Source organism: Micromonospora citrea, assembly GCF_049629545.1.
Classification (GTDB): Bacteria; Actinomycetota; Actinomycetes; order Mycobacteriales; family Micromonosporaceae; genus Micromonospora; species Micromonospora citrea_A.
Genome location: NZ_JBNADX010000011.1, coordinates 57128 through 172470, shown reverse-complemented (window position 1 = coordinate 172470; position 115343 = coordinate 57128). Strand labels below are relative to the sequence as shown.

Genomic DNA, 115343 nt, shown 5'->3' with positions numbered 1-115343 from the left:
TTGATCACGCCGGGCACCTTGGAGATGCGGCCGGCGATGACCTCGGCGATCTGCTCGAACTCGCGGACCCGGACCACGGCGATCAGGTCCACGTGCCCGGCCACCGAGTAGACCTCGCTGACGCCGGGCAGGTTGGCCAGGGTCTCGGCCACCTCGGGGATCGAGTCGGTGGCGCAGTCGATCAGGACGATCGCGGTGATCACTGGACGATTCTCCGTTCGTCGACGTCGTGGCTCATGCTAGATGTTCGCCCGTCGGCGTGGACCCCGACGGCGACTCAGCGCCGGTCCCCGGGCCGCGGCGTCGGTGCGGCGGCCGGCACGGTCAGGTCGTCGCCGGCCCGGATCACGTCGCGCAGCCGCTCGTGCGGTCCGACGGTCGCGCCGGGCCAGACCACCACCCGCTCCACGTCGCCGTGCACCACCGCCCCGGCCCCGACCACCGCCCGGCGTACCCGGCCGGTCACCGTGGCCCCCGGATCGACCAGTGCGCCGTCGCCGGCGGCGTGCAGGTTGGCGGTCAGGTAGTCGCCGGGGGTGCCGGTGTCGTAGAACGTGCCCGGGTAGGCCACCACCTCCAGCGCGCCCGCCGCCTCCGCCGGCCGCCACACCGCCCGGACCAGGTCGCCGAAGGTGGGCGGCAGGTCCCGGACCAGCCGCCAGGGCAGCAACGAGAACCCGGTGAAGACGTGCCCGGCGAAGGTGCCGGGCGCCGCCGGGTCCGCGGCGGGCTGACCGAGCAGCCGTACGCCGTGCCCGTCCCAGCCGTCCAGCAGCGCGGCGACGTCCGGGCCCGGGGCGGCGTGCGGGTCGGCGAGGTACGCGTCGGCGTTGCCGACCAGCACCCCGCGCCCGTCGATCCAGTCGCGCAGGTTGCCCAGCCCACCGGCGGTGCCCAACGGCTCACCCGGCTCCACCGAGAGATGGGCCCGGCCACCGACGTGGGCGACCACCTGATCGGCCAGGTAGCAGGCGTTCACCGCGACCTGCCCCGGCTCGGTCAGACCCAGCCCGGCGAGCCGGGCAAGCGCCCGGTCGAGCAGCGGCACGTTGCCGACCGGACAGAGCGCCTTGGGCACCCGCGCGGTCAACGGTCGGAGCCGGGTCCCCTCGCCGGCGGCGAGCACCACCGCGCAGATCCCGGGGTGACCGGTCACGTCGGGGGACGGCCGGCGGGCGGGATCTTCCCGGCCGACGGACCGATGCCGTAGTGACCGAGGAGGAAGGCGGTGGCCCGGCTGAGCCGGGGCAGGTCGTCCAGCGAATGCCAGGCGGCCTCGAAGACCTCCGCGCCGTCCACCTTCAGCTCGGTGGTCGACGCCGGCACCTCCGTCTCGAAGACCATGTCGACCCAGCCCTTGGCGTGCACCAGCGCGTTCGGCACGGCCGGGCGCAGCCGATCGGGCGGCAACCGGATGCCCGACTCCTCGTACAGCTCGCGGGCGGCGCCCACGACGGGGGCCTCGGCGCGCTGGAGCAGGCCGGCGGGAAGCGTCCAGCTGTAGCCGGGTGGCTGGCGCAGCAGCAGGATGCGGCCCACGCCCTCGGCTTCGCTGTCCCGGACGAGGGTGACCGCGCCGACGACGTACTTCGGCACGGCGAGCCGGACCAGCCGCCGCCGCATCGTCACCGGCAGGCGGTAGAAGACCTTGTAGGCGACGGCCCTACCGGTGGCGCGCGAGCGGGGGATCATGAGTCCAGGCTAGGCGGTCCGCCCCGCCCCGTCATGCCGGGCCCCACACCCCCACCCACCCCGGCTTCCCGCCCGCCCCGTCACCCGCTCCCTTGCCCCGTCACCCGCCCCGCTCGCCCTGTCACCCGCCCCCGCTCGTGTCACCTGCTCCGTCCCGGTGATCAAGAAGTTTGCGGTCAGGATTCCGGCGGTGGAGGGCGCAAACTTCTTGATCACCGAAGGCAGGCCGGCGGGGTGGACGACGTTCGGTGCCGGCGGGACCGGCGGGGGGATGGTGTGGGTGGAGACGCTACGGACTTGATCGCATGAATGGGTCGGGGTGAGGCCGGGGCGGTCCCGGGTGTGCGGGCGTGCCGGCCGGGCACGGTGGTGCGGTGTTCGGGCGCGCCGAGGTGGCGGAGGTGAGCTCGTCCGGCCGCCTCCCGGTGGAACGCCTCCCGCCGATAGGTCGCGTGGTGGGCCGTCGCGTGTGTCGACGGATCGGGGCGGGGGCGAGGCGCTCTGTCGCAGCGATCCATTGGTGCGATCAAGTCTGTAGCGGCCTGCCCGGGTGCTGGCCTGCCGGGTGGTGCGGCCTGCCTGGTGCGGTGGCCTGCCCAATACGGCCGCCTGTTCGGTGCTGCGACATATACCCGGTGCTGCGGACTGCTGTCGCGGCCAGCCGGTGCAGCCTGGAAATCGTGTCCGGGGCGGCTGCGGCGTGCGCACGCTGGGGCCGTGTGGCGCTGGGCCTGTGCGGCAGAGGCCTGTGCGGCAGGGGCCTGTGTGCTGGGCCTGGATGTGCTGGGCCTGGATGGGCTGGGGCCTGTGCGTGCTGTGGGAGCCGGCCGGCGGGAACGAGGGGCCGGCCGGCGGGGACGAGGCCCGGACAGCGACGAGGCCCGGACAGCGGCCTGCGGGGACGAGGCCCGGACAGCGGCCTGCGGGCACCAGGAGGGACAGCCGGCGCGCTGCCCGACCTGACCGGGGGCCGGTGCGGCGGGCTGCCGGAGGTGGGTTACTGGCGGTGGTCCACCAGGTCGATGAGCTGCCGGACCACCTCGTCCGGCTCGACCGCCCGGTCGAAGACCGCGACCAGCAGGGTCTCCAGGTCGGGGTAGCCGAGTTCCTCGGACAACCGCAGCAGCGGCAGATCGCTGGCCAGCCCTCGGTCGTGCTTGCGCAGCGCCAACCCGATGGTGGCCCGGCCCAGACGCACCTTGTCGGCGATGGAGATGCCCGGCTCGGTGTGCTCGGCGAACCAGCGGTTGATCTGCATCTGCGCCTGGGGTGACTTGACGAAGCCGAGCCACTCCCGACGCGGCCCGCGCGGGGCGGCCGTCGCCTCGAACCCCGTCTCGGCGTCGTTCTCGGTGAAGATCTCCACTACGTCGCCGTCCTCCAGTTCGGAGGCCAGCGGGGCCAGCCGCCCGTTGATCCGGGCGGCCAGGCAGTGGTCGCCACGCTCGGTGCCCAGCTCGTACGCCAGGTCGACCGGGGTGGCCCCGGCCGGGAGGACGACCTGCCGGCCGTCGGCGACGACCTGGATCTGCGCCTCGGCCAGGTCGCAGCGCAACGATTCGAGGAACTGGGCCGGGTCGGCCGCCTCCTGCTCCCAGTCGAGCACCCGGCGCAGCCAGGCCAACTGGTCGACCCGGACGGCGTCCGGGCCGGCGGAGCGGGGGAAGCGGAAGTCCGCGGCGATGCCGTACTCCGCCCAGCGGTGCATCTCCCGGGTGCGGATCAGCACCTCGACGGTGCGGTCCTGCGGGCCACGGACGCTGGTGTGCAGGGACCGGTAGAGGTTGTTCTTCGGCGAGGCGATGAAGTCCTTGAACCGGCCGGGGATCGGCCGCCAACGGCCGTGCACCGCGCCGAGCGCGGCGTAGCAGTCGGTGGCGGGGCCGTCCACCACGATCACGATGCGGGGCAGGTCGAACGGGGCGGTGTGGCCGCCGGCCACGGTGTCCTTCCAGATCGAGTAGAGATGCCGGGGGCGGGGGCTCACCTCGGCGTCCACCCGGCTGCGGCGCAACGCCGCCTTCGCCTGGGCGACCACCTCGTCGAGGTACGTGCTCCAGCCGGGCCGGTCGTGCACGTGCCGGGCGATGCGGGCGTGCTCGTCGGGCTCCAGGTGCAGCAGCACCACGTCGTCCAGTTCGCGTTTGAGGGTCTGGATGCCCAGCCGGTCGCAGAGCGGGACGAGCACCTCCTGGGTCTTGCGGGCGATCCGCTCCCGGGAGGCTGCGGAGCGGACCCCGAGGGTACGCATGTTGTGCAGCCGGTCGGCCAGCTTGATGATCAGCACCCGGACGTCCTTGCCGGCCGCGATGATCATCTTGCGGATCGTCTCCGCCTCGGCGGCCTTGCCGTAGAACGCCTTGTCGAACTTGGTCACCCCGTCGACCAGGTGGGCCACCTCACGGCCGAAGTCCTCGGCGAGGGCCTGCAACGTGTAGCGGGTGTCCTCCACCGTGTCGTGCAGCAGTGCCGCGACCAGGGTGGTGGTGTCCATGCCGAGGTCGGCGCAGATCTCCGCGACCGCCAGCGGGTGGGTGATGTACGGCTCGCCGCTCTTGCGGAACTGACCGCGGTGCATGTTCTCCGCGATCGTGTAGGCCCGGCGCAGCACCGACGGGTCGGCGTTCGGGTGGATGCCCCGGTGGCTGCGGACCAGCGGGCTGACCGGGTCGGTGTCGTTGGTCGGCCAGCTGAGCAGGGACCGCAGCCGGCGGGCCAGCGGCAGCTCCCCGGGCTGGGTCGGGAGCGCGCCCCCCAGGGCGGCGCCGTGTCCGGCGTCGACGTCCACGAGGGACACCTCCTCACCCCGGCTCCGCGGTCACCGTCGCCGGCAACCGGAAGCAGGCCCACGAAACGGGCAGGACTGCACTCCCTTAACAGACTAAGTGAGGCGAGGTCGTCCGATCGGTTACTTGCTCATGAGCGTTCGGTCGAGAGTTGGTGGGACCCTCCGTTCTCGGCCTTCGCCAGGAGGTCGCGGAAGCGGGCCGCGCCGGAGACCGGCGAGGACCACTCGTCGGACATCTCCACCAGGCGGGTCTCCGGTCGTTCCAACCAGGACAGGATGCGCTCGGTCTCCTCGGCGGAGGCCCGGGGCACCGGCCCGTGCCCCGGCGGCACCGTCTCGGCGGTCGCCCGGATCGCGGCGATGGTCGGTCGGGGGTGGACGCCGGGCGGGGAGACCCCGGCGCCGGCCAGCCGGCCGTGCCGGACCAGCGCCAGCTCCCAGCCACCCCGGGCGGCGGGCCGGGCGGCGGCCAGTTCGGCGATCCGGGTCAGCGCGGCCAGCCGCTGCATCCGTACGGTCGCCCGGAGCACCGCCGCCAGCCGGGAGCGCACCACCGCGGCCTCCTCGTAGCGCTGGGCGGCCGAGAGCGCCTCGATCCGGGCGAGCAGGGCGTCGACCACCACCTGCGGGTCGCTCGTGGTCGCGGTGCGGAACGGGGCGGCGGCGCGGTGCTCGTACTCGTCGGGGGTGATCCGGTGCTCGCAGGGCGCCGGGCAGCGGCCCAGCTCGGCCAGCGCGCAGGCCGGCGTGACCGTGCGCAGCGAGAGCCGATGGGTGCACTGGCGCAGCGGGACTGCGTCGTGGAACCCCGCGGCGGCCAGCTCGGCGGCCTGCTTGGAGCGGAACGGCCCGAGGTAGGCGGTGTCGGTCACCGAGAGGGCGCGCACCACGGACAGCCGGGGGTACGCCTCGTCGGTCAGCTTCAGCCAGACCATCCGCTCGGGGAACTTGGAGCGGCGGTTGTACGGCGGGGCGTGCGCGGCGATCAGCCGCAGCTCGCGGACCTCCGCCTCGAGCGGGTGGGCGCACTCGACCGCCTCCACCCGTTCGGCGGCGGCCAGCATCTCCGACATGCGGGCCCGCTTCTCGGCGGCGGTGAAGTAGCTGCGCACCCGGGTGGCGATGTCGCCGGAGGTGCCGACGTAGAGCGGCCGGTCGTCGGCGGCCCGGAAGATGTAGACCCCGGGCGCCTTGGGCAGCCCCTCGGCGAGGTGCCGTTTGCGCCGCTGGGTCGCGGTGACCGCCCGGGCGAACTCGATCGCCTCGCCGACCGTGTCGACCCGGTGCCCGCCGAGCCGGGCGATCAGCCCGTGCAGCACGTCCACGGTGGCCTTGGCGTCGTCCAGCGCCCGGTGGGTGGGCCGGGTGGCGGTGCGGAAGTACGCGGCGAGGGTGCCGAGCTTGCGGTTGGGCACCTCGTCGCGGGTGAGCACCCGCCGGGCCAGCGCCGCGGTGTCGAGCACCCGGGGATTCGGCCAGCGGTAGCCGTGCTTCGCGCAGGAGGCCTTGAGGAAGCCCACGTCGTAGGGGGCGTTGTGGGCGACCAGCACCGCGTCGGAGATGAACTCCAGGAAACTCGGCAGCACCTGCTCGATCGGTGGGGCGGGCACCAGCATGGCCTGGGTGATGCCGGTCAGGACGGTGATGAACGGCGGGATCGGCACCCCCGGGTTGACCAGGGTGGCGAGCACCCCCAGCTCTTCGCCGCCGCGCACCTTGACCGCGCCGATCTCGGTGATCCCGCCGCCGTCCGGCGCCCCGCCGGTGGTCTCCAGGTCGACCACCACGAAGGTGGTCGCGTAGAGCGGCAGGGCCGGGTCGACCCCGCCGCCCGCCGTCGGATCCAGACCGGCCAGCGTCTGCTGGACGTACTCCCCAGGTGCCACGGGCGGCACGGTAACGGGCCGGTCCGACACTCCCGGCACAGCGGCCCCAGCAGTCACCACGAGGCTAGGATGAGAGATCGGCTCACTCATCCGGCGGTGGGCCCGGTCGCGGTGGGAGACTTGCCACATGCCCCTCACCGAGCCGTACGACGACCACCTCCCCGAGGAGGGGTCGTCCGTCGCCGCGCCCGAGGCCGGCGTCGACCCGGGTGCGGGGGCGCCCGAGCCGGAGCCGATCCTGCCGGAGCCGGTCCGCCAGCGCATCGTGGCGCTGACCGCCGCCGTGCTGCCCGGCCTGCCCGCCGACGAGGTGCCGGTGCCGCTGCGCCGGGTGGCCAAGTTCGCCCCGAACCGCCGGGCCCGCCTCGGCGCCCCGGCGATCGCCGCCCAGCTCACCGCCGACCCGCTGTTCCGGCAGCGGGTCACCGCGCGGGTGCTCGCCGACGCCGGCGACCTGGGCGCGGCCGTGGTCGAGGGGACCGCCCCGGCCGCCGCCGACCCGGTCGAGGTGGCCGCGCTGGCGTACCTGGCCCGGCCCCGGGGCTGGCGGGAGCTGATCGACGCCAGCGGCGCGGCGGTGCGCGCCGAGGCGGACAGCGCCGTCGTCGCCGAGTTGGTCCGCGAGGCCGAGCAGCGGGCCACCCGTGCCGAGCACGACCGGGCGGTGGCCCGGGTCGAGGCGGAGAAGCTCCGCGACGAGCTGGCCCGGGTCCGTGAGGAGCTGGGCCAGCTGCGGGAGGAGGCCCGGCAGCTCAACCGGACGCTGCGGGAGACCCAGGCGCGGGAGCGCAAGGCCAACGAGTTGCTCGCCACCGAGCGGGGCCGGGCCGCCCGGGCGGCCGCCGACGCCGACGCCGAGCTGCGTCGGGCGCGGGCCCGCCTCGCCGAGGCCGAGGCGGCGGCCGGGGTGGCCCGGGCCAGCGCCAAGGAGGCCCGCTCGGTCGACGACGCCCGGCTCTGGCTGCTGCTGGAGACCATCGGGCAGGCCGCCGTCGGGCTCCGCCGCGAGCTGGCCCTGGACCCGGTCGACAAGCTGCCCGCCGACTTCGTGGCCGACGCCTTCGCCGAGAACCCGGCGGCGGCGCCCGCCGCCGGCCCGGCAGCCCGGGCCCGGGACACCGACGACCCGGCCCGGCTGGACCAGCTCCTCGCCCTGCCCCGGGCCCACCTGGTGGTGGACGGCTACAACGTCACCAAGCGCGGTTTCGGCGAGATGTCGCTGGAGCAGCAGCGCAAGCGGCTGATCACCGGGCTCGGTGGGATCGCCGCGCAGACCGGCGACGAGGTGACCGTCGTCTTCGACGGGGCCGAGCGGATGCACGGGCTGCCGCCCACCCCGCGCGGGGTCCGGGTGCTCTTCTCCCGCAAGGGGGAGACCGCCGACGAGCTGATCCGCCGGTTGGTGCGGGCCGAGCCGGGCGGGCGGCCGGTGGTGGTGGTCTCCTCCGACCGGGAGGTCGCCGACGGGGTGCGCCGGCACGGGGCGTACCCGCTCGGCGCGGACTCGCTGCTGCGCCGGCTGTCCCGCTCCTAGGCGTTGATCACCGGTTGTCCGTTTCTGTCGTACCCGGTGACTAGTGTCCGACCTGACCGACGGTGGTCGCGCGGTGACGACGGTGTCCCGCCCGTCCGCCGCCGCACTGCGTCAGGAGGCACGATGCTCATCGACTGCGACAGGTGCGGGATCCGGGGCGCCGGCTGCTCCGGCTGCCTGGTGACCGCCCTGCTCGACGCCGACTCGCCGGCCGCCGGGCTGGGCTCCGCCGAGCACCGGGCGATCGAGATGTTCGCCCGCGCCGGGTTCGAGGTGGAGGTCCTGGCCCACGAGACCGGCCGGGCCCGCCCCACCCGCCGCCGGGTGGCCTGACCGCCGCGTGCCGCCCGCGTCGCGGTGCGTGGGCACCCCGCCGGGCCTGCGGCCGGCGGGCAATAGGATGGTCGCTCACGGCGGGAGGAGCGGCGGCATGACGCGGGTACGGCGTGGTGGCGGCAGGCCGGCGCCCGGGGCGTCGGCGTGACCCCCCGGGGATGGGCGGTGCTGACCCTGGCCGCCCTGGTGACAGCCCTGCTGGTGGCGGGCGCCCTGCTGGTGCCGTGGCACCGCCCGCCGGCGCCGCGCGCCGACCAGCTCGCCGCGCTGCGCGACCTCCCCGTCGACCAGGTGGCCCGGGGGCGTGAGTTCCGCGCCGCGCTGCGCCCCGGGGCGTACGGCGCGCTCGCGCTCGGGCTGGTGGTGGCGCTGCTGCTCGGGTTCACCCCGCTGGGCGCACGCCTGGTGGAGCTGGCCGGCCGGCCCTTCGGCGACCACTGGATCGCCCGCGCGGTGCTCGGCGGTCTCGCCGTCGTGCTCGTCGCCGACCTGCTCACCCTGCCCTTCGCCGCCTGGCGGCACGCCGTGCTCACCCGCTACGGGCTGAGCACCCACGGCTGGAGCGGCTGGACCGTCGACCTGCTCAAGTCGTACGCGGTCAGCGCGGTGATCGGCGCGGTCGCGCTGCTCGGCTTCTACACCGTCACCCGGCTCGCCCCGCGCTGGTGGTGGGCATTCGGCGCGGCCGGCGCGGCCGGGCTGGTGGTGCTGCTGTCGTTCGTGCTGCCGGTGCTGGTGGAGCCGGTGTTCAACCGGTTCACCCCGATGGAGCAGGGGCCGTTGCGCACCGAGCTGATGGCCATGGCGGCCCGCGACGGCGTGCCGGTGCGCGACGTCCTCGTCGCCGACGCCTCCCGCCGGACGAAGGCGGTCAACGCGTACGTCTCCGGGCTCGGGCCGACCCGGCGGGTGGTCGTCTACGACACCCTGCTGCGCGAGGCCACCCCGGCCGAGGTGACCAGCGTCGTCGCGCACGAGCTGGGGCACGCCCGGGACCGGGACGTCGCCGTCGGCACCCTCACCGGGGCGCTCGGCGCGGCCGCCGTGGTCGTCGCGCTCCACCTGCTCGGCTCGTGGGGGCCGCTGACCCGGCTGGCCGGGGTCGACTCGGTCGCCGAGCCACGCGCCTTCGGACTGCTGATCGCCCTGGTGACGGTCGCCGGGCTGGTCACCGCGCCGGTGCAGGCGGCGGTCTCCCGCCGGGTCGAGGCACGCGCCGACGCGCACGCCCTGGCGCTGACCGGGGACCCGGCCACCTTCGAGGCGATGCAGCGCCGGCTCGCCGGGGTCAACCTGGCCGACCCCGACCCGCCGCGCTGGGAGTACCTCTGGTCGGCGTCGCACCCGTCCACCGTGGAGCGGATGGCCGCCGCCCGCGCCTACGCCAGGGAGACCGGCAGATGAGTCGGACGTTGCTGATCACGAATGACTTCCCGCCCCGCCCGGGCGGCATCCAGTCCTTCGTGCACAACCTCGCCGTACGCCAGCCCGCCGGCTCGGTCGTGGTGTACGCCTCCAGCTGGCGGGGCGCGGCGAGATTCGACGCCGAGCAGCCGTTCGAGGTGGTCCGGGAGCGCACCCGGGTGCTGCTGCCCACCCCGCTGATCGCCCGCCGGGCCGCCCGGCTGGCCCGCGAGCACGACTGCGACACGGTCTGGTTCGGCGCCGCCGCGCCGCTGGGCCTGCTCGCCGCCGGGCTGCGCCGCCGCGCCGGTGTCCGCCGGGTCGTCGCGCAGACCCACGGCCACGAGGTCGGCTGGGCCGCGCTGCCCGCCGCCCGGGCCGCGCTGCGCCGCATCGGCCGGGGCACCGACGTGGTCACCTACCTCGGCGACTACACCCGGGTACGGCTGGAGCGCGCCCTGCACGGGGTGACCGAGTTGCAGCGGCTGGCCCCCGGCGTGGACGTGGACACCTACCACCCGTCGGTCGACGGTGAGCCGGTGCGCGTCCGGCTGGGGCTCGCCGACCGGCCCGTGGTGGTCTGCGTCTCCCGGCTGGTGCCGCGCAAGGGGCAGGACATGCTCATCCGCGCCATGCCGGAGATCCGCCGCCGGGTGCCCGACGCGGCGTTGCTGGTGGTCGGCGGCGGGCCGTACCGGGCGGCGCTGGAGAAGCTGGCCCGGCAGAGCGGCGTGGAGCGGGACGTGGTGTTCACCGGCTCGGTGCCCTCGGCGGAGCTGCCCGCGCACTACGCCGCCGGTGACGTCTACGCGATGCCCTGCCGGACCCGCAACCGGGGCCTGGACGTGGAGGGCCTGGGCATCGTCTACCTGGAGGCCTCCGCGACCGGGCTGCCGGTGGTGGCCGGCGACTCGGGCGGCGCGCCCGACGCCGTCCGCGAGGGGGAGACCGGGTACGTGGTGGGCGGGCGGGACGTCGCGCAGCTCGCCGACCGGGTGGCCACCCTGCTCGCCGACCGGGACCTGGCCCGCCAGCTCGGCGCGGCCGGCCGGGCGTGGGTGGAGAAGGAGTGGCGCTGGGAGACCCAGGCCGAGCGGATGGCGGCGCTGCTGAAGGCCTGACGCCCCCGTCCGGTGCGCGGCGGTCGGGACCGCCCGACCGCCGCGCGGGCCCGGCGCCGGTCAGGAGCCGGCCAGCACCCGCCGCGCCGGTGGCGCCGGGGGAGTGGGCGGGATCGCCGGGCGGGCCAGCCTCCCCGGCCACCAGGTGCGGGCGCCCAGGTCGAGCGCGAGGGCCGGGATCAGCAGGCTGCGCACCAGCAGCGTGTCGAGCAGGATGCCGACCGCCACGATCACGCCCATCTGGATCGACGGCACCAGCGGCAGCACGCCCAGCGCGCCGAAGGTCGCTGCCAGCACCACGCCCGCGCTGGTGATCACCCCGCCGGTGACGGTGAGCGCCCGCAGCACCCCGGGCCGGTGCCCGCGCGCCGCCGTCTCCTCCCGGGCCCGGGTCATCAGGAAGATCGTGTAGTCGACGCCGAGCGCGACGAGGAACAGGAACGCCTGCAACGGGACGCCCACGAAGAGCCGGGGGTGACCGAGTGCCGCCAGCACCAGCCCGGCCGCCCCCATCGCGGCGGCGTACGACAGCACCACGCTCATCATCAGCAGCAGCGGCGCGACCAGCGCCCGCAGCAGCAGCACCAGGATGACCAGCACCACGGCGAGCACCAACGGGATGACCACCCGGTTGTCCCGGGCGACCGTCCGCTCCTCGTCGACCAGGACGGCGCTCTGCCCGCCCACCAGCGCGTCGGCCCCGGGCACCGCGTGCACCGCCGCGCGCAGCCGCCGTACGGTCGCCTGGGCGGCGTCGCTGTCCGGCGTGTCGGCCAGCACCGCCGGCACCCGTACCCAGGTCCCGTCGGGGGAGGGCTGCGCCGCCTGCACCCGGGCCACGCCCGGCACCGCCCGGGCGGCGGCGACCACCTCGTCGGCCGTACGGGCGGTGGCCAGGATCTCGGCGGGCGCGGTGGCGCCACCCGGATAGTGCGCGGCGATCAGCTTCTGGCCGGTGACCGAGCCGACCTCGGCGGTGAAGGACTCCTCGCCGGGCAGGCCGATGCTGAGGTTGCCGATGCCGAAGGTCAGCGCGACCAGGGCGGCGGCGGTGCCGATCCAGACCGCGCGCGGCCGGCCGCCGACGACTCCGGCGATCCGCCGCCAGATCCCGTGGTCGACGGTCACGTCGTCGGTGGCGGCGTCGGGCGACCAGCGGGGCACGAACGGCCAGAACAGCCACCGTCCGCAGAGGACCAGCACCGCCGGCAGCAGGGTCGTCATGGCGAGCAGGGCGGCGACGATGCCGACCGCGCCGACCGGGCCGAGCCCCCGGGTGGACGGCAGGTCGGCGGCGAGCAGGCAGAGCAGGCCGACGGCGACGGTCGCCGCCGAGGCGCAGATCGCCCCGAACGAACGGCGCAGCGCCACCCGCATCGCCTCGTGCCGGTCGGCGTGCCGGCGCAGCTCCTCGCGGTACCGGGCGATCAGCAGCAGGGCGTAGTCCACGCCGACGCCGAAGACCAGCACGGTCAGGATGGTCTGGCTCTGGAAGTCGACGGCCAGCCCGCCGTACCGCGCCATCAGGTAGACCACGCCGCCGGCGAACTGGTTGGCCACACCGACGGTGGCCAGCGGGACCAGCCAGAGCACCGGGCTGCGGTAGGTGAGCAGCAGCAGCACCGCGACCGTCGCCGCGGTCGCCAGCAGCAGGGCCACGTCCATCCCGGCGAACGCGTCGAACACGTCGCTCTCGGCGGCGGCGTCACCGGTCAGCGCCGTCCGCAGGCCGCTCGGCGTGTCGACGGCGAGCCGGTCCTTCACCTCGGTCACCGCCGTCGCGCGTCGCTCGTCGTCACCGGCGACGGGGAACGAGAGCAGCAGCGCCCGGCCGTCCTCGCTGGGCACCGCCGCTGACACCGCGCCGCCGTCGGCGAACCGGGTGAACGCGGTGCGGTCGGCGTCCACCTTGGCGCGGTCGGCGTCGGTGAGGCCGCCGTCGCGGACGTAGACGGCGACGGCGAGCGGCCGGTCCGAGTCGGGAAAGGCGGCCTCGGCGCGGGCGGCGGCCCGGCTGCTCTCCACGCCGGCGGGCAGCGCGCCGAGCGTGTCGTTGTCCTGCACCTCGCTCAGCTTCACCGAGAGCGGGCCGGCCACCGCGACGAGGACGAGCCAGAGGACGAGGACGGCGTACTTGCCGCGTCGGCCGGACGGCAGGCCGGTCAGTCGTTGCCGGGACATGTCGGGATCCTCCAGGGTCGGGCCAGTGGGAGCGGGAGCGGACGGGCGGTGGCCACGACGCGGCACCGCTCCCGACCTCGATCCTCGGGCCCGGCGGGGGCGGGGACAGGAGTGTCAGGTCCCCGAGCGCGGTGGTGCCAGCACCACCTGCGCGGGGCGGGTGGTGCCCGAGAATGGACACCGTGGACAGCTCCGTACGCGAGGTCGTCAGGCACACCGTCCGCCCCGGCGCGGTGGCCGCCGGTCAGGGGCTGGCGGTGGCCCTGCTCTGCCTGGCCACCAACCTGCCGCTGTTCGTCCTGTCGGTGGCCGCGCTGCTGCTCATCCCCGCCTTCGGCGTCGGGTTCGCGCTGTTCCCGGCGGTGACCGCGCTGGTCCGGTTCTCGACCGGGCTGCAACGCCGGATCGCCGCGTGGGGCGGCCGACCGATCGCCCGGCCATACCTGCCGCGCCCCGACGACGCGCAGCTCGGCACCTGGCGGCGTTTCCGGTGGGTGGTGGGTGACCCGGCCACCTGGCGGGACTTCGCCTGGCTGCTGCCGGGAACGTTCACCGGTGCGGCCTGCCTGCTGGGGTTCGTGATGCCGGTGTACGGCCTGGAGGGCGTGCTCGGCATCCCGGTCGTGCTGTACCTCACCGTCGACTGGTACGGCTACGGCCTCTTCTGGCCGATGGACAACCTGTTCGAGGCGCTGTTCGCGCTGCCGACCGGGGCTCTGGTGCTGGCCGGTGGGCTGGCCGTCGCGCCGTGGCTGGTCTGGCTGCACCAGCGCTTCGCGGCGCTGCTGCTCGCGCCGACCGAGGCGGCCCGGCTGGCGCTGCGGGTCGCGCACCTGACCGTCACCCGGGCCGACACCGTCGACGCGCAGGCGGCCGAGCTGCGCCGGATCGAGCGGGACCTGCACGACGGGGCGCAGGCCCGGCTCGTCGCGCTGAGCATGAGCATCGGCCTGGCCGAGGAGTTGGTCGAGCGGGACCCGACGGCGGTGCGGCGGCTGCTCGCCGAGGCGCGGGAGACCAGCGGACAGGCCCTGGTGGAGCTGCGCGACCTGGTTCGCGGCATCCATCCGCCGGTGCTGGCCGAGCGGGGGCTGGACGGCGCGGTCCGGGCGCTCGCCCTCGCGGTGCCGATGCCGGTGGAGGTGGACGTCGACCTGCCCGGCCGGCTGCTGGCCCCGGTGGAGTCGGCGGCGTACTTCGCGGTGGCCGAGGGGCTGGCGAACGCCACCCGGCACAGCGGCGCGCAGCGTGCCTGGATCCACCTCCGCCACGACGGGGAAGGGCTGACCATCGTGGTCGGTGACGACGGCCGGGGCGGCGCCGACCCGGCGGCGGGCAGCGGTCTGGCGGGCATCGGGCGTCGGCTCGCCGCCTTCGATGGCACGATGTCGGTGTCCAGTCCGCCCGGCGGGCCCACCGTGCTGACCATGGAGCTGCCTTGCGAGTCGTCATCGCCGAGGACCTCGCCCTCCTCCGGGACGGCCTGACCCGCATCCTCGACGCGTTCGGCTTCGAGGTCGTCGCGGCCGTCGACAACGGACCGTCGGTGCTGCCCGCCCTGGTCACCCACCGGCCCGACGTGGCGGTCGTGGACGTGCGGCTGCCGCCGACCTGCACCGACGAGGGCCTGCAGGCGGCGATCCGCGCCCGTACGGAGCTGCCCGGGCTGCCGATCCTCGTCCTCTCCCAGCACGTCGAGCAGTTGTACGCCCGGGAACTGCTCTCCGACCGGGCCGGCGGGGTCGGCTACCTGCTCAAGGACCGGGTGTCGCACGTGGCCCAGTTCGTCGACGCGGTGCGCCGGGTGGCCGAGGGCGGCACGGTGATGGACCCGGAGGTGGTCGCCCAGCTGCTGGCCGGTCGCGCGGAGGCCCGGCCGTTGCGGGAGCTGACCGCCCGGGAACGCGAGGTGCTGGGCCTGATGGCCGAGGGGCGCTCCAACGCGGCGATCGCCGCCCGGCTCTTCGTCACCGAGAAGGCGGTCAGCAAGCACATCAACAACATCTTCAGCAAGCTGGGGATGCCGCCGTCGGACGACGACAACCGGCGGGTGCTGGCGGTGCTGGCGTACCTGCACGACGACCCGACGACGTCGGCCCGGCCGGCGCGGGGCGGCGGGTCACACCCCGGCTGAGCCGTCCGCGCCGACGGCGGTGGTGGAGAGCGCGGGGGCGCGGCCGAGCAGGTGGTCCGCCGGCCCCGGCCGTCCGAAGTACCAGCCCTGGCCGGCGTCGCAGCCGATCGCGCGCAGCCGGTCGGCCTGCCCGGCGGTCTCCACGCCCTCCGCGGTGACCGTCAGGTCCAGCGCGTGCGCCAGCGAGACGAGCGAGGCGAGGATCCGCTCGTCGGTACGGCTGGCCGGGTCGACCGTCGGGGCGCGCAGCCCGGTCACGAACTCCCCGGCCACCTTCAGCTCGGTCACCGGCAGGTCCCGCAGGTACGCCAGGTTGCAGTAGCCGGTGCCGAAGTCGTCGATGGCGATCCGCACGCCCAGGTCGGCCAGGACCCGCAGCGCCCGCACCGGCTCCTCGGCGGTGCTCATCATGGTGCTCTCGGTGATCTCCAGCTGGAGCCGCTCCGGGGGCAGCCCGGTACGCCCCAGCAGCGCCCGCACCTCCTGCACCAGGCCGGGCCGGTGCACCTGCCGGACGGCCAGGTTGACGCTCACGAAGGGCGCCGGCGTGGGCCCACCGGACCAGCTCTCCGCCTCCCGGCACGCCTCGGCGAGCACCCACCCGCCGAGCCGGACGATCAGGCCGGTCTCCTCGGCCAGCGAGATGAACCGGCCGGGCCCGAGGATCCCCAGTTCGGGGTGGCGCCAGCGGACCAGCGCCTCCACGCCGAGCACCGTGCCGTCGCGCAGCGAGGTCAGCGGCTGGTAGTCGAGGAAGAACTCGCCCCGGTCGATGGCGGCGGGAATGGCCGCACAGAGGGCGTACCGGTCCAGTTCGGTGCGGTGCCGCTCCGGGTCGAACAGCGACCAGCGTGCGCCCCCGGCCGCCTTGGCCCAGTGCAGGGTGCTGTCGGCCGCCCGCATCAGCTCGCCGGGGCTGGTGCCGGCCACCGGGCGCTCGACGATGCCGATGCTGGCGGTCACGGTCAGCTCGTGCCCGTCCACCCGCACCGGCTCGGCCACGGCCGCGAGCGCCGCCTCGGCCACCTGCACGACGTCGTCGACCCGGGTGGTGCGTTCGACCAGGATGACGAACTCGTCGCCGCCGAGACGGGCGACCAGGTGCTCCGGCAGGGCCAGCCGCAGCCGCCGGGCGACCTGCACCAGCAGCTCGTCGCCCACCTGGTGGCCGAGCGAGTCGTTGACCACCTTGAACCGGTCGAGGTCGAGGAAGCAGACGCCGACCCGGTCGCCGCCCCGGGCCGGCTCCCCGATCGCGGCGGTGAGCCGTTCGGTGAACAGCGTCCGGTTCGGCAGGTCGGTCAGCGGGTCGTGGGTGGCCTGGTGCCGGAAGCGGGACTCGCTGTCGCGCAGTGCCCGTTCGGCCTGGGCGCGGGCCACCATCGCGGCCCGCCGGATCGACTCCTGCTCGTCCAGCGTCCGGTCCCGCAGCGCCCGGGCGTAGCCGATGGTGACGGTGGACAGCAGCCGCGCCATTCGGTCCTCGACGTCGTCGGCGACCAGGCCGAGGTCCCGGACCAGGCGGAGCTGGATGATCTCCACGGTGCGCCCCAGCCCCTCGGCGGAGGCGATGTGCGCGGCGACCAGTTCCGCGCCCACCTGGTGTCCGACGCGCGCGTCGAACGGTTCCGCCCGCAGGGCGGCGGCCAGCCGCTCGGTGAGCCGTTGCAGCAGCGCCTCCAGCTGGGCCTGCGTCATCGGCAGGTAGCTGGTCCCCGACACGGCCTTGGCCCAGGCCCGGGCGAACGTCCCGGGACAGGACGGGTGCCGCGGGCCGGCCGCCGTCTCACCCACCGAGTCGTCCGACGCCACCGATGAAGATCGCCTGCTCGGCGTCCTCGGCGCTCTCCGGCGACTCGGGCCGCCACTGCGGCACCCAGACCACGCCCGGCTCGACCAGCTCGAAACCGTCGAAGAAGGCGGCCAGCTCGGCCCGGTTGCGGATCCAGAGCGGGTTGTCGGTGCGCCGGTAGACCCGCTCCGCCTCGGCCCGCTGGCCGGTGTCGCTGCGGCTCTCGTCGCTGGCCTGGGAGAGGACCAGGTGGCTGCCGGGTGCCAGCGCCGCGCGCAGCGTGCGCAGGACCTCCTGCGGCCGGTCGGCGTCCGGGATGAAGTGCAGCACGGCCACGACGAGCACCGCGATCGGCTGGGAGAAGTCCAGCAGCCGGGTGACCTCGGGGTGGCGCAGGACGGCCTCCGGCCGGCGCAGGTCCTCCTGGATCACCGTGGCGCCGGGGTTGCCGTCGAGGATCTCCCGGCTGTGCGCCACGGCCACCGGGTCGACGTCGACGTAGACCACCCGGGCGTCGGGGGCGGCCCGCTGGGCGATCTCGTGCACGTTGCCGACGGTGGGGATGCCGGAGCCGATGTCGAGGAACTGCCGGATCCCCTGGTCGATCAGGTACTGCACGGCCCGGCGCATGAAGGCGCGGTTGGCCTGGGCCATCAGCGGGGCGTCCGGCACGGCCTCCATCATGGCCCGCGCCGCCGCCCGGTCCGCCGCGAAGTTGTGTGAGCCGCCGAGGTAGTAGTCGTACATGCGGGCGACACTGGGGCGTTCGATGTCGATGTCGTCGGGTGCCCAGTCCGGCCGCTGCATCCCTACCCCTTGTCGACAGATGCGAGAGTCGTCGCCCGCGCGGGCCACCCGGGTATTCTGCCCGCCGCTTGCTCCGGTGCAAAGACCACGATCGCTGCGCGACGACACTCTCACTGAGGGCGTTCGTCGCGCCGGCGCGCCCACGCCGTACGGCGAGGGCCCGCGCCCGACGGACGGGCGCGGACCCTCGACGAAGGGTGGGACGCTTCAGAACTTCGGCGCGTCCGGAGCCTCCAGCAGGCCGAGCCGCAGCGCCGTCATCAGCGCCTGGGCGCGGTTGGCCGCGCCCAGCTTCTCGTAGAGCTTCGAGATGTGCGTCTTGGCGGTGGACTCGCTGACGAAGAGCTGCTTGGCGATGCCGGCCACGCTCATGCCGTCGGCCAGGAGCCGCAGCACCTGCCCCTCGCGGGGGGAGAGCTGCGGGCCGGACGGGGCCAGCCGGCGCTTCATCGCCTCGGCCAGGTCGGCCGCGGTGAACGCGCTGGGGGAGGAGGCGGCGTGCCGGGCGGCGGCCACCACCTCGTCGGCCGGCGCGGTCTTCGGCACGAACGCGCTCGCCCCGGCCTCCAGCGCGCCGAAGAGCTGGTCGTCACCGGCGTACATGGTGAGCACGACGATGCCCATCGAGGCGCTGGACTTGCGCAGCGCGCGGGTGGCCTCCAGGCCGCTGCCGTCGGGAAGTCGCAGATCCATGATCACGACGTCCGGTTGCAGCGCGCCCGCCTGGCGTACCCCCTCGGCGGCCGTGGCGGCCTCACCGACGACCTCGAACTGCCGGTCACGCTCGAAGGCGTGCCGGAGGCCCTTGCGGATCAGATCGTGATCGTCGACAAGGAGGACCTTGGTACGGGTGGCCGGTGTCGGACTTGTGGTCATCCTCGGGTTACTCCCCTTCTGCTGCTGCGCTGCCACGCACGTTATCTCGCCGGGGCGACGAACCGACCACCACCGCCACGGTCGTGCCGCTGGGCTGCCGCGGCCTGATCTCCAACCGGCCCCGGATACGTTCCGCCCTCTCGGCCATGATCGCAAGACCGTAGTGTCCCTCGGCGCGCTGGTCACCGATGCCGTGACCGTCATCCGACACTTCGATCTGCGCGTACGGCGGGTCCACCTCACAGGTGACCCACAGGTTGGCCGCCCCGGCGTGCTTGCGCGCGTTGGTGACCGCCTCCTGGGCGATGCGCAGCAGTTCCGCCTCGGTGGCGGCGGGCAGCCGGGCGGTGGACTCGTCCAGCGACAGGTGCACCCGCAGCCCCCCGGAGGCGCCGACGGTCCGGGCGTACTCGGCGATCGCGGCGGCCAGGCCGCCGTGCCGGTCCACCTCGCTGCGCAGCTCGAACAGGCTCAGCCGCAGCTCGGTGATCACACGGGTGACCTCGCCGCGCAGGGTGCGCAGCGCCTCGGCGGTCTCCTTCGGGTCCTCGTCGACGTAGGCCAGGGCGTTGTCGATGCCGTAGCCGACCATCACCAGCTCCTGGGCCACCCCGTCGTGGATCTCCCGGGCCAGCCGCTGCCGCTCCTCGTTGGTGGCCAGCGAGCGCACCTCGTCGAAGAGCAGCGCCGCCTCCAGCCGCAGCGCGGCCGGGCCGGTCAGCGCGGTCACCCGGGACACCACCGGCGGCGGGTACGCGTGCGCGGCGTCCGCCTCCAGCACCACCAGGCCGACCGTGCGCACCCCGGCGACCAGCGGGACGATCAGCGCCGACACGTCACCGCCACGGTGCGAGCGGGCCTGCGAGCGGGCCGCCGTCTGCGGTTGCTGGCTGGCCCAGGCGTCGGCGATCGCCGAGTCGGCGTCGAGCGTGGTCTCCCAGTCCACCCGGTCCACCCCGACCTGGGCGAGGACGACCAGCCGGCCGCCGCCGCTGGCGGAGAGCACCGCGCCCCGATCGCCGGGGGCCACCGTACGCAACTCCTCCAGCAGGTGCTCGGAGATGCCGCCCGGGTCGAGGGTGGCGCCGGGCAGCTGGCGGGCCACCGTGCGCAGCTGGGTGAGCAGCCGGGTGGCCTCCGCGTACGGCTGGGGCTTGCCCTCGCCGCGGACCCGCATCACCTGGTGCAGCGTGCCGGCCGCGTAGAGGCCGAGCGCGGCGAGGATCAGCCACTGCGCGCAGACCGCCAGGTAGCCCGGCTGGCCGAGCTGCCGCCCGCCGTCCACCTCGGTGAACGCGCCGGCCACCAGCAGGGTGGCGGCGGTGACCCCGAGCAGTGCCGCGCCTTCGGCGAAGCGGCGACGCAGCGCGGTCACCGTGACCGGCACCGCCAGGTACGGCAGCACCGCGGAGGCGCCGAGCCCGCCGACCGCCCCGCCGAGGGTGGACTCGACGGCGACCTGGCTGGCGGCCAGCCCCAGCACCACCGCCTCGGCCACCCGGCTCACCGGGCCGAACAGCCGGTGCCCGGGGGCGAGCAGGGCGGGCAGGCCGGCGACCGCGAGCAGGACGATCCACCACAGCTGGGCGGCGTCGCGGGTGGCGATCAGGGTCAGGACGGCGACCAGCGCCAGCATCACCACGCGCGCGACGGCGGCGAGCGGGCGGGTCTGGGGCCGGGCGGGTGTGGAGGCGGACACGTGACGGATCGTAGTCAGCTGCGGTAGATGTCGGCGATCTCGGACTCGTACGTCTTGTGCACGACCTGGCGCTTGACCTTCAGCGACGGGGTGAGTTCGCCGGTCGCCTCGGTGAAGTCGCGGGGCAGGATCCGGAACACCTTGATCGCCTCGGCCTTGGAGACCGACAGGTTGGCCTGGTCGATCGCGCCCTGGATGTCCGCGCGCAGCGCCTCGTCGTCGCCGAGGGTCTCCACCGGGGTGTCCTCGGGCCGCCCGTGCGCGGCCAGCCACTTCGGCAGCGCCTCCTCGTCGACGGTGACCAGCGCGGCGATGAACGGCTGCCGGTCGCCGACCACCAGGCACTGGCTGATCAGCGGGTGCGCCCGGACCTGGTCCTCCAGCACGGCCGGGGCGACGTTCTTGCCGCCGGCCGTCACGATGATCTCCTTCTTCCGGCCGGTGATGCTGAGGAAGCCCTCGTTGTCGAGCCGCCCCAGGTCGCCGGTGCGGAACCAGCCGTCGGTGGTGAGCGCCTCGGCGCTGGCCGCCTCGTTCTTCCAGTAGCCCTGGAAGATCAGGTCGCCGGCGATCAGGATCTCGCCGTCGTCGTCGATCCGGATGGTCACGCCGGGCAGCGGTCGGCCGACGGTGCCGATCCGGGTGGCGCCGGGCAGGTTCGCGGCGGCCGCGGGGGAGGTCTCGGTCAGGCCGTATCCCTCGCAGATGGTCACCCCGATGCCGCGGAAGAAGTGCCCGAGGCGGGCGCCGAGCGGCGCGCCCCCGGAGATCGCGTCGCGGCACCGGCCGCCCAGCGCGGCGCGCAGCTTGCGGTAGACCAGCTTGTCGAAGAGCGCGTGCTGGGCCCGCAGCGCCAGGCCCGGCCCGTCGGCGGTCTCCAGCGCCTCGCTGTACGCGATGGCGACCCGCTCCGCCTTGTCGAAGATCTTGCCCTTGCCCTCGGACTCGGCCTTCTGCCGGGCGCCGTTGTAGACCTTCTCGAAGACCCGGGGCACGGAGAGCACGAAGGTCGGCCGGAACTCCTGGAGCTCGGCGACCAGGTCCTTGGTGTCCGGGCAGTGCGCCATGGTGGCCCGGGCCTGCACCACGCCGATCTGGATGAGCCGGGCGAAGGCGTGCGCGAGGGGCAGGAAGAGCAGCGTCGACGCGCCGGGCCGGAAGAGGTTCGGCAGCACCGGCACCGCGTTGGCGATGTCGGCGTACATGTTGCGGTGGGTCAGCACGCAGCCCTTGGGGCGGCCGGTGGTGCCGCTGGTGTAGATGATCGTGGCGACGTCGCCGGCGTGGACCGCCTTGCGCCGCCGCTCGATCTCGACCGGGTCCACCGAGGCGCCCAGCGCGACGATCTCGTCCACCCCGCCCAGCTCGATCTGCCACACGTGGCGCAGCTCGGGCAGCCGGTCGCTGATCCCGGCGACCAGGGTGGCGTGCGCGTTCGACTCGAGCACGACCGCGACGGCCCCGGAGTCGGCGAGGATCCAGGCGGCCTGCTCGGCGCTGGAGGTCTCGTAGATCGGCACGGTGATCGCGCCGGCCGCCCAGATGGCGTAGTCCAGCAGGGTCCACTCGTACCGGGTGCGGCTCATCAGGGCCACCCGGTCGCCGGGGTTGACCCCGGCCGCGGCCAGGCCCCGGGCCACCGCGACGACCTCGTCGCGGAACTCGCGGCAGGTCACGTCCGCCCAGCGGGCACCGGCGCCGGCCGGGGCGGGACGGACGAACTGCACCGCGTCCGGGGCGACCTCGGCGTTGTCCCAGACCGGGTCGGTCAGGTTGGCCGCGTCGCCGATGGTGACGATCGGCGGAACGGAGAACTCGCGCACCTGCACTCCCTCGTGCTCGCACTGTCCGGGCCGGCCGCCACGGCGGGTCGGCTCTGACGAAACCTACCTGCACACCCGGGTGGGTTGGCCAGGGAGGTTGCCTGCCCGGTAGGTGGGACGCCCGGGCGTCGGGCGGGCCGGGGCGTCCGGCAGCCCGCGCCGTGCGGCGCGGCGGGGGTGGAGCGGCGCGGGCCGGGGTCGCTCCGGGTAGCCTCCCCCCATGGCGGACTCCTCCACCCAGTCGATCGTCATCGGCGCGTCACCGGAGCGCGTGGCGGCGGTCATCTGCGACTTCCCGAGCTACCCCGAGTGGACCGAGGCGGTGCGGCGGGCGGAGGTGGTCGAGGAGTACGAGGACGGCTACGCCAGCCAGGTCCGGTTCACCATCGACGCCGGGGTGATGGCCGACGAGTACGTGCTCGCCTACGAGTACGCCGAGGACCTGTCCCGCGTCGAGTGGCACCTGGTCGCGCCGTCGAAGATGCAGAAGTCGCAGCGCGGGTCGTACGACATCGTCGGCAACCCGGACGGCACCTCCACCGTGACGTACACCCTGGAGGTGGAGCTGTCGGTGGGGATGCTCGGGATGTTCCGCCGCAAGGCCGAAAAAATGATCATGGATACGGCGTTGAAGCAGCTCAAGCGCCGGGTAGAAGCACCCGGCACGGCACAGTGACGCGCCGGCCTGCGGCACGGTAGGGGAGCCCGACATGGGGGGTACGGAACCGGGCTCGGCCCGGGAGGAGGCCGAGCGGCTGGTCGCCACGCTGCTCGCCACGGCACGGCTGGCCTCGGCCGGCCACGGGGCGGGGGTGTGGGGTCCGCTCGGTGGGATGCTCTCGGGTGTCCTCGGTCACAGTGCCGGCACGTCCCGGCAGGCGGGGGAGGGTGCCGGAGCCGGGGGATTCGCCACCGGAACGCCGGAGTGCTGCATCTGCCCGGTCTGCCGCGGTATCGCGGCGTTGCGTGATCCGAGTCCGGAATTCGCCGAACGCCTCGCCACCGGCGCGGGTGATCTGGCCGCCGGGATCGCGAGCCTGATGCGGGCGTTCGGTTCCGCCACGGACGGGGAAGCCTCCCACCGGACGTCCGGCGGCGCCACCGGAGCGACCGGGCCCGCCGCCGGGACCGATCCCGACGCCGACCACGTGTGGCGCGAGGCCACCCGTACCGGGCATGATTCTCCGTCGGCGCCGGAGCGGGACGTCTGGTCCGCCGCCACCCGGGCGGAGGACGCGGTCGTGCCGGCCGCCGCCGCCCCGCCCGTCGACGACGCCGGGCCGGTCGCGCCGGCCCAGGTCCGGCCGACGGCCGACCGTCCGGTGGTGCCCGCCTCGCGTGCGCCGGCCGGCGCAGGCGGGGACGCACCAGGCGACGAGGCCTGATCACCGGACATCCGATATCGCACGGCCGGTTCGGCCGATGTCGGGCAGCACAGCAGAGGGGAGTGGCAGCGGTGACGCTGACCATCGGAGTCGACGTCGGTGGCACGAAGGTGGCCGGCGGTGTCGTGGACGACACCGGCAAGGTTCTCGTGCAGGCCCGACGGGACACCCCCGCGGACGACGTCGGCAAGACCCGCGACGTCATCATCGAGCTGGTCACCGAACTCGCCGCCGGGTACCGGGTCGACGCGGTCGGCATCGGCGCGGCCGGCTGGATCGACGCCTCCCGCTCCACCGTGCTCTTCGCCCCCAACCTGGCCTGGCGGGACGAGCCGCTGCGCGAGTACGTCAGCGCCGCCACCGGCCTGCCGGCGATCGTGGAGAACGACGGCAACGTCGCCGCCTGGGCCGAGTTCCGCTACGGCGCGGCCCGCGACGCCGAGGACTCGATGGTCATGTTCACCATCGGCACCGGCGTCGGCGGCGGCATCGTGCTCGGCGGCGAGCTGATCCGCGGCGCCAACGGCATCGCCGCCGAGCTGGGCCACATGCTCACCGTCCCGGACGGCCACCAGTGCGGCTGCGGCCGGCTCGGCTGCATCGAGCAGTACGCCAGCGGCAGCGCCCTGGTCCGCTTCGCCCGCGCCGCCGCCCGCCAGGAGCCGCAGCGGGCCACCGCCCTGCTCGAGCTGGCCGGGGGCGAGGCCGAGGCGGTCACCGGTCCGATGGTCACCGCCGCCGCGCAGGCCGGCGACCCGGTCTCCACCGAGGCGTTCGCCCAGGTCGGTCGCTGGCTCGGCACCAGTCTGGCCGACATGGCCCAGATCCTCGACCCGCAGGTCCTGGTGGTCGGCGGTGGCGTCGTCGAGGCCGGTGACCTGCTGCTCGGCCCGACCCGGCGCTCGTTCAACGACGCGCTGGCGCAGCGCAGCCGGCTGCCCGTCGCCGAGGTCCGCCCGGCCGAGCTGGGCAACAGCGCCGGCGTCATCGGCGCCGCCGACCTCGCCCGTCGGCTGTGACCGCCGCCGGGACCCCGGCCGGCGACGGGACCGGGCAGCCGGCCGGCGGGGTGCGGCTGCGGGTGGTGTCGTACAACATCCACAGCCAGCGTGACGACACGGCCGCGCTGGCGGCCGTGGTCCGCGAGGCCGAGCCCGACGTGGTGATCGTGCAGGAGGCCCCGCGCCGGTTCCGCTGGCGGCAGAAGTCCGCCGCGCTGGCCGAGTCGTTCGGGCTGGTGGTGGCCGCCGGGGGCCTGCCCTCGCTGGGCAACCTGCTGCTGACCAGCCTCCGGGTGCGGGTGACCGCCACCCGGTGCCGGCGCTTCCCGCTCACCCCGGGGCGGCACCTGCGCGGCGCCGCGTACGCCGAGTGCCGGGTCGGCGGGGCGTGCTTCCTGCTCGTCGGCTCGCACCTGTCCACCGACCCGGCGGAGCGTCCCGGCCAGGCCGCGCTGCTCAAGCGGGAGGTGGCGGGCGCGCGGCTGCCGGTGGTCCTCGGCGCGGACCTCAACGACGGCCCGGACTCCACGGCCTGGCGGACGGTCGGGGAGGGGCTGACCGACGCGGCGGTGGCCGCCGACGCCGCGGACCGGTACACCTACTCGTGCGCCAACCCCCGCCGGCGCATCGACGCGCTCTTCGTCGACCCCCGGGTGACGGTGCTCGGCTACGACGTGGTGGACACCCCGTCGACCCGCCGGGCCAGCGACCACTTCCCGGTCCTGGCCGACCTGCTCCTGCCGGTCACCGACTGACGGCACGCCCACGGGCCTCGGCCGCCACCGCGAGGCGGCGGCCGGGGCCCGCAGTCCCGGGCTGGACAACGGACTGCGGGTGCGGGGAGGATTGCCCGTCGAACCGGCGTACGTGCCGCACATAAGGAGATTCCCCGGTGCCCCCCTCCACCGAGCACGGCCGGCCCGATCCGGAGACCACCACGCTCGCCCTGAGCCGGGACGGCCGCCCGGTCTCCGACCGCGGCGACACGGTCTGCGTGATCGGCGCCGGCGCCAGCGGCCTCACCGCGATCAAGAACCTCACCGAGCACGGCTTCGGCGTCGACTGCTACGAGCGGGAGACCGGCGTCGGCGGCGCGTGGAACTGGCGGCACGACCGCAGCCCGGTGTACGCCAGCACCCACCTGATCTCGTCGCGACCGTTCACCCAGTTCCCCGACTTCCCGATGCCGGACTCCTGGCCGGACTACCCGCACCACAGCCAGCTGCTGTCCTACTTCGAGCGGTACGCCGACCACTTCGACCTGCGCCGGCACATCTGGTTCGGCACCGAGGTGGTCCGGGTCGAGCCGGTGGCCGGTGACCGGTGGGACGTCACCACCCGCAGCACCGGCGGGTACGGCCCGGAGCGCACCTCCCGGTACGCGGCCGTGGTGGTCGCCAACGGGCACAACTGGTCGCCGAAGCTGCCCCGCTACGAGGGGCTGGAGGAGTACCGGGGCGAGGTCATGCACGCCTCGTCCTACAAGGACCCGGCGCAGCTGCGCGGCAAGCGGGTGCTGGTGGTCGGCGCCGGCAACACCGGCTGCGACATCGCGGTGGAGGCGGCCCAGCAGGCGTCGCGCTGCTGGCACTCCACCCGCCGCGGCTACTGGTACGCCCCGAAGTACGTCCTCGGTCGCCCCGCCGACCAGGTCAACGACCTGCTGCTGATGCTGCGGGTCCCGCTGCGCGTGCGGCAGTGGCTCTACCACCGGACGCTGCGGCTGACCGTCGGCGACCTGACCCGCTTCGGCCTGCCGAAGCCGGACCACCGGGTGTACGAGACCCACCCGATCGCCAACAGCCAGCTCGTCTACTACGTCGGCCACGGCCGGATCGCCCCGGTGCCCGACGTCGCCCGGTTCCACGGCGGCGGCGTCACCCTCACCGACGGTCGGGAGATCGATCCCGAGCTGGTCGTCTTCGCCACCGGTTACCTGCCGCGCTTCGAGTTCCTGGACCCGAAGGTGCTCGGCGACGAGGATGCCTCGGGCCGCCCCCGGCTGTGGCTCAACGCCTTCGCCCCCGGGCACCCGACCCTGGCGGTGGCCGGCCTGTTGCAGCCCGACTCCGGCGTGTTCACCCTGTCGCACTGGCAGACCGTCCTCTTCGCCCGGTTGCTCCAGGCCCGCCTGGCCCGGCCGGAGCGGGCCGCCGCGTTCGCGGCCCGGGCGGAGGCCGGCGCGGGGGAGCGGTACTCGGGCAAGGTCAAGGACAGCAGCCGGCACTGGTTCGAGGTGGGCCACGCCGACTACCTGCGCGCGGTGCAGCGCGCCCTCGACGAGCTGGAGGCCGGCCGGTGAGCGCGAGGAACGCAGCGCAGCGGAGTCCCGCAGTCGCGAACGAAAGGCGGCCAGGATGAGCGCGACGAACGAGCGGGTGCGGATCCTGCGGGGTCGGGAGTGGGCCCGCCCGGTCCGCCCGGTCCGGCGCGAGGTGCTGGGCGCCGCCCCGGAACTGGAGGAGGGGCGGCCGCCGCTGCTCTTCGTACCGGGGTTCGGGCACGGGGCCTGGGCGTTCGCCGAGCACTGGCTGGAGCACGCCGCGTCGCGCGGCTTCCCGGCGTACGCGGTGAGCCTGCGCGGGCACGGCGGCAGCGAGCGGGCGCCGGAGGCGACGCTGCGGGCGTACACCCATGACGTGGTCCAGGTGGCGGCGGGCCTGCCGCGCCAGGCGGTGCTGGTGGGGCACGGCGCCGGGGCGCTGGTGGTGTCCCACGCGATGGCGCGTTACCCGGCCCGGGCCGCGGTCCTGGTCGCGCCGGTGCTGGGCGGCTGGTCGACGGCCGTCACCGCGCTGCGCCGCAATCCGGTCGGCACGCTGCCGGCGCTGGTCGGTGGTCCGTTGACGCTGCACCGCCGGCAGCTGTTCAGCCGGGAGCTGCCCGACGCCGACGCCCGGCGCTACACCGCGCAGCTCGGCCGGGCCGCCCGGCGGGCGCAGTGGCAGCTGCTGGCCGGTCGGGAGGCGGAGCCGGCGGTGGGTCGCCCGCCGGTGCTGGTGCTGGGCAGCCCGGACGACCGGGTGGTGCCGCCGGCGGCGCTGGTCCGGGCCGCCCGCCGGTACGGCTCGGCCCCGCTGCTCTTCCCCGGCATGGGGCACGACCTGATGCTCGACGCCCGGTGGCGGGAGCCGATCGACGCGATCCTCGACTGGCTGGTCAAGGAGCCGCAGCGGGCGTGACCGGGGCGGGTTGCGCCCTGGCCGGGCGACGCTCGAGCCGGAGGGTCCGGCGTCACTTTCTGTGAGTGCGGCCGTGTTCCGGTCGATCGGTGACGATGAGTGACCGTCAGTGGCCTTCCTTCAGTGGCGCCGGTGGGCCGAGATCGGCCGTGCCGCGCTGACCAGGAGAGACGTAGGCCGCCCCGGTGTCGGCCGGCCCTTCCTTGTCATCACTTTGCTCTGCACCCACGGACGCGCCAGCAACGGTGGGTCACTGGCGCGTCAATGGGTGCAGAGCAGAGTGTCCGAGGCGCAGAGTCGTCGTCGGCAGGACAAGCACGGAGAGTGAGAGGGTCGGGCGCTGCGCCGGCCGGACCGGCAGCCCCGTTCACCGGCCGGGATCTTCGGCCGGCCCGGGCCTTCCGCCGGGACCTCCGGCCGGGTCCGGGACCTCACCCTGGCCGGGACCTCACCCTGGCCGGAACCTCAGCCCGAACTGCTGAGCCGGCGTACCAGCGAGCCGGTCTCGTCCAGCGCGCTGAGGTAGGAGCGGGCCCAGGCCCGGATGTCGTGGCGGTGCAGGTACGCGCGCATGGCGCGCATCCGTTCGCCGGCGTCCTCCGGGGCGGCCCGCAGCGCCGAGAGCAGCATCCGCTTGAGCTCCTCCAGGTCGTGCGGGTTGACCAGGTACGCCTGCTCCAGCTCGGCGGCGGAGCCGGCGAACTCGCTGAGCAGCAGCGCGCCGGAGTCGTCGACCCGGGCGGCGACGTACTCCTTGGCGACCAGGTTCATCCCGTCGCGCAGCGGGGTCACCGCCATCACGTCGGCGACCCGATAGAGGGCGGCCAGCTCGGTGCGGTCGAACGGCTGGGTGAGGTAGTGGATCGCCGGCTCGCCGACCCGGCCGAACTCGCCGTTGATCCGCCCGACCTCACGCTCGACCCGTTCCCGCAGGATCTGGTACTGCGCGACCCGTTCCCGGCTGGGCACCGCCACCTGGACCAGCACGGTGTCCCGGACCTTGACGTCCCCGCCGGCCAACAGCTCGCTGTACGCCTTGAGCCGCTGCTCGATGCCCTTGGTGTAGTCCATCCGGTCGACGCTGAGGATCACGTGCTCCGGGTCGCCCAGGTCGTGCCGCAGCCGGCGGGCGCGGGCGGTGACGTCCGGACGGCCCGCCAGCGCGGCCATCTCCGCGGTGTCGATCGAGACCGGGTACGCCCCGATCCGCACCACCCGGTCGCCGACTCCGATGCGCCGGTCGGTGGCCGGCAGGCCGAGCACCTTGGCGACGAGCTGGGCGAAGTTGTGCGAGGCCTGGGCCCGCTGGAAGCCGATCAGGTCGGCGCCGAGCATCCCGCGCAGCAGATCGGCGCGGCGGGGCAGCTGCATGAACAGCTCCGGCGGCGGGAACGGCACGTGCAGGAAGAAGCCGATCCGCAGGTCGGGGCGGAGTTCGCGGAGCATCCCGGGGACGAGTTGCAGGTGGTAGTCCTGCACCCAGACCAGGCCGCCCGGTTCGGCCACCGCGGCGGCCGCCTCCGCGAACCGCTGGTTGACCCGCTGGTACGCCTCCCACCAGCGGCGGTGGTACTCGGGCTGCTCGACGGCGTCGTGGTAGAGCGGCCAGAGTGTCGCGTTGGCGAAGCCCTCGTAGTGGTCGCGCAGGTCCTGCGCGTCGAGCGGGACGGTGTGCATGCGTACGCCGTCGACGTCGGGGAGGGCGGGCGCGGGGCCGGTCCCGCCGGCCCAGCCCACCCAGGTCGCCGGGGTGTGCCGCAGCAGCGGGTGCAGCGCGCTGACCAGACCTCCGGGGGTGCGCCGCCATTCGCAGGCGCCGTCGGGGGCCACGCTGTCGTCGATGGGCAGCCGGTTGGCCACCACCACGAGGGGACTCTGTCGCATCTCGGGCATTCCGATCCGCAGTGGCCGACCGCCACGAGGAACAGGAACAACCGGGCAGTCGGTGGGGGAAGTGACGTACAGCCGTATTCCTACTGACCGTAAGTTACACCTCTGTTACGTGCCGCGGGGCACCCGGTGGCGTCCCGCGATGCGGGCACAGCGCAGCGTGACGCCCGCTCACCGCCCCGGGGCCACGGTGGCGGGATCAGACGACGGCGCCGTCGTCGGGGTCGTGGTCGTCCTCGTCGCCGGGGCGCAGCCGCCAGATCAACGTGACGAAGCCGGCGAGGATGCCGGTGAAGCCGAGCAGGGTCACCACCGAGGCGTCCACCGGCAGCAGCGACGGGTTCAGGAACAGGACGAAGCCGAGGACGATCGACAGCGCGCCGACCACGGCGTACTTCGAGATCCGGGGCAGCGGCGGCGGTGGGGGCGGGGTGTAGCCCTCCTCCGGGTCGCCGGGGAGGTCGGCGCCGAAGGTGTCCAGCCCGTCCAGCAGGGAGGGCTCGTCGTGGCGCTCCCGCCCGAGCGAGATCCCGGAGATGTCCGCCGCGTACGGCAGCCGCCGCACGTCGGTGGCGGTGGGGCCGGTGGCCTCCTCGGCCCGGGTCGCCGTGGCGCCGGTGCGGCCGGGCTGCTCGGCGGGGTCGTCGACGTCCTCGGCGTCCGGCCAGGGGTGGCTGCCGGCGACCGGGGCGGTGTGGAACGCGGCGACGATGCGGTCCCACTCGGCGTCGACGTCCGGCTCGGCGCGCGGCGGCTCGGGGGTCGCCTCGTCGGCCAGCTGGGTGAGGTAGTCGCGCGCCGTGGTCAGGTGGGAGCGGTCGACGTAGAGCCGGTCCACCGGCCGGGCCGGCACGGTGGTCGTCCGGGTGACCGGGTTCAGGTCGGCGGAGGGCTGGAGGTAGGCGGCGATGCCCCCGGCGGCGAGCACGTCGAGCAGATGCTCGCCGACACGCGGATCGACGTCGCCCGCGACGGCGTACTCGCTCGCGTCGAGCCCGTTGTCCCGCCGTCCCCGGCGGGCCCCACCCGCTGACACCGGACATCCTCCTCGGCGGTTGTGTCGACGCCCCGTACGCCGTGCCCTGAATCGTGACACGTCAGGACCCTGTTCCGGGAGTGCGTTGTGGCGTGCCGCTCCCGGTTCGTAGGCTCAGAGGCGACGATCCCGCCCGCCGAGACGCTTCCGGCCGGGTCGCCGGGGTCCCCGGCGCCCGTCCGGCGCCCGGCGGTGGTGTCGCCCGCCACCTGCTGCCCCGGAAGGACCCCCTTGCTGTACTGGCTGATGAAGCACATTCTCCTCGGCCCACTGCTCAGGCTGATCTTCCGTCCGCAGGTCGAGGGGCTGCACCACCTGCCCGACAGCGGGCCGGTGATCCTCGCCAGCAACCACCTCTCCTTCTCCGACTCGATCTTCACGCCGCTGGTCGTCCCGCGAAAAGTCACTTTCATCGCCAAAGCGGAATACTTCACCGGTAGGGGCATCAAGGGCTGGCTGACCAAGGCGTTCTTCGCCGGCACCGGCTGCATCCCGGTCGACCGCTCCGGTGGCCGGGCCGCCCAGGCGGCGCTGGACACCCAGCTGAGGGTGCTGCGGGCCGGCGGGATCGCCGGCATCTACCCGGAGGGCACCCGGTCGCCGGACGGGCGGCTCTTCCGGGGCAAGACCGGGGTGGCCCGGCTCGCCCTGGACAGCGGCGCCCCGGTGGTGCCGATGGCGATGCTCAACTCCGACGAGATCCAGCCGACCGGCAAGCTCATCCCCAAGATCGCCCGGGTGCGGATCCGCTTCGGCGCCCCCCTGGACTTCTCCCGCTACGCCGGGATGTCCGGCGACCGGTTCGTCGAGCGCGCGGTCACCGACGAGATCATGTACGAGCTGATGGACCTCTCCGGCCGCGAGTACGTCGACATGTACGCCGCCAAGCTGAAGAACCAGCCGCCGGCCGAGACCGTGGAGCGCCGGCCCGTCGCCGCCTGAGCGCCGCCACGGGCGCGGCACCGGACTCAGTTGCGTCCGGCAGGGCCGGGCGTGGCGAGCCGGAGCAGCCCGGACGCGCCGGTGCCGGCGGCGAAGTCGCGTACCCGGGCCAGGGCCTCCGCCGCCCGCGCCGGATCGGCCGCGGCCAGCGCCGGCACCGACAGCGTGGTGGTGAGCACGTGGTCCGTGGTGTCGGTCATCCGGGCGTAGCTGTCGGCCGCCGACCGGAACAGCCGGGCGGCGGTGGCCGCGTCCCCCTCGGCCATCGCGAGGGTGGCGTCGGCGACCTGCCCGGCGGCCAGCGCCCACGGGGTCATCCGCGGCGCCCGGGCGAGCATGTCGCGTACCAACCGGGCCGCCTCCGGGCCGAGCACGACGGCGACGTGGCCGACCGCCGGCACCCACTCCGCGAACGGGATCATCCGGCTGCGCCGCCAGTCCTCGTCCAGCTCGGTGAGCAGCCGCATCGACTCGTCGCGCAGGCCGCGCACCGCCCGGCAGAGGGCGGCGTGCGCCAGCGTCGACCGCAGCACCCGGTGGAAGCCGCTGCGCCGGGCGGCGGCCACCGCCTGCGTCACGAGGTCCGGCCCGCCGTCGGGCGGTGCTCCGGCCGGGGCGTCCGTGTCGGTCCGCAGCTGCCGCATCCAGCCGGAGACGGCGACGATGTGCAGGTCCCACTCCGCGGTCGGACGGCGGGTGGACTCGTCGGCCATCTCCAGCGCGGCCACCCAGTCCCCGGCGTAGTACGCCCGCGCCCACTGGTCGGCGAAGCTCGTCGCGATGCCGTGCCCGCCCGCCGGGTCCAGGGACCGCTGCTCCTGCACCAGCCGCGCCGAACCGGTGAGGTCGCCCTCCTCCTGCGCGGCCCAGGCCAGGTTCTGCAACGCCCGCCGCCGGCTGCTCAGCCGCTCCACCCGGCAGTGCCGCGCGACGTCCTCCAGCGCGGCGTAGGCGTCCTGCTCGCCGGCCAGGTACCGGGCCACCGCCAGGGTGATCCGGGCGTTCGCCCGCACCTCCGGCAGCGCCATCCGCTCGGCCAGTTCGGCGGCCGAGCGGGCGGCTTCGCAGGCCGGGTCGGTCTCGGCGTTGAGCATCCGCACCCGGGCCAGTTCGAGCAGCGCCTCCGCCTTCTCCTCGGTGTCCGGCAGCTCGGCGTAGATGCCGATGGCCCGGTCCAGGCAGCGCAGCGTCTCGGCCCGGTCGGCGCGGCTCCACGCCGCGGTGGCCAGCAGCGTCCAGGCCCGCGCCTCGCCGGTGCGGTCACCGGCGTCGGCGAGCCGGTCGGCCAGCGCGGTCAGCGTCCGGGTGCCCCCATCCACCAGGAACGAGTCACCGTCGCGGTAGAGGGCCAGCTCGGCGTCGAACAGCTCCAGCGCCGGGTCTGGCTCGCCGCCGACCGAGAGGGCCCGGGAGACCAGCGTCGCCGCGTTGTCGAGCGCGTGCAGCGCGTACGCCCGGCGGGCGGCCCGGTGCAGGGCGGTGCGGGCGTCGCGCGCGTACGGCGTCGGGTCCAGGCCGACCATCCGGGCGATCTCGTGCGCCGTCCAGCGGTGGTTGGCCAGCACCTCGGCCAGGTCCTGCTGGCGACCGTCGGTGAGCTGCTCCAGCCAGTCGGCGGTGCGCTGGTGGCGCAGCACCCGCTCGGCGCGGGGCAGTCGCTGGTAGCAGACGTCGCGCACCAGGATGTGCCGGAACCGGTACTCCGGCTGACCGGGCATGCTCGAGGCGGGCAGCTCGTAGACCATGTCGCGGCGCTGGAGGCGGTCCAGCGCCCGCTCCACCCACTCCGCCGGCCGGCCCAGCGCGGCGGCCACCGGCGCCGGCCAGAACTGCACGCCGACCACGGCGGCGGCCTGCAACACCGCCCGGTCGGCCGGGTCGAGCAGGTCCAGCCGGTTGGCGATGACGGCCTGCACGGTACGCGGCATGCCCGACGTCCCGGCCGGGTCGAACCGGACGGTCGGCTCCAGCAGCCCGCCGTCCAGCAGCATCCGGGCGTACTCCTGGGCGTAGAGGGGGTTGCCGTCGGCGAACTCGATCAGCGGGGCCCGGGCGGATGCCGGCAGGGTGGCGTGGCCCAGCAGCAGCGAGTAGAGGGAGTCGATGTCGGCGTCGTGCATCGGCGGCACCGAGATGGACATGGTGCCGCTGATCGTGCCGGTCCAGGCCGGGTGCCGCTCCCGCAGCTCCGGCCGCGCCGTCGCGACCACCAGCAGGGGTACGCCCCGGGCGGACGCGCCGAGCTGCTCGACGAAGGTGAGCATCGCCTGGTCGGCCCAGTGCATGTCCTCGAAGACCAGCACCGTCGGGCCCTGGCCGGCCAGGGCGAGCAGGAACCGTCGCCAGGCGGCTTCCGCCTCGCCCGGGACCAGCCGCTCCCCGGGCACGCCGAGCAGCGGGCCGAGCGCCCCGGCCAGCCGGGTGCCGTGCGGGTCGCCGAGCTGGGCCAGCCGGGTGCGCAGCCGGTCGGGCAGCGCCTCCGGATCGTCGCCCTCGGGCAGGCCCACCCAGCTCTTGACGATGTCGGCCAGGGCGGCGTACGTGACGTTCTCGCCGAACGGCGGGCACTGCCCGACCAGCCAGGTGACCCGGTGTCCGGGGAGGTTGGCGGCGTGCCGGGACAGCTCCCGCAGCAGCCGGCTCTTGCCCACCCCGGCCGGCCCGAAGACGGTCACCAGCTGCGACACCCGCTCGGTGACGGTGCGGTGCAGGGCGCTGACGAGCAGGCCGCGCTCGTGCTCCCGGTTGATCATCGGGGTCAGCTCGGCGGCCTGCGGGTCGGTGCGCGGCCGGGCCTGCACGGCGAGCCAGATCCGGCTCACCGCGGAGCGGCCCCGCAGCGTCACGGGTGGACGGTCGGCGTACTCCATCTCGTGCCGGGTGGCCGACCAGGTGCTCTCGTCGACGACCACCCCGCCCGGCGGGGCGAGCGCCTGCAACCGTGAGGCGGTGTTGACCACGTCCCCGGTGACGAAGGCCTGGCCGCCGTCACGGGTGGCGGAGAGGTCGACCAGCGCCTCGCCGGTGGCCACCCCGACCCGGAAGCCGAGCGGCGGCTGCGGGCCGGCGGCCTGCCGGGCCAGGCTGCGTTGCAGTTCCAGCCCGGCCCGCACGCAGCGCAGCGCGTCGTTGTCGGTGGCGACCGGGGCGCCGAAGAGCGCCATCACCGCGTCGCCGATGTACTTCTCCACCACCCCGCCGTACTGGTGGACCAGTCGGCGGACGGTGGCGAAGTAGGCCTGCTGGAGGCTGCGCGCCTGCTCCGGGTCGGCCCGTTCGGCGTACGCGGTGAAGTCGACGATGTCGATGAACAGCACGCTGACCTGGCGCCGGTCCTCCTGCACCGCGACGGCGTGGTCGCGCAGCGGCTGGCCGCAGTTGGTGCAGAAGTTCGCCTCGGGGTTGTTGCCGTGTCCGCACGACGCGCAGCCGAGCGACAGCGCCTGTCCACAGCCGCCACAGAAGCGGTCGTCCGGCCCTGCCACCCGGGAGCAGTGTCCACACTTGAGGTCGATGTCGAACTCCGTACGTGAGGAGACCCCAGTATCGCGCCGGGCTGATCCAGTCGGGTACCCGACGTGCGGCCCGACCCCGCGGCTGATCAGCCGACACTAGTGTTCCTCACAAGAGAAGTTCGCCGTCAGGAGAGTGCCGTGCAGGTTCGGTTGTCCGCCTACTGGACCGACCCGGGCGGGACCGTCCGGTCACCGGGCGAGACGGTCGACGTCGACGCGGTCACTCTCGCCAGACTGGAGGAGCAGGGCATGGTGGAGAACCCCGACGGCCAGACGGCCACGGACACCGGCACGAGCACGAGCACCACGACCGATCCGCAGAAGATCGGTCCGGGTCCGGGCACCCCGCCGGAGAAGATCGGTCCCGGCCCGGGCGCCCCGCCCGAGGACGACACGACAAACTGATTCACCGGCGCGACCGGCGGGCCTCACGGTCCGTCGGTCGCGTCTTGTCGTGGGCGACGACGAGCGCCGGGTCGGCCCCCGGGCGGCCCGGCGCACGGGACCGGAACGGTCAGCGCTCGGCCATGCCCGCGCGGCGACGCAGCGCCGAGACGTCGGTGACCACGATCCGCCGACCCTCGGTGCGCAGCCAGCCCCGGTTGGCGAAGGAGCCGATCGCCTGGTTGACGCTCTGCCGGGAGCCGCCGGCCATCTCGGCCAGCTGACTCTGGTTCAGCTCGATGGTGATCATCGGGGCCTGGCTCTCGCCGGCGAGGCGGACCAGGGTCTTGGCCACCCGGCCGGGCAGGTCCAGGAAGACGTGGTCGGCGTTCTGCTCGGTGAGCCGGCGGATCAGGCCGCCCAGCGAGCGCATCACCGCGTCGAGGATGCGCGGGTTGGAGTGCACCAGCTCCATGAAGGCGGGCCGGGACAGGGCGAGCGCCGCGCAGTCCTCGATCGCCTCGGCGGAGGCCGATCGGGTCGAGGCGTCCAGCAGGGAGACCTCGCCCAGCACGTCCGGCGGTCGGATCACCGACAGCACCGCCCGCTCGCCGGTCGGCGCGGTACGGAAGACCGCCACCGCCCCGCGGCGCAGCACGATCAGCGACTCGCCCGGGTCGTTCTCCACGAAGAGCAGCTGGCCCTTGCGGTACGTGCGCGGCACCGCCGCGGCGATGACCCGTTGGCGTACCTCCGGCTCCAGCCCGGCGAACATGTCCACGCCCGTGAGGGCGTCACCCGGCTCCGGCAGGCGCATCTCCACGGCCCAACCCCTCCCCGGTCACGGACCCACAACTCGCTCACCGGGTGAACCTGACGGCCCCTGACGGAGGTTCTGGAACCCGGTCGGCGTCCGGTAGCGGTACACATCAGATCATGACGGCCCGGTAGCGTGCTGTACACCCCTCAAATCGTCTCCGTGACACTCCCGAGCTGCGACGGACCACCCGGCTGAGGTGCGGTCGGGCCGATCGGCCGGGTCCGGCCCGCCCCCGCCGGGCGGTGCCGACCGGTAATGGGCGAGGATGGGGGCGATGGCCTACCGCTACTTCTACGACTGCGAATTCATCGAGGACGGCCGGATCGTCGACCTCGTCTCGATCGGTGTCGTCGACGAGTACGGCCGCGAGTTCTACGCGGTCTCCACCGAGTTCGACGACTCCCGCGCCGTGCCCTGGGTACGCCGCAACGTGCTGGACAAGCTCCCGTCCCCGGCCGACCGGGCCTGGCGTTCCCGGGAGCGGATCCGTGACGAGCTGTACGACTTCCTGCTGGAGCCGATCCGCGACCGCCCGGGCGAGCAGCTCGAACTCTGGGCCTGGTACGCCGCGTACGACCACGTGGTGCTGGCCCAGCTCTGGGGGGCGATGCCGGCGCTGCCCCGGGAGATCCCCCGGTTCACCAAGGACCTGCGTCAGCTCTGGGACGACCGGGGCCGGCCGAGGCTGCCCGACGCCGACGCCGACCGGCACGACGCCCTGGTCGACGCCCGGCACAACCTGGCCCGCTGGCGGGCGATGACGGGCTGAGTCCCGATCGCTGCTTTCTTTCAGGTTTGACCCTTTCCGTCCCGGGCACCGTTCGGCGAACCGCACCGGAGGGGGTTGCGAGATGACCAGGGAACCGACCGACGCCGCCGACGCCCGTCGTCGGGTGACCGAGCTGATCCGCGACGCCCGGATCGGCATGCTGACCACCATCGGGGTGGACGGCCGCCTGGTGAGCCGTCCGATGGCGTTGCAGGAGGCCGAGTTCGACGGCGACCTGTGGTTCTTCGCCTACGCCGACTCGGCCAAGGTGCGGCAGATCCGGGTCAACCCGGAGGTCGACGTCGCCTTCTCCGACCAGAAGCACCACAGTTGGGTGTCCGTCTCCGGCACCGCCCAGGAGGCGTACGACCGGGCGAAGGCCGAGCAGTTGTGGAACCCGGTGCTGAAGGCGTGGTTCCCCGACGGCCTGGACACCCCCGGCCTGACCCTGATCAAGGTGCACGCCAGTTCGGCGGAGTACTGGGACGCCCCGGGCGGCACGGTGGTCAACCTGCTGGGCTTCGCCAGGGCGGCGGTGACCGGCAGGCCGCCGCAGGCGGGGCAGAACCACGAGGTCAGCTACTGACCGGTAGCCCGCTCGACGGGTGGGACTGCTCGGGGCGCGGTGTCGGCGTACACCCGCGACGACTACAGTTCGCACTGACGGCCCGCCCCGGGCCGGCAACGGCGCCGATGGTCTGATCTGACACATATCCTGGGGCTTATCCGGGCTTTACCTGATGCTCCAGGAGGATGAGCAGATCATGCGTATCGGCGTGCTCACCGGCGGCGGCGACTGCCCAGGTCTCAACGCGGTCATTCGGGCGGTGGTCCGCAAGGGCGTCGCCAGCTACGGTCACGAGTTCGTGGGCTTCCAGGACGGTTGGAAGGGTCCGCTGGAGGGCCTGTCCAAGCCGCTGGGCATCGCGGAGGTCCGCGGCATCCTGCCGCGCGGCGGCACCATCCTCGGCTCGTCCCGCACCAACCCGTTCAAGATCGAGAACGGCGTGCAGCGGATCAAGGAGAACCTCGCCGCGCAGGGCGTGGACGCCCTGATCGCGATCGGCGGCGAGGACACCCTCGGTGTCGCCACCAAGCTGCACGAGCTCGGCGTCAACGTCATCGGCGTGCCGAAGACGATCGACAACGACCTCGGCGCCACCGACTACACCTTCGGCTTCGACACCGCCGTCAACATCGCGATGGAGGCGATCGACCGGCTGCACACCACCGCCGAGAGCCACCACCGCACCCTGGTGGTCGAGGTGATGGGCCGGCACGCCGGCTGGATCGCCCTGCACGCCGGCCTCGCCGGTGGCGCCAACGTGATCCTGCTGCCGGAGCGGCAGTTCGACGTCGAGCAGGTCGCCGGCTACGTCGAGAAGCGCTTCCAGCACCAGTACGCCCCGATCGTGGTGGTCGCCGAGGGCGCCCAGCCGCTGGACGGCCAGATGGTGCTGCACAACCAGGAGCTCGACGCCTTCGGCCACGTCCGCCTCGGCGGCATCGGCCAGTGGCTCGCCGAGCAGCTGGAGGCCAAGACCGGCAAGGAGGCCCGCACCGTCGTGCTCGGCCACATCCAGCGCGGTGGCACCCCGACCGCGTTCGACCGGGTGCTCGCCACCCGTCTGGGCCTGCAGGCCATCGACGCCGCCCACGAGGGCGACTGGGGCAAGATGGTCGCGATGCAGAGCACGGACATCGTCCGGGTCCCGCTGGCCGAGGCCACCCGCGAGCTGAAGACCGTGCCGCTGGAGCGGTACGCCGAGGCCGAGGTCTTCTTCGGCAGCTGATCGCCCGAGGACCGGCGGCGCGGCAGGGACACCCGCCGCGCCGCCGGCCCCCGCGACGGAAGGGGTACGACCGATGGCACCCGCCCGGCACACGGTCGCGGTGATCGGCGCCGGCAAGATCGGCGAGTTGATGCTCTCCGGGCTGCTCCGGTCCGGCTGGCCGGTGGAGCGGCTGCTGGCCACCGCCCGCCGCCCGGCCCGCGCCGAGGAACTGACCGCCCGGTACGGCGTACGGGTGGTGGACAACCTCACCGCGGTCGAGGAGGCGGCGGTGCTGGCGATTTCGGTGAAGCCGCAGGACGCGGGCGTGCTGCTGGACGAGATCGGCCCGAAGGTGCCGGCCGACAAGCTGGTCATCTCGCTCTGCGCCGGCCTGCCCACCACCTTCTTCGCCCGCCGGCTGCCCGAGGGCACCCCGGTGGTCCGGGTGATGACCAACACCCCGGCCCTGGTCGACCAGGCGATGAGCGCCATCTCGGCCGGCGCGCACGCCACCGGCGAGCACCTCGCGCTGGCCGAGGAGATGTTCTCACCGCTCGGGTCCACCGTCCGGGTGCCCGAGTCCCAGCAGGACGCGGTGACCGCGCTCTCCGGCTCCGGCCCGGCGTACTTCTACCTGCTGGTCGAGGCCATGATCGACGCCGGCATCCTGCTCGGCCTGCCCCGGCAGGTGGCGCACGAGCTGATCGTGCAGACCGCGATCGGCTCGGCGGTGATGCTGCGCGACTCCGGCGAGCACCCGGTCAAGCTCCGCGAGGCGGTCACCTCGCCCGCCGGCACCACCATCTCCGCCATCCGCGAGCTGGAGAAGCACGGCGTACGGGCGGCGCTGCTGGCCGCGCTGGAGGCCGCCCGGGACCGGGCCCGCGAACTGGCCGCCCAGGCCGACTGAGGCGTTTCGCGGGCGGGTCGGTACCAGCGAGCCGGCTTCTGCCGACGCGCGTGGGCGGCCTGCAGGTATCAGGTCGCCGTGGACGCCGGCTTCAGCCGCTTGCGCTCGACGACGCTTGTCGCTGTCACCACACTCAGCGGTGGCACGTCCTTCGCGACGACGGCGCCCGCGCCGACGACCGAGCCCCGCCCGATCGTCACTCCGGGGGTGATCGTGGCTGAGGCGCCGATCCACACGTCGTCCTCGATGTGGATTGGCGCGTGCGTGATGAAGTCGTAGCGCTCGTCGAGCTCGACGGGGTGGCCGGCCGTACTCAACGTCACTCGGGGCCCGATCATGACTCGGTCACCGATGGTGATGCCCCCGTAGTCGAGGAAGAAGCATCCCTGATTGATGAACACGCGCTCCCCGAACGATGCTCCGAGCCCGTAGTCGCACTGGAACGGGGGCAGGATGGACAGCGAGTCAGGGATGGGTCCACCGAAGATCTCGGTGAGCACCGCCCTGCGCGCCTCGAGGTCGTCGAAGGGCAGCAGGTTGAGGCGCGAGGTCAGGTTCATGACGAGCTGTACGCGCTGCGCGAAGGCTCGGGACTCGGGCGTCCGTGTTCGTAGGCGTCGCTCGTTGCGCACGGGACGATCTTGGCACGGCCGGTCAGAGACCGGGTGACGACCCACCGGCAGGGAATGCGTCACTCCCACGATCGTGGGGTCCTCGTCGGACGTCCGGACCTGCCGCGATCTGCACGCTCGGAGCCCGGTAGTGGGTAGCCCATAGCGCTGGTTACCGGACGTGCGCCGCGCCATTGAGGAGGTAGCTGCAGTTGCTGGTCGCGGAAGCGGTGAGGGCATGCGACAGCCGTTGCCCGACATAGGGACGCAGTAGCGCCTGGGTGTCCTCGGGAGAGCTGAATCGGTAGGCCGACAGTTCCTCGTCCGCCAAACGCAACGCCCTCGCCTGGTCGTCAGACAGCGTGCCGCCGTCGAAAACGAACATGAGGCTGTCGTCCCACGGACCGTGCGGAGCAACCCAGTCCACGACCAGTAGCCGTCCGACCTTCAGTTGGACGCCCAGTTCCTCGCGTAGCTCGCGCTCGGCGGCCTGATGGGGAGGCTCGTTCGCCTCGGCCATGCCGCCGGGCAGGTCCCAGTCCGGTTTGTAGCGCGGGTTGACGAGCAGCACGTGGCCCTGCTCGTTCCTGATCAGGACGTCTGCGCCGACCCGCTTGCGGGCCTGCTTCGCGTTGCCCTCCGCCAGGTACGCCTGCCACGCGTCGGGATCCCGCTCGTAGAGTGGGCGGTCATCCGCCATCGAGTCGTCCGGCACCGACTGCTCCTACCCGTGGCGCACCCACCGTACGAATCCATGATCGCTCGCGGATTGCGTTGTGGAGACGGTCGACGGAAGTCCCCGCACGGCGCCAGTCCAAACGTTCGGCAGCTGACGTAGCGGTGCGCAGAGTCTTCTGGTCCGGCTCTTTGGGGTGGGGTAGAGCTCCGGGTGCCCGGGCGCTGGTCAATCGAACTGCTTGCTGACCTGGTCCGAGCCGATGAGTTGTCCGGCTCCGATGAAGCGGCGGGCCACCAGAAGGCCGGCATCGTGAGCGGCTGGACCGCCGTGACTGGCAGAGGCATTCGTCACGAGCCACGGCGTGAACTCTCGTTCGAAGGCGTCGACCGCTGACTTGAGCACGCATCTTCGACCAGTGGACCAACCGCCCTGCTGCACCGGCTCGCGTACGAGGTGGGGGAGCGGAACCGGCGACTCGATCTCGTGCGGGAGGAGAACCGCCGCCTCAAGCAGGCCCTGCGCACCTGGCAGGCCGAATGCGGCGCGACCCGCCAGGGCGGCGGTTGACATGGGCAGCGTGAGCCCCCGCTGCTCGATAGGACCATGCGCCCCAGCCCTGCGCTGACTCTATCGTTTTTTTCGCTTTGGTGGGTATCGTGGTGACGGGATCAATCAGGTCGGAGGCTCTTGTGACGGTGGTACCCGCAGGTGGATCGGCGCCCAACGGGGACGAGCTGAGGCGTTTTGCTCGGCGATCGCTCCGGGGCCGGCGGCTCCAGTTGATCGTGGATGGGGGAGAGCCGGTCGATGTGCCGCCCGTGGTGGGCGAAGCCATCGCCGAAGTCGTGTCGATCCTGGGGCGGGGGCGGCCGGTGCGGGTCATGGCCGAGAACGTCGAACTGTCGACGGGGGAGGCGGCCACGATCCTGGGCGTGACCCGCCCGACGGTGGTCAAGCTGATGAACGACGGCGTGCTGCCCTACACCCGCCCCAACTCCAGCCGCCGGGTCGCGTTGCACGACGTGCTGACCTACAAGGAGCGCCGATCGAGGGCACGCCGTGAGGCACTGGACGAGTTGACGGCGGACGCGATCGACATGGGCGTCTACGACGAAGCGATTCGCCGTGGTCGCCAGCGGTCAGACGATCAGTCGAACGACTGACCGTCCGCCGATGATCGTCGCCGTGCTGGATGCCTGCGTCCTCGTGCCCAGTGTGCTCGCCGACACCCTGCTGCGCTGCGCCGAGCAGGATCTGTATCGCCCGCTCTGGACCCGGGCGATCCTCGATGAGGTTCGCCGGAACCTTCCGCCGTCGGTACTCGGTGCCAAGGCCGAACGCAGGGTCGAGGTCATGCGAGAGTACTTTCCGAAAGCGATGGTCTCAGGCCATGAGCACCTCGTCGTCGAGATGACCAACGATCCCAAGATCGCCACGTGCTCGCCGCCGCCGTCGCCGCCGATGCGGAGGTGATCGTCACCGCCAACCTTCGTGATTTCCCGGACCACGCGCTCGCGCCGTATGCCATCGAGGTGCTGCATCCGGACGATTTTCTCTGCATGCTGCTGGACGACGCCCCGGAACGGATCGCAGACATCGTCGTGCAGCAGGCGGAGGCCACCGGGAGGGGCGGACGGCCGAAGCTCAGTGTGGAGGACGTCTTGAGTGGCCTGGCTGGATGTCGGGCGATCCGGTTCGCCCACCGGGTCTCCCTCGACCTGGCGGACGGCCGTTAGCCCGGAGGTTCCACCTTGAGTCGATCTTCCAGGGAGTTGCTCGCGAACTTCGTCCTGATGCCCCGGACGCCGTACGCCAGCCGACTGAAGGTCCGCGACGTGGGGGCCGGCGTGGGCATCGAAGGGGTCTTCGAAGCGGAGAAACGAGAGGACGATGTCCCGCGCAGCATGATCCTCGCGGCGAAGCCGGACATCCCTGAGGCAGGGCGCCGGTCATGCGGTGGTGCCCCATACTGGCCCGGTGTTCACTCTCGCCCAGGCGCGCCATCTGGTGGCCACCCTGCGTCCCCGCGTCGACGAGCTGATCCGGCTCCGCGCCGACCTGGCCGAACTCCGCGCCGACCTGGCCGCCCACGGCGTCTCCGTGCTCGGCGGGGTGGCCGAGGTGAAGGCCCTGGAGGCCCGGCTGCACGCCGTGCTGGAGGAGCTGAACTCCCACGACATCCAGGTCAAGGGCATCGCCCCGGTGCTGCTGGACTTCCCCGGCGAGCGGGACGGCCGCCCGGTGCTCTGGTGCTGGCTGGAGGGGGACACCGACGTGCGCTGGTACCACCGGATGGAGTGCGGCTTCGCCGGCCGCCGTCCGGTCTGAGGATCGGCCGGTCGCGCCGGGTCCCCATCCGTCCGACCTCGTCCGGTACGGTCCGATCGTGATCACGGTACGGCGGGCCGGGGGCGCGGACGCGGCGGAGATCGTCCGGCTGCGCGGGGTGATGCTCGCGTCGATGAGCGGTACGCCGCCGGCGCCGGGGCCCTGGCAGGAGGCGGCCCGGCAGGTGCTGCGCGACCACCTCGACGCCGCCGACGCGACGATGGCCGTGTTCGTGGTCGACGCGCCGGGGCGTCCCGGCGTCCTCGCCGCCTGCGCCACCGGCACCGTGGAGCAGCGCCTGGGTGGACCGGCCAACCCCGACGGCCGCACCGGGTACGTCTTCAACGTCGTCACCGATCCCGGGCACCGGCGGCGCGGCTATTCCCGGGCCTGCCTGACGGCGCTGCTCGACTGGTACCGCGACCGGGGCGTACGGAAGATCGATCTGCGGGCGTCGGCGGAGGGTGAGCCGCTCTACCGCTCGCTCGGCTTCGCCGACGTCTCCGGCCCCACCCTGCGGCTGAGCGTGCCGCCATCCTGAGGAGGACCATGTTCGCCCTGCCGTTGACCGACACCGCCGAGTTGCGGCCGCTCTGGCCGTGGCACGCGGAGGAGTTCCTGGCGAACCTCGACCGCTGCCGGGAGCACATCTCGCCCTGGGTGGGTGCGTCCTTCGTGGCCACCGACCTCGACTCGGCCCGCAACGTGCTCCAGCGTTACGCCGACCGGTGGGCGCGCGATGGCGGCGGCATCTGGGGGATCTGGGACGGCGGTGTGCTCGTCGGCGGCGTGCTGTTCGTCTCGTTCGACGTGGCGCAGGGCGTCTGCGAGGCCGGTTGCTGGCTGGAGCCGGCCGCCGAGGGGCAGGGGCTGATCACCCGCGCCGCCGGCCGGATCATCGACTGGGCGATCCGGGAGCGCGGCATCGTACGGGTGGAGTGGCACACCAACCCGGAGAACGTGCGCAGCATCGCGGTGGCCCGGCGGCTGGGCATGAGCCACGACGGGACGCTGCGGCAGCACTACCCGGGCCCGTCCGGGCGGGTCGACTCGGCGATCTGGTCGGTGCTCGCCTCGGAGTGGCGCGCCCCGGCCTGACCGCGCGGCGTCCCCCGGAGTTGGAGCGGCTCACCAGCCAGGTGCACCGGGACGAGGTGGCCGGCGCGAAGTGACGCCGCGGCAGCCCCGGGCGCTGCCGGGGCCACCAGGCGTCACCGTCGGTCAGCTGTCGGCGTAGCGGCGGGCGGCGGCCAGGGCGGCGCGCACCGTGTCCGCGTCGGCCGGGGCGGCCTGCCCCCAGACGTCCGCCGGGTCGGCCGCGTAGACGAGCCCGTACGCGGCGGTGTCCCGCTGGAACCGCCAGCCCTCGGCGAGCGGCCCGGCGTCGACCGCGTCGTACCCGATGGAGTCGAGGAACGCGGTCACCTCGGCCTTGGCGGTGGCGTCGTCGCCGGCGATCGGCAGGGCGCTGCGGTCGGCCGCGCCGGCCGGGCGGGCCAGGGTCAGCAGGTGCGCGAAGTAGATGTTGTTGAAGACCTTGACCACCCGGGACTCCGGCAGGTGCCGCTGGAGCAGTTCGCTGGTGGTGGTGGACTCGTCGTCCAACTCGGGGAAGCGCCCGTCCCGTTCGGCGGGGTAGTAGTTGTTGGTGTCGAGCACCGTCTTGCCGGCGAGCGGCGCGACCGGCACCTCGCGGTAGGCCCGCAGCGGAATGGTGACCACGACCAGGTCACCGGCGCCTGCCGCCTCGGCCGGGGTGGCCGCCCGGGCCCGGGGGCCGAGTTCCTCCACCAGGTCCTTGAGCGTCTCCGGTCCGCGCGAGTTGCTGAGCACCACGTCGTGACCAGCGGCCACCGCGAGCCGGGCCACGGTGCCACCGATGTTGCCACTGCCGATCAGTCCCACAGTCGTCATGTCCGGTGCCAACCCGGCCCCCGGCGGAGGGATTCCCGACCAGGTCGGTGGGTTGGGTCACGTCCGTTGTGGACGGATCCGCGCGATGCGTCCCGTTGACGGAAACCTTCATCCAATTAAGATCGTCCGGCAAGCATTTGTATCCAAAGGGATCTATGGGCGACAGGCGTGGAAACGGTGATCTTCCGAGCCTGCAAGATTCGCTGATATCAATCTCCCACCACCACTTCCGACCCCCAGGAGTGCGACGTGCGGAGATCCCGTCTCGTAACCTTCGCCCTGAGCATGGCCGCCTCCCTCGGCGCCACGCTCGTCCTCGCGGTGCCCGCCCAGGCGTCGCCGTCCGACCACTACGTCGCCCTCGGCGACTCGTACGCCTCCGGCGTCGGCGCCGGCAGCTACACCGCCGAGAGCGGTTCCTGTCAACGCAGCACCAAGGCCTACCCGGCGCTCTACCAGGCCAACGTCAGGCCCGCGTCGTACCGATCGGTGGCCTGCTCCGGGGCCAGGACCACGGACGTGACGAACAACCAGCTCTCCGCGCTCTCCTCGACCACCACACTGGTCAGCGTCACGGTGGGCGGCAACGACGTCGGCTTCGCCAACATCATGACCACCTGCGTGCTCTACGGGGAGACGCAGTGCGTGGCCGCCGTGCAGGCCGCCGAGGACAAGGCCCGCGCCCAGCTGCCCGGCCTGCTCTCCACCGTCTACAAGGGCATCCGGGCCAAGGCGCCCAGCGCCCGGGTGGTCGTGGTCGGCTATCCGGTCTTCTACCAGCTCGGCACCTTCTGCGTCGGGCTGACCGCCACCTCCCGGGCGAAGATCAACGAGGGCATCAACCTGGTCGACGACATCACCCGCAGCGCCGCGCAGGCCGCCGGCTTCACGTTCGCCGACGTCCGGTCGATCTTCGTCGGGCACCAGTTGTGCAGCTACGGCGAGAAGTGGCTGCACGCGTTGAACTACGCCAACATCGGCATCTCGTACCACCCGACGGCGGCCGGCCAGTCGGGCGGCTACTACCCGGTCTTCCGTTCCGCCGCCGGCTGACCCGCCCGCGCTCCCGGGCCGCGCCGCCCCATCGTCCACGGTGGTCCGGCGCGGCCTCGGCGTGCGGTGGTCCCGTCACGCGTGTGGTCCCGACGCGTGGGGCCGGGGCGGGTCGGCATGGCGCGCGTGCGGTCGCGCTCCGGGCGGCCCGGGTCTGCCGGCGTCCAGGTGTGCCAGGCGGCGACCGTCGAGGATCGGTCCGTCCGCCGTGCGAAATTTCCGGAAGTTTTCCCACGCACCGTCGCTGACCAGGGGGTTTCGAATCGTATCGACATGATCGTTTGCCAGCTCGGCGGCGTTGACGAGTGGCGAGGAAAGCGCAATCCTCGATGGAAGCGCTCCCATCGGCGAGCTCAAATCCCTGCGTGAGAGGAAAGCTCGTGCGTCCCACCACAGCACTGCTGCCGGTCGCCCTGGCCGTCACCCTCGGCGGCCTCGCCCTGCCGCAACCCGCCCACGCCGCGGCCGGTCCGGCGCTGGCCGTCGACACCACCGCCGGCCGGCACGCGATCAGCCCGTACGTCTACGGCATGAACTTCGCCGACGAGGCGCTGGCCCGCGACATCCGGCTGCCGGTCCACCGCTACGGCGGCAACCACACCACCCGCTACAACTTCCGGCACGACATCACCAACCGCGCGTCCGACTGGTACTTCGAGAACCTGCCGAACGACAACGCCGACCCGGCGAGCCTGCCGAAGGGCTCGGAGACGGACAAGTTCGTCACCCAGGACAGGGCCACCGGGGCCGAGACCATCATGACCGTGCCGATGCTCGGCTGGGTCGCCAAGGACCGCACCCGGTCGTGCTCCTTCAGCGTGGCCAAGTACGGACCGCAGCAGTCGACCGATCCGTGGTGGCCGGACTGCGGCAACGGCAAGAAGACCGACGGCACCCCGATCACCACCAACGACCCCGAGGACACCAGCGTCGCGGTCGGCCCGGAGTACGCCACCGACTTCGTCAACCACCTCAAGAGCCAGTTCGGCAGCGCGGCGAACGGCGGGGTGGAGTTCTACAACCTCGACAACGAGCCCGACCTGTGGCACTCCACCCACCGCGACGTCCGCCGGCAGGGGCTCGGCTACGACGAGCTGCGCGACCGCACCTACGCGTACGCCGCCGCGATCAAGGCGGCCGACCCGGGCGCGAAGACCCTCGGACCGGTGGGCTGGGGCCTGAACTCGATCCACTTCTCCGGCCTCGACCAGGACACGTGCAGCCGTACCGGTTGCTGGGGCAACCCGCCGGACCGGGCGGCGCACGGCGGCAAGGAGCTGGGGCCCTGGTACCTGGAGCAGATGCGCGCCTACGAGCAGGAGCACGGCACCCGCATCCTGGACTACTTCGACATCCACATCTATCCGCAGCAGGCCGGCGTGCACAACAAGGAGGCCGGTGACGCGGCCACCCAGGAGCGGCGGCTGCGCTCCACGCGGCAGCTGTGGGACCCGACCTACGTGGACGAGAGCTGGATCAACAAGCCGATCCGCATGATTCCCCGGATGCGCGAGCTGGTCGACCAGCACTACCCGGGTACGAAGATCGCGATGACCGAGTACAGCTGGGGCGCGTACGGGCACCTCAACGGGGCGCTCACCCAGGCGGACATCCTCGGCATCTTCGGCCGCGAGGGCCTGGACATGGCCAACCTGTGGACCGCGCCGGAGGCCGACGAGCCGGTGGCGCACGCCTTCCGGATCTACCGCAACTATGACGGCTCCGGCGGTGCGTTCGGCGAGACCTCGGTCAGGGCCACCAGCGCCGACCAGGGCAAGCTGGCGATCTACGCGGCCGAGCGCAGCGCGGACAAGGCGCTGACCATGGTCGTGGTGAACAAGACGGGCGACGAGCTGACCAGCCCGGTCGCGCTCACCGGCGCTTCGGCCGGCACCGCCCAGGTCTACCGCTACAGCGGCGCGAACCTCGCCGGTATCGTCCGGCAGGCCGACCAGGCGGTCGGCGCGGGTGGCTTCACCGCCACCTTCCCGGCCAACTCGATCACCCACATCGTGCTCCCGCGCGGCGACGGCAACGGCGGCGACACCCAGGCCCCGACCGCGCCCGGCAAGCCGGTCGCCGGCACGGTCACCAGCGGCAGCGTCGCGCTGAGCTGGGCGCCGTCGACCGACGACGTGGGCGTCACCGGGTACGACGTGCACCGCGTCGAGGGCACCGGCACGGTGAAGCTGGGCAGCGCCACCGGCACCTCGTACACCGCGACCGGGTTGGCGGCCGACACCTCGTACACCTTCGTGGTGACCGCCAGGGACGCGGCGGGCAACGTCTCGGCGGCCTCGCCGGGGCTGACCGTGAAGACCGCGCCGTCGACCAACCCGACCGCCGGCTGCACGGTGAAGTACGCGGCCAACACCTGGCCGGGTGGGTTCACCGCGAACATCACCGTCACCAACTCCGGGACCACCGCGATCGATGGGTGGAAGCTGGCGTTCGACTTCCCGACCGCCGGGCAGAAGCTCGGCCAGGGCTGGTCGGCGACCTGGAAGCAGGAGGGCGCCACGGTGACCGCGCAGAACATGAGCTGGAACGGCAGGCTCGCGCCGGGCGCGTCCACCGGGGTCGGCTTCAACGGCTCGTGGACCGGGTCGAACCCGGCCCCGACCGGCTTCACCCTCAACGGATCGGCGTGCACGATCGGTTGACCTGATCGCCCGCCGGCGTGTCCGCGCCGGGGGCGGTCGACCGACGAGCCCGGGGTGGGTCACCACCCCGGGCTCGTCCTGGTCGGGGAACCGCCCCAGGTCCGCCGGGTCCGCTCCAGGTCTGCCCCAGGGCCGCCCGCGTCCCCCCCCAGGTCCCGCCCGAGGTGGCCGGGCCGCCGGGTCCGCCGGGGCCGTCGGGGTGCCGGTCAGCCCGGCAGGACCTTCTCGACGGTGGCGCGCAGCTCGGGGGAGTCCGGGGTGACCGTCGGGGCGAACCGGGCGGCCACCGTCCCGTCCGGCGCGACCAGGAACTTCTCGAAGTTCCACCGCACGTCGCCGGTGTGCCCCTCGGCGTCCGGGGTGTCGACGAGAGCCGCGTAGAGCGGGTGCCGGGCCGGGCCGTTGACGTCCACCTTCTCCGTCAGCGGGAACGTGACGCCGTAGTTGACCTGGCAGAACTCGCCGATCTCGTCGGCCGTCCCCGGCTCCTGCCCGGCGAACTGGTTGCACGGCACCCCGAGCACCACCAGGCCCCGGTCGGCGTACTCGCGGTGCAGTTGCTCCAGGCCGGCGTACTGCGGGGTGAGCCCGCAGCGCGACGCCACGTTCACCACCAGCAGCGCCCGGCCACGGTACGCGTCCAGGTGTGCCGGGCCGCCGGCCAGCGCGTCGATCTCGATGTCGAAGACGGTCATGCCCGCGAGGCTACGCGTCCGGGACGACGATGCGGAGCGGGCCGCGGCAAATCGACGCATGCACATCTTGACGAAGTGATGACAGCGTGAGTAGCGTCTCCCCATCCTTCTGGAAAGTTTCCTAACTGTTTGGGGAGGTGCCACATGAAGAGATCGCTCCGCCGCGCCCTCTGGGCCGGCGCCGTGGTCGCGCTGACCGTCGCCGCGGTGCCGGTGACCTCGGCGTTCGGCGCCGGGAGCGTCACCGCCACGTTCGCCAAGGCGCAGGACTGGGGGACCGGCCACGAAACGCGGGTGACCGTCGCCAACGGCTCCAGCGCCAACGTCGACACCTGGCGAATCGAGTTCGACCTGCCCGCCGGCACCACCATCAGCAGCTCCTGGGACGCCGACGTCACCAGCAGCGGCAACCACTACGTCGCGGTCAAGAAGAGCTGGGCCGGTCCGCTCGCCCCGGGCGCGACCTTCAGCTGGGGCTACAACGGCACCGGGCCGTACAAGGCGCCGCTGAACTGCACGATCAACGGTGCGCCGTGCGGCGGTGGCGGCACCCCGACCACCTCCCCGACGGCCTCACCCACGGTGTCGCCGACCGTCTCGCCGACCACGCCCCCGCCGACCACGCCGCCGCCCACGACCACCCCGCCGCCCAACCCGGGCGGCAAGAAGGTCGTCGGCTACTTCGCCCAGTGGGGCGTCTACGGCCGCAACTACCACGTCAAGAACATCCACACCAGCGGCTCGGCCGCGAAGCTGACCCACATCCTGTACGCCTTCGGCAACACCACCGGCGGGCGCTGCACGATCGGTGACAGCTACGCCGACTACGAGAAGGCGTACACCGCCGCGGACAGCGTCGACGGCGTCGCCGACACCTGGGACCAGCCGTTGCGCGGCAGCTTCAACCAGCTGCGCAAGCTCAAGAAGATGTACCCGCACCTGAAGGTGATCTGGTCCTTCGGTGGCTGGACCTGGTCCGGCGGCTTCACCCAGGCCGCGCAGAACCCGGCCGCCTTCGCCGACTCCTGCCACAAGCTGGTCGAGGACCCGCGCTGGGCGGACGTCTTCGACGGCATCGACGTCGACTGGGAGTACCCGAACGCCTGCGGCCTCACCTGTGACTCCAGCGGCCCGAACGCCTTCAAGAACCTGGTCGGCGCGCTGCGTACCAAGTTCGGCTCGTCGGCGCTGGTCACCGCCGCGATCACCGCGGACGGCAGCAACGGCGGCAAGATCGACGCCACCGACTACGCGGGCGCCGCACCGCAGCTCAACTGGATCATGCCGATGACGTACGACTACTTCGGCGCCTTCAACGCGCAGGGCCCGACCGCCCCGCACTCCCCGCTCTACTCCTACGCCGGCATCCCGCAGCAGGGCTTCTGGTCCGACGCGGCGATCCAGAAGCTCAAGTCCAAGGGCATCCCGTCCGAGAAGCTGCTGCTCGGCATCGGCTTCTACGGCCGCGGCTGGACCGGGGTGACCCAGACCGCCCCCGGCGGCACCGCCACCGGCCCCGCCCCGGGCACCTACGAGCAGGGCATCGAGGACTACAAGGTGCTCAAGAACACCTGCCCGGCCACCGGTACGGTCGCCGGCACCGCGTACGCCAAGTGCGGCGCCAACTGGTGGAGCTACGACACCCCCTCCACCATCGGCGGCAAGATGACCTACGCGAAGAACCAGGGCCTCGGTGGCGCCTTCTTCTGGGAGCTCTCCGGTGACACCGGCAACGGCGAGCTGATCGGCGCCATCAAGGGCGGTCTCGGCTGAGCCGAGCGCCGACGCACCACCCACACGGCGGGGAGGGACCACGGTCCCTCCCCGCCCGGCGCTGCACCTGACCGGGCGCTCATCGGTGCGGTGTCGGCGGGGCCGTGGTGGTCGACGCCGCATCGATGTGACAGACTCGCCGCTCGGCATCTCGACGTCCCCAGCGAGGGGAGGACCCATGCGCCCGAGGCACCGCGCGACCGCCGTCGCCGCGCTCGCGCTCCTGCCGCTGTCCCTGCTCGGCTGCGGCATCGGCGACGACGACGAGGACGCCGTTCCCCTCGACCGTGCCCCGGCCGAGGAGGCCGCCGTGAAGTCCCGGGAGCGGGTGCAGGCGTACCTCGACGCGATGTCCGCCAAGGACGTCGACGCCGGGCGCAGCCAGCTCTGCGCCCCGATGCACGCCGCCTTCGACACGGCGGCCACCGGCCCCAACGGTGACTTCGCCGACCACTTCGAGGTGCCCAAGGCGGCGATCACCGACGTGCGCACCGGCCCGGCCGGGCAGGAGGTCAGCACCTCCGTGACCGTGTCGGTCGGGGCGAAGGAGGTGGTCCGGCCGCTGTTGTTCACCGTCACCCGGGTCGGCGCCGACTGGTGCATCTCCGGCGAGGCGCCCGGTGCGCCCACCCCGGAGACGTCGGTCACCCCCTGATGCTCCCATCTGCCGGAACCGTCACCCTCCATGACGGGTCGGTCGAGCCGTCGCCGTACGCTTTCTCCCATGCGCCATGAGTGGCATCAGCTGAGCTACCCCGCCGTGAGCAGCCCCGCGCTGCAGACCAGCCGTCCCACGGTCGACTCCGCCGAGGACGCCGCCCTCGGCCTGGACCGCTGGCGGGACCTGCCCCGGGCGCAGACCCCGCCGTGGCCGGACCCGGCGGAGGTCGCCGAGGTCTGCAAGGTGCTCGACACCGTCCCGTCGATCGTCGCCCCCTACGAGGTCGACCAGCTCCGCCAGCGCCTCGCGCTGGTCTGCGAGGGCAAGGCGTTCCTGCTCCAGGGCGGCGACTGCGCCGAGACCTTCGCCGACAACACCGAGAGCCACCTGCTGGCCAACGCCCGCACCCTGCTGCAGATGGCCATCGTGCTGACCTACGGCGCGTCGCTGCCGGTGGTCAAGGTCGCCCGGGTCGCCGGGCAGTACACCAAGCCGCGGTCGCTGCCGACCGACGCCCGGGGGCTGCCGGCGTACCGCGGTGACATGATCAACGGCCTGGAGGCCACGCCGGAAGCGCGGGTCGCCGACCCGCAGCGCATGATCCGGGCGTACGCGAACTCGGCCGCCGCGATGAACATGCTGCGCGCGTACCTGGCCGGCGGGCTGGCCGACCTGCACGCGGTGCACGACTGGAACAAGGGCTTCGTCCGCAACTCCCCGGCCGGCGAGCGCTACGAGGCGATCGCCCGCGAGATCGACCGGGCGCTGGCCTTCATCCGGGCCTGCGGGATGACCGACGAGGAGGCGCTGCGCACGGTCACCCTGCACTGTTCCCACGAGGCGCTCGCCCTCGAGTACGACCGCGCGCTCACCCGGGTCTCCGGCAACCGGGCGTACGGCCTGTCCGGGCACTTCCTCTGGATCGGCGAGCGGACCCGGCAGATCGACGGCGCGCACATCGACTACATCTCCCGCATCGCCAACCCGATCGGGGTCAAGCTCGGCCCCACCACCACCCCGGACGAGGCGATCGAGCTCTGCGAGAAGCTCAACCCGGACAACATCCCCGGCCGGCTCACCCTGATCAGCCGGATGGGCAACCACAAGGTCCGCGACGCCCTACCGCCGATCGTGGCGAAGGTGACCGCCGCCGGGGCCAAGGTCGTCTGGCAGTGCGACCCGATGCACGGCAACACCCACGAGTCCTCCAACGGCTACAAGACCCGGCACTTCGACCGGATCGTCGACGAGGTGCTCGGCTACTTCGAGGTGCACCGCGGCCTGGAGACCCACCCCGGCGGCCTGCACGTCGAGCTGACCGGCGAGGACGTCACCGAGTGCCTCGGCGGCGCGCAGAACATCGCCGACCTCGACCTGCCCGACCGGTACGAGACCGCCTGCGACCCGCGGCTGAACACCCAGCAGTCGCTGGAGCTGGCCTTCCTGGTGGCGGAGATGCTGCGTGGCTGACGTCATCCACGACGCGCGGACCGGTGACGGGCCGGTCGACCTGCGGTCGGACACCGTCACCCGGCCCAGCGCCGGGATGCGGGAGGCGATGGCCACCGCCGAGGTCGGCGACGACGTCTACGGCGAGGACCCGACCGTCACGGCGCTGGAGGCCGAGGTCGCCGCGCTCCTCGGGCACGAGGCGGCGCTCTTCGCCCCCACCGGCTCGATGGCCAACCAGATCGCCCTCCAGCTCGTCGTGCCCGCCGGTGACGAACTGCTCTGCGACGCCGACGCGCACATCGTCACGTACGAGATCGGGGCCGCCGCCGCGTACGGTGGGATCTCCTCGCGGACCTGGCCGGCGGTCGGCGCGGAGATCGACCCGGACGCGGTCGCCGGCATGGTCCGGCCGGACGGCTACTTCGCCGTGCCGACCCGGGCGATCGCCGTGGAGCAGACCCACAACCGGGGCGGCGGTGGGGTGATCCCGCTGGCGACCCTGCGGGAGCTGCGCCGGGTCGCCGACGACAACGGGCTGGCGCTGCACTGCGACGGGGCCCGGATCTGGCACGCCCACGTCGCCGACGGGGTGCCGCTGGACACCTACGGCCGGCTCTTCGACACCCTGTCGGTCTGCCTCTCCAAGGGGCTCGGCGCCCCGGTCGGCTCACTCGTCGTGGGCAGCGCCGAGAAGATCGCCCGGGCCCGGTTCCTGCGCAAGCGGATGGGCGGCGGGATGCGCCAGGTCGGCGTCCTCGCCGCCGCCGGTCGATACGCCCTCGCCCACCACGTCGAGCGGCTCGCCGCCGACCACGCCAAGGCGGCCCGGCTGGCCGAGGCGGTCGCCCCGTTCGGGGTGCTGGCCGGCGCGGTGCGGACCAACATCGTCCCGCTGGACCTGACCAAGCACCCGCTGGACGCCAAGGCGCTCGCCGCCGCCGCCCGCGCCGAGGGCGTGCTGGTCTCGGTCCTCGGCCCGCGTACCGCCCGCCTGGTCACGCACCTGGACGTCGACGACGCGGCGATCGACCGCGCCGCGGAAACCCTCACCCGCATCCTCCGCGCCTGATCCCCTGCGTACCGGCGAGCCCGTGCCCGGGTGGGCGCGGGCTCGCCGCGCTTGCGCGCCCCGCGCCACCCTCGGCCCCGCGCCAGGCACTGCTTCCGGGCCGCCGCGTGCTGCTCTCGGTCCCGGGCTGCCCCCCGCTTCCGGTGATCAAGAAGTTTGCGTCTCCCAGCGGCGGAATCCTGACGCAAACCTCTTGATCATCACCGAGGCGGGCGGGGGCGGCCGAGGCGGGGGCGGGCCGAGGCGGGGGCGGCCGAGGGGTGCGCGGCCGGGCGGGGTCGGCGGGCCGGGCGAAGGTGCGGGGTGGGTCAGGGGTGGAGGCGGCGGAGGGTGGCGATGTCGGTGGCGTGGCCCTCGTGCTTCTCCGTGGGGGTCTCCACCACGATCGGCACGCCGGCGGTCGCCGGGTGGGTCATCAGCTCGGCGAACGCCGGCTCGCCGATGCTGCCCTTGCCGATGTTCTCGTGCCGGTCCCGGGTCGAGCCGAGCAGGTCCTTGGAGTCGTTGGCGTGGACCAGCCGCAGCCGGTCCGCCCCCACGGTCGCCACCAGGGTGTCCAGGGTGGCGGTCATGCCGCCCTCGGCGGCCAGGTCGTGCCCCGCCGCCCAGGCGTGGCAGGTGTCGAAGCAGACGCCCAGCCCGGGGTGGCGGTCCACCGCGTCCAGGTAGGGGCCGAGGTGCTCGACCCGGGAGGCGAGCGAGCGGCCGCCGCCCGCGCTCGGCTCGACCAGCAGCATCGGCCCACCGACCGCCGCGGCCTCGTCCAGCAGCGGCAGCAGCGTCTCGCGTACCTGCCGCATGGCCGCCTCGAAGTACCCGGCGTCGACGGCGCTGCCGGCGTGGAACACCACGCCCTGCGCGCCGATCGCCCGGCCCCGGCGCAGCGCGTGCGCCAGGGTCTCCGCCGAGCGCTGCACGGTCGCCGGGGTGGGGGAGCCGATGTTCACCAGCAGGGAGGCGTGGACGAAGACCGGGACGCCCCGCTCACCACAGCCGTCACGGAAGAGCCCGTCCTGGGTCGGGTCGCCGGCCGGCAGCGCCCAGCCGCGCGAGTTGGAGACGTATACCTGCACCACCTCGGAGCCGGCCGCGTCCGCGTACGGCAGGGCCGCCTTGGCCAGGCCGCCCGAGGTCGGGGTGTGCGAGCCGACCGGACGACAGCTCGCCGTCATCACAGGCACCCGAGGGTGATCGTGGTGCCCGGCGGCACGGGGGAGTTCTCCGGCGGGTTCTGGAAACGGGCGATCCCGTTCGGGTTGAACTGCACGACGACCGCGAAGCCCTGGCTCTCCAGCTGCTGCTTCGCCTGCGGGCACGGCAGGTCCACCACCCGGGGCACGATCACCTGGGCGGGGCCCTTGCTGACGTCGAGCCGGACCTGCGCGCCCTTCTCGACACCGGCGCCGGTGGCGGGGCTCTGCCCGAGGATCTCGTCCTTGGGCTTGTCGGAGTCCTTGTACGTCTCCACCGGCACCAGGCCGAGCTGCGCCAGCGTCGACCGCGCCTCGTTGACGTTCTTGCCGACCAGGTTGGGCACCGAGATCGGCGCCTTGCCCTTGCTCAGCACGAGGGTGATCTTCGTGCCCGGCTTCACCTCGGCGCCCACCTTGGGGTTGGTGTCCACCACGACGCCCGCGGGCAGATTGTCGTCGTAGCGCGAGGAGCCCTTGACCACCACCAGGTTGGCGCTGGTCAGATCCGCCTCGGCCAGCTCGAAGTCCTTGCCGACCACGTCCGGCACGGGGAAGCGCTCCGGACCCAGGGACAGGGTCAGGGTGATCGTGCCGCCCTTGAGGATCTTCGCGGCCGAGGTGGGGCTCTGCGCCACGACGCTGTCCCGGGGGACCGTCTCGTCGTAGCGGGGCTGGGCGTACGTGATGGTGAAGCCGCCCCGGTCGGCCTGGGCCTGCGCCTCGGCCTTGGTCAGGCTCACCAGTTGCGGGGCGACCGTGTAGCGGCCCACCCCGACCCACCAGCCGCCGACCGCGGCGAGCAGGCCGAGGGCCACCACCGCGGCGGCGATCGAGAGCCGACCCCGGGAACCGGCCGCCACCTGCGCCCAGAGCGCGGCGAGCCGGGCCCGCAGGTCGGACTCCGGGGCGGCACGACGCCGGTGCGGCCGCTGCGGGCCGCCCTCGGGCAGCTTGGCCCAGGCGGGACGCGTGGACGGCTGGACCGCCGCGACCACCATGGTCGGCTGGGCGACCGCCGGCGCGTCGTCGGTCACCCGGCGCAGCACGGCGGTGTGGGAGTTGTTCGGGTTGCCCAGGTCGTCCCGGGCCACCTGCACCTCGGCCAGCAGGGCGCCGGCGTCGGTGGGGCGGGCCCCCGGGTCGCGTCGGGTGGCCCGCGCCACCAGGTCGTCGAGCACCCGGGGCAGCCCGGGCACCAGGGTCGACGGGGCCGGCACGTCCCGGTCGACGTGCTGCCAGGCCACCTCCACCGGCCGGTCGCCGTCGTACGGGACGCGACCGGTGAGCATCTCGAACAGCACGATGCCGGCGGAGTAGACGTCGGTGCGGGGGTCGGCGTGGCCGTCGGTGACCAGCTCCGGCGCCACGTACGCCACGGTGGCCATGAGCTGGTTGCCGTCGGCCTCGTCGGCGCTGGCCTCGACGGCGCGGGCCAGCCCGAAGTCGGCGACCTTGACGACGCTGTCGACGAGGTTGGCCGCCCCGCCGGTGGGCGCCTCGGCGACCAGCACGTTCTCCGGCTTGACGTCGCGGTGGACCAGCCCGGCCCGGTGCGCGGCGGCGACCGCGGCGAGCATCTGCTCCATGATCGCCAGCGCCTCGTCCGGGTTGAGCCGGCGTCGCTCGGCCAGTACGTCGCGCAGGGTGCGGCCCCGGACGTACTCCATCACCAGGTAGGGCAGGCCGGCGTGGACGCCCTGGTCGTAGACCGCCACCACGTTCGGGTGGGTCAACCGGGCGATCGTCTTGGCCTCGTCGGTGAAGCGCTCCATGAACCCGGCCGTGCGGGCGCGAGCCTCCGGGGCCTGGGACGGGTGAATGATCTTGACCGCCACGGTGCGCTCCAGGCGCTCGTCGGTGGCGGTGTACACGGTCGCCATCCCGCCGCGCGCGACGCGCCCGCGAATGCGGTAACGCCCGTCGAGCAGCGAGCCCAGCAACGTGTCGGCGACCTGTGTGTCCATCGGCAGGCAGTCTATGTGTCCGGAGGGTGAAGGTTGAACAGGATGCTACAGCCCGGGTACCGCTCCGGACCGTCCCGCCGCGCTTGCGCAGGCCACCCGGGGTGCCGCTGCGGCCCGTGCGGGGCGACGTGGCAGGGTGTTCGGGTGACCGATTCCGTACCCGCCGACCAGGCCTCCGGCACCGGCCTTCCCGGCCCGGCCGACCCGGCCGCCTGGCTGACCCTGCCCGACGTCGCCGAGCGCCTGGACCTGGGCATCAGCAAGGTCCACCAGATGATCCGCGACCGGGAGTTGATCGCGGTCCGCCGCGACGGCGTCCGCCGGATCCCGGCCGACCTGGTGGCGAACAAGACGGTGCTCAAGCACCTGCCGGGCGTGCTGAACCTGCTGACCGACGCCGGCTACGACGACGAGGAGTCGTTGGCCTGGCTCTACGCCCCCGACGACACCCTCCCCGGCGGCAGCGCGGCCACCGCCCTCGGCGGCGACCAGGCCCGCGAGGTCAAACGCCGCGCCCAAGCCCTCGGCTTCTGACTCGAAGATCGATCGTGACCAGACGCGCGGCAGCATCCCCTTCGGCGTTGGGCGTGGCGCGGGCATCGATGACGTTTGCGTGGTGCTGCCTGCTGGGTGGGTCCACGGCGGCGTACGCGGCTACGTGACGCAACGCGCCGGGCGGGTCTGCCGGTGTCGCGGTTGGTCGAGGCCCCCACCGGCGGCCGTCGCGCACGTGTCGGGATCCGCTGACAGGTCCACGGCCATAACGCTGGTGACTGATGCGGCGCTGGGTGCGAAGTGACCGTGGTGGCGTAGAGAACTTCATGATCAGCAATGCGAATTCATCCGCCACCTGCGCCTCCGCAGGTGCCACTCACCCCCGCGAATACCCAGCTCAGAGCCCCGTCATCGGACTACGTAATGACCCTGCGCGGCGCACGGACATGAATCTTGACGAACAGCACCCGGTCTCGTAGTGTATCTATGTATCCGAGTATTTAAGGACGCAATTATCAACGGGGGCTAGACATTCCATGACTCATCAACAAAAAAGCCGCGGTCGGGCAGTTGGCATCGTAATCGCATTGACCGCTTTGTTGCCTGCGGTCGCCTTGATGCCGGCGACCCCGTCGTTCGCTGCCGGGATCCCGTGCGACTCGACCCTGTCGCCGAGTGAAATCAAGGCGGTCGGCGTTTCTTGCCGATTGGCTCCGGCGACGGTCGTCCGAGTCGCCCAGGACCTCGAGGTTGTGGTTCCAGAGCCAGGCATGGTCGCCACGGTGCAGCTTCTCCGGACGCACGGTTCGGCGAGTCCGAGTGCGGCGTCCGTCTACCGGGCGGCCGACGGTCAGCTGGCGCTGCGGATCGACGGAGAGCCTGCGGTGGGATCCACTGCCACGGCGGGTGCTCTCAACCGTATTCTCGCCAAACCAGAACAAGCTGGGGCGACGAAGACTCAGGCTTCCCCGCTCGCAGCCGCGCCTGCATGGTGTGGCAGCTATACGCAATACGCCTTCAGTGGCGGGGTGTGGGCTAACTCTACATATCCCTGGATCTACAACAGTAAGTCACAGCCGGCCTCAGATGCGCTTCAAGCCATTCAGTACGGCTTCAAGTTCATAACTGACGATACTTCCGCGTGCGGCACGGACTGGACGGCCGCCACTTCCGACTACCGGGGGTCGACCACCCGTTACACGTGGGGAACGAGAGACTACGGAAATGTGGTCGGGTGGGCCGGATTCGATCCGGGCATCTTGGGGGTTACTTACTCGTGGGTCGACGGCTCCGGCTTCAGAGTGGAAGTCGACATAGCATTCAACAATCGAGTCACGAATTGGTTCACCGGTCTCTCCGGAACCGTCCCTTCGGGGCGGTACGATCTCATCTCCGTTGCCACGCACGAGGCTGGGCACGGCTTTGGCCTGGCGCACTACACGTCCTCCTCCTATCCGGTGATGTATCCGGCGCTCGGTACGGGAGTGAACAAGCGAGTCAAGCGAAGCGGTGATCTCACGGGGATGGGTGTCTTGTACTGACGGGGACGCCTCGGGTCGGTACTCCGACGTCACCTGGCTTCGGCGTCGGGCGTGGCGCGGGCATGAGGACGGCCACCGCGTTGATCATCGATGGTTCGTGAGGACAACCGAAGATCGTGCGGTGGCCGCGTGCCACAGCGGAGACCCTGGCCGTTGGCGCGTTGGACGAGGCGGTGGAACGTAAGACCTGTCGGTCCCTCGCGTAACGGGCGGGTCGCGATGGTCCGCAGGCGATGCAGCGGCTGCCGGGTACGGCGGTGTCGGCACGGGCCGATGATCATGAAGTTGGCGGCAGTCGTGAAGATCCACGACTGCCGCCAACTTCATGATCACCCCACCTCGGGCGGGCGGGAGACCGGCGGGTGAGAGCCCAGGGGGCCAGCAGGCGTCAGTCGGCGCGGCGGGTGGCGGCGATGGCTAGGTCGACCAGGGACTGGCGGGCCTCGGTGTCCAGGTCGACGGCGGTGAGGGCGGCCAGGGCGGCGTCGGTCAGGGTGACGATCCGCTGCTCGGTACGCGCCAGCGCGCCGCACCCGGTGATCAGCTCGCGCAACTTGGCCACCCCGTCCTCGTCCAGCTCCGGGTCGCCCAGCCGGGACAGCAGCAGCTCACGGCCGGCGTCGTCGGTCGCCTCCACGGTTGCCGCCACCAGGTAGGTGCGCTTGCCCTCGCGCAGGTCGTCGCCGGCCGGCTTGCCGGTCTGCGCCGGGTCGCCGAAGACCCCGAGCACGTCGTCGCGGAGCTGGAACGCCTCGCCCAGCGGCAGCCCGTACGCCGAATAGGCCGCGCGGACGTCCGCCGACGCCTCGGCCAGCGCCCCGCCGAGCAGCAGCGGCCGTTCGACGGTGTACTTCGCCGACTTGTACCGGGCCACCTTGCCGGCCCGCTCCACCGAGGTGTCCCCGGTGGCCTGGGTGAGCACGTCCAGGTACTGCCCGACGGTCACCTCGGTGCGCATCTCGTCGAAGACCGGGCGGGCCCGCGCCACCGTCCGCGGCTCCAGGCCGGCGCTGTGCAGCAGCTCGTCGGACCAGACCAGGCAGAGGTCGCCGAGCAGCACCGCCGCCGCGTCGCCGAAGCCGTCCGGGTCACCGGCCCAGCCCGCCGCGCGGTGCCGGGCGGCGAACCGCCGGTGCACGGAGGGCTCGCCGCGTCTGGTGTCCGACCGGTCCATCAGGTCGTCGTGGATCAGGGCGCTGGCCTGGACGAACTCCAACGCCGCCAGGGCCGTCACCACCTGGTCGGAGTCCACCCCGCCGGCTCCCCGGTATCCCCAGTACGCGAACGCCGGGCGCAGCCGCTTGCCGCCGCCCAGCACGAACGCCTCGATCGCCTCGGCGACCGGCGTCAGCGCGTCGTCGACGAGGGCCAGCCGGGCGCGCTGGTGCGTCAGGAACTCGGCCAGGGCCTTGTCGACCCGCTGCCGCAGGCCGGCACGGTCGACGGGGGAGACGGGAGCAGCGTGGGTCACGCCAGAACGCTAACCGGTCCGGGTCGGTCCCGCCCCACCACGGGGTCGGCGCGTCGTCGCGGGTCGGCGGGGCTCCGGCGGCCGGGGCAGGTAGGGGCGGGCGTCGGCGAGCCGCCGACGCCAGCGTCGTACCGCCGGCTCGGCCCGGTGTGCGGCGAGCCGCCGGTCCACCTCCACCAGCGCGGTGGCGGCCCGCGCCGAGCCGGCCCGGACGGCGTTGCGCAGCGCGGCCCCGGCCACGGCGGCGGCCTGGTCGACCTCGCCGAGCTGGACCAGTCCCCGGGCCAGCCAGCCGCCGTAGACGGCCGCGCTGCGCGGGCCCCGGCCGGATCCGGCGGCGCGCAGCAGCGGCACCGCCGGCCCGGGGCGGCCCAGCGCGACCAGCGTGCGGCCGGTCATCGCGGCCAGCTCGTCGCCGTCCAGCCAGTAGAGCCACGCCGGTTCGATGGCCGCCTCGACGGTCTCGGCGGCGCGCCGGGCGGCGTCCAGTGCCTGCCGCCCGGCCGGGGTCCGGCCGGTGAGCGCGGCGGCCAGCGCCACCCGGTGCAGCAGCAGCGTCCGCAGTCCCGGGCTGGCCGTACGGCGGGCGCCGGCGTATCCGGTCCGGGCCAGCAGCAGCGCGCCCTCGGCGTCGCCGGCACCGGCCAGCAGGTGGCTGGCCGAGCCGAGCACGTGCCCGGCGAACGCCCGGTCGCCGGTCGCGGCGGCGGCCCGCAGCCCGAGACGGTGCGCGTCCAGCCCGGCCGCCAGGTCACCGGCGTCGCCGTCGAGCCACCCGGCGAACTGGGCGGCCTCGGCCAGCGCCGGCAGCAACCGCCGCCGCCCGGCCGGACCGGCACGGCGCAGCGCCCGGGCCACCCGCCGCAGCCGGTACGCCCCGGCCGGGGCCAGATCCGCGCCGCCGGCCAGGTCGTCGAGCCGGCGCAGCTCGGCGAGCCCGACGGCACCCGGCGGCCCTGCCTCGACGCCGTCGGGTGCCGGGCCTGCCTCCGACCCGTCCGGCGTCGGCCCGGCGACGTGCCCGATCGTCGCCGGGTTGAGCAGCAGGGGCGCGGACGGGTCCGCCGCCCAGCGCCGGGCCATGGCCAGCAACGCCGACCGGGAGCGGGCCGTGGCGGGACCGGGTGGGCGGCTGCGCGCCGGCACGTCGTCGAGCAGTCCGGCCGGTGCGTCCAGCACCGCGGCGAGGTGACCCCGCCAGCGCTCGCCCGGCACCCGTACCGCCCGCTCCCAGCGGGACACCTCGTGCCGGGTCAGGGTGGGCGTGCCGGCGGCGGCGCAGAGCGCGTCGGCGAGGCGCTGCTGGCTCCAGCCACGGGCCAGGCGCAGCTGGGCGATCAGCGGCCCGAGCAGGCTCGGGTCGGGCGGGGTCATCGGTCCTCCGGCACGGGTGTCGGCGCGGCCACGCCCGCCCGTCCACCAGGACGGGCCGGCACGCCGCCGGTCGGTGCTGACCCCCGCGCACGACCCCCGGCACCCGCCCCCGACCGGCACCGTCCGCGCTGGTCCCTGTTCTACCCCGGGGGTACGACGCTTCGCCGCCGCCCGACGTCGGAGGGGAGGCCGTACGGCTCGTCGCGTACGTCGGGGTCGCGGCTCGTCCCGAGCGCGCAGCCGGCCGGGGCACCGTCAGGACCTGATTGTGAGGTTTCACGGAGCGTGCACCTATCAGGACTAACGATATTCACTTCACTCAATATAAAATGTTGACCTTGAGTTATATCAGGGAGGCAGTATGCGCAGGTCACGAAGCCGTGCCGTCCAGCTCGTCGCCGTCGCTGCGGTGGCCTGCCTGAGCCTTCTCGGCACCGCCACACCCGTGCAGGCGAAGGGCGTGATCACCTTCGTCGCCTACTTCGACGACGCTTCGCACTCCAACCTCGTCGGCTCCTCGACCTTCAGCGAGTGCCCCGGCGACCCCAGCTACCACTGGGGCGCCTACACCCCGTACTACACGATCACCTCGGAGCCCTGCCCCTGACGGCCCGCGGCGGCAACGTTCGGATGATCGAGGCTCCGAGATCCTGATGGCACCGCAGCCCTGGGTGGGTACCGTCCTGGGCCATGTCTCGAATCACCGTGCGGCCGATGAACTTTGCTGATCCGGCCGCGTGCGGGGTCGGTGGATCGGCGAGTTCAGCGGTGAGGTTGCCCGCTACTTCGGGTCGTCGGTCTGCCAGGGATGGAGGAACTGCTCGGGCCGTAGGTGCCATGTCTCGATGGCCGCGACGAGTTCAGCCTCATCGGTGACGGTCATGGCCTGCACGAGGACCGCGCCGATGTCGTAGTCGAAGCCGGCGAGCCGAGCGCCGTCGTAGTCCCACTGCTCGATCGTGAAGGTGCGATCACGATCCGACCGGGTCCACTGCTGCCGATGCGCGTCGGAGTCGGCGGTGGTCGGGACGGGCCGGATCTCGACGAACGCCCGCCGGCCCGGTCCGGAGGCGGGTACCTCGGTCACCAACCGTCGGCCGAGGCGCAGCGCGGTCAACATGGCGGTGGGCCACTGCGGATGGCCGCCGCCCGTGTCCGCGCTGCGATCCGACATGTCAGGCGCTCTCCCGGGGCGGTGTGTCAGGGTGCCGGGTGGAGGGCGTCGGCCCGGACGGCCCGGGTGAAGGTGCGCCACTGCCCGTGGGTGAAGACGAGGGCCGGGCCGGTGACGTCCTTGCTGTCCCGGACCCCCACCACGCCGGGCAGGTTGTCGGCCACCTCGACGCAGTTGCCCTGCGGGCTGCTACGACTGCTCTTGCGCCAGGTCGCTCCGCTGAGTTCAGCCATGACTTATCTCCTTGATCTCTCGCATGAGCTTGCGGGATTCCTCGACGTTCAGTGCCTCGGCGGTGAGTAGCTTCCACACGTTGGCGTAGGCCATGACTTCCTCCATTCGGTCGAGATAGAGCGCTCCGGCCAGCTTCTCGGCGTAAACGGTGGTGGGTTCGGCGGAGCGGGCGCCCTTTGACGGGAAGTCCAATATGACGAAGCTGCCTGCGACATCCGCTTGCGTCAGCCTGCTGTTCAGCGGGAGCACCCTCAGATTGATGTTTGGTGCGTCGCTTGCTGCGATGAGTCGGTCGATTTGCTCGGACATGCCGGGCACCCGCCTGTGTAGCACCAATTCGCTGATGACGGCATCCAGTTCAAGGGCCTTCGGTCGATTCCTGACGAGCAGGCGCTGCCTCTTGGCGCGGAAACCGACAACCCTGGCTGCGTCCTCCTCGGTGCTGCCGGGTGCCATCCGGGCTATGTGAGTGGCGTACTCCGGTGTCTGGAGCAGACCTGGCACCAGGGCGTGTTCATAGGTGCGTATGCGGCTGGCGGCGGATTCCAGGCCGACGTACAACTGGAACCAGCGGGGGATGACCTCCCCGTAGGCGTGGTACCAGCCCTTGCTCTTCGACTCCTTGGCGAGGCTGACCAGGACTTCGGTCAACTCCGGAGCGGCCTGGTAGAGCCGGCACATCTGGTCCACGTCCAGCGCGCGCACCGGGGTCTGTCCGGCCTCGATGCGGTACATCTTGGCGCGGGACCACTCGAGATCAGCGGCGGCCGCCTCCAGCCCGATCCCCGCCTGCTCCCTGGTCTGCCGCAGCAACCGGCCGAGTTCCCGCCTCGGCACGGTCGAGCCGATTTCCGTCACGGCCACCATCCTCTCTGTCTCATGCCGACACGTCATCCGACGTGCCGTGAGACGGCTCGCGCATCACGACTCGAAAGACGCGTCTCTCCCTATGAATGTCTCACGTGGAGTGTTGCAGCGGGTGCCCACCACTCCGGATCGTGGCTGGCAGACAGTCGTCCGTCGATCGCGGGAGGTGTCGTCGTGGCCCGGTGGAAGTGGTTCCGGAGGAAAGATCGACCAATGGACGTGGTGCGGCGTCCGCGCTACGCGCACCGGGCCGGCGCGTACGGCCCGCCGGCCGGTGACAAGCCGGCCTGGAACGCCCCACCGCCGTCCTCCCGCAGGACCGGCCGTTGATGACCATGGCCGCGCAGTGGCGTACCCGTAACGCGGTGAAGGGTTCCCGGTGGTGAGCGAGCACCTGCCCCGCCGGCCGAGCTGGGCGTGCCGGGGCTGCGCCGAGCCGTGGCCGTGCCCCGCGTACCGTCGGCGGCTGCGCCCGGCGCAGCAGCCGCTGGCGGTGGTGGTGCTGACCACCCAGGCCGTCGATGCGATCCGGGACCTGGCCGAACCGCCGGAGCGGGTGCTGCGCCGGTTCCTCTGGTTCACCCCGCTGACCGAGGCCGACTGCCTCGCCGTCCTGCGGAACACCGGCCATGCGTGAGGGACGCGCGGAGCCGCCGTTCGCGGTGCTCATGGCCGGCTACGTGATCGACTTCCACCACCGGAACGTCTGTTCCCGGTGCCGGCCGGACGGGTCGTGCCCCCGGCTGACGGCGGCGGGGAAGACCCTGCGGGCCTGGCGGGACCGCCGCGATGCGCGCCGGTGACCTGCTGCTGGTGACCCGGGCCGCCAGCGTGCAGTTCGTCCGCCCGATCAGGTTCCGGGTGATCCGGGTGCTCGATCTGACCACGTACCCGGGATGGGTCTGGCTCGACGGGTACCAGCTCGACGACCGGGACCAGGCGGTGGCCCGGCGCTCGATCTACGTACAACGGGCAGGGTTGAGGAAAGCGGACACCGTGCGGCCCGGGCGGCCCCGGACCCCGACGGCGGCCCGTCGACGCCGGCACTGACGACGGCGGTCGATGCCGCGATGGGAAGGTCGTGGGTACGGCCGCCGTCGCCCGCTAGAGTCGGGGCGTGGCGCTCGGTCTTCCCTCCGTCCTCCCCAATCCGCAGCCGGCGATCGGGGAGCTGATCCGTGACCGCCAGCCCACCTTCTCGTTCGAGTTCTTCCCGCCCAAGACGCGCGAGGGGGAGCGCCTGCTCTGGCAGGCCATCCGCGAGCTGGAGTCGCTGCGCCCCTCGTTCGTCTCGATCACCTACGGCGCCGGCGGGTCGACCCGGGACACCACCGTCGCGGTGACCGAGCGGATCGCCACCGAGACCACGCTGCTGCCGATGGCGCACCTCACCGCCGTCAACCACTCCGTCGCCGAGCTGCGCCACGTCATCGGCCGGCTGGCCGGCGTCGGGGTGCGCAACGTGCTCGCCGTGCGGGGCGACCCGCCGGGCGACCCGGGCGGCGACTGGGTCCGCCACCCCGAGGGCGTGCTGTACGCCGAGGAGCTGGTCCGGCTGGTCCGCGACGCCGGTGACTTCAGCGTCGGGGTGGCCGCCTTTCCCTACAAGCACCCGCGCTCGCCCGACATCGCCAGCGACACCGCGCACTTCGTCCGCAAGTGCCGGGCCGGGGCGGAGTTCGCGATCACCCAGATGTTCTTCGACGCCGACGACTACCTGCGGCTGCGCGACCGGGTCGCCGCCGCCGGCTGCGACACCCCGATCCTGGCCGGGGTGATGCCGGTCACCCAGATGGGCACCATCGAGCGGTCGGTGCAGCTCTCCGGCGCGCCCTTCCCGCCCGCCCTGGCGGAGCGGTTCGCCCGGGTCGCCCACGACCCGGAGGCGGTTCGCCGGCTCGGCGTCGAGCAGGCCAGCGAGATGTGCGCGAAGCTGCTCGACGAGGGCGTGCCGGGCATCCACTTCATCACCCTCAACCGGTCCACCGCGACCCGGGAGGTGTGGCGCAGCATCCAAGCCGGCGCCCGGGTGTGAACGCCCCGACCCCGACACCAGAACCGCGCCGCGACGGTTGAGGAGATGGTGGGCACACAGCAGCTGAAGTGGGACGACTACGCGACCGCCTGGGCGCGTCTGCACGGTGGCTTCGATCCGCGCGTCGCCGCCCCGGTGGTACGCGCGTGGCTGCGCTTCGCGTACCACGTCGGGTACATCCTGGGCCGGCTCAAGGTCACCCCGACCGCCGTCACGGTGGCCGGGGTGCTGCTCTGCTTCTGCGTGCCGCTGTTCGCCGTACGGGGGGTGGACGGCCCGATCCTGGGGGCCCTGTTCGTGCTGCTGGCCTCCGTGGCCGACAGCGTCGACGGGGCGGTGGCGGTGGCCACCGGCCGCACCACCCGCCTCGGCTACGTCTACGACTCGATCGCCGACCGGCTCGGTGAGGTCGCCTGGCTGGTGGCGTTCTGGCTGGTCGGAGCACCGGGGGCGCTGGTGGTGGCCGGCGGCGCGCTGTCCTGGCTGCACGAGTACCTGCGGGCCCGGGCCGTCGCCGCCGGGATGCGGGAGATCGGCGTGGTGACCGTGGGGGAGCGCCCCACCCGGGTCAGCGTGGCCCTGGTCGGGCTGCTGCTGGCCGGGCTGACCGGCATGATCGACCCGGACCTGGCCGCCGGCACCATCACCATGGCCACCGCCGTCTGGGTGCTGCTGGCCGGCTTCGGCCTCGGGCAGCTGCTGTCCACCGTCCGCCGGGCGCTGGTCGACGCCGGATCGGAAGAGCACACGTCTGAACTCCAGTCGGTGTGTCGCGGTGTCCTCGTCGCCGGACACCGCGACACGCCGCAAACCGCGCGTCGACCCCACCCGGCCGGCGGCGGGGTGGGGTGGGGTGGGGTGGGAGTTACCAGGCGGGGCCGATCTGGTCGGCGACGATCTGCGCCGACAGGGTGACCATGGGCAGGCCGCCGCCCGGGTGGCTGGAGCCGCCGACCAGCCACAGCCCGGCCGCCGGGCCACGGTTGGCCGGACGGAGCAGCCCACCGGCGGTGCCGTAGATCGTCCCGCCCGGCGCGCCGGTCGCCGCGTCCAGGTCGGCCGGGGTACGGATCTCGCGGAACAGCAGCCGGTCGCGCACGTCCACGCCCCGCTCGGCGAGCACGTCGAGGATCCGGTCCGCGTACGCCTCGGCCAGCCCCGGCCGCCGCCAGTCGACCGCGCCCGTGGCGGTGCCGTGCCGCGCGGCGTTGACCAGCACGAACCACGCCTCGTGCCCGTCGGGGCGGACCATCGGGTCGTCGGCGACGGTGACGAAGACGGTCGGGTCGGCCGCCGGCCGGGCCCGCACACCCCGCCCCGGGTGGCCGAAGACCGCGTCGAACTCGGCGTCGTAGTCGCGGGGGAAGAAGACGTTGTGGTGGGCCAGGCCGGAGTCACCGCGTACCCCGAGCAGCAGCACGAACCCGGCGAGGCTGCGGTCGGTGAGCCCGGCCAGCCGGCGCGGGTGCGGCAGCAGGTCCCGGTAGACGGTGAGCGCGTCGACGTTGGCCACCACCACGTCGGCGGGGACGGGCGCGGCGACGCCGGCCAGGCGTACCCCGTGCACCCGCCCGCCCGCGGCGTCGATCCGGGTGACCGTGGCCCCGGTCTGCACGACCACGCCCAGGTCCAGGCAGCGCGACAGCAGCGCGTCGGCCAGGGTGCCCAGCCCGCCGCGCAGGTACCAACCGCCGTACGTCAGCTCGGCGTAGGGGACGGCGACCAGCGCGGCCGGGGCGCGGCGCGGGTCGGCGCCGGTGTAGGTGGCGTACCGGTCGAGCAGCATCCGCAGCCGCGGGTCGGACAGGTGCCGCCGGCCCAGCCCGCGCAGGCTGCGGCCCGGGCCGATGGCGGCCAGGTCGCCCAGCCGCCAGGCCAGCGCGGCCAGGTCGCGCGGGGAGTCGATGGCGCGGCCGAGGATGTCCCGGTGCGACGCCGCCCAGACCCGCGCGGCCCGCCGCCACAGCCCCTGCCAGTCGGCGACGGCCCGGTCGCCGAGGGCCGCGCCGATCCGGGCGGCGAACTCGACCGGGTCGGCGCAGGAGTCCAGGGCGGGCCCGCCACCGGGGAAGACGTGCCGCACGATCGGGTCCAGCGGCACCAGGTCGAGGTACTCGTCGAGCTTCGCCCCGGTCGCCTCGAACAGGTCGTGGAAGACCTGGGGCAGGGTGAACAGGCTCGGCCCGGTGTCGAAGTGGAACGACCCCTGCGGGGTGTCGTGGCTGTAGCGGCCGAGCTTGCCGCCGACGGTGTCGGCCCGTTCCAGGACGGTGACCTGATGCCCGGTGACGGCCAGCCGGGCGGCGGTGGCCAGCCCGCCGACTCCGGCGCCGATGACCACGATCCGCGCCATGCCGTGCCCTCCTAGCTGACCGGGCGGCCGCGCCAGGACAGGCGTCGCCGCTTCCGCAGATGGTACGACCGCAGGGTCAGCCAACCGAGGACCACGACCGACACGGGGTGTGCCAGCGCGTCGGGCCAGGCCCGCCCGCCGGTGGCCCGGGCGCTGAGCACCCGCCCGGCGACCCCGAGCAGGTAGCCGGCGGCGGCGAGCGCGGCCACCGTCGGCGCGCCGGCGGCCAGCGCCGCCACGGCGGCCAGCGGGGGCGCGGTGTAGAGCAGGAGCAGCAGGGCCACCACGGTGGCCGCCGCGCTCGGATGCCCGAACGAGGCCCACAGCGACTTGGTGTAGCCGTCGCGCAGCTGCGGCCAGGTCTCGTACATCCGGCAGGCGGCCAGCCGGGAGCCGTCGGCCAGGGCGATCCGCCCGCCGGACCGCTTGACCGCGCGGGCCAGCTCGATGTCCTCCAGCACCTTGTCGGCGACCGCGGCGTGCCCGCCGGCCGCGGCGTAGCCGGCCCGGTCCACCAGCAGGAACTGCCCGCCGGCCGCCGCCAGCGACGGCCGTGGCGAGCGTTCCATCGCGGGCAGCGGCAGGAAGGTCAGCCACAACCACTGCAACAGCGGCTGCACCAGCCGGTCGGCCGCCGTCCGCACCACGATCCGGGGGTACGGCGACAGCAGCGTCACCCCGGCGGCGCGCAGTTCGGTCACCGCCGCCGCCACGGCGTACGGGGTGAGCACCACGTCCGCGTCGACGAAGGCCAGCACGGTGGCGGCCGGGTCGGTGCGGGTGGCGAGCTGGTGGCAGGCGTGCGGCTTGCCCAGCCAGCCAGGCGGCGGGGCGACCCCGGTGAGCAGGGTGACCCGGGGATCGTCGCCGGTGACCGCGCGGACCACGTCGGCGGTGCCGTCGGTCGAGCCGTCGTCGAGCACCACGATCCGCAGCCCCGGCACGCCCCGCTGGGCGAGCAGCGACCGCAGGCAGGGCGTCACCCGCTCCGCCTCGTCGCGCAGCGGCAGCAGCACCGCCACCGCCTCGTCCACCTCGACCGGTCCGTCGGGCGGGCGGCGCAGCCACCGGCCGGCGTTGAGGGCCGTGTGCGCGGTCAGCGCGGCGACCGCGAGCAGCAGCGTGAGCAGGGCGGTCATGCCGTCGCATCGACGCCCGGCCGCTGCGCCCGGCCGGCCCGGAGTCGATCGTCGCGGTGCCGGCGGGCCCGCAGCAGCGTCACCGCCAGCGGCACCGCCACCACCGCCATGCCGGCCGCGCCCCAGAGCGCCGAGGCGGGCAGGGCGAGGAAGACCGCGTGCGCCAGCACGCTGGAGAAGTACGTCCAGAGGTAGAGCGCGAGCATCGGGTCGTCCCGGCCGTCGGTGACCGCGACGGCCGGCCCGGCCAGCGGACGCAGCGCGCTCATCAGCAGCACCGCGAAGAGCAGCCAGCCCAGGTAGTTGCTGACCGGGATGCCGGGCAGGCCGGGCAGCGCCGGGGTGGCGTCGCGCCAGATCCAGTAGCCCTCGGCCACCATCTGCGGGTCGAGGAAGAGGTCCCAGGCGGCCAGTCCGACGGCGGCCAGCGCGATCCGCCCGGCGTGCCGCGCCCACGCCGGCCTGCCGCCGGTCGCGGTGCCGCCGGTCGCGGTGCGGGGGGTGGTCAGCCGGACGGCGGCCAGCCAGGCCGGCCAGGCCATCCAGGTCCAGGCGAGCGGGATGATCAGCGGCACCCCGGCCAGCTTCGGACCCAGTTCGCCGGAGTAGTCGTAGCTGCCGAACGGGAAGCCGGTGGCCACGCCGAGCGCCTCGATGGCGAAACCCCCGCCGGTGGCGACCGCGACCAGCGCCGCCGCCGTACGCGGACCCCGGCTGAGCAGCGCGTGGCCCACTGAGAGCAGGTAGCCGAGGACGACCGTGGCGACGGTCAGCCGGGCCCGGGTGTCGCCGGTGGTGAGCGGGTAGCTGATCTGGGCCAGGACGAGGACGGCCAGCAGGACCCAGGGGACGCGCCGAGCGGTCACGACGTGGCCGGCCCGGGCGCGGTGGTGGCGGCGGGGGCGGGCAGCGGCAGGTCCCGGCCGAGCACGCCGAACGGGCGCTCGTCGCCGGGGAAGTGGAAGTGCCGCAGCACGTCGACGAAACCGAACCGGCGGTACAACCGCCAGGCCCGTGACGTCCGCTCGTCGGCCTCCGGGGTGGAGAGCAGGGTGGTGCTCCCCTCGGCGAGGGTGAGCAGGGCGGTGAGCTGTCGGGTGCCCACGCCGTGCCCCTGCGCCGGCGGCCGGACGTGCAACTCGACCACCTCGAAGCAGTCGGTCAGCCACCGCCGGCGGGCCTGCGGGTCCAGCGCCCGGTGCACCTGGTCGTGCCACCACTGCCCGGACGCGCCCCGGTAGCCGTACCCGAAGCCGGCCAGGTGGCCCTCGGTGGTGAGGCTGGCGACGGCGCGGAAGCCGGGCCGGCGCACGTGGGTGGCGATGTAGCCGCGACGGGCCTCCAGCAGGTCGGCGCGGTAGTTCATCGCCTCCCCGTAGACGGCGACCACGTCGTCGAGCCGCCGGAGGAGATCGTCCGGCGTCCACCGCACCAACCTCATGCGTGTCCTCTCAGCGTTTCCGGGTCGCCGTCGGCGGCCCACCCCAGCACCGTGCGGTCACCGACCACGCCGCGCACCGCGAACCGCGCGAAGAGTTCCTCCGCGTACCACCCTTCGGTGGGGGTGCGGGCGATCGCGGCGCGGTGCTCCGGGTGACGGTACGCGAACGCCACGAGGTCCGCCGGATCACGCCACACGCTGACGGTGCCCTGCCAGCCCAGCGGGGCCTCGCCGACGCCGAAGCGGGCGAGCAGGCCGGGCGCGGCGTGCAGGGCGGCGGCCACCGGCGGGACCGCCTTCCAGAAGGTGAGCGCCCGGGCGGGGCGCAGCCGGGCCCGGGTCAGCGCCAGCACCGGTCCGTCGGCCCGACCGCCCGGCGGGTCGCCGAACGGACGCCGGCCCGACCACTCGCCCCGGCTGGTCAGCGGGCGCAGGTCGACCCGGACGGCCGACCGGGCGATCCGGGCCCAGGCCCGCCCGACGGGGGAGGCGTCGAAGCCCTCGGCGGCCTCGGGCGAGTCCCAGACGGTCAGCGCCGCCCACCGGGTCAGGTCGGCGTCGCCCGGCCCGAAGCCGGTGCCGGTCCCGGTGCCGAGCAGCTTGCCGAACCGTACGCCGGGAACGGCGCGCAGCCGGCGCGGGTCGAGCGCCATCCGGGTCAACGCCCGGAGCAGGGCAGACCGGGAGATCCGCCACACGTGCAGGGTGACCAGTTCGGGGACGGTGTTCACGCCACCTCGGCCGGGGTGCCCGAGGTGATCCGCAGCAGGTCCGCGTACGTGGTGGGGAAGACCGCCTGCGGCACCCCGCCGGCCGCCCACACCTCGTCGTACGCCGCCAGCGCGGTGTCCACCAGGGTGCGCAGCGGGCGCGGGTGACCCAGCGGCGCGACCCCGCCGATCACCTGCCCGGTGTGCTCCCGGACGAACTCGGGGGTGGCCCGGCGCAGCCGGGTGACCCCGATGCCGGCGGCCAGGCCGGCGGTGTCCACCCGGTGCGCACCGGAGGTCAGCACCAGCAGCGGGGCGCCGTCGGCCTCGAAGACCAGCGAGTTGGCGATGGCGCCGACCTCGACGCCGAGCGCCTGGGCGGCCGCCGCCGCGGTGTGGACCGCCTCGGGCAGCAGGCGGACCACGCTCGGGGCGCCGTCGCCGTCGCGCGCGTCCGCGCCGGCCAGGGCCTCCTGCACCGCGCGCACGTTCGGGTGTGGCTGCATGCCGACCATTCTTCCCGGTGCGTCGACGCCCGGTTCAGCCGCCCACGCCGGTGTCCCGGGACGTCGGCCGGTCACCGCCGCCCGGCGGACTCCCGGAAGCGGCGTCCGGACAGCGGCCGGCCGAAGAGCGGGCCCAGGGTGCAGATGTCGAGTACGCCCGTGGCCACCGGCAGCAGACCCACCAGGGCCAGCAGCCACCACCAGCCGCCGAGGGACGCGCCGACGGCGATCAACCCGACACCGACGACGATGCGTACGACTCGCCCGGCCGGGGAGTAGAGGAACCGCAGGACCGCCATGACGCCTCCCTCCGGTGGTGCTTCAGGCTCAACGTACCGCCAGGTCAGGTGCCCGGGAGGCGCGTTGTCCGCAAGGGTGGGGCGGGCGGCTGCGCCGACCTCGACGCGACGGCGCGCCACACGTTGCGTTTTCGTCGGCGGGAGGGTGTACTGTCAGGGTAGTTAGAACGAGTGTTCGATTGAGTCGCACACCCGTTCCAACGCTCCGGGAGCGGTGTTTCGCGGCGCCGGCTCCCGGGAGGTGCGGTTTCGCGGACCGCACCGGGTTCCGGGCAGTCGCGAGCCCGGTCCCAACAAGGCAGGATCGTCGCCCGCCGCCCACGACCCCCGGGCGGCGGGCGACGAACCCGCCGGTTCGCCGGCCGGGTGTGGTGTGGGGAAGCGTCCACACCCGGCCGGCCCCCTACGGTGCGTCTTCCTCCGCACCAACCCGCTTCCGGGCGTCCGCCGGTGGATCCCTTCCGCCACGCGCCACGCCCGACCCGGTCACGCGGAGGAGACAGTCATGCCGACCAACCCGGCCCAGGCACCGACGGTGCCCGCGCACGTGCTGCCGCACCGCACCCCGGCCCAGCTCCTCACGGTGGCCCGGCACGGGCTCGCCGAGGCCGCCCAGACCCGCCCCGACGGTCTGCGGTACGCGGCCGCCCACCTCGCCGCGCTGCGCGCCGCCGCGGCCCTGCTGGCCGCCCGCGCCCGTCCCGCCCCCACCCGACGCCACCGGATCACCAGCGTCTGGGTGCTGCTCTCCACGGTCGCCCCCGAGCTCGACGAGTGGGCCGCCTACTTCGCCGCCGGCGCCGGCAAGCGGGCCGCCGCCGAGGCGGGGATACCCCGGGTGGTGAGCGCCCGGGAGGCCGACGACCTGCTCCGGGCCGCCGAGCAGTTCGTCGCGGTGGTGGAGACCGCGCTCGGTCTGGCCCACCAACCCACCCTCGACGACCTCGCCGCCTGACCCGGGCACCCGCCCGGCCGGCCCCGGGCCGACGCCGGCACCGCCGGGCGCCCGCCCGGGGCCGGCGTATCCACGCGACACCTGATCCAGCAGCACGACGACGGGGGGTAGGTCCGATGGCGGGCCGCATGGTGGTCGGTTCCGCCGCACTGGCCGCTCTGGTGCGTCCGGCGAGCGCGCCGGACCCGGCCGGCGGCCACCGGATGCTCCCGGTGGCGCCCGAGCTGACCGGCCTGCTGCCCCACCGGGGGCTGCGCCGGGGCAGCACGATCGCGGTCTCCGTCGGCCGGCCCCGGCGCAGCGGGGGCACCTCGCTGGTCCTGGCCCTGCTCGCCGAGGCGTCCCGGGCCGGCTCCTGGTGCGCGGTGGTCGGGGTGCCGACCTTCGGCGTGGCCGCCGCCGCCGAACTGGGGATCGCGCTGGACCGGCTCGCCCTGGTCCCGGACCCGGGCCCCGAGTGGCCCACCGTGGTCGCCGCGCTGATCGACGGGGTCGACGTGGTGGTGACCGCCGTGCCGCAGACCGTCTCCGCCTCGGTCGCCGACCGGCTCGCCGCCCGCGCCCGCCAGCGCGGCTGCGTGCTCGTCCCGTACGGCCGGTGGGACGGCGCGGACGTCACCCTCCAGGTGGTCCGCGGGGCCTGGGAGGGGCTCGGGGCGGGGCGGGGCCGGCTGCGCCGCCGCGAGGTCACCGTCTCGGCGCGCGGGCGCGGCGCGGCGGCCCGCCCCAAGGAGATCAAGGTCTGGCTCCCCGGTGACCACCTCACCCGGGTCATCCCCCGCCCGACGGCCGCCGCTGCCGGCGCCGCCGGCCGATCCCGCGGCGCGCTCACCCTGGTGGGACGGGCGTGACCGGCCGGCCGGTACGCACCCTGCTGCTCTGGTGCCCGGACTGGCCGGTGATCGCCGCCGAGATCGTCGACGGGGTGCCGGCCACCGGCCCGGTCGCCGTGCTGCACGCCAACCGGGTGGTGGCCTGCTCCGAGCGGGCCCGGGCCGAGGGGGTGCGACGCGGCCTGCGCCGGCGGGAGGCGCAGGGCCGCTGCCCGCAGCTCACCGTGGTCGACCACGACCCCGGGCGGGACGCCCGTGCCTTCGAACCGGTGGTCGCCGCCGTCGAGGAGGTCGCCGCCGGGGTCGAGGTGGTACGCCCCGGCGCCTGCGCGCTGGCCGCCCGTGGCCCCGCCCGCTACTTCGGCGGCGAGGAGGCGGCCGCCGAGCGGATCGTGGAGCAGGTGGCCCAGGCCTGCGCGGTGGAGAGTCAGGTCGGTGTCGCCGACGGGGTCTTCGCCGCCGGGCTGGCCGCGCGCGCCGGCCAGGTGGTGCCGCCGGGCGGGACGCCCCGGTTCCTCACCGGGCTGCCCGTCGAGGCGCTCGGCCGGCCCGCCCTGGCCGACCTGCTGCGCCGGCTCGGCGTGCGTACCCTCGGCGACTTCGCCGCGCTGCCCGCCGGTGACGTGCTGGCCCGGTTCGGCTTCGACGGGGCGTTGGCCCACCGGCTCGCCGCCGGGCGGGACGACCGGCCGCTGGCCGTCCGGCAACCCCCGGTCGACCTGGCGGTGACCGCTGACCACGACGAGCCGCTGGACCGGGTCGACGCGGCGGCCTTCGCGGCCCGCGCGCTCGCCGAGCAGTTGCACGACCGGCTCGCCGCGCACGGGCTGGCCTGCACCCGGCTCGGCATCGAGGCGGTCACCGCGCACGGCCAGGAGCTGCACCGGGTCTGGCGGCACGACGGCCTGCTCACCGCCGCGGCCATCGCCGACCGGGTCCGCTGGCAGCTCGACGGCTGGCTCTCCGGCAGCACCGGCCGGGCCGGCACGCGACCGGCCCGTCCCACCGCCGGGATCGTCCGGCTGCGGCTGGTCCCCGACGGGCTGCTGACCCGGTCGGGGCTGCAGGCCGGGCTCTGGGGGGAGGCCGGCGAGGAGCGGGAGCGGGCACACCGGGCGTTGAGCCGGGTGCAGGGCATCCTCGGCCCGGAGGCGGTGGTCACCGCGGTGCTCGGTGGCGGCCGCTCCCCGGCCGACCAGACCCATCTGGTCCCCTGGGGCGACGAACGGCTCCCCGCCCGTCCCGGCCCGCCGCCGCTGCCCGGCGAGCCCGTCGAACGGCCGGGCGGCATGCTGCCGCCGGCTGTGTCTCCGCCGGTTGTGTCTCCGCCGGTTGTGTCTTCGCCGGCCGGGCCGTCGGCTGGTGTGGCGTCGGCGGACGTGGTGCCGATGGGCGTGTCGTCGGCCGGCGTGCCGTCGGCCGGCGTGCCGTCGGCCGGCGTGCCGTCGGCCGGCGTGCCGTCGGCCGGCGTGCCGTCGGGGGGTGGGCCGTCGGCGGGCGTGGCGTCAACGGGTGTGGCGTCGGAGGGCCTGGTGTCGTCGGGTGGGCGGTCGGCGGGCGTGCCCGGTCGGGCCGGGAGAGCCGGTCGGGCCGGGAGAGCCGGTCGGGCCGGGAGAGCCGGTCGGGCCGCCGTTGCCGGAAACTCCGTGCCGCCCTGGCCGGGCCGGCTGCCACCGCCCTCGCCCGCCGTGGTGCTGCCCACCCCGCTCGCCGCCGCCGTGCACGACGCCGCCGGCGAGCCGGTCGTGGTCAGCGCCCGGCTGGCGGTCAGCGCCCCGCCCGCACGGCTGGCCGTCGGCTCGGCCGCGCCGGCCGAGATCGTCGGCTGGGCCGGCCCGTGGCCGGTGGACGAGCGCTGGTGGGCCCCGGCCGAGGCGCGCCGCCGAGCCCGGTTCCAGGTCTGCCTGGCCGACGGCGCCGCCCTGCTGCTGGCCGTCGAGGCCGGTCGGTGGCTGGTGGAGGCGATCTATGACTGAGCGGTGTGCTGCGGTCGAATGGCCCGCCGATCTGCCGCGCCGGCTCCTACCCGTCGGAGGCTACGGACTTGATGGCGTGAATGGATCGCCATCCGTTCCCGCCTCCGCTCCTGTTCCCGCTTCCGTCCCTGCTCCCGACTCCGTGATTCATCTGCGCTATCAAGTCCGTAGTCACCTGACAGTCATCCGCCTCCCGGCGGGGGCAGCGGGGGCGGAACCAGCTCGTGGAACCCGCACGTCACGGGACCGGCTACCCGCCGGACCCTGCACGAGAGGAACCCGGCCCCTCCGCCGGCCGCACCTCGCCGAACGGCTGGACCTCGCCGAGCGGCCGCAGTCCTCCACAGTGTCGAGACACCGCCGCCCGGGAGTCGGCCGGTGAGCTTCCACAACCCGAAGATGCCCTGGTCGGAGCTGGAGCAGGTGCTCTCCGGGCGGTCCGGCAAGGACCGGCCCCGGGGCGAGCGGCACCTGCACGTGGTGGACCCGCTCGCGGTCGACGCCGACGGCGGCGACGCCCCGGCCTGGAGCCGTAAACGGCAGCACTACCAGCCGCCCGAGCTGTCCCGTCCCGACGGCACGGTGCCGTACGCCGAGCTGCACGCGCACAGCAACTTCAGCTTCCTCGACGGGGCCAGCCACCCGGAGGAGTTGGCCGAGGAGGCCGCCCGGCTGGGGCTCACCGCGCTCGCCGTCACCGACCACGACGGCTTCTACGGCGTGGTCCGGTTCGCCGAGGCGGCCCGGACCCTGCACCTGCCGACGATCTTCGGCGCGGAGCTCTCCCTCGGGCTGCCCGGCCCGCAGAACGGCGAGCCCGACCCGCTCGGCCGGCACCTGCTGGTGCTCGCCCACGGCCACGAGGGGTACGCCCGGCTCGCCGCCACCATCTCCCGCGCCCAGCTGCGCGGCGGCGAGAAGGGCCGTCCGGTCTACGGCGAGCTGGAGGAGGTCGCCGCCGAGCTGCGCGACCACGTGCTGGTGCTCACCGGATGCCGCAAGGGGCACGTGCCGGCGGCGCTGCTCACCGAGGGCGTGGACGCGGCGGCCCGGGAGCTGGACCGGCTCACCGCGCTCTTCGGGGCGGAGACGGTGGCGGTGGAGCTGACCGACCACGGGCACCCGGTCGACGCCGACCGCAACGACGCCCTGGCCGAGCTGGCCGCGTCCGCCGGGCTGCCCACGGTGGCCACCAACAACGTGCACTACGCCACCCCGGGGCGACGCCGGCTGGCCACCACCCTGGCGGCCGTACGGGCCCGGCGCAGCCTGGACGAGATCGACGGCTGGCTGCCCGCCGCCGCCACCGCCCACCTGCGCAGCGGCGCGGAGATGGCGGCCCGGTTCGCCGCGTACCCGGGTGCGGTGGCCCGGGCCGCCGAGTTCGGCGCGGAGCTGGCGTTCGACCTGCAACTGGTCGCGCCCCGGCTGCCGGCGTACCCGGTGCCGCCGGGGCACACCGAGATGAGCTGGCTGCGGCACCTGACGATGCAGGGCGCCCGGGAGCGCTACGGCCCGCCCGAGGCGCATCCCGAGGCGTACGCGCAGCTCGACCACGAGCTGAAGATGATCGACGAGCTGGGCTTCCCCGGCTACTTCCTGGTGGTCTACGACATCGTCACGTTCTGCCGCGAGCAGGACATCTACTGCCAGGGTCGGGGCTCGGCGGCCAACTCGGCGGTCTGCTACGCGCTACGGATCACCAACGTCGACGCCGTCCGGCACCGGCTGCTCTTCGAACGGTTCCTCGCCCCGGAACGCGACGGGCCGCCCGACATCGACGTGGACATCGAGTCCGACCGCCGGGAGGAGGTGATCCAGCACGTCTACGCCCGGTACGGCCGCGAGCACACCGCCCAGGTCGCCAACGTCATCTCGTACCGGCCCCGGTCGGCGGTGCGGGACGTGGCGAAGGCGTTCGGGTTCTCGCCCGGCCAGCAGGACGCCTGGAGCAAGCAGATCGACCGCTGGGGCTCGGTCGCCTCGGTGGACGTGGCGGACATCCCCGAGCAGGTGGTGGCGTACGCCAACGAGTTGCAGACGTTCCCCCGGCACCTGGGCATCCACTCCGGCGGCATGGTGATCTGCGACCGGCCGGTGATCGAGGTCTGCCCGGTGGAGTGGGGTCGGATGCCCGGGCGCAGCGTGCTCCAGTGGGACAAGGACGACTGCGCCGCCGTCGGCCTGGTCAAGTTCGACCTGCTCGGCCTCGGCATGCTCTCCGCCCTGCACTACGGCTACGACATGATCGGGACGACCCTCGACCTGGGCGACATGACGCTGGACGACCCCGAGGTCTACGACATGCTCTGCCGGGCCGACTCGGTCGGGGTGTTCCAGGTGGAGAGCCGGGCCCAGATGGCCACCCTGCCCCGGCTCAAGCCGCGCGAGTTCTACGACCTGGTGGTGGAGGTGGCGCTGATCCGGCCCGGTCCGATCCAGGGCGGCTCGGTGCACCCGTTCATCCGGCGCAAGAACGGCCAGGAGCCGGTGACCTTCCCGCACCCGCTGATGCGCAACGCGCTGGAGAAGACCCTCGGCGTGCCGCTGTTCCAGGAGCAGTTGATGCAACTCGCCATCGACCTGGCCGGCTTCGACGCGGCCGGGGCCGACCAGCTGCGCCGGGCGATGGGGGCCAAGCGGTCGGTGGAGCGGATGGCGCAGATCGCCGACCGGCTCTACGCCGGGATGGCCGAGCGGGGCATCACCGGCGAGCTGGCCGACGACGTCTACCGCAAGCTCACCGCGTTCGCCAGCTACGGCTTCCCGGAGAGCCACGCGATGAGCTTCGCCTACCTGGTCTACGCCAGTTCCTGGCTCAAGCGCTACCACCCCGGCCCGTTCCTGGCCGCGCTGCTCAACGCCCAGCCGATGGGCTTCTACTCGCCGCAGACCCTGGTCGACGACGCCCGCCGGCACGGCGTCGAGGTACGCCGCCCGGACGTCAACGCCAGCGGGGCCCTGGCGGTGCTGGAGTCGACGCCGCAGACCCGGTGGGGGAGCCGGCCGGGGGAGCCGCCGCACGAGTGGGGCCTCGGCGGGCCGGCCGTCCGGCTCGGCCTGTCCGGTGTGCGTACCCTCGGCGACGGGGTGGCCGAGCGGATCGAGGCGGAACGGGCCGCGCGCGGGCCGTACCGGGACATGCCGGACCTGGCCCGGCGGGTCGGTCTCACCGCCGCGCAGCTGGAGGCGCTGGCCACCGCGGACGCCTTCGCCTGTTTCGGGCTGACCCGGCGGCAGGCCCTCTGGGCGGCCGGCGCGGCGGCCCAGGACCGGCCGGACCGGCTGCCCGGCACGGTCACCGGCACGGCCGCGCCCACCCTGCCCGGGATGGAGGCGGTGGACCGGCTGGTCGCCGACGTCTGGGCGACCGGGCTGTCCCCGGAGAGCCACCCGGCCCGGTTCATCCGCGACCGGTTCGACGCCCTCGGCGCGGTGCCGATCGCCCGGCTCGGCCGGGTGGAGCCGGGCCGGCGGATCCGGGTCGGCGGGATCGTCACCCACCGGCAGCGGCCCGCGACCGCCGGCGGGGTCACCTTCCTCAACCTGGAGGACGAGACGGGGATGCTCAACGTCACGTGTTCGCCCGGGTTGTGGCAGCGCTACCGGCGAACGGCGCGCACCAGCGCGGCGTTGGTGGTGCGGGGCCTGCTGCACCGGCACGAGGGGGTCACCAGCCTCACCGCGGACCGGCTGGACCCGATCGAGCCGCCCGTCAGCCCGGCGTCCCGGGATTTCCGCTGAGCGGAGTGATCCACATTACGGTTTCCGGAGCCCGGACGAGGGAGACTTCCGCACACGCGCGGGCAGAGTGGCCCGCACGGCAAGGGGGTGGACCATGACCTTCAACAGCACGTACACCGGTGGTGTGGCGAACGTCCGGCGCACCCGGCTGACCGCCGGCTGGTCGCCGGAGCAGGACGCGGAGCCCCGCGAGTACCAGGTGACCGACGGGCCGGTGGCCAACGCCCAGCGTTCCCGGGCGGAGGAGGACCCCGCCGCCGGCGGGGAGTCCTGACGGCACGACCCACCACCGCCTGACAGGGGGTCGGGTGGCGCGGGTGACTAGGCTCGACCGGGTGGAGCAGACCACCCGGTTTACCGAACCGCCGCTGACCCCCCGTACCGCTGTCATCTGGTCGGTCCTCGCCGCCGAGCTGGACCGGCGTGCCGGTGACCAGCTCACCGTGCTCGACGTCGGCGGCGGGACCGGCGGCTTCGCCGTCCCGCTCGCCCAGGCCGGACACCGGGTCACCGTGGTCGACGCCAGCCCCGACGCGCTCGCCGCGCTGACCCGCCGGGCCGCCGAGGCCGGGGTCGCCGACCGGGTACGCGCGGTGCAGGGCGACGGCGACGCGCTGGCCGGGCTGGTCGAGCCGGCCGGTGTCGACCTGGTGCTCTGCCACTCCGTGCTGGAAGTGGTCGACGACCCGGCGCCGGTCGCTTCCGCCCTCGCCGCCGCGCTGCGCCCGGCCGGCGCGGCCAGCGTGCTGGTCGCCGGACGGGCCGCCGCCGTGCTGAGCCGGGCGATGAACGGGCACCTGGACGTCGCCGCCGCGCTCGTCGCCGCCCCGGACGGTTCCGCCGGCGCCCGCGACACCCTGCGCCGACGCTTCGACGCCGACAGCGCCACCGCGCTGCTCGCCGCCGCCGGGCTCACCGTGGAGGAGATCCACGGGGTACGCGTCCTGGCCGACCTGCTCCCCGCCGCGGTGGCCGACGGCCAGCCGGCCGCCCTGGTCGAGCTGGAACGTGCCCTGGCGGCCCGGTCGCCGTACCGGGATCTCGCCGCCCAGCTGCACCTCTTCGCCCGCCGCCCGGCGTGACCGACCCGCGACGACCGTCGGGCGGGCCGGGGCTCGGCCGGGTCGGGCCGCTGGAGATCGTGCCGCCGCGGTACGGCGGGGACAGCCTGGCCGACGTGGTGCCCAGCGCGCTGGCCGTGCTCGGGGTGCCCGGCGCGGTCGACCTGCTCGGCCTGACGCCCCGCCTGGCCGGGGTACGCCGGGTCGCGGTGCTGCTCGTCGACGGCCTCGGCTGGTACCAGATCCCCACCGCCGCGCCGTACGCGCCGACCCTGGCCGGGCTCACCGCCACCGCCGGCCGGCCGCTGACCGCCGGGTTCCCGTCCACCACCCCGACCAGCCTGGTGAGCCTCGGCGCGGGCGCACCGCCCGGACCGCACGGGGTGCTCGGCTTCACCGTCCGGGTGCCCGGCACCGACCGGGTGCTCAACCACATCGAGTGGGCCGGTGACCCGGAGCCGCTGCACTGGCAGCCGGTGCGCACCCAGTGGGAGCGGGCCCGGGCGGCGGGTGTGGCGGTGACCGTGGTCAGCCGCCCCGAGTACGCCGGCAGCGGGCTGACCCTGGCCGCCAACCGGGGCGGCGACTTCCGGGGCGCGGCCGGCGTGGACGCGCTGGCCGCCACGATGCTCGCCGCGCTCGCCGCCGGCGACGGCCCGACCCTGGTCTCCGGCTACCACCCCGACCTGGACCGGCACGGCCACCTCAGCGGGGTCGACTCCGCGCCCTGGCGGCTCGCCGCCGCCGGGGTGGACGCGCTGCTCGCCCGCCTCGTCGACGGTCTCCCGCCGGACGCCGCGCTGCTGGTCACCGCCGACCACGGCCAGCTCGACGTGCCCGCCGCGCACCGCTTCGACCTGGACACCGACCCCCGGCTGCGCGACGGCGTCCGGGTCGTCGCCGGTGAGCCGCGGGTGCGGTACCTGCACGTCGCGCCGGGCGCGGCCGACGACGTGGTGGCCGCCTGGTCGGCGGTGCTCGGTCCGGCCGCCCGGGTGCAGACCCGCGCCGAGGCGGTGGCCACCGGCCGGTTCGGCCCGGTGCCGGAGGAGCACCTGGGGCGTATCGGTGACGTGGTGGTCACCTGCCACGGCACGTACGCGGTGCTGGCCAGCCGCTCCGAGCCGCCGGCGGTGTCCCGACTGGTGGCGTACCACGGGGCGGACACCGCGGCCGAGATGACCATTCCGCTGCTGGTCGTGCGGGGCTGACCGGCCGGGCTGTCACACCGACGGGCTAGCCTGCGGGGATGGGTCGGAGCCAGTCGTTGCCGCGCGGCGGTGACCCGCGCTTCGGGCCGGGCGCCGACGACTCGGGCAGCCCGATCCTGCACGTCGACATGGACGCCTTCTTCGCCTCGGTCGAGGTGCGCCACCGCCCGGAGTTGCGCGGCCGGCCCGTCGTGGTCGGCGGCACCGGGCCGCGCGGCGTGGTCAGCTCCGCCAGCTACGAGGCCCGGCGGTACGGCGTCCGCAGCGCCATGCCCACCATGCGGGCCCGCGCGCTCTGCCCCGACGCGGTCTACCTGCCACCGGACTCCGGCCGGTACTCGGCCGCCTCCCGGGCGGTCATGCAGATCTTCCGCGACGTCACCCCGCTGGTCGAGCCGCTCTCCCTGGACGAGGCGTTCCTCGACGTGGCCGGGGCCCGGCGGCTGTTCGGTTCCCCGGCCGAGATCGCCCGGCTGATCCGCCGGCGGGTCGCCGAGGAGCAGCGGCTGACCTGCTCGGTCGGGGTCGCGCCGAGCAAGTTCGTGGCCAAGCTCGGCTCCACCCGCGCCAAACCGGACGGGCTGCTCGTGGTCCCCGCCGACCGGGTGCTGGAGTTCCTGCACCCGCTGCCGGTGGCCGCGCTCTGGGGAGTGGGGGAGCGTTCCGCCGAGACGCTGCGCCGGCTCGGCCTGTCCACCATCGGTGACCTCGCCGAGGCGCCGTACGGCATGCTCCGCCGGGCGGTCGGCGAGGCGTCCGCGACCCACCTGCACGAGCTGGCCTGGGGCCGTGACCCGCGCGCGGTGAGCCCGGAGCACGTGGAGAAGTCGATCGGCGCCGAGGTGACGTTCGACGCGGACGTGGACGACCCGCTGGAGATCCGCCGGGCGCTGCTCGCCCTCAGCGAGAAGGTGGGCGTCCGGCTGCGCCGCGCCGGGCAGGTCGGGCGGACGGTGTCGATCAAGGTACGGCTCGCCGACTTCCGCACCGTCAACCGGTCCCGCACCCTCGGCGGGCCGACCGACGTGGCCCGGGAGGTGTTCGACACCGCCTGGGCGCTCTACACCGCTCTCGACCCGGGCGAGCGCATCCGGCTGGTCGGCGTACGCGTCGAAGGGCTGGCCGGCGTGGCCGGCGCGCCCCGGCAGCTGACCCTCGGCGCCCCCGAGCGCGGCTGGCGGGAGGCGGAAGCCGCCGCGGACGCCGCCGCTGCCCGATTCGGGCGGTCCGTCATAGGTCCGGCCAGTCTGCTCGGTAGGGGTGATCCCCGTCGGCGGGAAAATCCGACCCGGCCGTAGGTCGTCCCGCTTTCCGACGCGCGAACCCCCTCGTAGACTTGTCGGCAAGCAGCCGGTTGGCTGCCACGGTCTGTCGGCCCGACCGGGCCGACCAACGTGACCGGGGAGGAGTGCCGTGCCGCTCTCGGAGCACGAGCAGCGGCTGTTCGAGCAGATCGAGCGGTCGCTTGCCGAGGACCCCAAATTCGCCTCGGCCGTGCGCGCCAGCGATCCGCGCTTCCACGCGCGGCGTCGCCTGCTCGTCGCTGCCGGCGTGGTCGTCGTCGGCCTGGCCCTGTTGGTCTACGGCGCGGTGATCAAGACTCCGCCACTGGCAGTGGCGGGCTTCGTCGTCATGCTGGCCGCCTTGGGCTACGCGGTGCAGTCGCAGCGCAGGGCGCAGTCCCCCGACCTGCACGTGGTCGGGGGCACAACCAGTCGCCGTCGTCCGCGCGGGCGCGCGGGTCGACGGCCGTCGCTGCTGGACCGCATGGAGGACCGGTGGCGTCAACGCCCGGAGGGACATCGCTGAACGTCGTCGCCCGCCGCTGAGGCGGGCCGGCGTCATCACGACGACGGTAGGTGCCGGACCTGATCCGGCCACCACCGTCGTACCACCGTGTCCGCGACCCGACCCTGCGGGTGTGGTCTGCCCGGCTGAGGATCGTCCGCGACGCGCCTCGCGGAGCACACCAGACCCTTCCCGTCGTGCCCGGCCGGCGGGCGACTTCCTGGATGTAGTGGTCTCCCGAGGCGGGGATGCCACTACATCCAGGAAGTTGCGCGATCTTGGGCGGGAGGTGGCCGCTGCGTCACGTGGCGGCGCGCCCGACGCGGAGCCGGCGGACAACCGGGAGGCGGGTCAGGCGCGGCGGGCCAACAGGCGGCGCGGGCTCCACCGGGCCAGCCGGTACCGGGCCTGTCCGCCCCTCGCCACCAGCCACGAGGACCGCTCCGCGGCGGCCAGCCGCCAGCGCAGCAGCACCGACGGCGGGAGCAGGGCGGCCAGCAGCCGGGTACGCCGGTCGGACCGGGCGGCGAGCGCACCGCGTACCGAGGTCAGGGCCGGGTGCAGCGGCTCGCCGGTGAGCGGGTCGCGGGCGTAGCGCGCCCGTTCCTCCGCGCGGCCGAGCAGCCGTACCGCCGCCGTCGAGGTCGCGTCCTCGGCCAGGGCGTCGCGGACCAGGCGTTCCGCGGTCGCCCGGGGCGTCTCCGTCCGATCGACGCGGACCCGGTAGTCGACCAGGGTGTCCAGCAGCTCGTCCCACGCCGCGTGGGCGTCGGCCCGGGCCCGGTCACGGTCCGCGCCGAGCACGACCATGCCGGGCGCCTCCCCGGTGGCGGCGCCGGAGCCGGCCGCCGTCACCGCCGCCGGGGCGGGCTGCGCGTGCCGACGGCGGCGCAGCGTCGCCCGGCGCAGCGCCGGCACGGAGAGCAGGGCGAGCAGCGCCAGCAACCCGCCGGCCGTCCACCACGGCCAGCTGGGCGTACGCCGCACCGGGGCGCCGGTGACCGGGTCGAAGCCCTCGTCGACCTCCCGGTCGGCCGGGTCCTGCCGGTCCGGCCCGGCGGTGGCGCCCGGGTCGTCCGGGGCGGCCCCCGGCGCGGAGGTGCTCGACGGCTCCGGGTCCGGGGCGTCGCTGTCCGGGGCCCAGGCCGAGCGGTTCGCGCCCTGCACGGCGTACGCCGGGGTGGGGTCGAACGGCACCCAGCCCATCTGGTCGAAGTAGACCTCCGTCCAGGCGTGCAGGTTGCGGTTGGTCAGCACCCAGGTGTCGTCCCCGGCGCCGGCGCCGTTGGTGAACCCGAACGCCACCCGCGCCGGGATGCCGGCGGACCGCACCAGCCAGGCCATCGCCGCCGCGTACTGCTGGCAGTAGCCGACCTTGTTGGTGAGGAAGTCGACGATCTCCTGGCCGCTGGTGCCGCCCTTGGTGCTCAGCGAGTAGCTGAAGCCGTTCTCCCGGGAGAAGTAGTCGTAGATCGCCCGCACCTTGTCGTAGTCGGTGCGTTCGCCCTCGATCAGCCGGGACACCAGCAGGTCCACCTGCTGCACCGCCGGCCGGCGGGTCTGCTGGACGGCGATCGGGTGCTCGGCCGGCAGGGAGGGCGCCCGGCGCAGCGCGGCCGGGCTGAACGTCGACCGGACGTACTCGAAGGAGTAGCGCTTGCCCCGGGAGTTGTCCCGGTTGGAGAAGACGACGCCGAGGTTCTGGTCGTAGAGCCAGTTGCCGCTGAGGCCGTCGACACCGACCGGGTCGGAGTAGACCGGCACCAGCGGCATGGTCAGGTTACGGCTGACCTCCACGGTCGCCCGGTGGCGCTGCTGTTCCACGCCTTGACGCGCGGGCACCTCGGGCAGGTCCCGGTCGACCCGCCTGCCGTTGGGGGGACGCACCCGGAAGCCGTCCGGACGCAGCTCGTCGGCGACGCCGAAACGCAGGTAGAACGGGTTGGACTCGGTGGTGGTGACCTTGACCATCTCGGCCACCTCGGACTGGTTGAGCTGCCCGCTGAGCGCGGCGAACAGGTCGATCCGGCCGGGGCTGCCGCCCTGCCCGGGCCGCCCGTTGCCGGTGCCGTCGCCGGCCGTGTTGAACTGGTCGAGCAGGCCACCGGTCATCCCCGGTACGGCCAGCGGCACGGCCACGGCCAGCGCCACGCCCACCACCGCCAGCCGACGACCGGCGGCGGCCAGCGGGGACGCCTCCCAGACGTCGACGTCGCGCCCCTCGCCGGTGAACCGGCGACCGAAGCGGCGTACCCGCTCCACGTTGTCGGTGACCAGCAGCCAGAGGTAGCCGCAGGCGCCGACGACGAACGGCACCGCCGGCACGCTGTCCACGTAGACGGCGACCGGCACCGAGTAGATCGCCAGCATGGGCAGGCCGGCCAGCGCGGGACGGCGCAGCCCCACCGCCAGCAGGTCGACCAGCACGGCCACGGCGCCCACCCCGAGCACGGTGATGAACAGCAGCGGGGTGGTGTCCGGCACCTTCACGCCGTACGACCGCATGTCCTGCACCGAACCCTGCACCAACTCGCCGAAGTGGGCGAGGGTGGCGGGGGTGGGGATGAACGCGACCAGTTCGGTGCCGCCGGGGAAGAGCCAGGTCAACGCCAGCAGCAGGCCGCCCAGCATGGCCAGCGCCTGCCCCCAGATCGGGGCCCGCACCAGCCGGGCCAGCGCGGCCACGCCGGCCACCACGGCCACCGCGATGGCGGCCTGGATCAGCCAGGTCCACCGCTGGAAGATCGACGACAGTGGCGCGGCGGCGAGCAGTGTCGCCGCGGCGGCCACGAAGCCGAGGTTCCGGGACGCGATCACGATCTCACCCTCCCTGTCACCGGACGACGCCGGCGACCGTCTCGGCCATGGCCGCCCGCAGGGCGAAGCCCTGCGAACCGCGGGCCGCCTGCGGCCACAGCGCCGGCAGCCGGCCGCCGTGGTCGACCCCGATCACCCGCCAGCCGCCCTGCAACAGCGCCAGCGCGGCGGCGCCGTGGGCGCGTTCGGCCTCGGCGCGGGCCTTCTCCGGCAGGTTCAGCCAGGTGCTGCTGTCCAGCAGGAAGCCCACGCAGGTCGCGCCGTTGCCGCGCAGGCCGGACAGCAGCTCGGCCTCGGCCGGGCCCAGCGACCCGAGCAGCGCGATGATCAGGCCGCCGTCGGCGCGCTGGCGTACCCGCTGCACCAGGGTCGCGACGTCGCCGCGCTGGTCGAGCCGGACGTCGGCCAGGTGGTCGAGGAGCACGCCGTCGCCGGCCGCCTCGGTGGCGTCGACGTCCACCCCGGAGCCGGTGACCAGGCGCAGCTTGTAGCCCGACTGCCGCAGGTGCACGGCGACGCTCGCGGCGGCGGTGACCGCCCACTCGAAGCTGGCCGTCGGGCCGTCGCCGCGGTGGCCGTACGCGCGGGTGTCCAGCACGACGGTGGCTCGGCTCTCCCAGGGCTGCTCCTCGCGCCGCACCATCAGCTCACCGGTGCGGGCGGTCGACTTCCAGTGCACCCGGCGCAGGTCGTCGCCCATCCGGTACTCCCGGGTGGCCGCGTCGTCCTCGCCGTGCACCGCGACCGACCGGGCCCGGCTGTCGCCGCTGCCGGCGTACTCACCCGGCAGGCGGACCGTCGGCAACGGGGTGACCTGCGGGATCACCGTCAGGTGGTCGGTGCTGGGGAAGGCCCGGGTCAGCTCGCAGAGCCCGAACGGGTCGGTCATCCGGACCACCAGCGGGCCCACCTCGTACCGGCCGCGCACGTCGGCGCGCACGGTGTACGCCACCGAGCTGGCCTGGTGTGCGCCGAGCCGTTCCAGCACCACCCGGGGCCGGCTGCCCAGCGCGTACGGCAGCCGGTCCTCCAGCAGCAGGGTGCCGGTGGGCAGCCGGGACATGTTCTGCAGGCGCAGCACCACCCGGGAGCTGGCCCCGACCGGCACCCGGTGCGGCTCCAGCGACCGGTTGCAGGCGAGCTTGTAGCGGCTGCGCCCGACGTAGAGCGCGGCGAGCAGCGGCAGGGCGGCCAGCAGCACCGCCACCCGTAGCAGGTCCTTCTCCCCGAGGATGCCGGCGGAGACCGCCGCCGCGACCGCGGCCGCCAGGAACGAGCGGCCGCGGGTGGTCAGGCCGCGCAGCCCGTCGCGCACGTCACGGCCTCCGCGGCTCGAACGGCGGGCGGACGGTGCCGGTGGCGGGACGGGGCGCGTCGTACGGGGCGCGCTTGCGGTCCTGCGGCAGTGCCAGCCGGTGCACCAGTTCGGAGACGATCGCGTCGGTGGTGCGTCGGGCGAGCTGGGCGTCGGCGGTCGGGATGATCCGGTGCGCCAGCACCGGCACCGCGAGGGCCTGCAGGTCGTCCGGGAGGACGTAGTCGCGCCCCTCCAGGGCGGCCACCGCGCGGGCGGTGCGCAGCAGTTGCAGGGTGGACCGCGGGGACGCGCCGAGGCGCAGCTCGGGGGACTCGCGGGTGGCGGTGACCAGGTCGACGGCGTACTGCTTCACGGCGTCGGCGACGTGCACCTGGCGGACCGTGGCGATCAGCCGGCGGACGGTGTCGGCGTCGGAGACCGGCCGCAGCTCCTGCAACGGGTCGGCGGCGCCGTGGCCGTCCAGCATGGCCAGCTCGGCCTCGGGGCCGGGGTAGCCCATCGCGATCCGCGCGGTGAACCGGTCGCGCTGCGCCTCGGGAAGGGGGTAGGTGCCCTCCATCTCGATCGGGTTCTGGGTGGCGATCACCATGAACGGGGTCTGGAGCTGGTACGTCACCCCGTCGACGGTGACCTGCCGCTCCTCCATGCACTCCAGCAGCGCGGACTGGGTCTTCGGCGAGGCCCGGTTGATCTCGTCGCCGACGACCAGGTTGGCGAAGACCGCGCCCGGGCGGAACTCGAAGTCGTGCGTCTCCTGGTTGTAGACGCTGACCCCGGTGACGTCGCTGGGCAGCAGGTCGGGGGTGAACTGGATCCGGCGCACCGAGCAGTCGATCGAGCGGGCCAGGGCCTTGGCCAGCTTCGTCTTGCCGACGCCGGGGACGTCCTCGATCAGCAGGTGACCCTCGGCGAGCAGGACGGCCAGGGCGAGGCGCACGGTAGCGGTCTTGCCTTCGATGACCTGCTCGATGTTGGCCACGATGGCTTCGCTGGCGGCGCGGAACTCGTCGTGCGGCAGCAGGCCGCCCACCTCGTCCCAGGTCTGTTGTGTCACGGGCCTCCTCCTCGTCGCCGGAACGGCAGCTCTGTAAAGAGCACCTGGACCCGCCGTTGGGTTCGCGACGCCGAGCCACGTCTGCCGCAGAAATCTCACTGGTCTCTCAGGCTAACCATGTTTGCCGCTGTCGCCGACCCCCGCAGGTAGACGGTCGGTTACGCCCCGAATATTCGTCAGGTCGGGGGACGAGCCGGTCGCTGTCGGTGGCGTACATGATCACGATCGGCAGTCGGTGGCCCGGCGGACGCCGGGGGCGGCGTCCCACCGTGCGGTGGCGGGCGTCCGCCGGGCGGGACGGCGGGGTACACTGCCGGACATGGCCGGAGTCTTCCTGCTCCTTAGCGAGCCGTGCTGATGCGCTGACGCGCGACAGCACGGCGGCCCCTCCTGCGCGAGGGGCTTTTTTGTGCCCTTCGACAGGTGGCGCGGCGCGCCGGCCGTCGGCGGGCGCGCCGAGCGGACCACTCCCCATACCGACCATGACCACGCCGAGCGAGGTCAGCATCGAGCCCGGCCGTGGCGGCCGGCGGCGACGAGCGAAGCGAGGAGACGCCATGAGTGAGGCAGCCGCACCGGCGGGCGACATCCCCCCGTACCGGTACAGCGCGACCCTGGCCGACGAGATCGAGCGGCGGTGGCAGGACACCTGGGCGCGGGAGGGCACCTTCCACGCCCCGAACCCGACCGGGCCGCTGGCCGACCCGCGGCACCCGCGCGCCGGCGCGGAGAAGCTGTACGTGCTGGACATGTTCCCCTACCCGTCGGGCGCCGGCCTGCACGTCGGGCACCCGCTGGGCTACATCGGCACCGACTGCTTCGCCCGCTACCAGCGGATGGCCGGGCGCAACGTGCTGCACGCGATGGGCTTCGACGCGTTCGGCCTGCCCGCCGAGCAGTACGCGGTGCAGACCGGCACCCACCCCCGGACCACCACCGTGGCGAACATCGAGCGGTACAAGGCGCAGCTGCGCCGGCTGGGCCTGGCCCACGACGAGCGGCGCTCGGTGGCCACCATCGACACCGACTTCTACCGCTGGACGCAGTGGATCTTCCTGCAGGTCTACAACTCCTGGTACGACACCGAGGCGAAGAAGGCCCGCCCGGTCGCCGAGCTGATCGCCGAGTTCGAGGGGGGCACCCGGCCCACCCCGGACGGCCGCCCGTGGGCCGAGCTGACCGTGGCCGAGCGGCGGGCGATCGTCGACGACCACCGGCTGGCGTACGTCTCGCAGGCACCGGTGAACTGGTGCCCGGGGCTGGGCACCGTGCTGGCCAACGAGGAGGTCACCGCCGACGGCCGCTCCGAGCGGGGCAACTTCCCGGTCTTCAAGCGCAACCTGAAGCAGTGGATGATGCGGATCACCGCGTACGGCGACCGGCTGCTGGACGACCTGGACACCCTGGACTGGCCCGAGCCGATCAAGCTGATGCAGCGCAACTGGATCGGCCGGTCCACCGGCGCGCACATCGACTTCCCGACCGCCGCCGGGCCGGTGCGGGTGTTCACGACCCGACCGGACACCGTCTTCGGCGCCACCTACATGGTGCTGGCCCCGGAGCACGAGCTGGTCGACGTGCTGGTTCCGGCGGCCTGGCCGGAGGGGACGAAGGACGCCTGGACCGGCGGGCACGCCAGCCCGCGTGCGGCGGTCGAGGCGTACCGGAAGGCGGCGGCGGCCAAGACCGACATGGAGCGGCAGGCCGACACGAAGGAGAAGACCGGCGTCTTCGTCGGCGGGTACGCCACCAACCCGGTCACCGGGGGACAGGTCCCGATCTTCATCGCCGACTACGTGCTGGCCGGCTACGGCACCGGCGCGATCATGGCGGTGCCCGCCCAGGACGAGCGGGACTGGGCGTTCGCCGAGGTCTTCGACCTGCCGATCGTGCGTACCGTGCAGCCGTCGGACGGCTTCGACGGCAAGGCGTACACCGGGGACGGCCCGGCGATCAACAGCGCCGCGCCCGAGCGCGGCCTGGACCTGAACGGCCTGGGGGTCGCCGACGCCAAGGCCAGGATCATCGAGTGGCTGGAGGCCAACGGGCACGGTACCGGCGCGGTCACCTACCGGCTGCGCGACTGGCTGTTTTCCCGGCAGCGCTACTGGGGCGAGCCGTTCCCGATCGTGTACGACGAGACCGGGGCCGCCATCGCGCTGCCCGAGTCGATGCTGCCGGTCGAGCTGCCCGAGGTGGACGACTTCTCCCCGAAGACGTTCGACGCCGACGACGCCGACAGCGACCCGGAGACCCCGCTGTCGCGCCGGCGCGACTGGGTCGAGGTGGAGCTGGACCTGGGTGACGGCCCGAAGCGGTACACCCGGGAGACCAACGTGATGCCGCAGTGGGCCGGCTCCTGCTGGTACGAGCTGCGCTACCTGGACCCGACCAACGCCGAGCGGTTCGTCGACGCCGAGAACGAGCGGTACTGGATGGGCCCGCGCGGCGAGGGCGACTGCGGCGGCACCGACCTGTACGTCGGCGGCGCCGAGCACGCCGTGCTGCACCTGCTGTACGCCCGGTTCTGGCACAAGGTGCTGTACGACCTGGGCCACGTGTCGAGCTTCGAGCCGTTCCGCAAGCTGTTCAACCAGGGCATGATCCAGGCGTACGCGTACACCGACGCCCGCGGCGCGTACGTGCCCGCCGAGGACGTGGCCGAGCGCGACGGCGGCTTCTACCTGGGTGACACGGCGGTCAAGCGCGAGTACGGCAAGATGGGCAAGTCGCTGAAGAACGTCGTCACCCCGGACGAGATGTGCGCGGCCTACGGCGCGGACACCTTCCGGGTGTACGAGATGTCGATGGGCCCGCTGGAGGTCTCCCGCCCGTGGGAGACCCGGGCGGTCGTCGGGTCGTACCGGTTCCTGCAGCGGGTCTGGCGGGCGGTCGTCGACGAGCAGACCGGCGCGCTGCGGGTCACCGACGCGCCGGCCGACGAGGCGACCCGCCGGCTGCTGCACAAGGTGGTCGACGGGGTCCGCGGCGACATGGAGGGGATCCGGTTCAACACCGCGATCGCCAAGCTGATCGAGCTGACCAACGCGGTCACCCGGCTGTCGGAGACGCCGCGCGAGGTGGCCGAGCCGCTGGTGCTGATGGTGGCGCCGTTCGCCCCGCACGTCGCCGAGGAGCTGTGGCGGCGGCTGGGCCACGACGCCTCGCTGGCGTACGCGGACTTCCCGACCGCCGACCCGGCGCTGCTGGTCGCCGAGACGGTGACCTACCCGGTGCAGGTCAACGGCAAGGTGCGCGGCCGGATCGAGGTGGCCGCCGACGCGGCCGAGGACGACGTGCGCGCGGCGGCGCTGGAGGCGGTCGCCGGTGCGCTGGCCGGCAAGGAGCCCCGCAAGGTGATCGTGGTGAAGGGCCGGATGGTCTCGGTCGTCGCCTGAGTTGTCCGGCCCCCCGGGGCGGGTCCCGACCGGGACCCGCCCCGGGGGGCTCCGGGCTCCCGGTCTGCTCGACCCGGGTCGTCGTGCTCGACCGGGTCGTCGTGCTCGACCGGGTCGTCGTGCTCGACCGGGTCGTCGTGCTCGACCGGGTCGTCGTGCTCGGCCAGCCCGCGACCGGGACCGGCCGCAGGCTGGGTCTGGGCCCGGCAGGCGCCCGGCAGGCGCCGGGTCGGCGGGATGGCGGCGGGCTCGGGTCTCGGGCGCTGTGGAGTGGGGGCCCCTCTCGGGCGCTACGGACTTGATGGCGTGGATGGATCACCGGGCGGAAGCGGCTGCGTGGACGTACTCGACGGCGAGCCACGCCGGGTCGACGTACGGCAGGCTTGGCTGCGCCGCACGCCGTTCCAGGCCCCGCGCCAGATCATGGCCCGATCGTCGTGACAGGCCGGGGCCCACCGCGGCCGAGGGCGGCCGCGGCCTGTGATCCATCCATGCCATCAGGTCGGTAGTGAGTCACCAGCGGTTGTCGCCTTCCTCCTCCCGCCGCACCCGACCTGGGGCGGTGCGGCGTCACCGGTCCGGGACGTCCGCCGGCACCGACCGGTGAGCGCTGCCTCGACCGCTCGCCGGTGCGGGACCAGCCACCGTTGTCTCGACCGCTCGCCGGTGCCGGGCCAGCCACCGCTGCCAGCCGCGTACCCCGTCAACCGCGCCCGCCGGACCTCCGACCGCGACGGTGTCGGGAGGCGGCGAGGCGGGTCGGTCGTCGGTCACGGGTGCGGGTCGGTGATGTCGAGCCGGCGCTGCCGCTCCGCCCGCCACCAGCGGTGGACCAGCACCGCGCTGGCGATCAGGCCGAGGCCGGCGGGGGCGGCGGCGAACCAGTTGATCCCACCCGGCGAGGTGACCGCCGCGCCGACCGCCGCGTAGCCGAACGCGGTGGGCGCGGAGGCGATCACGCTGCCGACGAGGAACGGCAGCACCCGGGCGCCGGTGGTGCCGTAGCCGTAGCTGATCAGGCCGTACCCGGAGATGGGCAGCAGCCGTACGGTGATCACGCCGAGCACGCTCTGCCGGGCGAACCAGCCGTCGAGGCGGGCCAGCCGGCCCCGGACCCGGTCCGCGACGAACTCCCGGCCCAGCACCCGGCCGACGGCGAAGCCCAGCGCCGCCGCGAGCAGCGCCGCGCCCAGGGCGTACGCGGCCCCTTCCAGGGGGCCGAAGATCGCGCCCGAGGCGAGCGTGACGAAGGTGCGGGGGACCAGCGCGACCAGCAGCAGCGCCCCGGTCACCACCGCCACCGCCGGGGCGTACCCGCCGAGGGTGTCGGCGAGGTGCGGCAGCGCGTGCGGGTCCGGGCGGGGCACCACCAGCAGCAGCACGCCGAACCCGGCGAGCAGGAGCAGCAGCAGGGCGAACCGACGTGCCGGCGGCTGCCCGAGCAGCCGCCGGACGGCGGGGATCATGCCCGGGCGGCGGCGGCCACCGCGGCGCGGCGTTCGGAGCGGAGCCGGTCGGCCCAGGTGTCGTCCAGCGGCGGGAGCTGGTGCGCGCCGGTCGCCCAGCGCAGCAGCAGGTCGGCCAGGGCCGGGTTGCGGGCCAGCGCCGGCCCGTGCGAGTACGTGCCGAGCAGCTTGCCCCGCCACGCGCCCTCGGTGGCGCCGTCGTTGCCCACCCCGGCGGTGACCCGGGCCAGCGGCGAGACGCCCGGGCCGAGGTGGGTGCGCCCGCCGTGGTTCTCGAACCCGGACAACGCCGGGATGCCGAGCCGCGGGTCGACGTCGCCGGCCAGCTCGCCGACGGCCCGGGTGGGGCCCCGGTCGGAGGAGAGGTCCAGCAACTCCAGGCCGGTGCACCGGGTGCCCTTGGCGAAGAAGGAGGTGCCGAGGAGCTGGTAGCCGGCGCAGACGCCGAAGACGACCGACCCCTGGGCCACCGCCCGGTGCAGGCCACCGTCGGCGAGCAGCCGCTGCGCGCCGAGCGCCTGCGGGCCGTCCTCGCCGCCGCCGATGAGGTAGATGTCGGCGGTGGCGGGCAGCCGCTGGTCGGAGCGGACCTCCATGACCTCGACCGGCATCCCGCGGCGCTGCGCCCGACGGGCCAGGATCAGCACGTTGCCCCGGTCGCCGTAGGTGGAGAGCAGGTCGGGGTAGATCCAGACGATGCGCAGGCTCTCAGTTGACACGGTCCAACTCCGCTCGGATGTCCTGGAAGGCGGTGTAATTGGCGATGACCTCCAGCCGGCCCGGCGGGACCGTCCGGACCGCCTCGTCGAACGTCCGCACGTGCTGGAACGGCACGTCGTTGATCTCCAGCCGGACCGCCAGGTCGTAGGCCCGGTCGCCGGTGATCAGCACCTGCCGGCCGCGCAGCGGCGCGAAGTCGACGTCGAAGAGCCAGGAGGTGTCCAGGCCGTCGGGGTCGCGGGCGTTGATGGAGAGCAGCGTCGGGGCCTCGTCGGCCATGTCGAACGCCTCCAGCCAGCTGGCCGGGTTCTTCGCCAGCAGCAGCCGGATGTTGCGCCCGTCCCGGTCGACCTGGGCGTACCGGCCGGCGACCGAGGTGACCGTCCCGAGCCGGGAGACCGCGTCGACGGGGCGTACCCCGAACTCGGCGGCGACGGCCAGCGCGGTGGCCGCGTTGCCGATGTTCACCTTGCCGGGGAGCTGGAGGCTCACCTTGTGCCAGGCGCCGGTGGGGTCGAGGACGCCGTCGTCCTCCACCGTCCAGTGCGGCTCGGGGCGGCGCAGCGGGCAGCCGGTGCACCACCACTGTTCTGCCGAGCGCTGGATGGTGGAGCCGCACTCCGGGCAGACCCAGGAGTCGTCGTGCCAGCGCTGGCCGGCGCTGAACCAGGTGACGTGCGGGGCGTTGACCCCGCGCGCCGGGTCGGCCGGCGGGGTGGCTGCCCAGACCACCATCGGGTCGTCGGCGTTGGCGACCACCCGGACGTCGGCGTGCCGGACCAGCGCGGCGCGCCAGAGCTGCGCCATCATGGCCACCTCCTTGGCCCGGTCCAGCTGGTCGCGGGAGAGGTTGAGCAGCGCCACCACGTGCGGCTCGGTGGCCTCCAGCACCTGCGCGAGGTAGTGCTCGTCCACCTCCAGCACCGCGTACGGGGTGCTGCCGGCCTTGGCCAGCGCGGAGGTGTGGCCGGTCGGCATGTTGGCGCCGAAGGAGTTGGTGGCGACCCGGCCGAGCACGCCGACGGCGGCGGCAGCGAGCCGGGTGGTGGTGGTCTTGCCGTTGGTGCCGGAGATCAGCGCGATGGCGCGGCCGGCGGAGAGGTGGGCCAGCAGGTCCGGGTCGATCTTCAGGCCGATCCAGCCGCCGATCACCGAGCCGTCGCCCCGACCGGCGGCGCGCGACAGCGCCGCGGCGGTGCGCGACACGGAGCTGGCCACCTTCGCCCGCAGGGGCATCTTCGCGTCCGTCACGGCAGCGAGGTTACCGGACCGGTACGCCCCCCAGATCGCCGCCGACGACGAACCGTTCGGCCGGGGTCGGCCGGGCGTCCGGTCGTACCGCGCTCCACCGGACGGAGTCGATCAATGTCGGGTAGCGGACGCCCCGCCGGGGGCGCTCCGGCCCTCCACTCCGCTCCACCCCGTCTGACGTGCGCTTTTGCCCGCGTCGACGACGCGCCGCGCGGGCGATTCTGGTTGCAGGTGGAGGGAAGTGGAGTAGAGTGGGGCCCGATGGTGAGGCCGGGAGGGCCCACCGGCCCGGGGGGTCAGCGGCGACGCGAACGCCGCTAAAGGGCGAGGGGGTAGGGCCGATGTTCCTCGGCACCCACACTCCGCGCCTGGACGACAAAGGCCGGTTGATCCTTCCGGCGAAGTTCCGGGACGAACTGGCGGGGGGTGTCGTGATCACCAAAGGGCAGGATCGCTGCCTCTACGTCTTCCCCACGCCCGAGTTCCAGCGGATCGCGGACCAGTTGCGCACGCAGCCGATGACGAACAAGGCGGCCCGGGCCTACAGCCGGGTCTTCTTCGCCAGCGCGCACGACGAGGTCCCCGACAAGCAGGGGCGGGTCACCATCCCGGCCCACCTCCGGTCCTACGCCGCGCTCGACCGGGAACTGGTGGTGATCGGGGCGAGCACCCGGGTGGAGATCTGGGACAAGGCGGCCTGGGAGAACTACCTCGCCGAGAGCGAAGACGACTTCGCCGACATCGAGGAGGGGGTGCTGCCCGGCGGTCTGTAGGGCGTGGCGACGCCCGACGTACTGCGAGATCTCCAGCCGCTTTCGAGTTCCTGGCACCCCTTCCCCGGTGCCAGGCGCACGATCTCCTCTCCGGGGCCGCGGCCCGGGGTGGAACGGGAAGCGGATGGGGATCTGGCGGTACGACGGCACGGCGTCGTCCGACGGACAGAGCGCGGATCAGACACGGAACGTCTCAACAGTGGGGGTCGACATGGGGGAGCTACGCGGCACGCACGTGCCGGTGCTGCTCGAGCGGTGTCTCGAGTTGCTGGCCCCCGCGCTGGACCGGGGCGGCCGGACGGTCCACGTCGACGCGACGCTGGGTCTGGCCGGGCACGCCGAGGCGGTGCTGGAACGGCACCCGGACACCGTGCTGATCGGCCTGGACCGGGACACCGAGGCCCTCGCCCACGCGCGGGTCAGGCTGGCCCGTTTCGCCGACCGGATCCACCTGGAGCACGCCGTCTACGACGAACTGCCCGAGGTGCTGGAGCGGCTCGGCTATCCGGCCGTCGACGGGGTGCTGTTCGACCTGGGGGTCTCCTCGTTGCAGCTGGACGCGCCCGACCGCGGGTTCGCGTACGCCCAGGACGCGCCGCTGGACATGCGGATGGACCAGACCCGGGGGGTGACCGCCGAGGAGGTGGTCAACACCTACGCGCACCCGGACCTGGCCCGGGTGCTGCGGGTCTACGGCGAGGAGAAGTTCGCCGGAAAGATCGCCTCGGCGATCATCCGCGAGCGGGAGCGCGCCCCGATCACCTCGTCGGCCCGGCTGGCCGAGTTGGTCAGGGAGAGCATTCCGGCACCAGCACGACGAACCGGGGGACACCCGGCCAAGAGAACGTTTCAGGCTTTACGGATCGAGGTAAACAGAGAGCTGGCGGTGCTGGAGACGGCGCTGCCGGCCGCTCTCGACAAGCTCAACGTGGGCGGTCGCATGGTGGTCCTGTCCTACCACTCGCTGGAGGACAGGCTCACCAAGCAGGCGCTCGCCGACCGGGTCCGCAGCAAGGGCCCGGTCGACCTCCCGGTGGAACTACCCGGGTCTGGCCCGACGTTCCGGCTGCTCAGCCGGGGCGCCGAGCTTGCCGGGGAGGCGGAGGTCGCCGTGAACCCGCGCGCCGCCTCGGTGCGCCTGCGGGCAGCGGTTCGACTCGACCCGACCGCCGGGCAGCAGGGGCGGACCGACCGCGAACGGTACCGCCGCCGGGTCAAGGCGATGCACCAACCGGGGACGGGGTCGACACCGGGTTCCACAGTGGAACCGGGTGCGACGCCGGGGGACGGCAGAGGGACGGACGAAGAGGGGGAGGGAACATGAACGTCGACAAGCGCGGCGGCCGGGAGGCCGTCGGGCAGCGCGCACCACGGTCGGGGGGCCGGACCGTGGCGCAGCGCCCCACCCGCACCGGTGTGCCGGCGGACCTCGCCGGCCGACGGGGGGAGACTCGCGCCCGGGGGGCGCGCGAGTTCCCGACCGAGGGCAACGCCGCGCTGCGGCCGGCCGAGAAGCCGACCACGAAGACCGACGCCACCACCGCCGGCACGCCCCGGCTGCGGGTGGCGCCGCCGCCGCCCGTGCGGGTGCCGCGCGCGCCGTTCGCGGCGCTGATCGTGGTGCTGGTCGTCGGTGGGGTGCTCGGCATCCTGGCCGTCAACACGAAGATCAACGAGAATGCGTTCAAGCTCCAGCAGCTCCAGCAGCAGCAGGCCCGCCTCGACGTGGACCAGCAGCAGCTGGAGAAGCAGATCGAGGAGGCCAGGGCGCCGGGCAACCTGGCCGCCGAGGCGCGCAAGCTGGGCCTGGTCGAGGCCGGTGAGCCGGCGTACATCCGGCTGCCGGACGGGCGCATGATCGGCGTGCCGCAGCCCGCCAACGGCCAGCCGGCGATCACCAGCCAGCAGGGCAACGGGGGATAGACCAGTGCCACCGAGATCGGATGAACCGCGCCGGGACGCCACGACGGGCTCCCGGCGCGGCTCGTCGCGGGGGGCGGCCGGGCGGGCCGGCGACCCGCGTACCGGTGAGCCGGGGGTCGGCGGGATCTCCGACGCGCGGGCGTACACCCCCCGGGGCCGCACCATCCGGGAGAGCAGTGAGGAGCGGGCCGGGCGTGAGGAGCGCACCGGTCAGCGGCGCAACCCGCGCGCCAACCGCTCCGGCGACCCGTTCCGCCCCGCCCTCCAGGTGCTCGACGGCGGCCGGGCCGCCACCACCCGCGCCGGCCGCCGGGAGAACGCCCCGGCCGCCCGCGCCGGCGTGATCCGTACCGTCCCGGCGCGACCCCGCCCGGACGACGACGAGGAGCTGCCGCCACCGCGGCGGCGCCCCGCCCGGGCCCCGCGCCGGCCGGACCGCCCGGCCGCCCGCCGCCCCTCCCGCAAGCCCCCGCGACCGCCGAAGCTGGCCGAGCCGCGTCGCCGGCTGCGGCTGGGCACGCTGCTGGTCCTGGCGCTCTTCGCGACCATCGGCATCCGGCTGGTCTTCCTCCAGGCCGTGGACACCCCGGCGTACGCGGGCGCGGGCGTCGACGACCGGCTCACCCGGGTCGACCTGCCCGCCCCGCGCGGCGCGATCCTGGACCGCACCGGCGCGCCGCTGGCCCGCAGCGTCGAGGCCCGGTACGTCTTCGCCGACCCGACCCGGGTCAAGGACCGGACGGCCACCGCCCGACTGCTCTCCCCGCTGCTCGGGGTGCCCGTCTCGGAACTGGCCGAGAAGATGAAGCGGCGCGGCGACTCGCAGTTCCAGTACCTCGCCCGGGGTGTCGACATCCCCCGCGCCAAGCAGGTCGAGGCGTTGGACCTGGCCGGCATCGGAGTGCACCGCGACGAGCGGCGCGAGGTGCCCGGCGGTGACCTCGCCGCCAACCTGGTCGGCTTCACCAGTCAGGACATGGTCGGCCTGGAGGGCCTGGAGGCGCGCCACGACGACCTGCTCGAAGGCGTCGACGGCAAGCGGGTGTACGAGGCCGGCCTGGGTGACCTGAACGCCCCCATCCCCGGCGGCTACAGCATGACCACCCCGGCGAAGCCGGGCAGCTCGCTGGTGCTCACCATCGACCGGGACCTGCAGTACCAGGTGCAGCAGGTGCTCGGCCGGCAGATGGCGCAGACCCGGGGCAGCGTGGGCGCGGCCGTGGTGCTGGACGTGAAGACCGGTGAGGTGCTGGCGCAGGCGAGCCACCCCACCTACAACGCCGCGAAGCCGGAGCAGAGCCGGCCGACCGACCGGGAGGACGCCGCGACCAGCTTCGTGGTCGATCCCGGGTCGGTGCACAAGGCGATCACCTTCGGCGCGGCGCTGCAGGAGGGGGCGATCACCCCCGACACCACCATGCCGATCGCGAACAGCATCCTCAGGGGCGACACGGTCTTCTCCGACACCCACCCGGCGAACGGGCGGCGGATGAGCCTGCCGGGGATGATGGCGTACTCCTCCAACGTCGGCACCATCGAGATCGCCGAAAAGCTCGGCCGGGACCGGCTGATCGACTACCAGAAGCGGTTCGGGCTGGGGCAGCCCACCGGCGTCGGGATGCCCGGGGAGGCCTCCGGGCGGCTGCTGCCGGCCGAGGAGTGGAGCGGGTCGTCGTACGGGTCGGTGCCGATCGGGCACAGCGTCGACGCCACGCCGCTGCAGATGGCCGCCGCGTACGCCACCATCGCCAACGACGGCACCTACGTGCAGCCGCACCTGGTCAAGGAGGTCGTCGACGGGCAGGGCGGCCGGCGTACGCCCGCCGAACCGCCGGTGACCCGCCCGGTGCTCAGCCCGTCCAACGCCGCCGCGCTGCGTACCATCCTGGAGGCGGTGACCACCGTCGACGACGCGACCGGGGTGGCCGCGCGGGTCCCCGGCTACCGGGTCGCCGGCAAGACCGGCACCGGCTGGCGGCTGGTCGACGGCGTGAAGCAGCCCGGCGAGGTCGCCTCGTTCATCGGGATGGCCCCGGCGGAGAAGCCCCGGTACGTGGTGGCGGTCTTCGTCTGGAGCCCGGGCGGCGAGGGCGGCACCGTCGCCGCGCCGGCGTTCCGCGAGATGATGGGCTTCACGCTGCGCCACTACCGGGTGCCACCGTCGGGCGGCAAGGCCCCCAAGTTCGAGGTCTTTCCGCGCTGAGCAGCCACGGCGGGACATCATCGATTGGTGCGGACGAACCACCGGGGCGGCTGTACGGCCGGAACCGGACGACCGGGTAGGGTCTGACGCCGTGCCCGGCAATCCACGTCCTCGTACCGTGCCCGGAGTCCGGCTCGGCGACCTCGCCGCCCGGCTCGCCGTGGCGTCGCCGGAGGGTGCCGCCGACGTGGCGGTGACCGGGGCGACGCACGCCAGCCAGGAGGTCCGCCCCGGCGACCTCTACGCCGCCCTGCCCGGGGCCCGCCGGCACGGCGCGGAGTTCGCCGCCGGCGCGGCCGCCGCCGGCGCGGTGGCCGCGCTGACCGACCCGGCCGGCGCCGCCGCGGTGGCCGCGGCCGGACTGCCCGCCCTGGTGGTCGACGACCCCCGCGCGGTCCTGGGCGACCTCGCCTCCGCCGTCTACGGCGACCCGACCGGGCAGCTGACCGTCATCGGGATCACCGGCACCGCCGGCAAGACCTCCACCGCCTACCTGGTGGAGTCCGGCCTGCGCGCCGCCGGGCACGTCACCGGCCTGATCGGCACCGTGGAGACCCGTCTGGGCGACCTGGTGGTGGACAGCGTGCGGACCACCCCCGAGGCGACCGACCTGCACGCCATGCTCGCCGCGGCGCGCGAGCGCGGGGTGACCGCGCTGGTCATGGAGGTCTCCAGCCACGCCCTGGCGATGGGGCGGGTCGGCGGGGTCCGGTTCAGCGTCGGCGGGTACACCAACTTCGGCTCCGACCACCTGGACTTCCACGCCGACTCGGCGGACTACTTCGCCGCCAAGGCCCGGCTCTTCGACGGCCGCTGCGCGGTCGAGGTGCTCAACCACGACGACCCGGCGCTGCGTCCGCTGTTCAAGCCGACCACGGTCAGCTACTCCGCGGCCGGCGACCCCGCCGCGACCTGGTGGGCCGACGGCGTCGAGGGCCAGGGGTACGCCCAGCGGTTCACCCTGCACGGCCCGGACGGCCTGGTCCTGCCCGCCCAGGTGGCGCTCCCCGGCCGGCACAACGTGGCCAACGCGCTGCTCGCCGTCGCCGCGCTGGTGGCCGCCGGGGTGGACCCGGCGACGGCTGCGGCCGGGGTGGCCGCCTGCGGTGGCGTGCCGGGGCGGCTGGAGCTGGTCAGCGGCGATGCGCCGGTGCGCGGCGTGGTCGACTACGCGCACAAGACCGACGCCGTGGTGGCCGCGCTGGCCGCGCTGCGCGAGATGAGCGGCGGCCGGCTGATCTGCGTGATCGGCGCCGGTGGCGACCGGGACCGGGGCAAGCGGCCGGTGATGGGCGCCGCCGCGGCGGAGGGAGCGGACGTGGTGCTGGTTACCGACGACAACCCGCGCACCGAGGACCCGGCCACGATCCGGGCCGAGGTGCTGGCCGGGGCGTACGCCGCGGGCACCTCCGCCCGGATCATCGAGGTGCCGGGGCGGCGGTCCGCCATCGGCGAGGCGGTCCGGCTGGCCGAGCCCGGCGACACGGTGGCGGTGCTCGGCAAGGGGCACGAGCGCGGCCAGGAGGTCGGCGGCGAGGTGCATCCGTTCGACGACCGGGTGGAGCTGGCGGCGGCGCTGGGCGCCCGCTTCGGCGACCTGGCGGGTCGCCGGTGATCCCGCTGAGTCTGGCCGAGGTCGCCTCGGCGGTCGACGGGCGGCTGGCCGCCGCCGACCCGGACGCCCGGGTCACCGGCGCGGTGGAGTTCGACTCCCGCAAGGTGACCGCCGGGGCGCTGTTCGTCGCGTTCGGCGGGGAGAAGGTGGACGGGCACGACTACGCCGCCGCCGCGGTGGCCGCCGGCGCGGTGGCGGTGCTCGGCACCCGCGAGGTGCCCGGGGTGCCGATGGTGCTGGTGGAGGACGCGCTGGCCGCGATGGGTCGGCTGGCCCGCGCGGTGGTGGACCGGCTGCCGGAGCTGACCGTGATCGGGTTGACCGGCTCGTCGGGCAAGACCAGCACCAAGGACCTGATCGCCCAGCTCACCGTCCGGCTCGGCCCGACGGTCGCGCCGCCCGGGTCGTTCAACAACGAACTGGGGCACCCGTACACGGCGTTGCAGGCCACGCCGGAGACCCGGTTCCTGGTGTTGGAGAAGGGCGCCCGGGGGATCGGGCACGTGCGGTACCTGTGCGAGGTGGTGCCGCCGCGGATCTCGGTGGTGCTCAACGTCGGGGTGGCGCACCTCGGCGAGTTCGGCTCGCGGGAGAACATCGCCCTGGCCAAGGGGGAGCTGGTCGAGTCGCTGCCGGCCGACGGGCTGGCCGTGCTGAACGCCGACGACCCGCTGGTCGACGCGATGGCCGCGCGTACCGCCGCCCGGGTGGTCCGGTACGGCGAGGCGGCGCACGCCGACGTCCGGGCGGTCGACGTGACCCTCGACGACCGGGGCCGGCCGTCGTACACGCTGGTGACCCCGGAGGGGAGCGCGCCGGTGCGGCTGGGCCTGACCGGCCGGCACCAGGTCTCCAACTCGCTCGCCGCCGCGGCGGTGGCCCGGGAGCTGGGAATGCCGCCCGCCGAGGTGGCCACGGCCCTGGGCGAGCTGGGGTTGGTCTCCACCCGTCGGATGGACGTCTTCGAGCGGCCCGACGGGGTGACCGTCATCGACGATTCGTACAACGCCAACCCGGCGTCGACGGCGGTGGCGTTGCGCGCGCTGGCCGGCATGGGCCGGGGTGGGCGGACGTTCGCCGTGCTGGGCTACATGGCCGAGCTGGGCGAGTACGAACGCGAGGGGCACCGGGAGGTCGGTCGCCTCGCGGCCGACCTCGGTGTCGACCGGCTGCTCGTGGTGGGCGAGCCGGCCGCGCCGATCCACGAGGGCGCGACAGCGGTTAGTGACTGGGGAGGAGAGTCGGTGCTGCTCACCGATCAGGCGGCGGCCGTCGAGGTGCTGCGCAGCGAGCTACGGCAGGGCGACGTCGTCCTGGTGAAGGGCTCCCGGTACCGCACCTGGGAGGTGGCCGACGCGCTGCGCGCCGACGCCGCCGGTGACGAGGTGACGGCGTGAGGGCGGTCATCGTCGCGATCGGCGTGGCGTTCCTGGTCTCGCTGCTCTGCACCCCGATCGCGATCAAGGTGTTCACCCGGCTGAAGGCGGGCCAGCCGATCCGGGCCGAGGGCCCGGCGATGCACCAGGGCAAGAAGGGCACGCCGACGATGGGCGGCGTGGTCTTCATCCTGGCCACGGTGATCGCGTACGTCGCCGGCCACCTGGCGTTGACCACCCTGCCGGACGCGCAGATCGCCCAGGTGGAGCCGACCATCACCGCGCTGGTGCTGCTGGGGCTGATGGTCTTCTCCGGCGCGGTCGGCTTCATCGACGACTTCCTCAAGGTCCGCAAGCGGCACAGCGGCGGGCTCAACAAGCGCGGCAAGCTCGCCGGCCAGATCCTGGTCGGCGCGGTCTTCGGCGTGGTGGCGCTGTACTTCCCGAGCAGCATGACCGACGCCACCGGCGCGACGACGAACACCGAGACGGTGGGCAGCACGACGCTGAGCTTCATCCGGGACATCCCGGCCCTGGAGATCGGCAAGATCGCCTCGGTGATCGTGATCATTTTCGTGGTGATGGCCGCGACCAACGGGGTGAACCTCACCGACGGCCTGGACGGCCTCGCCACCGGCGCCTCGGTGATGGTCCTCGCCGCGTACGCGCTGATCGCGTTCTGGCAGTACCGCCACTGGTGCGCCGACCCGACCTACACCGCCAACCCGGAGAACTACTGCTACGCGGTGCGGGACCCGTTGGAGATCGCGCTGATCGCCGGGGCGGCCGCCGGGGCCTGCGTGGGCTTCCTGTGGTGGAACACCTCGCCCGCCCGGATCTTCATGGGCGACACCGGGGCGCTCGGCCTGGGCGGCCTGATCGCCGGCATGGCGATGTCGACCCGGACGATCCTGCTGCTGCCGATCATCGGCGGGCTCTTCGTGATCATCACGATGTCGGTGGTGATCCAGATCATCTCCTTCCGGACGACCGGCAAGCGGGTGTTCCGGATGTCCCCTCTGCAGCACCACTTCGAGCTGGCCGGCTGGAGCGAGGTCAACATCGTGGTGCGGTTCTGGATCATCGCGGGCATCGGCGTGGCCATCGCCCTGGGCCTGTTCTACAGCGACTTCCTGGCCAGCATGGGCTGAGTTCGGCGCGACGCGCACGGGGGTCCCTCATAGCCGAGGGGCCCCCGTTTCGCATTTCGACACGCCGACCGGACCGAACGACCGGAACGCGCCCACCGCAACCGCGATGATGGGCACGTGGGGGAGGACAGAACGAGCGGCACGACGACACAGGCCCCGCCCCGGCGGGGCGCGGGCGCGGGGCGTACGACGGACCCGCCGGCGGCGCTCGGCGGCCTGGACGCCGCCGGGGGCCTGGCGGCGCTGCGCGGCCTGCTGGCCCGCCCGTTGGCCTCCTACTACCTGCTGCTCTCCAGCGCCGGCCTGCTGCTGCTGATCGGCCTCACCATGGTCTTCTCGGCGACCAGCGTGAAGGACTACGCCGAGGACGGCGACGCCGCCGCGTCAGTGACCAAGCAGGCCATCTTCGCGGTGATCGGCATCGTCGCGTTCTGGGCCTGTCAGCGGCTGCCGGCCAGTACCTTCCGGTCGCTCGGCCGGCCGGTGCTGGCTGCGGCGGTGGTGCTGCTGCTGGTGCTCAACGTGCTGCTGGCCCTGGACTCGCTGTTCAAGATCAAGGCGCTCGGGCCGCTGCGGGCCAACCTGCTCTGGCTCTACCTCGGCCCGATCCAGGTGCAGCCCTCCGAGCTGGCCAAGCTCGCGCTGGTGCTGTGGGGCGCGCACGTGATCGCCCGCAAGGGCGCCGCGCTCGGCTGGTGGAAGGAGCTGGCCACCCCGCTCTTCCCGGTGGTCGGGCTGCTCTTCGTGCTGGTCGGCTACAACGACCTGGGCACCATGCTCTGCCTGCTGGCGATCGTGGTCGGGCTGCTCTGGGCGGCCGGGGTACGGCTGCGGGTCTTCGCCGTCCTCTCCGCCGTGGGCCTGCTCGGCATCGGCGTGCTGGTAGCGGTGGCCTCGCTCGGCGCAGGTTCCGGCGCCGTCGGCGAGGAGAACTACCGGCTGGCCCGGTTGACCTCGTTCATCAGCTCGCCCGACCCGGCGACCTGCCTGGAGACCGGCTGCTGGCAGCTCGTCCAGGCCCGTAACGCCATCGAGCACGGCGGCTGGTTCGGCGTCGGGCTGGGCAAGAGCAGCGCGAAGTTCGGCTGGCTGCCGGCGGCGCACAACGACTTCATCTTCGCGGTGATCGCCGAGGAACTCGGGGTGGTCGGCTGCACGGTCATCCTGGTGCTCTTCGCCGTGCTCGCCTACACCGGACTGCGCATCGCGCGGCGGGTCGAGGACCCGTTCCGCCGGCTCGCCGCCGCCGCGATCACCGCCTGGCTGGTCGGCCAGGCGGTGATCAACATCGGTGGCGTGATCGGCCTGCTGCCGCTGACCGGCGTGCCGCTGCCGTTCATCTCCGACGGCGGCAGCGCCCTGGTCGTCACGCTCGCCGCGGTCGGCATGCTCGCCTCGTTCGCCCGCGCCGAGCCGGACGCGGCCCGAGCCCTGCACGCCCGTCCGCCCGCCCGATGGGTCCGACTAGTGTGGGCCCCGTTGCCGCCGCTTCCCGGCCGGCGCCGCCGGCCGGCGGCGCCACCGGCTGCCCGAGGGTCCGTGCCCCGGTCGCGTGGGCGGCGCGAGGACGACCAGGCCGTGCCGCGCGGCGCCCGGCAGACCCGGGCCCGGGGCGGCTCGGCGAGCGAGAGGAGACGCTGATGGGTCCGCTGCGTTCGGTGGTGCTCTGCGGAGGGGGCACGGGTGGGCACATCTACCCGCTGCTCGCCTTCGCCGACTGCCTGCGCCGACACGACCCGGGCGTCCGGATCACCTGCCTCGGCACGCCCAAGGGCCTGGAGAACGAGCTGATCCCGCCGGCCGGCTACGACCTGCGGCAGATCCCGGCCTACCAGCTGCCCCGGTCGGTCAACATGAGCCTGGTCCGCACCCCGGACCGGATGTGGAAGGCGGCCCGCGCCGCGGGCAAGGTGATCGACGAGGTGCAGGCCGACGTCGTGGTCGGCTTCGGCGGGTACGTCTCCGTCCCCGGCTACCTCGCCGCCTGGCGCCGTGAGATGCCGATCGTCATCCACGAGGTGAACGTGCCCCCGGGCGTGGCGAACCGGCTCGGCATGAAGTTCACCAGGAACGTCGCGGTGGGCTTCCCGCACCAGCCGGCGCAGTCCGAGGCGCTGCGGGACGCCCGGGTGGTCGGCGTGCCGCTGCGCCGGGGCATCGCCGCCCTCGACCGGGCCGCCCTGCGCGACGCCGCCCGGGCCCACTTCGGACTCCGTCCCGACCTGCCGGTGCTCTTCGTCGCCGGCGGCTCCCAGGGCGCCCGCTCGATCAACCTGGCGGTCTCCGGCGCGGCCAAGGAACTGGCCCGCAACGGCGTGCAGGTGCTGCACGTGATGGGCGCCCGCAACGAGCCGGTGCCGGTCCCCACCGACCTGCCGGTGCCGTACGTGGCCCTGCCCTACCTGTCCGAGATGGAGCTGGGCTACGCCGCCGCCGACCTGATGCTGGCCCGGGGCGGGGCGATGACCTGCGCCGAGGTGGCCGCGATCGGGCTGCCCACCATCTACGTGCCGTACCCGCACAGCAACCAGGAGCAGAAGCGCAACGCGCTGCCCGTGGTCGAGGCCGGCGGCGGACTGCTCGTCGACGACGCCGAGCTGACCCCGGCCTGGCTGGAGCGCACGGTGATCCCGCTGATCCGGGACCCGCGCCGGCTGCACGCGATGGGCGCGGCCGCGGCCGCCTACGGGCGGCGCGACGGCGACGTCGCCCTGCTCAACTTCGTCTACGAGGCGGTGGCCCGATGACACCGGCCACCGCGACCGGAAGGTACACCTCATGAACACCGCGCAGTTCACCCCGGCCGGCACGCTCACCGCCGAGGACCTGGGCCGGATCCACCTGATCGGGGTGGGTGGGGTCGGCATGAGCGGCCTGGCCCGGCTCTTCCTCACCCGTGGCCTGCCGGTCTCCGGCAGCGAGCTGCGCGAGTGGCCCTCGCTGGCCGGACTGCGCGCGCTCGGCGGGACGATCCACATGAGCCACGAGACCTCGAACCTCGACGGCGTGGACACCGTGGTCTACTCCTCGGCCATCCCGCAGGACCACCTGGAGATGGTCGAGGCCCGTCGGCGCGGCCTGCGGGTGCTGCACCGCTCCGAGGCGCTCGCCGCGGCGATGACCGGCCGCCGCACGGTGGCGGTCGCCGGCACCCACGGCAAGACCACCACCACCTCGATGGTCACCATGGTGCTCCAGCAGGCCGGCACCGACCCCTCCTTCGTCATCGGCGGGGAGATCTCCGAGGTCGGCTCCGGCGCGCACCACGGCACCGGCGAGCACTTCGTGGTCGAGGCCGACGAGAGCGACCGCTCGTTCCTGATCTACCGCCCGTACGTGTCGATCATCACCAACATCGAGGCGGACCACCTCAACACCTACGGCGACCTGGCGAACCTGGAGGCGGCCTTCGCCGAGTTCGCCCGGCTCACCGACCCGGAGGGGTTCATCGTCACCTGCGCCGACGACGCGGGCGGGCGGCGGCTGGCCGAGACGCTGCGCGCGGAGGGCCGCCGGGTGTGGACGTACGGCGAGGCGGCCGACGCCGACCTGCGGCTGAGCGGGATGACCTCCTCCGCCCGGGGCGTGCGGTACCTCGCCGAGATCGATGGCCGTTCGTTGGGCGAGATCCGGCTGCCGATCCCCGGCCGGCACATGGGACTCAACAGCGCCTCCGCGGTGCTCGCCGCGTACCTGCTCGGACTGCCGGTCGAGGCGGCCGAGGTGGCGCTGGGCGCGTTCCCGGGGGTGCGGCGGCGCTTCGAGCGCAAGGGCATCGCCGACGGGGTGCTGGTCTACGACGAGTACGCGTACCACCCGACCTCGATGACGCTGGCGTTGCAGACGCTGCGCGAGGTGGCCGGCGACGGCCGGCTGATCGTCGTCTTCCAGCCGTACCGGCTCTACCGCACCCGTGACCTGCAGGCCGAGATCGCCGCGGCGCTGGGCATCGCCGACGAACTGGTGCTGCTGGAGGTCTTCGGCCCGGGCGAGCTGCGCCAGCCGGGCGAGGGCTCGGCCGCGCTGATCGAGGCGGTGCCGCTGGACGCCGCGCACAAGGTCTTCGTCGACTCCTGGGACGACGCCCCGGTCGAGGTGGCGAAGCGGGCCCGCTCCGGCGACGTGGTGGTGACCATGGGCGCGCCGCCGATCTCGCTGATGGGCGATCAGCTCCTCGACGCCCTGCTGGCCCGGACCGGGGGCGCCGCCGCCGGCACGACGGCCCTCGGCACGGCCGTCGGCCCGGACGGCGCGGCCTCCGCCGCCGGATGAGCCCGGGCCCGGCGCGGGGCCGTACCGCCGGCGCGGACGGTGGTGGCCCCCGGCGCGGGCCGGTGCGCCGCTGGCAGCTCGTCCGTGCCGGCAGCGACGCGGTCCCGCCGTCGACCCGACGGTTCATGGCCCGGGCCCGGCAGCGCCGGATGCGGGCCGCCCTGCCGTGGGCGGTGGCCGGCGGGCTGGCCGCCCTGGTCGGCCTGGTCGCCTGGACGCTGCTCGGCACCGGCCTGTTCGGGGTGCGCGAGGTGCGGGTGGTCGGGGCGGACCTGGTCACCCCGGTGCAGGTGCGCGACGCGGCGGCGGTGCCGGACGGCGTCCCGCTGGCCCGGGTGGACCTGGCCGCGACCGCCCGCCGCATCGGCGCGCTGGCTCCGGTGGAGCGGGCCACGGTGACCCGGGACTGGCCGGGGACGCTGGTGGTGACCGTGGTGGAGCGCACCGGGGTGGCGGCGGTGCCGCAGGGCGACCGGTTCGTCGTCGTCGACGCGAGCGGGGTGGTGTTCCGCACGGAGCCCCGCGCGCCGGCCGGGCTGCCGGTGGTCCGGCTCGCCACGCCGGGGCCGGACGACCCGGGCACCCGGGCCGCGCTGGACGTGCTGGACGTGCTGACCCCGCAGCTACGCGCCCAGCTCACCGAGTTGACCGTGGAGGGCCTGGCCCGGATCAGCCTGACCCTGCGCGGCGACCGTACGGTGGTCTGGGGTGACGCCACCCGGGGCGTGGACAAGGCGCGGGTCGCCACCGCGCTGCTCGGTCGCAAGGCCGACACGATCGACGTCAGCGCGCCGGACGTGGTGACCTTCAAGTGAGGTGCGCGGGGAACGTGAGCCGGCACGCTCCGGGCGGCGACACGCCGGAGAGGTCCTTGGCTCTCGGCGTGGAGGCGCTTACGTTGCCCCGAAGAGGATCAGTGGTTGACATAACTGTAAGCCTCTAGTAGAGGGTGAGGGTTTACCCCTGCACTCCACTGGTGACGGCAGTCGTCGACCGCTGGTCTGGCCTCGCCGTACCCGGTCGGCCGAGCCAATCTCGAAGGGAAAGGACCGGAGATGACACCTCCGCACAACTACCTGGCGGTCATCAAGGTCGTCGGCATCGGCGGCGGCGGCGTCAACGCCGTCAACCGGATGATCGAGGTTGGGCTCAAGGGCGTCGAGTTCATCGCGATCAACACGGATGCGCAGGCGCTGCTGATGAGCGACGCCGACGTCAAGCTCGACGTCGGCCGGGAGCTGACCCGGGGCCTCGGCGCGGGCGCCAACCCGGACGTCGGCAAGAACGCCGCCGAGGACCACCGCGACGAGATCGAGGAGGTCCTCAAGGGAGCCGACATGGTCTTCGTGACCTGTGGCGAGGGCGGCGGCACCGGCACCGGCGGCGCGCCGGTCGTGGCCAACATCGCCCGCAAGCTCGGCGCGCTCACCATCGGCGTGGTGACCCGGCCGTTCTCCTTCGAGGGCAAGCGCCGCCAGGTGCAGGCCGAGTCCGGCATAGACGAGCTGCGCAACCAGTGCGACACGCTGATCGTCATCCCGAACGACCGGCTGCTGGCGCTCGGCGACCGCAACATCAGCATGATGGACGCCTTCCGCACCGCCGACCAGGTGCTGCTCTCCGGTGTCCAGGGCATCACCGACCTGATCACCACGCCGGGTCTGATCAACCTGGACTTCGCCGACGTCAAGAGCGTGATGAGCGGGGCCGGCAGCGCGCTGATGGGCATCGGCAGCGCGCGGGGCGAGAACCGCGCGGTGGAGGCGGCCGAGGCGGCCATCTCCAGCCCGCTGCTGGAGCAGAGCATGGACGGCGCGCGGGGCGTGCTGCTCTCCATCGCCGGCGGCTCCGACCTCGGCCTGTTCGAGATCAACGACGCGGCGCAGCTGGTCACCGACGCGGCGCACCCGGACGCGAACATCATCTTCGGCGCGGTGATCGACGACGCGCTCGGCGACGAGGTGCGGGTCACCGTCATCGCGGCCGGGTTCGACGGCGGCACGCCGGCGTACAAGGCGGCCGAGGCGCCGCGCAAGACCAATCAGAACCAGCCGGCGCCGCAGAGCCCGCCGGTGACGCCGCCGGCGACCCACCCGGCCCCGCAGCAGTCGCCGCGCCGGGTGCTCTTCGACGACGTGGACGTGCCCGACTTCCTCAAGAACGGTTCCTGAGCGCCGCCGATGACCGAACAACCCGCCACGGTACGGCCCGACCGGCGTGCCGAGCTCGCCGACGGGCTGACCCGGGTGCGTACCCGGATCGCCGACGCCTGTGCCGCCGCCGGCCGGGACCGTGCCGAGGTCACCATGATCGCGGTCACCAAGACGTACCCGGCCGGCGACGTGGTCGCGCTGGCCGGGCTCGGGGTGACCGACGTGGGGGAGAACCGTGACCAGGAGGCCGCGCCGAAGGCGGCCGAGGTGGCGGCGGCCGGGGTGACCGCCCGTTGGCACTTCATCGGCCAGCTGCAACGCAACAAGGCCCGCTCGGTGGTCCGCTACGCCGACGTCGTGCACTCGGTGGACAGCGTCCGGCTGGCCCGGGCGCTGGACGCCGCCGCGACCACCGGCCGGGACCGGGCGCTGGAGGCCCTGGTGCAGGTGAGCATCGACGGCGACCCGGCGCGCGGTGGCGCGCTGCCCGACTCCGCCGACCCCGACCGGGGCCTGGAGCAGGTGGCCGAGGCGATCGCCGGGGCGGCGGGGATGCGGCTGTCCGGGCTGATGGCGGTCGCCCCGCTGGGCTGGGAGCCGGAGCGGGCGTTCGCCCGCCTCGCCGAGGTGGCGCAGGGCTTCCGGGCGCGTCATCCGGAGGCGGCGGTGCTCTCGGCGGGGATGAGCGGTGACCTGGAACAGGCGATCGCGTACGGCGCGACACACGTCCGCGTCGGCAGCGCGTTGCTCGGAATGCGTCCTACGCTGCGGTAGCCTGACCGCGATAGAAGCAAATTACATCAGTGTTGTTCAGGAACGGCGTCCCTGTGCTCGGGGGGCCACGGCGGGCGGCCGCGAACCGTCCGTCGGGGGATTGCCGGACCGATCCGGTGGGCATGGGATGTCCACTCGCGATCAAGGCGACACGGCACGGGGGTGCGTGCCGCACGGCGGACGGAAGGGCGCGGGATGGGTGCACTGCGCAAGGCGGGGGTCTGGCTCGGTCTCGTCGAGGAGGACGACGAGCGGGTCTACGACGACGGTGGCTACGACAAGCCGGGCTACCGCGAGTCGCGGTACCGGTCGAGCCGGTACTCCGAGGAGTTCGCCGACGACGATGACGACGAGGCGGAGGAGCCGCCGGCGCCGCGGCCCCGGCTGGGCGACCGGGGCCGGCTGACCGAGCGCTCGGCGAGCCGGGCGGCGGAGGCCGAGCGGGCCGACGACGAGCGTGCGGAGCGCGCCGAGCGGTCCAGCGTCCGCTCGATCACCCGCTCCGGCCCGGGGGAGACCTCGGGCGCGCTGACATACCACACCCGGGACAACCTCGCCCTGGCCCCGCAGGTCCAGCCGCGCGAGCGCGCGGTGGCGGCCGAGGAGGAGCAGCGGTACCAGATCACCACGCTGCACCCGACCACGTACCGGGAGGCGCGCACCATCGGCGAGCACTTCCGCGACGGCGTGCCGGTCATCATCAACCTCACCGAGATGGACGAGGCCGACGCCCGCCGCCTGGTGGACTTCGCCGCCGGGCTCGCCTTCGGGCTGCGCGGTACGATCGAGCGCGTGACCAACCGGGTGTTCCTGCTCTCACCGGCCAACGTCCAGGTCACCGCGGAGGACAAGGCCAAGATCGCTGAGGGCGGCTTTTTCAGCCTGAGCTAGTCCGCCCGACCTAGGGACGTCGCCTGCCGTGTTGTCGATCGTGCTGCAAGTGTTGTACTTGATCCTGTACATCTTCCTTATCGTGCTGTTGGCCCGATTCGTCCTCAGCGCCGTCCTGCAGTACGGTCGCCGGTGGCAACCGGGGCGCGGAGCGTCGGCGGGACTGGAATCCGTGTGGAGCGTCACTGATCCGCCTCTCAAGGCGTTGAGGCGTGTGATCCCTCCACTGCGAATTGGTACCGTGAGCATCGACCTGGCCTCCCTTGTGCTCCTGGTTATCCTGTTCGTGCTGATGGAGTTCGTGTTGAAGCGGTTGATCATCGGCTGAGGCGCCGATGACCTGCCGCTACGCGGCCGCAACTGACCCGAGGAGTTTCGATGCCGCTGACCCCGGCCGACGTCCACAACGTCGCCTTCAAAAAGCCGCCGATCGGCAAGCGGGGGTACGACGAGGAGGAGGTCGACGCCTTCCTGGACGAGGTCGAGCGTGAGCTCGCCCGTCTGATCGAGGAGAACAACGAGCTGCGCGCCCAGGTGGAGCGCGGCGGTCGTGGCGGCGCTCCGGCCGGCCCCGGCGGCGACGCCCGTCTCGCGGCCGAGCTCAACGACGTCAAGGCCCAGCTCGACCGGGTGCAGCGCGACAAGGCCGCGGCCGAGCAGGCCGCGCGGGCGATGCAGGCCGAGCTCGAGCAGGTCCGCGCCAGCGGTGGCCCGGCCAACGCCGGCGACGGTGAGCAGCAGGCGCTGCGGGTGCTGATGATGGCCCAGCGGACCGCCGACGACCACGTCTCCGACGCCCGTCGCGAGGCCGACCAGCTCCTCTCCGAGGCCCGGTCGAAGGCCGAGGAGGTCACCCGTGAGGCCCGCGCCAAGGCCGACGCCCTGGAGCGCGACGCCCGCCAGCGGCACCAGGAGGCCATGGGCGGCCTGGACGCCAAGCGCACCGCGCTGCAGAAGCACATCGAGGAGCTCAAGCAGTTCGAGCGGGAGTACCGCACCCGCCTCAAGGCGTACCTGGAGAGCCAGCTGCGCGACCTCGACGGTCGTGGCCAGGGGCTGGAGGCCGAGATGACCCGTGCCGAGGGCGGTCGTTCCGTCGGCGGCAACGGGCTGGCCGCCGCGGGCCTCGCCGGCTCGTACGGCGGCGGTCGCTCCGGCGCTCTCGAGTCCGGTCGCTGATTGACGGTCGGCGGCCGTCACCCGACGACCGCCGACCGCGCCACAACTGACCCGACGCGGCGGGG

Annotated in this window: 103 protein-coding genes and 2 pseudogenes (1 of these 105 cut by a window edge); 65 read left to right on the top strand and 40 right to left on the bottom strand. The window is 73.9% G+C overall.

Features of this window, described 5'->3' with window-relative positions:
• From ACPFP2_RS14835 to ACPFP2_RS14815, 5 genes are all read right to left on the bottom strand, one after another.
• Positions 1–203 carry the 5' portion of an Lrp/AsnC family transcriptional regulator gene (locus ACPFP2_RS14835; protein WP_424089739.1) on the bottom strand. Its footprint begins 85 nt before the window's first position, so 203 of the gene's 288 nt are visible here — the first part of the coding sequence; the start codon lies at positions 201–203; its stop codon lies beyond the left edge, outside the window.
• 74 nt (positions 204–277) lie between these two features.
• Entirely contained in the window at positions 278–1156 is an 879-nt protein-coding gene (locus ACPFP2_RS14830) for a sugar phosphate nucleotidyltransferase (RefSeq protein ID WP_424089738.1), read from the bottom strand.
• On the bottom strand, positions 1153–1692 hold the full coding sequence (locus tag ACPFP2_RS14825) for an NUDIX hydrolase (protein ID WP_424089737.1): 540 nt from the start codon (positions 1690–1692) through the stop codon (positions 1153–1155). Before ACPFP2_RS14825 ends, ACPFP2_RS14830 begins: the two co-directional genes overlap by 4 nt.
• Before the next feature lie 997 nt (positions 1693–2689).
• Entirely contained in the window at positions 2690–4480 is a 1791-nt protein-coding gene (locus ACPFP2_RS14820; protein WP_424089761.1) for a RelA/SpoT family protein, read from the bottom strand.
• A 128-nt stretch (positions 4481–4608) separates the two neighbouring features.
• The gene (locus ACPFP2_RS14815; RefSeq protein WP_424089736.1) at positions 4609–6366 is read right to left on the bottom strand and encodes a DEDD exonuclease domain-containing protein; all 1758 of its coding nucleotides are present in this window, start codon (positions 6364–6366) and stop codon (positions 4609–4611) included.
• 127 nt (positions 6367–6493) lie between these two features.
• Here ACPFP2_RS14815 and ACPFP2_RS14810 point away from each other — a divergent pair, with 127 nt between their 5' ends.
• From ACPFP2_RS14810 to ACPFP2_RS14795, 4 genes are all read left to right on the top strand, one after another.
• Positions 6494–7900 (top strand): NYN domain-containing protein, encoded by a 1407-nt coding sequence (locus ACPFP2_RS14810; protein ID WP_424089735.1) that lies wholly within the window; start codon positions 6494–6496, stop codon positions 7898–7900.
• A 123-nt stretch (positions 7901–8023) separates the two neighbouring features.
• A complete protein-coding gene (locus ACPFP2_RS14805) occupies positions 8024–8233 on the top strand; it encodes a hypothetical protein (RefSeq protein ID WP_424089734.1) in 210 nt (69 codons plus the stop codon).
• A 147-nt stretch (positions 8234–8380) separates the two neighbouring features.
• Entirely contained in the window at positions 8381–9640 is a 1260-nt protein-coding gene (locus tag ACPFP2_RS14800; RefSeq protein WP_424089733.1) for a M48 family metallopeptidase, read from the top strand.
• The gene (locus ACPFP2_RS14795; RefSeq protein WP_424089732.1) at positions 9637–10761 is read left to right on the top strand and encodes a glycosyltransferase family 4 protein; all 1125 of its coding nucleotides are present in this window, start codon (positions 9637–9639) and stop codon (positions 10759–10761) included. The genes ACPFP2_RS14800 and ACPFP2_RS14795 overlap by 4 nt, the downstream gene beginning before the upstream one ends.
• 60 nt (positions 10762–10821) lie before the next feature.
• Here the strand turns inward: ACPFP2_RS14795 and ACPFP2_RS14790 are convergent, their stop codons facing one another.
• Positions 10822–12942 carry an MMPL family transporter gene (locus tag ACPFP2_RS14790; protein WP_424089731.1) on the bottom strand — a complete coding sequence of 707 codons (2121 nt, stop codon included), beginning with the start codon at positions 12940–12942 and terminating at the stop codon, positions 10822–10824.
• 173 nt (positions 12943–13115) lie between these two features.
• On the opposite strand from ACPFP2_RS14790, the gene ACPFP2_RS14785 reads away from it, so the two are divergent.
• Both ACPFP2_RS14785 and ACPFP2_RS14780 read left to right on the top strand, forming a co-directional pair.
• Entirely contained in the window at positions 13116–14429 is a 1314-nt protein-coding gene (locus tag ACPFP2_RS14785; protein ID WP_424089730.1) for a sensor histidine kinase, read from the top strand.
• On the top strand, positions 14381–15076 hold the full coding sequence (locus ACPFP2_RS14780; protein ID WP_424089729.1) for a LuxR C-terminal-related transcriptional regulator: 696 nt from the start codon (positions 14381–14383) through the stop codon (positions 15074–15076). The genes ACPFP2_RS14785 and ACPFP2_RS14780 overlap by 49 nt, the downstream gene beginning before the upstream one ends.
• On the opposite strand, the gene ACPFP2_RS14775 is transcribed toward ACPFP2_RS14780, so the two are convergent.
• From ACPFP2_RS14775 to ACPFP2_RS14755, 5 genes are all read right to left on the bottom strand, one after another.
• Positions 15062–16774 carry a putative bifunctional diguanylate cyclase/phosphodiesterase gene (locus tag ACPFP2_RS14775; RefSeq protein ID WP_424089760.1) on the bottom strand — a complete coding sequence of 571 codons (1713 nt, stop codon included), beginning with the start codon at positions 16772–16774 and terminating at the stop codon, positions 15062–15064. The genes ACPFP2_RS14780 and ACPFP2_RS14775 overlap by 15 nt on opposite strands.
• Positions 16775–16862: 88 nt before the next feature.
• Positions 16863–17675: an SAM-dependent methyltransferase gene (locus tag ACPFP2_RS14770; RefSeq protein WP_424089728.1), complete on the bottom strand. Its 813-nt coding sequence runs from the start codon at positions 17673–17675 to the stop codon at positions 16863–16865.
• A gap of 207 nt (positions 17676–17882) precedes the next feature.
• Positions 17883–18551, bottom strand: coding sequence for a response regulator transcription factor (locus tag ACPFP2_RS14765; RefSeq protein ID WP_007072219.1), 669 nt, complete (start codon positions 18549–18551; stop codon positions 17883–17885).
• 7 nt (positions 18552–18558) lie between these two features.
• The gene (locus tag ACPFP2_RS14760; RefSeq protein WP_424089727.1) at positions 18559–20250 is read right to left on the bottom strand and encodes a GAF domain-containing sensor histidine kinase; all 1692 of its coding nucleotides are present in this window, start codon (positions 20248–20250) and stop codon (positions 18559–18561) included.
• Between the two features lie 14 nt (positions 20251–20264).
• Positions 20265–22073, bottom strand: a complete 1809-nt coding sequence (locus ACPFP2_RS14755; protein ID WP_424089726.1) for an AMP-dependent synthetase/ligase — start codon at positions 22071–22073, stop codon at positions 20265–20267.
• A 220-nt stretch (positions 22074–22293) separates the two neighbouring features.
• Between ACPFP2_RS14755 and ACPFP2_RS14750 the strand changes: the two genes are divergently transcribed.
• The 6 genes from ACPFP2_RS14750 (at position 22294) to ACPFP2_RS14725 (ending at position 27641) form a co-directional block, all read left to right on the top strand.
• On the top strand, positions 22294–22749 hold the full coding sequence (locus ACPFP2_RS14750) for an SRPBCC family protein (protein ID WP_424089725.1): 456 nt from the start codon (positions 22294–22296) through the stop codon (positions 22747–22749).
• A 34-nt stretch (positions 22750–22783) separates the two neighbouring features.
• Positions 22784–23458: a hypothetical protein gene (locus ACPFP2_RS14745; protein ID WP_424089724.1), complete on the top strand. Its 675-nt coding sequence runs from the start codon at positions 22784–22786 to the stop codon at positions 23456–23458.
• Between the two features lie 71 nt (positions 23459–23529).
• Positions 23530–24477, top strand: coding sequence for an ROK family glucokinase (locus ACPFP2_RS14740; protein ID WP_424089723.1), 948 nt, complete (start codon positions 23530–23532; stop codon positions 24475–24477).
• Complete coding sequence (locus ACPFP2_RS14735) at positions 24474–25214, top strand: endonuclease/exonuclease/phosphatase family protein (RefSeq protein ID WP_424089722.1); 741 nt, start codon at positions 24474–24476, stop codon at positions 25212–25214. The genes ACPFP2_RS14740 and ACPFP2_RS14735 overlap by 4 nt, the downstream gene beginning before the upstream one ends.
• A gap of 137 nt (positions 25215–25351) precedes the next feature.
• The gene (locus ACPFP2_RS14730; protein ID WP_424089721.1) at positions 25352–26761 is read left to right on the top strand and encodes a flavin-containing monooxygenase; all 1410 of its coding nucleotides are present in this window, start codon (positions 25352–25354) and stop codon (positions 26759–26761) included.
• 55 nt (positions 26762–26816) lie between these two features.
• Positions 26817–27641, top strand: a complete 825-nt coding sequence (locus tag ACPFP2_RS14725) for an alpha/beta hydrolase (protein WP_424089720.1) — start codon at positions 26817–26819, stop codon at positions 27639–27641.
• Between the two features lie 465 nt (positions 27642–28106).
• Here the strand turns inward: ACPFP2_RS14725 and ACPFP2_RS14720 are convergent, their stop codons facing one another.
• A complete protein-coding gene (locus ACPFP2_RS14720; RefSeq protein ID WP_424089719.1) occupies positions 28107–29525 on the bottom strand; it encodes an alpha,alpha-trehalose-phosphate synthase (UDP-forming) in 1419 nt (472 codons plus the stop codon).
• A gap of 205 nt (positions 29526–29730) precedes the next feature.
• Positions 29731–30567 (bottom strand): DUF308 domain-containing protein, encoded by an 837-nt coding sequence (locus ACPFP2_RS14715; protein ID WP_424089718.1) that lies wholly within the window; start codon positions 30565–30567, stop codon positions 29731–29733.
• Between the two features lie 231 nt (positions 30568–30798).
• Here ACPFP2_RS14715 and ACPFP2_RS14710 point away from each other — a divergent pair, with 231 nt between their 5' ends.
• Positions 30799–31509 (top strand): lysophospholipid acyltransferase family protein, encoded by a 711-nt coding sequence (locus ACPFP2_RS14710; RefSeq protein ID WP_424089717.1) that lies wholly within the window; start codon positions 30799–30801, stop codon positions 31507–31509.
• A 26-nt stretch (positions 31510–31535) separates the two neighbouring features.
• Here ACPFP2_RS14710 and ACPFP2_RS14705 read toward each other — a convergent pair whose 3' ends face one another.
• Positions 31536–35024, bottom strand: a complete 3489-nt coding sequence (locus ACPFP2_RS14705; protein WP_424089759.1) for an adenylate/guanylate cyclase domain-containing protein — start codon at positions 35022–35024, stop codon at positions 31536–31538.
• Positions 35025–35162: 138 nt separating this feature from the next.
• Between ACPFP2_RS14705 and ACPFP2_RS14700 the strand changes: the two genes are divergently transcribed.
• Positions 35163–35429: a hypothetical protein gene (locus tag ACPFP2_RS14700; protein ID WP_424089716.1), complete on the top strand. Its 267-nt coding sequence runs from the start codon at positions 35163–35165 to the stop codon at positions 35427–35429.
• 109 nt (positions 35430–35538) lie between these two features.
• Here the strand turns inward: ACPFP2_RS14700 and ACPFP2_RS14695 are convergent, their stop codons facing one another.
• The gene (locus ACPFP2_RS14695) at positions 35539–36231 is read right to left on the bottom strand and encodes a Crp/Fnr family transcriptional regulator (RefSeq protein WP_424089715.1); all 693 of its coding nucleotides are present in this window, start codon (positions 36229–36231) and stop codon (positions 35539–35541) included.
• A 271-nt stretch (positions 36232–36502) separates the two neighbouring features.
• On the opposite strand from ACPFP2_RS14695, the gene ACPFP2_RS14690 reads away from it, so the two are divergent.
• The 4 genes from ACPFP2_RS14690 (at position 36503) to proC (ending at position 39682) form a co-directional block, all read left to right on the top strand.
• Entirely contained in the window at positions 36503–36997 is a 495-nt protein-coding gene (locus ACPFP2_RS14690; protein ID WP_424089714.1) for a polyadenylate-specific 3'-exoribonuclease AS, read from the top strand.
• An 82-nt stretch (positions 36998–37079) separates the two neighbouring features.
• On the top strand, positions 37080–37583 hold the full coding sequence (locus ACPFP2_RS14685) for a pyridoxamine 5'-phosphate oxidase family protein (RefSeq protein ID WP_424089713.1): 504 nt from the start codon (positions 37080–37082) through the stop codon (positions 37581–37583).
• A gap of 178 nt (positions 37584–37761) precedes the next feature.
• Positions 37762–38790, top strand: a complete 1029-nt coding sequence (locus ACPFP2_RS14680) for a 6-phosphofructokinase (protein WP_363877487.1) — start codon at positions 37762–37764, stop codon at positions 38788–38790.
• 73 nt (positions 38791–38863) lie between these two features.
• Positions 38864–39682: a pyrroline-5-carboxylate reductase gene (gene proC / locus ACPFP2_RS14675; RefSeq protein WP_424089712.1), complete on the top strand. Its 819-nt coding sequence runs from the start codon at positions 38864–38866 to the stop codon at positions 39680–39682.
• A 68-nt stretch (positions 39683–39750) separates the two neighbouring features.
• On the opposite strand, the gene ACPFP2_RS14670 is transcribed toward proC, so the two are convergent.
• The 3 genes and pseudogenes from ACPFP2_RS14670 to ACPFP2_RS14660 all read right to left on the bottom strand — a co-directional run.
• On the bottom strand, positions 39751–40314 hold the full coding sequence (locus ACPFP2_RS14670; RefSeq protein WP_424089711.1) for a sugar O-acetyltransferase: 564 nt from the start codon (positions 40312–40314) through the stop codon (positions 39751–39753).
• A gap of 151 nt (positions 40315–40465) precedes the next feature.
• On the bottom strand, positions 40466–41008 hold the full coding sequence (locus tag ACPFP2_RS14665; RefSeq protein WP_424089710.1) for an NUDIX domain-containing protein: 543 nt from the start codon (positions 41006–41008) through the stop codon (positions 40466–40468).
• 189 nt (positions 41009–41197) lie between these two features.
• Positions 41198–41377: pseudogene (locus ACPFP2_RS14660) on the bottom strand (cysteine hydrolase); the annotation flags it as partial.
• 413 nt (positions 41378–41790) lie between these two features.
• Here ACPFP2_RS14660 and ACPFP2_RS14655 point away from each other — a divergent pair.
• The 6 genes from ACPFP2_RS14655 (at position 41791) to ACPFP2_RS14630 (ending at position 44398) form a co-directional block, all read left to right on the top strand.
• Positions 41791–42135 carry a helix-turn-helix domain-containing protein gene (locus ACPFP2_RS14655; protein WP_424089709.1) on the top strand — a complete coding sequence of 115 codons (345 nt, stop codon included), beginning with the start codon at positions 41791–41793 and terminating at the stop codon, positions 42133–42135.
• Positions 42136–42145: 10 nt separating this feature from the next.
• Positions 42146–42445, top strand: coding sequence for a hypothetical protein (locus ACPFP2_RS14650; RefSeq protein WP_424089708.1), 300 nt, complete (start codon positions 42146–42148; stop codon positions 42443–42445).
• The gene (locus ACPFP2_RS14645) at positions 42409–42708 is read left to right on the top strand and encodes a hypothetical protein (RefSeq protein ID WP_424089707.1); all 300 of its coding nucleotides are present in this window, start codon (positions 42409–42411) and stop codon (positions 42706–42708) included. The genes ACPFP2_RS14650 and ACPFP2_RS14645 overlap by 37 nt, the downstream gene beginning before the upstream one ends.
• A gap of 241 nt (positions 42709–42949) precedes the next feature.
• On the top strand, positions 42950–43300 hold the full coding sequence (locus ACPFP2_RS14640) for a DUF2203 domain-containing protein (RefSeq protein WP_424089706.1): 351 nt from the start codon (positions 42950–42952) through the stop codon (positions 43298–43300).
• A 58-nt stretch (positions 43301–43358) separates the two neighbouring features.
• On the top strand, positions 43359–43841 hold the full coding sequence (locus ACPFP2_RS14635) for a GNAT family N-acetyltransferase (RefSeq protein ID WP_424089705.1): 483 nt from the start codon (positions 43359–43361) through the stop codon (positions 43839–43841).
• Positions 43842–43849: 8 nt separating this feature from the next.
• On the top strand, positions 43850–44398 hold the full coding sequence (locus ACPFP2_RS14630; protein WP_424089704.1) for a GNAT family N-acetyltransferase: 549 nt from the start codon (positions 43850–43852) through the stop codon (positions 44396–44398).
• 123 nt (positions 44399–44521) lie between these two features.
• On the opposite strand, the gene ACPFP2_RS14625 is transcribed toward ACPFP2_RS14630, so the two are convergent.
• Positions 44522–45214, bottom strand: coding sequence for an NADPH-dependent F420 reductase (locus ACPFP2_RS14625; RefSeq protein ID WP_424089703.1), 693 nt, complete (start codon positions 45212–45214; stop codon positions 44522–44524).
• 249 nt (positions 45215–45463) lie between these two features.
• Between ACPFP2_RS14625 and ACPFP2_RS14620 the strand changes: the two genes are divergently transcribed.
• Together ACPFP2_RS14620 and ACPFP2_RS14615 are read left to right on the top strand one after the other, a co-directional pair.
• Positions 45464–46267 (top strand): SGNH/GDSL hydrolase family protein, encoded by an 804-nt coding sequence (locus ACPFP2_RS14620; protein ID WP_424089702.1) that lies wholly within the window; start codon positions 45464–45466, stop codon positions 46265–46267.
• Between the two features lie 380 nt (positions 46268–46647).
• A complete protein-coding gene (locus ACPFP2_RS14615; protein ID WP_424089701.1) occupies positions 46648–48930 on the top strand; it encodes a glycoside hydrolase family 44 protein in 2283 nt (760 codons plus the stop codon).
• Between the two features lie 206 nt (positions 48931–49136).
• Here the strand turns inward: ACPFP2_RS14615 and ACPFP2_RS14610 are convergent, their stop codons facing one another.
• Positions 49137–49625 (bottom strand): glutathione peroxidase, encoded by a 489-nt coding sequence (locus tag ACPFP2_RS14610; RefSeq protein ID WP_424089700.1) that lies wholly within the window; start codon positions 49623–49625, stop codon positions 49137–49139.
• Between the two features lie 144 nt (positions 49626–49769).
• On the opposite strand from ACPFP2_RS14610, the gene ACPFP2_RS14605 reads away from it, so the two are divergent.
• The 4 genes from ACPFP2_RS14605 to ACPFP2_RS14590 all read left to right on the top strand — a co-directional run bounded on the left by ACPFP2_RS14605 (position 49770) and on the right by ACPFP2_RS14590 (position 54580).
• Complete coding sequence (locus ACPFP2_RS14605; RefSeq protein ID WP_424089699.1) at positions 49770–51398, top strand: glycosyl hydrolase family 18 protein; 1629 nt, start codon at positions 49770–49772, stop codon at positions 51396–51398.
• A 178-nt stretch (positions 51399–51576) separates the two neighbouring features.
• Positions 51577–52053, top strand: a complete 477-nt coding sequence (locus ACPFP2_RS14600) for a hypothetical protein (RefSeq protein ID WP_424089698.1) — start codon at positions 51577–51579, stop codon at positions 52051–52053.
• 69 nt (positions 52054–52122) lie between these two features.
• The gene (locus ACPFP2_RS14595; protein ID WP_424089697.1) at positions 52123–53529 is read left to right on the top strand and encodes a class II 3-deoxy-7-phosphoheptulonate synthase; all 1407 of its coding nucleotides are present in this window, start codon (positions 52123–52125) and stop codon (positions 53527–53529) included.
• Positions 53522–54580, top strand: coding sequence for a threonine aldolase family protein (locus tag ACPFP2_RS14590; protein ID WP_424089696.1), 1059 nt, complete (start codon positions 53522–53524; stop codon positions 54578–54580). Before ACPFP2_RS14595 ends, ACPFP2_RS14590 begins: the two co-directional genes overlap by 8 nt.
• 308 nt (positions 54581–54888) lie before the next feature.
• Here ACPFP2_RS14590 and ACPFP2_RS14585 read toward each other — a convergent pair whose 3' ends face one another.
• Both ACPFP2_RS14585 and pknB read right to left on the bottom strand, forming a co-directional pair.
• On the bottom strand, positions 54889–55752 hold the full coding sequence (locus ACPFP2_RS14585) for a deoxyribonuclease IV (RefSeq protein ID WP_424089695.1): 864 nt from the start codon (positions 55750–55752) through the stop codon (positions 54889–54891).
• A complete protein-coding gene (gene pknB, locus ACPFP2_RS14580) occupies positions 55752–57737 on the bottom strand; it encodes a Stk1 family PASTA domain-containing Ser/Thr kinase (protein WP_424089694.1) in 1986 nt (661 codons plus the stop codon). The genes ACPFP2_RS14585 and pknB overlap by 1 nt, the downstream gene beginning before the upstream one ends.
• Positions 57738–57881: 144 nt before the next feature.
• Between pknB and ACPFP2_RS14575 the strand changes: the two genes are divergently transcribed.
• Complete coding sequence (locus ACPFP2_RS14575; RefSeq protein WP_424089693.1) at positions 57882–58271, top strand: Rv2175c family DNA-binding protein; 390 nt, start codon at positions 57882–57884, stop codon at positions 58269–58271.
• Between the two features lie 548 nt (positions 58272–58819).
• Positions 58820–59773 carry a matrixin family metalloprotease gene (locus ACPFP2_RS14570; RefSeq protein WP_424089692.1) on the top strand — a complete coding sequence of 318 codons (954 nt, stop codon included), beginning with the start codon at positions 58820–58822 and terminating at the stop codon, positions 59771–59773.
• A gap of 388 nt (positions 59774–60161) precedes the next feature.
• Here ACPFP2_RS14570 and ACPFP2_RS14565 read toward each other — a convergent pair whose 3' ends face one another.
• Together ACPFP2_RS14565 and ACPFP2_RS14560 are read right to left on the bottom strand one after the other, a co-directional pair.
• The gene (locus tag ACPFP2_RS14565; protein ID WP_424089691.1) at positions 60162–61244 is read right to left on the bottom strand and encodes a polyprenyl synthetase family protein; all 1083 of its coding nucleotides are present in this window, start codon (positions 61242–61244) and stop codon (positions 60162–60164) included.
• Between the two features lie 9 nt (positions 61245–61253).
• Positions 61254–62618, bottom strand: a complete 1365-nt coding sequence (locus tag ACPFP2_RS14560; RefSeq protein WP_424089690.1) for a transcriptional regulator — start codon at positions 62616–62618, stop codon at positions 61254–61256.
• 361 nt (positions 62619–62979) lie between these two features.
• Here ACPFP2_RS14560 and ACPFP2_RS14555 point away from each other — a divergent pair, with 361 nt between their 5' ends.
• Complete coding sequence (locus ACPFP2_RS14555) at positions 62980–63225, top strand: DUF6289 family protein (RefSeq protein WP_424089689.1); 246 nt, start codon at positions 62980–62982, stop codon at positions 63223–63225.
• Between the two features lie 174 nt (positions 63226–63399).
• Here the strand turns inward: ACPFP2_RS14555 and ACPFP2_RS14550 are convergent, their stop codons facing one another.
• The 3 genes from ACPFP2_RS14550 to ACPFP2_RS14540 are packed head-to-tail and all read right to left on the bottom strand — an operon-like array spanning position 63400 to position 64893.
• Positions 63400–63792: a hypothetical protein gene (locus ACPFP2_RS14550; RefSeq protein ID WP_424089688.1), complete on the bottom strand. Its 393-nt coding sequence runs from the start codon at positions 63790–63792 to the stop codon at positions 63400–63402.
• Between the two features lie 26 nt (positions 63793–63818).
• Entirely contained in the window at positions 63819–64025 is a 207-nt protein-coding gene (locus tag ACPFP2_RS14545; protein WP_424089687.1) for a DUF397 domain-containing protein, read from the bottom strand.
• Complete coding sequence (locus tag ACPFP2_RS14540) at positions 64018–64893, bottom strand: helix-turn-helix domain-containing protein (RefSeq protein WP_424089686.1); 876 nt, start codon at positions 64891–64893, stop codon at positions 64018–64020. The genes ACPFP2_RS14545 and ACPFP2_RS14540 overlap by 8 nt, the downstream gene beginning before the upstream one ends.
• A gap of 174 nt (positions 64894–65067) precedes the next feature.
• Here ACPFP2_RS14540 and ACPFP2_RS14535 point away from each other — a divergent pair, with 174 nt between their 5' ends.
• The 6 genes and pseudogenes from ACPFP2_RS14535 to ACPFP2_RS14510 all read left to right on the top strand — a co-directional run.
• Positions 65068–65223: a hypothetical protein gene (locus ACPFP2_RS14535; RefSeq protein WP_424089685.1), complete on the top strand. Its 156-nt coding sequence runs from the start codon at positions 65068–65070 to the stop codon at positions 65221–65223.
• Positions 65224–65275: 52 nt separating this feature from the next.
• The gene (locus tag ACPFP2_RS14530; protein WP_424089684.1) at positions 65276–65530 is read left to right on the top strand and encodes a hypothetical protein; all 255 of its coding nucleotides are present in this window, start codon (positions 65276–65278) and stop codon (positions 65528–65530) included.
• Entirely contained in the window at positions 65523–65696 is a 174-nt protein-coding gene (locus ACPFP2_RS14525) for a hypothetical protein (protein WP_424089683.1), read from the top strand. Before ACPFP2_RS14530 ends, ACPFP2_RS14525 begins: the two co-directional genes overlap by 8 nt.
• Positions 65683–65943 (top strand): hypothetical protein, encoded by a 261-nt coding sequence (locus ACPFP2_RS14520; protein WP_424089682.1) that lies wholly within the window; start codon positions 65683–65685, stop codon positions 65941–65943. The genes ACPFP2_RS14525 and ACPFP2_RS14520 overlap by 14 nt, the downstream gene beginning before the upstream one ends.
• A 67-nt stretch (positions 65944–66010) precedes the next feature.
• A complete protein-coding gene (metF, locus tag ACPFP2_RS14515; RefSeq protein ID WP_424089681.1) occupies positions 66011–66928 on the top strand; it encodes a methylenetetrahydrofolate reductase [NAD(P)H] in 918 nt (305 codons plus the stop codon).
• 45 nt (positions 66929–66973) lie between these two features.
• A pseudogene (locus ACPFP2_RS14510) lies at positions 66974–67660 on the top strand (CDP-alcohol phosphatidyltransferase family protein); the annotation flags it as partial.
• 133 nt (positions 67661–67793) lie between these two features.
• Here ACPFP2_RS14510 and ACPFP2_RS14505 read toward each other — a convergent pair.
• The 7 genes from ACPFP2_RS14505 to ACPFP2_RS14475 form a co-directional block, all read right to left on the bottom strand.
• Complete coding sequence (locus ACPFP2_RS14505) at positions 67794–69281, bottom strand: phytoene desaturase family protein (protein ID WP_424089680.1); 1488 nt, start codon at positions 69279–69281, stop codon at positions 67794–67796.
• 11 nt (positions 69282–69292) lie between these two features.
• Positions 69293–70420, bottom strand: coding sequence for a glycosyltransferase (locus tag ACPFP2_RS14500; protein ID WP_424089679.1), 1128 nt, complete (start codon positions 70418–70420; stop codon positions 69293–69295).
• Complete coding sequence (locus ACPFP2_RS14495; protein ID WP_424089678.1) at positions 70417–71286, bottom strand: carotenoid biosynthesis protein; 870 nt, start codon at positions 71284–71286, stop codon at positions 70417–70419. Before ACPFP2_RS14495 ends, ACPFP2_RS14500 begins: the two co-directional genes overlap by 4 nt.
• Complete coding sequence (locus ACPFP2_RS14490; RefSeq protein WP_424089677.1) at positions 71283–71861, bottom strand: GNAT family N-acetyltransferase; 579 nt, start codon at positions 71859–71861, stop codon at positions 71283–71285. The genes ACPFP2_RS14495 and ACPFP2_RS14490 overlap by 4 nt, the downstream gene beginning before the upstream one ends.
• Positions 71858–72592, bottom strand: coding sequence for a monooxygenase (locus ACPFP2_RS14485; RefSeq protein ID WP_424089676.1), 735 nt, complete (start codon positions 72590–72592; stop codon positions 71858–71860). Before ACPFP2_RS14485 ends, ACPFP2_RS14490 begins: the two co-directional genes overlap by 4 nt.
• Positions 72589–73077 carry a YbaK/EbsC family protein gene (locus tag ACPFP2_RS14480; protein WP_424089675.1) on the bottom strand — a complete coding sequence of 163 codons (489 nt, stop codon included), beginning with the start codon at positions 73075–73077 and terminating at the stop codon, positions 72589–72591. Before ACPFP2_RS14480 ends, ACPFP2_RS14485 begins: the two co-directional genes overlap by 4 nt.
• Positions 73078–73148: 71 nt before the next feature.
• On the bottom strand, positions 73149–73376 hold the full coding sequence (locus ACPFP2_RS14475; protein ID WP_424089674.1) for a YgaP-like transmembrane domain: 228 nt from the start codon (positions 73374–73376) through the stop codon (positions 73149–73151).
• 505 nt (positions 73377–73881) lie between these two features.
• On the opposite strand from ACPFP2_RS14475, the gene ACPFP2_RS14470 reads away from it, so the two are divergent.
• From ACPFP2_RS14470 to ACPFP2_RS14430, 9 genes are all read left to right on the top strand, one after another.
• Positions 73882–74331: an SAV_6107 family HEPN domain-containing protein gene (locus ACPFP2_RS14470; protein ID WP_424089673.1), complete on the top strand. Its 450-nt coding sequence runs from the start codon at positions 73882–73884 to the stop codon at positions 74329–74331.
• Positions 74332–74447: 116 nt separating this feature from the next.
• Positions 74448–75182, top strand: coding sequence for a hypothetical protein (locus ACPFP2_RS14465; protein ID WP_424089672.1), 735 nt, complete (start codon positions 74448–74450; stop codon positions 75180–75182).
• Positions 75179–77140 carry a DNA polymerase Y family protein gene (locus ACPFP2_RS14460; protein ID WP_424089671.1) on the top strand — a complete coding sequence of 654 codons (1962 nt, stop codon included), beginning with the start codon at positions 75179–75181 and terminating at the stop codon, positions 77138–77140. The genes ACPFP2_RS14465 and ACPFP2_RS14460 overlap by 4 nt, the downstream gene beginning before the upstream one ends.
• 378 nt (positions 77141–77518) lie before the next feature.
• Positions 77519–80884, top strand: coding sequence for an error-prone DNA polymerase (locus ACPFP2_RS14455; RefSeq protein ID WP_424089670.1), 3366 nt, complete (start codon positions 77519–77521; stop codon positions 80882–80884).
• A 94-nt stretch (positions 80885–80978) separates the two neighbouring features.
• Complete coding sequence (locus tag ACPFP2_RS14450; protein ID WP_424089669.1) at positions 80979–81158, top strand: hypothetical protein; 180 nt, start codon at positions 80979–80981, stop codon at positions 81156–81158.
• Between the two features lie 43 nt (positions 81159–81201).
• Positions 81202–81966, top strand: a complete 765-nt coding sequence (locus ACPFP2_RS14445) for a class I SAM-dependent methyltransferase (RefSeq protein ID WP_424089668.1) — start codon at positions 81202–81204, stop codon at positions 81964–81966.
• Positions 81963–83156: an alkaline phosphatase family protein gene (locus ACPFP2_RS14440; protein ID WP_424089667.1), complete on the top strand. Its 1194-nt coding sequence runs from the start codon at positions 81963–81965 to the stop codon at positions 83154–83156. The genes ACPFP2_RS14445 and ACPFP2_RS14440 overlap by 4 nt, the downstream gene beginning before the upstream one ends.
• 38 nt (positions 83157–83194) lie before the next feature.
• Positions 83195–84454, top strand: coding sequence for a DNA polymerase IV (locus ACPFP2_RS14435; RefSeq protein ID WP_424089666.1), 1260 nt, complete (start codon positions 83195–83197; stop codon positions 84452–84454).
• A 115-nt stretch (positions 84455–84569) separates the two neighbouring features.
• Positions 84570–84965: a DUF3040 domain-containing protein gene (locus ACPFP2_RS14430; RefSeq protein ID WP_088975267.1), complete on the top strand. Its 396-nt coding sequence runs from the start codon at positions 84570–84572 to the stop codon at positions 84963–84965.
• Positions 84966–85295: 330 nt separating this feature from the next.
• Here ACPFP2_RS14430 and ACPFP2_RS14425 read toward each other — a convergent pair whose 3' ends face one another.
• The 3 genes from ACPFP2_RS14425 to ACPFP2_RS14415 are packed head-to-tail and all read right to left on the bottom strand — an operon-like array spanning position 85296 to position 90133.
• The gene (locus ACPFP2_RS14425; protein WP_424089665.1) at positions 85296–87761 is read right to left on the bottom strand and encodes a transglutaminaseTgpA domain-containing protein; all 2466 of its coding nucleotides are present in this window, start codon (positions 87759–87761) and stop codon (positions 85296–85298) included.
• 16 nt (positions 87762–87777) lie between these two features.
• Positions 87778–89076, bottom strand: a complete 1299-nt coding sequence (locus ACPFP2_RS14420; protein ID WP_424089664.1) for a DUF58 domain-containing protein — start codon at positions 89074–89076, stop codon at positions 87778–87780.
• A gap of 1 nt (position 89077) precedes the next feature.
• Positions 89078–90133 carry an AAA family ATPase gene (locus ACPFP2_RS14415; protein ID WP_424089663.1) on the bottom strand — a complete coding sequence of 352 codons (1056 nt, stop codon included), beginning with the start codon at positions 90131–90133 and terminating at the stop codon, positions 89078–89080.
• A gap of 557 nt (positions 90134–90690) precedes the next feature.
• Here ACPFP2_RS14415 and leuS point away from each other — a divergent pair.
• On the top strand, positions 90691–93531 hold the full coding sequence (leuS, locus tag ACPFP2_RS14410) for a leucine--tRNA ligase (protein WP_424089662.1): 2841 nt from the start codon (positions 90691–90693) through the stop codon (positions 93529–93531).
• A 770-nt stretch (positions 93532–94301) separates the two neighbouring features.
• Here leuS and ACPFP2_RS14405 read toward each other — a convergent pair.
• Genes ACPFP2_RS14405 through ACPFP2_RS14395 form a run of 3 tightly spaced genes read right to left on the bottom strand, consistent with a single transcriptional unit; the run spans position 94302 to position 96953 of the window.
• A complete protein-coding gene (locus ACPFP2_RS14405) occupies positions 94302–94997 on the bottom strand; it encodes a TVP38/TMEM64 family protein (protein ID WP_424089661.1) in 696 nt (231 codons plus the stop codon).
• The gene (locus ACPFP2_RS14400; protein WP_424089660.1) at positions 94994–95716 is read right to left on the bottom strand and encodes a type 1 glutamine amidotransferase; all 723 of its coding nucleotides are present in this window, start codon (positions 95714–95716) and stop codon (positions 94994–94996) included. The genes ACPFP2_RS14405 and ACPFP2_RS14400 overlap by 4 nt, the downstream gene beginning before the upstream one ends.
• The gene (locus ACPFP2_RS14395) at positions 95706–96953 is read right to left on the bottom strand and encodes a MurT ligase domain-containing protein (protein WP_424089758.1); all 1248 of its coding nucleotides are present in this window, start codon (positions 96951–96953) and stop codon (positions 95706–95708) included. Before ACPFP2_RS14395 ends, ACPFP2_RS14400 begins: the two co-directional genes overlap by 11 nt.
• A 356-nt stretch (positions 96954–97309) precedes the next feature.
• Here ACPFP2_RS14395 and mraZ point away from each other — a divergent pair, with 356 nt between their 5' ends.
• From mraZ to ACPFP2_RS14315, 16 genes are all read left to right on the top strand, one after another.
• Positions 97310–97741 carry a division/cell wall cluster transcriptional repressor MraZ gene (gene mraZ, locus ACPFP2_RS14390; RefSeq protein ID WP_424089659.1) on the top strand — a complete coding sequence of 144 codons (432 nt, stop codon included), beginning with the start codon at positions 97310–97312 and terminating at the stop codon, positions 97739–97741.
• A gap of 211 nt (positions 97742–97952) precedes the next feature.
• Positions 97953–99065, top strand: coding sequence for a 16S rRNA (cytosine(1402)-N(4))-methyltransferase RsmH (rsmH, locus tag ACPFP2_RS14385; protein WP_424089658.1), 1113 nt, complete (start codon positions 97953–97955; stop codon positions 99063–99065).
• Positions 99062–99664, top strand: coding sequence for a hypothetical protein (locus ACPFP2_RS14380; protein ID WP_424089657.1), 603 nt, complete (start codon positions 99062–99064; stop codon positions 99662–99664). The genes rsmH and ACPFP2_RS14380 overlap by 4 nt, the downstream gene beginning before the upstream one ends.
• A 4-nt stretch (positions 99665–99668) precedes the next feature.
• Positions 99669–101867: a peptidoglycan D,D-transpeptidase FtsI family protein gene (locus ACPFP2_RS14375; protein ID WP_424089656.1), complete on the top strand. Its 2199-nt coding sequence runs from the start codon at positions 99669–99671 to the stop codon at positions 101865–101867.
• A gap of 91 nt (positions 101868–101958) precedes the next feature.
• Positions 101959–103482 carry a UDP-N-acetylmuramoyl-L-alanyl-D-glutamate--2,6-diaminopimelate ligase gene (locus tag ACPFP2_RS14370; RefSeq protein ID WP_424089655.1) on the top strand — a complete coding sequence of 508 codons (1524 nt, stop codon included), beginning with the start codon at positions 101959–101961 and terminating at the stop codon, positions 103480–103482.
• Complete coding sequence (locus tag ACPFP2_RS14365) at positions 103479–104879, top strand: UDP-N-acetylmuramoyl-tripeptide--D-alanyl-D-alanine ligase (protein WP_424089654.1); 1401 nt, start codon at positions 103479–103481, stop codon at positions 104877–104879. Before ACPFP2_RS14370 ends, ACPFP2_RS14365 begins: the two co-directional genes overlap by 4 nt.
• The gene (mraY, locus tag ACPFP2_RS14360) at positions 104876–106009 is read left to right on the top strand and encodes a phospho-N-acetylmuramoyl-pentapeptide-transferase (RefSeq protein WP_424089653.1); all 1134 of its coding nucleotides are present in this window, start codon (positions 104876–104878) and stop codon (positions 106007–106009) included. Before ACPFP2_RS14365 ends, mraY begins: the two co-directional genes overlap by 4 nt.
• A 234-nt stretch (positions 106010–106243) precedes the next feature.
• Positions 106244–107650: an FtsW/RodA/SpoVE family cell cycle protein gene (locus ACPFP2_RS14355; protein WP_424089757.1), complete on the top strand. Its 1407-nt coding sequence runs from the start codon at positions 106244–106246 to the stop codon at positions 107648–107650.
• Positions 107650–108756 carry an undecaprenyldiphospho-muramoylpentapeptide beta-N-acetylglucosaminyltransferase gene (murG, locus tag ACPFP2_RS14350; RefSeq protein ID WP_091291241.1) on the top strand — a complete coding sequence of 369 codons (1107 nt, stop codon included), beginning with the start codon at positions 107650–107652 and terminating at the stop codon, positions 108754–108756. The genes ACPFP2_RS14355 and murG overlap by 1 nt, the downstream gene beginning before the upstream one ends.
• 31 nt (positions 108757–108787) lie before the next feature.
• Entirely contained in the window at positions 108788–110281 is a 1494-nt protein-coding gene (gene murC, locus ACPFP2_RS14345; protein WP_424089652.1) for a UDP-N-acetylmuramate--L-alanine ligase, read from the top strand.
• Positions 110278–111096 carry a cell division protein FtsQ/DivIB gene (locus ACPFP2_RS14340; RefSeq protein ID WP_424089651.1) on the top strand — a complete coding sequence of 273 codons (819 nt, stop codon included), beginning with the start codon at positions 110278–110280 and terminating at the stop codon, positions 111094–111096. The genes murC and ACPFP2_RS14340 overlap by 4 nt, the downstream gene beginning before the upstream one ends.
• Before the next feature lie 240 nt (positions 111097–111336).
• Entirely contained in the window at positions 111337–112452 is a 1116-nt protein-coding gene (ftsZ, locus tag ACPFP2_RS14335) for a cell division protein FtsZ (protein ID WP_424089650.1), read from the top strand.
• Between the two features lie 9 nt (positions 112453–112461).
• Positions 112462–113208, top strand: coding sequence for a YggS family pyridoxal phosphate-dependent enzyme (locus tag ACPFP2_RS14330; protein WP_424089649.1), 747 nt, complete (start codon positions 112462–112464; stop codon positions 113206–113208).
• Positions 113209–113403: 195 nt separating this feature from the next.
• Positions 113404–114099: a cell division protein SepF gene (locus ACPFP2_RS14325; RefSeq protein ID WP_424089648.1), complete on the top strand. Its 696-nt coding sequence runs from the start codon at positions 113404–113406 to the stop codon at positions 114097–114099.
• Between the two features lie 28 nt (positions 114100–114127).
• Positions 114128–114427 carry a YggT family protein gene (locus ACPFP2_RS14320; protein ID WP_088975238.1) on the top strand — a complete coding sequence of 100 codons (300 nt, stop codon included), beginning with the start codon at positions 114128–114130 and terminating at the stop codon, positions 114425–114427.
• Positions 114428–114477: 50 nt separating this feature from the next.
• A complete protein-coding gene (locus tag ACPFP2_RS14315; protein WP_088975237.1) occupies positions 114478–115278 on the top strand; it encodes a DivIVA domain-containing protein in 801 nt (266 codons plus the stop codon).
• The last annotated feature ends 65 nt before the right edge of the window (positions 115279–115343 follow it).

Bases quoted from the DNA above. Each gene is read 5' to 3' on its own strand.
- ACPFP2_RS14520 (WP_424089682.1), top strand. From the start codon at position 65,683: ATGCGCGCCGGTGACCTGCTGCTGGTGACCCGGGCCGCCAGCGTGCAG.
- ACPFP2_RS14540 (WP_424089686.1), bottom strand. From the start codon at position 64,893: ATGGTGGCCGTGACGGAAATCGGCTCGACCGTGCCGAGGCGGGAACTC.
- ACPFP2_RS14340 (WP_424089651.1), top strand. From the start codon at position 110,278: ATGAGCCCGGGCCCGGCGCGGGGCCGTACCGCCGGCGCGGACGGTGGT.
- ACPFP2_RS14795 (WP_424089732.1), top strand. From the start codon at position 9,637: ATGAGTCGGACGTTGCTGATCACGAATGACTTCCCGCCCCGCCCGGGC.
- murG (WP_091291241.1), top strand. From the start codon at position 107,650: ATGGGTCCGCTGCGTTCGGTGGTGCTCTGCGGAGGGGGCACGGGTGGG.
- ACPFP2_RS14465 (WP_424089672.1), top strand. From the start codon at position 74,448: ATGGCGGGCCGCATGGTGGTCGGTTCCGCCGCACTGGCCGCTCTGGTG.
- ACPFP2_RS14550 (WP_424089688.1), bottom strand. From the start codon at position 63,792: ATGTCGGATCGCAGCGCGGACACGGGCGGCGGCCATCCGCAGTGGCCC.
- ACPFP2_RS14600 (WP_424089698.1), top strand. From the start codon at position 51,577: ATGCGCCCGAGGCACCGCGCGACCGCCGTCGCCGCGCTCGCGCTCCTG.
- ACPFP2_RS14505 (WP_424089680.1), bottom strand. From the start codon at position 69,281: ATGGCGCGGATCGTGGTCATCGGCGCCGGAGTCGGCGGGCTGGCCACC.
- ACPFP2_RS14810 (WP_424089735.1), top strand. From the start codon at position 6,494: ATGCCCCTCACCGAGCCGTACGACGACCACCTCCCCGAGGAGGGGTCG.
- ACPFP2_RS14560 (WP_424089690.1), bottom strand. From the start codon at position 62,618: ATGACCCCGCCCGACCCGAGCCTGCTCGGGCCGCTGATCGCCCAGCTG.
- ACPFP2_RS14725 (WP_424089720.1), top strand. From the start codon at position 26,817: ATGAGCGCGACGAACGAGCGGGTGCGGATCCTGCGGGGTCGGGAGTGG.
- ACPFP2_RS14610 (WP_424089700.1), bottom strand. From the start codon at position 49,625: ATGACCGTCTTCGACATCGAGATCGACGCGCTGGCCGGCGGCCCGGCA.
- ACPFP2_RS14750 (WP_424089725.1), top strand. From the start codon at position 22,294: ATGGCGGACTCCTCCACCCAGTCGATCGTCATCGGCGCGTCACCGGAG.
- ACPFP2_RS14805 (WP_424089734.1), top strand. From the start codon at position 8,024: ATGCTCATCGACTGCGACAGGTGCGGGATCCGGGGCGCCGGCTGCTCC.
- ACPFP2_RS14325 (WP_424089648.1), top strand. From the start codon at position 113,404: ATGGGTGCACTGCGCAAGGCGGGGGTCTGGCTCGGTCTCGTCGAGGAG.
- ACPFP2_RS14330 (WP_424089649.1), top strand. From the start codon at position 112,462: ATGACCGAACAACCCGCCACGGTACGGCCCGACCGGCGTGCCGAGCTC.
- ACPFP2_RS14500 (WP_424089679.1), bottom strand. From the start codon at position 70,420: ATGACCGCCCTGCTCACGCTGCTGCTCGCGGTCGCCGCGCTGACCGCG.
- ACPFP2_RS14825 (WP_424089737.1), bottom strand. From the start codon at position 1,692: ATGATCCCCCGCTCGCGCGCCACCGGTAGGGCCGTCGCCTACAAGGTC.
- ftsZ (WP_424089650.1), top strand. From the start codon at position 111,337: ATGACACCTCCGCACAACTACCTGGCGGTCATCAAGGTCGTCGGCATC.
- ACPFP2_RS14630 (WP_424089704.1), top strand. From the start codon at position 43,850: ATGTTCGCCCTGCCGTTGACCGACACCGCCGAGTTGCGGCCGCTCTGG.
- proC (WP_424089712.1), top strand. From the start codon at position 38,864: ATGGCACCCGCCCGGCACACGGTCGCGGTGATCGGCGCCGGCAAGATC.
- ACPFP2_RS14790 (WP_424089731.1), bottom strand. From the start codon at position 12,942: ATGTCCCGGCAACGACTGACCGGCCTGCCGTCCGGCCGACGCGGCAAG.
- ACPFP2_RS14555 (WP_424089689.1), top strand. From the start codon at position 62,980: ATGCGCAGGTCACGAAGCCGTGCCGTCCAGCTCGTCGCCGTCGCTGCG.
- ACPFP2_RS14315 (WP_088975237.1), top strand. From the start codon at position 114,478: ATGCCGCTGACCCCGGCCGACGTCCACAACGTCGCCTTCAAAAAGCCG.
- ACPFP2_RS14585 (WP_424089695.1), bottom strand. From the start codon at position 55,752: ATGACGGCGAGCTGTCGTCCGGTCGGCTCGCACACCCCGACCTCGGGC.
- mraZ (WP_424089659.1), top strand. From the start codon at position 97,310: ATGTTCCTCGGCACCCACACTCCGCGCCTGGACGACAAAGGCCGGTTG.
- ACPFP2_RS14685 (WP_424089713.1), top strand. From the start codon at position 37,080: ATGACCAGGGAACCGACCGACGCCGCCGACGCCCGTCGTCGGGTGACC.
- ACPFP2_RS14595 (WP_424089697.1), top strand. From the start codon at position 52,123: ATGCGCCATGAGTGGCATCAGCTGAGCTACCCCGCCGTGAGCAGCCCC.
- ACPFP2_RS14625 (WP_424089703.1), bottom strand. From the start codon at position 45,214: ATGACGACTGTGGGACTGATCGGCAGTGGCAACATCGGTGGCACCGTG.
- ACPFP2_RS14450 (WP_424089669.1), top strand. From the start codon at position 80,979: ATGACCTTCAACAGCACGTACACCGGTGGTGTGGCGAACGTCCGGCGC.
- rsmH (WP_424089658.1), top strand. From the start codon at position 97,953: ATGGGGGAGCTACGCGGCACGCACGTGCCGGTGCTGCTCGAGCGGTGT.
- ACPFP2_RS14775 (WP_424089760.1), bottom strand. From the start codon at position 16,774: ATGACGCAGGCCCAGCTGGAGGCGCTGCTGCAACGGCTCACCGAGCGG.
- ACPFP2_RS14690 (WP_424089714.1), top strand. From the start codon at position 36,503: ATGGCCTACCGCTACTTCTACGACTGCGAATTCATCGAGGACGGCCGG.
- ACPFP2_RS14470 (WP_424089673.1), top strand. From the start codon at position 73,882: ATGCCGACCAACCCGGCCCAGGCACCGACGGTGCCCGCGCACGTGCTG.
- ACPFP2_RS14605 (WP_424089699.1), top strand. From the start codon at position 49,770: ATGAAGAGATCGCTCCGCCGCGCCCTCTGGGCCGGCGCCGTGGTCGCG.
- ACPFP2_RS14490 (WP_424089677.1), bottom strand. From the start codon at position 71,861: ATGAGGTTGGTGCGGTGGACGCCGGACGATCTCCTCCGGCGGCTCGAC.
- leuS (WP_424089662.1), top strand. From the start codon at position 90,691: ATGAGTGAGGCAGCCGCACCGGCGGGCGACATCCCCCCGTACCGGTAC.
- ACPFP2_RS14380 (WP_424089657.1), top strand. From the start codon at position 99,062: ATGAACGTCGACAAGCGCGGCGGCCGGGAGGCCGTCGGGCAGCGCGCA.
- ACPFP2_RS14545 (WP_424089687.1), bottom strand. From the start codon at position 64,025: ATGGCTGAACTCAGCGGAGCGACCTGGCGCAAGAGCAGTCGTAGCAGC.
- ACPFP2_RS14785 (WP_424089730.1), top strand. From the start codon at position 13,116: ATGGACACCGTGGACAGCTCCGTACGCGAGGTCGTCAGGCACACCGTC.
- ACPFP2_RS14395 (WP_424089758.1), bottom strand. From the start codon at position 96,953: ATGCCCCTGCGGGCGAAGGTGGCCAGCTCCGTGTCGCGCACCGCCGCG.
- ACPFP2_RS14680 (WP_363877487.1), top strand. From the start codon at position 37,762: ATGCGTATCGGCGTGCTCACCGGCGGCGGCGACTGCCCAGGTCTCAAC.
- ACPFP2_RS14435 (WP_424089666.1), top strand. From the start codon at position 83,195: ATGGGTCGGAGCCAGTCGTTGCCGCGCGGCGGTGACCCGCGCTTCGGG.
- ACPFP2_RS14765 (WP_007072219.1), bottom strand. From the start codon at position 18,551: ATGACCACAAGTCCGACACCGGCCACCCGTACCAAGGTCCTCCTTGTC.
- ACPFP2_RS14720 (WP_424089719.1), bottom strand. From the start codon at position 29,525: ATGCGACAGAGTCCCCTCGTGGTGGTGGCCAACCGGCTGCCCATCGAC.
- ACPFP2_RS14745 (WP_424089724.1), top strand. From the start codon at position 22,784: ATGGGGGGTACGGAACCGGGCTCGGCCCGGGAGGAGGCCGAGCGGCTG.
- pknB (WP_424089694.1), bottom strand. From the start codon at position 57,737: ATGGACACACAGGTCGCCGACACGTTGCTGGGCTCGCTGCTCGACGGG.
- ACPFP2_RS14770 (WP_424089728.1), bottom strand. From the start codon at position 17,675: ATGCAGCGGCCGGACTGGGCACCCGACGACATCGACATCGAACGCCCC.
- ACPFP2_RS14650 (WP_424089708.1), top strand. From the start codon at position 42,146: ATGATCGTCGCCGTGCTGGATGCCTGCGTCCTCGTGCCCAGTGTGCTC.
- ACPFP2_RS14405 (WP_424089661.1), bottom strand. From the start codon at position 94,997: ATGATCCCCGCCGTCCGGCGGCTGCTCGGGCAGCCGCCGGCACGTCGG.
- murC (WP_424089652.1), top strand. From the start codon at position 108,788: ATGAACACCGCGCAGTTCACCCCGGCCGGCACGCTCACCGCCGAGGAC.
- ACPFP2_RS14475 (WP_424089674.1), bottom strand. From the start codon at position 73,376: ATGGCGGTCCTGCGGTTCCTCTACTCCCCGGCCGGGCGAGTCGTACGC.
- ACPFP2_RS14480 (WP_424089675.1), bottom strand. From the start codon at position 73,077: ATGCAGCCACACCCGAACGTGCGCGCGGTGCAGGAGGCCCTGGCCGGC.
- ACPFP2_RS14525 (WP_424089683.1), top strand. From the start codon at position 65,523: ATGCGTGAGGGACGCGCGGAGCCGCCGTTCGCGGTGCTCATGGCCGGC.